The sequence below is a fragment of the Chromatiales bacterium genome (genome assembly GCA_014762505.1).
Classification (GTDB): Bacteria; Pseudomonadota; Gammaproteobacteria; order SpSt-1174; family SpSt-1174; genus SpSt-1174.
Genome location: JABURS010000037.1, coordinates 1 through 113,145 on the forward strand (window position 1 = coordinate 1; position 113,145 = coordinate 113,145).

Consider the following 113,145-nt stretch of genomic DNA (forward strand, 5'->3'; position numbering starts at 1 on the left):
TCAAGCAGGCAAGTGATTCTACTTTTGGGTTGTCTACTTGACGGGGAAGCTTACGATAGCACTTAGCACATATATCCAGTAAGGCAGAATGAAGGTCTGGCCCACGTCGTCCGTTGAAACCACATCATTGGCTACATTCGAAATCCTTTATACTTGCGACAATCCTTTCGTGAAACTCGTCATTCGAAACTAAACTCGCCGCGGAACACTTCCTTATCATTCAATGAGACGCCGCATACGCGTGACAACTCCACCGGGACTAGATCAGTATTACCGCGTGTGGCAAAGTGGAACTTGTTCAACGCGACATGACACACTGGTGATTCTTCGAATGATTTGACACGCATATCATCATTCGTATCAATTCTGCAGTCTGCGATAACTGACTCAGGCAGGGAGTCGATGATGGCAGGTTTCATTTCCGCCATGTTATAAACCGAGAGCATGGAAACACATGTCCCTTCGGCGACGCCTCCAACGATTTCTTTTGAGAACTCTGGTGAGCCCTTGGAGCTGCCGGCGAAGACGGTCTGACCATTTACTCGCACAAGATATTGCGATGGCTTGAACATTTCCTGCCGGATACAGAACACGGTATCAATCGTTTTTCCATCGATAACAGTCGATGAGGACTGACACCCTGGCGTGGCCGAGGAAAACAGGGAGAGCGTATCTGTTGCAGAAACTGGTTCGCGTGATTCCGGCGGCAGTGCACATGCTGACAGAAAGAGGAGCGGCGGCAGAACAAAGGCAGGGCGACAATCCATATCCATCTCCATAATCACATCAATCTGTTAAGACTCAGGCTCATAGAAAACTGCGGCTAGGCTCGCTAGCGCTCGACCACTGAAACTCTACGTAAACTACCATGTCAACCGAAGGCATCACCTTCGGCTCCAGGCTTTGGCACACCTGATTTCCCGGACTCCTAGACAACGAGTTAATACCCAGAAGTTTGGTTCGAGCAATCATCGGCCTGTGAACCGCAACCAATTCGCGGCTCCTACTGATCAATTCGCTCCAGCGTATTTGGGTCATACCCGCATTCCCGGATAAGTCGCTTGTAGTGGTCATCGATGTTGCGCGTTCCAGACTCCCATGCACCTTTTACGAGTCGATTGCAACGCTCCCTTTCACGTTGCCGCGTTTCTGCAAGGCGCTTCTCATATGCCGCAGAACTAAGGTCTTTCAGTTCGATAGACTCGAGCACCGGCTTGACTAATACCTGATCGATATCGATATCGTAAAGGGGCTTACCGCCTTGATAAGCGACTCCCGCGCTAAACCCAATGGAAGGATATTCCTCATCTCTCATATCCCAACACTCGTACCCTATACTCAAGTAAGACTGCTGGTATTGGCCTCGGAAGTGACCATCTTGATCGATTTTCTCCATGTAACTCATCGTTTCAATCCGCCAGCAGTCTAGTTGTCCGTATCGTATGCGCGTCAAATTACGCTCTTTGGGCCTCGAGTTTTCATCATGCAAATCCATTTGCCAATACTCCTGTCGCTCAATCAACCATTCATCAGGCCTGACGAGCTCCTTCCCGATGAGATGAATATTCGAAGAAATCCCGAAGCCCGCCGCCTTATCTAACACTATAACTTTGCCTTCTCCATATATCATCCTGGCATTAACGCCCCAGTCATCGCGATGGGTATTTCGACTGATTTGCATGGCCTGACAAGGTGATAGCCTCGACCAGAATGAAGGCAGCTTAAAACTAAGACGCTCTAGCTCAATCCGCTGATCGAAATCGAACCCACACGCATCCTGGATGAATACCACATCGTCTCTAAATGAATTGCTCAAGCCAGTACAGCCAGTGGCTACCGATAACACAATCATTGCTAGCTGTAGAATTACTAATCGTCTATTCATGGGAGATTTCTTCTACTCCCATCTGGCTCAATAAAGGTCGGAGGCAAATAGTACTTACTATGTCGGTATATATTCATCGCCGGTTGTTGCCCACCAGCAGCGCATGTTACGTTGTGACAGTGATAGTTGCTGTGAGGACTTTCATCTCCCAGAAGGTATGGGAGTGAAAGAATACTACCCAAGAATGCTCCAGATGTGTTTCGATCATAGTTATTACCTAATAATGGCATTGTTGCTACTGAATCAGTTAATGGGTATCCAAAATATGACGTTCGAGCTGTATTCTCATTTAGCTGAAAAATCACACGATTCTCTGAATCATCTGATTTCTTAACTACAAAACCAGCTTCATCAGCAACCTTGAAGAATCTACCAGCTTTTACAGGCGCACCAGATAACAACAAGGTTCCAGTTTTTTTCACCCCATCGTCGTTCGTGAAATCAAGCCCGTCAATCGCACGATAGGTAATCAGCCCACCCTGACTGTGTCCCGCGAGATTGATCGTATGATTTTGATCGATGCCTTTTTGCAAGAAACTCTTAAACTGTCGCACATTCCCGGATGAAACAATACTACTCGTTGGTAGCAAATCCCATGTTGTCTCCACGATATCGCCCGACAGACCATGCTCTGGGTTATACGCAACGATAAACTCCTCTGCCCCGGTCTGTTGTGCGCCATTTCTTATAGCCTCTTCCATGGAGTTCTGTATGCCATTCGTGAAGACATAGTCGTTATCTTCAGGTCGATCTACTTCGCCCAGCACCTCCAACTTATTAAGATCGATGATCAACTTTCCTGTTTTCTGATCCGTTGTTAATGGCGCCCGCACACGGTAATAGAACTGATCGCCCACGATCAGCGCCGGGACCTGGCCCATCAATCCACCATGATTTGTAACCCCCGGAAACAGGCCGGAACTGAAAATGCCAAAACCATCCAGCCAATCCACGGTCTTGTTATAACCCTCTGTGATTCTGCTCATCCCATCGACGAAGGCATTACCACTCTCTATCTCACCAAGCGCGTCCAGCATGTGGTAAGCCCGGACCGTGTTACGCCCATATTCGTTGAAGTCGTCTTTCCATCGACCGAAGGTGTTTTCACTGATCCTGGTATCAGGGTCGTCACTGGCAAACATCCCTCTCAATGTGCTCAGCGAACTGTCACTCACATACACTGTGGTTTCCTGCTCGCGATCACGGGTTATGACCTGTGCCTGCGCCAGATCACGATTCAGCCCACTGATACTATCCCTACCCGTACCCTGATCCGCACGCACGATCACACTCCCCGCACCGACTGTCGCGCGATTTATCTGACGGTAATCGTGATTGTTGTAATAACCGGAAAATGTCCCACCCAACCCTGCTGAACCGTCCTCTTGCCTGCCAGATCGTACCGGCTGATTGGTTGCCCGATTATTCGATTCCTGCTGAGCATTATCACCGCTAAAGGTCAGGCTCACATTCGCATAATATGACTTCTCTCTATCCCTATCGTATAAGTCACTGAAACTGAGGGTTTGAGTATCAAACGAGAGATCCCCGTTCTCAGCAGCGATTACTGCGCCGCCCAGATGTGTATGCCCTCCGACCTGGGCGTTTACTGAATCGCGCCCGATCAAGCGTGTCTGCTCTTCCACCCAGGCCTTTTCACCACTGGTTTTGCCATAACCCAACGATCCGGAAACCGAGGTACCCATTCCGACCACCACGCGCAGGCTTCCATCGATCCGCTCCCCATCGGCTCGACCTGTATCCTGCAACGACGCCACTGTCAGATCATTGCCAATATCCAGTGCGATATGGCTGCCTTCGACTACTGCACCCATCACCTGGGTGTCGCCACCACTTTTCACGTCGATTCTGCCACCCGCAGCAATTTGGCTATTGTTAAAGCCCTGCTGATCACGCTCCAAATCGTTTCGACCAAGATGCACGCTACCGTATATGCCGACTGCAACACCACCCTCACCAGCCGTAGCAGATATACCAACCTCTCCTCCCCCACTGCGGCCTCGTTCTTCATAGCGGCTATACGATTTCTGCGCATCGATATACCGGTCACGACCGGCAATCATTCGGATATCCTGCTCCGCAGAGACCTCACTCCCCCGCACCATTAGATCACTCAACGCGCGGATTTCGGCACTTCCTCCAGCATAAAGCATGCTGCTCTGTGCACCGGTAGCCCTGTAGTCCATCTCCTGATCGTCGAAACTGCCACCGAACCCGGCACTTGCTGTATTCTTTTGTGCATTGATGATGAGACCATAACGCTCGAACCGCGTATCTATGTCTTGAACGAACTCATTAGTCGCCGCCTCGATACCAATATCACGTGCACTCAGACGCAGGTCAGCAACGGACATCATCCGAGAACCTTGCAGGCGGATGTCCTCATCAGCCTTTATACTGACATCTCTTCCAGCCCACACCTCTGCACCACGCGCTAGCGTATTTCTCTCCATTGATGTGGTCGTCGTCGTCGTTGTGCCCACAAATCCGTTTGCCGTTGGACCAGTCAGGAAATTATCGATAGCATCAATGGCTTTCAGATTCCCACTTATCTTGCTCACTGCGTCGTCGCCATCGTCAGACGCACGAATCGCATCAACCGTGTCTTCAAAGTTGTGCTGCAGACCAGCGCTTATTCCGCTGCGACTCAAGCTTTCGACATGACGCATTGTTTCCGTGCTTTCTTCGCTAATTAGCTGTATCGACCCTCCTGTCATAATGTCGATATCTCTCCCTGCGAGAATTTCTCCTGCTCCGTGAAGCACATCGGTCTTGGCTGCAATCCGAATGTCATTTCCTGCCTGAATTCGTCCAAGATTGACGTCATCCTTATAATGCTCACTAGTCAATCCACGTGTTTCAATACCCGCGAAGGAATTCATGCCATTGCCGTCAAACTTCACCTCAAGCCCAACGCGCTCGACCGTCTGCTCTTCCCTGTCCATTGAATAGCTTCTACCGGCTGCGATCCTTACTTCGTTTGCCGATACATATAGGTCTCGACCGGCATTGATCTCCGAACCCATGACATCCACACCGCCGGTTGCGGAAATCTGAATATCCTTCCTGGCTTCGAGAATCGAGCCAACATAGCTTTCTTCGGTTTTCCAGTGCTTATCATGCCGCTCCTCGGCAATACTCAGAAAGTCATCTTCTAACTTCAGCTTTATCCTGCTTTTGTATTCGTGTTCGAACACCGCCAGCGCCTCCTTCTCGCCGACGATGTTGATGTTCGCCTGGCGGTCGTCGCCGGACTGGTAGCCGGCATCGGCCATGATGTTCTCGGCGCGGATGCGGCCGGCCACGACGTTGATGTCGCCTGCGGCAAGCAGGATGGTGTCGCCGCCGCTGGTGAGCTCGGCATGCCCGAGGCGCTGCGCCTCGGAGCGGTGCACGCTGCCGGATTTCGAGAAGCCGCCGAAGCCGCTCTTGTGCCGCTCCTTGCGGTAGGTGCTGTATTCGAAGCCGGACAGCACGTTGAGGCTGTCGCCGGCATAGAGCATCAGGTCCTGGCCGGCCGCGATGCGGGTGCCTTCCAGCACCACCCGCCCGCTCTCCTGCGGACCTTGTGCGCCCAGGTTGACGAAGACGTTGCCGCCGCTGGCGAGCTCCGTTTCCACCAGCTTGACGTCCCGGCTCTCGATGATGGTCGTCTTGCTGCGGCCGAAGCTCTTTTTCTTCTTGCGGTAGTAGTAGTAATAGTCTTCGTTGTTCACGCCGAGCAGGCGCATGTCGCCGCCGGCATTGAGGGACAGCATGCTGTCTTCACCGTCTCCGGCGCGGATCCGGCTGCCGTAGGTGATGAGGTCCTGCCCTGCCTGGATGGCCAGATCGCCGCGGCTTGCCAGCGTGACGACGTCGTGGCGCACGGTGCGCCTGATCTCGCGCGCGCCCTGGATGGTCTCGGTCTGGCGCAGGTTGCGCAGGGCCTCGAGCCGGACGTTCTCCCCGCGGATGCGGATGTCTTCGGCCTGCACCTGGCTGCCGGCGAGTTTCACGTCCCCGTCGGCGTCGATCACCATCGCGCCGCCGGCCGTGAAACGACCCACGGTATGGTCGATCTCGCGGGTCTTGCTGCCGAAGGTGAACCAGCCGCGCGAGATGGTCCCGCTGGACCGGTCGATCCGGATCGCCTCCTGGCTTATATCCCCTTCCGCCTGCAGGATGATGTCGCCATCCGCCCGGTAGCGCCCGGCGGTATCGACGATGTCGCGCTCGGCCGAGAGCAGGATGTCGCCCCCGGCCGCGAGCCGGCCGGTATCGAGGATCACGGCCTCGTTGCCCCGGCCGCTCACCAGGCGATCGTTGCGGATGTCGCGTGCCGCGACGACGATGTCGCCGCCGGCGGTCAGGTTGCCGCTGTTGCGGTAGTCGCCGTCTTCCACCCGGGCGACGATGTCGCCTCCGGCCTCGAGCGTGCCGATGACGTCGCGCCGCTGGTAGGTGGTGACATCGTGCGGGCCATCGTCCCGTACCTGGCGACGACCGAAGAAACTGTCGTCGTCGTCCGGCGTGTACTTCTGCCAGGTCTCGCGCTGGCGGCGATCGCTGGCGCGGGCCAGCAGGGTGGCGTTCTCGATACCGTCACCGGCCTGCTGCAGGATGTCGCCCCCGGCGGTGACCTCTGCCCCGATGTGCCGGATATGCCCGCCAGCATCCTGGATGATGTCGCCCGCGGCCTGCAGGCTCGCCTGCTGCACCTGGACGTCGTGCAGGGTGCGTTGTGTGTCGCTGGTGCTGACCAGGCTGTGGTCTTCCCAGGTACTGCGGTGTGTCGTCACCTGTTCGCGGAGATAGCGCTGGGCCAGGCTCTCGTTGACGATATCGCCGCCGGCCTGCTGCATGATGTTACCGGCCGAGCCGAGCTCCGTGCCGCGATTCTCGATGTTGTTGCCGGCCACCTGCACCAGACCGCCCTCGCCCGCCTCGATCTCTGCCACGTCCACCGTCACCTGCTGGGCGCGCACCGTGCTGCGCGTGCGGGTTTCCTCTCCGTCGCCGTAGAAATAGTGGACGCGGTTGCCCCGGCGGTTCGCCATGTCCCACTGCCGCTCGCGCACCGACATCACGCTCGCCGTGCGGATATCGCCCTCCGCCTGCATCAGGATGCTCTCGCCCGACAGGTAACCGGCCTGCTGGGTGATGTCGCCGCCGCGGGCGACCAGCACCAGGCTGCCATCGGCCGATGTCGATCCGGCAGTCATCGAGGCCACCGATGGTGTTGCCGATGCCCGCACGGCACGGATGTCGGCCTGCGTCAGGGTCATGTCGTCCTGCGCGATCAGCAGCACGCTGCCGCCCTGCACGTTCGCCGTGCCGGCATCGCCTGCCCGGTAGGTCGCGTTGCCGGCCATCGTCACCCGCTTCGGCTCGGCGGTCTGCGCGCGGCGGGCCTGCAGTTTCATCAGGCCGCTCCAGGGCGCGGCGACGGCGATGTGGCGCAGCGGGCGTTCCTGCGCCAGATGCGCCGGCGGCGTGCGGCGCCGGTCGGCGATGTCGATGGACTGCGCCTGCACCAGCACCTGGTTGCCGGCCAGGACCTGGGCGCCATCCTGCACGTAGCGGCCGCTCAGCTGCACCACCACGTCGTTGCCCGCCGCGATCTGCGCCGTGCGATAACGCACCTGGCCATCGGCGTCGACATACCAGTCGCGCTGCCGGCCGCTGATGTTGAGGTCGACGGCCTCGATCACCAGGTTGTCGCCGGCCAGCAGATCGGCATCGCGGTTGGTGATGGTCTCGCCCTTGAGGAAGAGGTTCTCCTGGGCCACGATCTGCGCGCTCAGGCGCTCGGCCCGGTGCTGCAGGCCGCCGCCCGCCTCCGGCAGCAGCAGCCGGGGGACATAGAGGGTGCGGCCATCGGCCTGCGCCTGCGGCGCGAACACCAGCACCGGCTCCCGGACCGCGGCACGCTGGCTGCTGTCGGGCAGCTGGCCGAAGGCGAGGCCGGTGGCCTCCATGTAGGCCCGGGTGTTGCCGTACAGCGTGCTCAGCTGCCCCAGGCCGTTGCGGTCCCCGGTGGCAAAGGACACGCCACCCTGCGCACGCAGCGCGTGCATGAGGAGCTCGGCCAGGTAGACGTCGTCACCCGCCAGCTGCGCGTTCGGCCCGAGCCGGATGCCGCCGGCATCCAGGAACGCACGGGTGAGCCGGGTGGGGTCGGATACCAGCAGGTCGTTGTCGTACAGTGGCCGCAGGATGTGCCGGTAGTCACCGCCGGATTGCGCGAACCAGGCCTGGCCACCGAGCGCGTCCAGGTAGCCCGCGGTGTCGATCACGCCGCCGGCCGGGGCCGCCGGCGTCCAGCCGCCACCGGTGTTGTTGATCACGGGGGCATCGAGGATGACGTTGCCGCCCTCGATCATCCCGCTGTTGTCGAGCCGCTGGCCGAGCGTGGCCTGCAGCCGCCGCCCGGCGCTGATCACGCCGTAGTAGGGCGCCACGTTGCCGTTGCTGAGCACCTCACCCGTGATGGAGAGGTTCCGCCCGGCCGTGATCTGGCCGCCCTGGTTGGCCAGGGTGCCGACCTGCAGGTTGACGTCGCTGCCGCTGATGCGGCCCGTGCCGGTCTGGGTCAGGCGCTCGGCCTGGATGCCGACCACGCCGGTGACGGCCTCGTCCAGGTTCAGCTCGGCGATCAGCCGGGCGTTGGCGTCCTGGATCTCGCGCGTGAGGTCGGCGGCGCTGCGCTGCCTGCCGTCCAGGATGGCGCGCGTATGCGCCATCACCAGGTCACTGGGGTCGAGGATCATGCCGCTCTGGCCCAGCTGGTTGTTCGTCAGGTCCAGCGCCGTGATCAGCCCGCTGTTGTGGATCTGCCCCGTCACCTCGCCGGGCAGCCGGTGGCCGATGTCCACGGCGCCCTCCAGCGAGACGATCAGCCCGCTGTTGTCGAGCCGCTCGTCCACCAGCAGGCGCAGGGCGCCCTGGTTCTCGATCAGCCCCTGGTTGTCGAGCCGGCTTACCCGCAGGGTGCCGTCGGCGAGATCGGCCAGCACGTCCTGGTTGATCAGTTCGTACAGGTCGATGTGGCGTTGCCCGCCGATCTGCTGGGTGCCCGTGGCATCGTGGCGATAGCTGCCGTCACCCTGCAGGTAGAGCTCCCCGCCGGCGACCAGGCTGCCATCCAGGATCAGCTGCGCGCCGGCGGCGGTGACCAGCGTCATGTCGCCGGCGGCACGCAGGCTGCCGGTGCTGCGGATGTCGCCGGCGGCCGCGGCGATGCGCAGGTCCCCGCCGCTGTCGAAACGGCGCCCGCTGTCGAGGTCGGCCTGGATGGTCAGGTCCCGCCCGGCCGCCGTCTCGATGTCGGCCTGGGTGTTCAGCGTGCCGGCGGCGAGCGTCAGGTCGCGCTGCGAGACCACGCGGCAGGCCCCGTCGCCCGCCGCGCAGTGGAGGTTGATGGCCCCGCCCGCGCTGAGCTGTCCCGGACCATCGGTGATCTGCGCCGCCTCGCCGCTGATCTGCCAGGTGACATCGCCGGCGGCAACGGTGCTGCCGGTGGTGCGGATCTCGGCCCGGGCGTCGGTGGTGCCGATCGTGACGTCGCCACCCTGCGCCTCGGCGCTGCCATAGACGAGGTCGTCCTGCGAGGCCAGGTCGACGGCGCCGCCCGCCGTCACCGCGCCGGCCGTGAGCCGGCCCGACTGGCTGCTGACGTCGACGTCGCCGCCCGCACGCAGCTGCGCCGCCTGCACATCCCCGTCGGCTACGAGCACGACGTCGCCCGCCGCCTGGGTGAGGCCGTCGCTCACGAGGTCCGCCCCGGCCGCCGTGGTGCCGATGCGCACATCGCCGGCCTGGCTGCGCGCATCGCGATACACCAGGTCGCCGGCGGCGGTGATCTCGATGTCGCCGCTGGCGAGCAGGTCGGTGGGCAGGCTGACGCCGGTACCCGCGTCCGTGGCCCGGATGAAGATCTGACCGGCATGCATGGCACCGGCGGCGGAGGCATCGATGGCCACGCTCACGTCGCGCCCGCCGGCAGACGGGTCTGGCTGCCAGGTGGTCGCGGCGCCATCGGCCACGGTCATCTCGCCGGCACCGGCGTACAGCTGCAGCTGGCCGCCGAGGGCCTCGACCAGGCCGTCCACGCTGGCCTGCCGGGTCAGCAGGGTGGTGATGTCGACATTCGAGGCATCCAGCCCGCCCGCGCCGATGATCAGCTGCGCGGTGTTGTTGCGGTCCACCGTCAGCCGGATGGTGGCGCCATCCAGGGCATCCAGCTCGGGCACGGCGGTGCTCAGCAGCACCTCCTGCAGGCGCGTGCCGGCATCGCCCGCCGCGGTGGGCGTGCGGATGAAACCGCAGCCGTCGCAGGTGATGCCGTTGGGGTTGGCGAGGATGTAGCGGGCGTTGTCACCGAACAGCTCGGTGGTGCCGTTCAGGTCGCTGCGGCGGTTGCTGGTGACTTCGTTGAGGATGATGCGGGCCGTGCCGCCGGCCAGGTTCGGGTTGGCGGCCAGGTCACCCGCCAGCGCAGAGGTGCCGTCCACCCGGGAGTTGTTGATGACCGCACCCTCGGTGCCGACACTGAAACGGTCGAAGGTGTTGTGCGAGACGCCGCCGGCAGACGGCCGGGCGATGTTGACGACCTCGGCCCCGCCGATGCGGTCGACCGTGGTGGCGGTGGCGCCGTCGGCCACGATGTCGGCATGGACCAGTCCGCTGTGCAGCGTGACGGCACTGCAGAAGGCGGCGGCGAGGGCGAGGGGCGACTTGCGGAGTGCGGCCAGATCCATCTGGAGATACTTCCCTGATTGTGTGTCCTGCGACGGGTTTTATGCGCGCTCGAACCGAAAAGGATACCAAAAATCGACGCCGGCGCCATAAGGATGTCTTATGCCTTATAAGCCGGCCGGGCTACCACCACTTCCAGTCCACGCTGGCATAGAAGATGTGGTCGTCGGCCTCGACGATGTCCGGGTGATGCAGCGGATGGCCGTAGGTGGCAGACCAGGTCAGCACCTGCCGCCAGGGCAGTGACACCGACTGCTGCACGCCCAGGGCGACACCGGCCAGCCAGGCATCGGGCTCGCCCGAATTGGCCAGGTTGTCGTTGATGGCCACGAGATACCCGCCGTCCAGTCCCAGGGAGAGGCTCATGCCCCGCGTCAGGACGGAATCGCCCGGCAGGTCCCAGATCAGGTCGTTGCGCAGATACGCGCCCGAATCGCCCGCCAGCGGCGAGTTGCGAAAGCCCCGCACCGTGCCCGAATCCCCCAGCGTGATCTGCTCCGAGCCGAACAGCGGGTCGCGGCTCAGCTGGCCGGACAACAGGCCGCGATAGCTCCAGCCCTCGCCGAGCACGCCCAGGGTCTGGATGGTGGAGACATCGAGACTGAGTTTTTCGAACTGGGCGCGCGGCACGTCGTCATCGCGCACCGGCCCGTCCTGCAGGGCATCGAACAGGTCCAGGCCGCGCGCATAGGCCGCGCCGAAGGACCAGATGCCGCTCGGGACACGCCGCACGTGCTGGGCGTCGATGGTGAAGATGGTCAGCCTGCGCGAGCTGGTATCCAGGCGCACGTCCTCGAGAAAGCTGTCGTTCGCCTTGTGCGCCAGGTCCATGCCGAAGCTGGTCTTGCTGTGCCGGTCGCGGTGGACGACCCGCGAGGCCTTCAGCCGGCTGGTGGTCGAGTCGCCGCTCAGCCTGAAGTCGCCGACGTTGTCGCTGATGGTGGTGAGGTAGCGGGAATAGCTGTGGTTGAGATTGAGCGTCCAGTAGCCATAGGGGATGGACAGGTTGGCGCTGATGCTCTCGCTGTCCTTCTCCTCGTCATCGCCGCCCACGTATTGCGAGGCCGTGATCATCCACTGATCGTTCAGCCACAGCAGGTTGTCGACGTCGGCGACCAGCTTGCCCTGGTCCTGCCCGGTGCTCTCTGACCCGAGGTTGTCGTAGCCCAGGTGATAGCGGAAACGGTCCTCCGGCTGGTTGCTGATCTGCAGCTGGCCGTAGCCGGGCTTCTCCGGCACCGGGACGATATCCATGGTCGCCCGGTTCGATGTGAGGCGGTTGATCTGTTCCAGACCCTGCTCGATGTCGCGGATGTAGGCGACCTCGTCGACCATGCCGGGAAAGGCGGTGAGCACCTGCAGGCGGTCGTGCAGGCGGCCTTCATTCAGCTTGATGCTGTCGAGCCGGCCCTCGAGGACCTGGAAGATCAGCACGCCCTCCTTCAGGTTCTGCTCCGGCAGCAGATAGGCCCGCGAGAGTATCCAGCCCTTCTCGATGTAGAACCGGTCGATGTCCACGCGCAGGCGATCGATGTCCTCGACCGTGAGGCAGCGATTCAGATAGGGCTCGATCAGGGACTGTTTTTCGAAGGCGTAGAGATTGTCCGCACCGCGCAGCTCGATCCGGGTGATCTCGAAGCACACGGGCGGCACCGCCCGCTCCGGCGCCGGTTCCGGCGTGGGCGGCTCGAGCACGCGCAGCGAGCGTTCCAGCTCCCGCAGGTTGCGCTCGCGTTCGAGCAGCTTGAGCTGCTGCTGTTGCTCGCGCAGCAATTGTTCGCTTTGCTGTTCGACCACCGCATCGGGTGGCGCGGCAACGAGTACCGGGGAGAGGCCCACCAGCAGGAGGGGGAAAAACGCGCGGGTCATCCACTTCATGAGCGATCCATGCTGTCCAGCGGCGGGGGGTTTATTGCTATGATTGGCGATTCGCGGCGAATCTTATAACCACCTCAGGGACGATGGCAAATGACGCGCTTTTCCAGGTTACATTCCCTCATCGGCTTGTGCTGCCTGCTGCTGGCCAGCGGTTTCAGTCACGCGGGCAGCCAGTTCTATCTGGGCCTCGACGCCGCCCGGCACACCCTCGACACCGAGACCACCACGACCTATTCCGCCATCGAGCCGACCAGTTTCGGCGAGGCGCGCGACACCTATGGCAACTGGGGAATGCGCGCCGGCTACAAGTTCAAGAGCCGCCTGACCGATCGCCACTTCTGGGCGCCGGAACTGGCCGTGATGACCTTCGATGACGACGACTATCTCTATGGCACCCACCTGCGCCTCGGCTATGAACTGGCGCCGCTGGAGGTCTACACCAGCCTGGGCGTCAGCCGGATCGAGAAGTTCACCGACAATCGCCTGAGCTATGGGCTCGGCCTTGAATACCGGCTGACCAATCATGCATCATTCAGCGCCGAGTGGACGCGCTACGACCCGATCGAGGAGTCCACCCGGTCGACCGTCTTCATCGGCCTGACCGAGGTCGACATCCAGACCCGGACGGAGCGCTCGCTCGACACCATTCGAATCGGATTCACCTATTACTTTCAGGGATCGATATGAAAACCACACGCCTGCTCGTCATCGGCATCTTCGTCCTCGGTGCCGCCGGCCTCGCCTATCAGTTCTATCCGCGACAGACCATCGACGAGGCGTCTGCGCCCGTCGATGCGGCCAGCACCGGGACACCGGCCAGCAATACCGACGACCCCGTTCTGGCGCGCGTGAACGGCACCCCCGTGCACAAGTCGGAGCTCATTCCCTACCTGCAGGACCTGGCGAGCAACGAGCAACTGCTGCAGTGGGGCCAGCTCGAATCCATTCCGCCCGAGATCTTCGAGACCGCCCTTCTCAATCTGACGCAGGACCGGCTGGTGCGACAGCTCGCCGACGAGGCGCAGATCACCCGGCGCCCCGAGGTGCAGGCCCTCATGGACAAATCCAGCAACCGGATCGCCAAGCTCGCCTATCTCGACCAGCTGACGCCCGGCCTCGTAGACGAGGCCAGCATCCGGCAGCGCTACGACGAACTGGTCGCCTCCCTGCAGGGCAAGAAGGAATACCGCGCACGCCACATCCTGCTGAAGGACGAACAGGAGGCCGGCACCATCCTGCAGGCCCTGGAAAACCGCCCCTTCGGCGAACTGGCGAAGCTCTTCTCCCTGGATGAGAACACCGGCCTGCGTGGCGGCGACCTGGGCTATTTCCTCCTCGGCACGCTGGACGAGGAGTTCGAGTCACAGCTGACCCGTCTCGAGGTGGGCACCGTCTCGCGGCCATTCCAGACGCGCTTCGGCTGGCATGTCGCCATCCTGGATGACGTGCGCGATGCAAGACCGATGCCCTTCGAGCAGGCCGCCCCCATCATCCGCCAGCAGCTCGAACGCCAGGCGACACAGGCGTGGCTGGATCAGCTGGTGGCAAAGGCCGACATCGAGCCGGCCACTGCGGACGACCTCCAGGGCCGCGCCCCCGACGCGCAATAGCCGTTCACCGGGATGCGCCCTGCCTGACGCCAGGCACAAAAAAAGCCGACCGGTCTCCCGGTCGGCTTTTTTCTGAACCGGAGGTCTCCGGTTCGAAGCAGGCGGTGCTCAGCCCTTCTTGATGAAGAAGGTGAATTCGCCGCCGGCTTCGCTGTGTTCGACCAGCTCGTTACCGGTCTGCTTGCAGAAGGCTTCGAAGTCCTTCACGGCACCCGGGTCGGTGGCGACAACCTTCAGCACGTCACCGGAGTTCAGTTCGGCGATGGCCTTCTTGGTGCGCAGGATCGGCAGCGGGCAGTTCAGGCCGCGAGCGTCGAGTTCGGAAGCGAAGTCAGTCATGGGACCTCCCGTTCGTTATGTAGTCAGCAGTGATTGACAGGGTCTTTTAATCAAGCTTTTCTCGGTAAAACCGCCCTGCAAGTGCATGCGCGGGCCCGAAGAGGCTGCACCTTACCATAGACCCGGCGTATTTCACAATTCTTTGATATACCCGTCCTAAATAGGGCTATAACTATAAAAACAGATGGAAAAACGGGCGGTTAGCGGTATCCTGCGCATTCCTATGAAACTCCATTTCACCAAGATGCACGGCCTGGGCAACGACTTCGTCGTGATCGACGCCATCAACCAGGCCGTCGACCTGACGCCGGAACGCGTGCGCTTTCTCGCCAACCGCCGCCTCGGCGTGGGCTGCGACCAGGTCCTGGTGGTGGAGCCCTCGCCGGTGCCCGAAGCCGACTTCCGCTACCGCATCTTCAATGCCGACGGCAACGAGGTGGAGCAGTGCGGCAACGGGGCGCGCTGCTTCGCGCGCTTCGTGCGCGAGCGCGGCCTGACGGACCGGACCGAGATCCCGGTGCTCACCGGCGGCGGGCGCATCCTGCTGAAGGTGCAGCCCGACGGCCAGGTGACGGTGGACATGGGCCCGCCGCGGCTGACGCCGGCCGACATCCCCTTCGAGGCCGAGGCGGCGAACACGGCCTATCTGCTGGAGGTGGACGGCGAGACCGTGGAGATCGGTGCCGTCTCCATGGGCAACCCCCATGCCGTGCTGCGCGTAGATAATGTGCAGACCGCACCGGTGGCGCGGCTCGGGCCGGCCATCGAGGCGCATCCGCGATTCCCGAATCACGTAAACGTCGGTTTCATGCAGGTGGTGGACCGCAACCACATCCGCCTGCGCGTCTACGAACGCGGCGCGGGCGGGACCCTGGCCTGCGGCACCGGCGCCTGCGCGGCGGTGGTGGCCGGGCGCATCCAGGGCCTGCTCGACGAGCTGGTGGCCGTGGACCTGCCGGGCGGACGTCTTATGATAAGCTGGCCCGGGGACGCCGCGCCGGTGCTCATGACCGGCCCGGCGGAAAGTGTATTCGAGGGGACCATCGACCTATGACCACCCAGACCGAGCGAGACAGCGCGGCACCCGCCCTGACCGACGAGGCCGTGGACGCCTATCTGCGGGCCCATCCGGACTTCTTCGAACGCCACACCGAACTGCTGGCGCTGATGCGCCTGCCCCACCACGTGGGCGGCGGCGCGGTGTCGCTGGTGGAGCGCCAGGTGGGCCTGCTGCGCGACAAGAACCGCCAGCTGGAACGCAAGCTCATGGACCTGGTGCAGGTGGCCCGCGACAACGAGCACCTGAGCAGCCGCCTGCACCGCCTGGCCCTGGCCCTGATGGAGGCCGACGGCCTGGACGGCGTGCTCGCCACCACCCAGGAACTGCTGCGCAGCGAGTTCAAGGCCGACCACGTGGTGGTGCGCCTGATCGGCGAGCCGGGCGCCGCCGACAGCCCGCACCACGTCGACCCCGAGGACGACGGCCTGGCCGCCTTCGACGAGCTGTTCGACACCCGGCGCCCGGCCTGCGGCCGCCTCAGCCAGCGCCAGCTCGGCTTCCTGTTCGGCGAGCATGCGGGCGAGGTGGCCTCGGCCGTGGCCGTGCCCCTGTTCAATGCCGGCCGCCTGGGCGTGCTGGGCCTGGGCAGCCGCGAGGACACCCGCTTCCACCCCGGCATGGGCACCCTGTTCCTGGGCTACCTGGGCGAACTGATCGCCGGGGCCGTACACGCCAACCGGGGCGCCTGACGACCCGGCCGTGAGCGCCCCCGATACCGCCCCCCTCGATGCCTTCCTGCGCCACCTGCGGGAAGAAAGACGCTACTCGCCACACACCCTCACGGGCTATGCCCATGACCTGAACCGCCTGCTCGGCTGGTGCGAACGCGAGGGCGTCGCGTCCTGGACGGCGCTTTCCGGTCACGACGTGCGCCGCTTCGCGGCCGAGCTGCATCGCCAGGGCCTGGGCGGGCGCAGCCTCAAGCGCCAGCTCTCGGCGATACGCCGCTATTACCACTACCTGATGCGCGAGGGCCTGGCCGCCGCCAATCCCGCGCTCGACATCCCCGCCCCGAAGTCGCCGCGCCGCCTGCCCAAGGCCCTGGACGTGGACGAAATGAGCCAGCTGCTCAGGCCGGCGGGCACCGATCCGCTGGCCCTGCGCGACGCCGCCATGCTGGAACTCATGTATTCCTCCGGCCTGCGCCTGGCCGAGCTGGTGGGGCTGAACCTGGACGACGTCGACCGTGACGACGCCCTGCTGCGCGTGACCGGCAAGGGCAGCAAACAGCGCGACCTGCCGGTGGGCCGCCAGGCCCTGCGCGCCCTGGCCGACTGGCTGCGCGCCCGCCCGGGGCTGGCGACCCCGGAGGAACCGGCCCTGTTCGTCAGCCAGCGGGGGCGCCGCCTCTCGCCCCGCGCGGTGCAGAAGCGCTTTCGCGAGCGCGGCATCACGGCCGGTCTCGCCCGCGGCGTGCACCCGCACATGCTGCGCCACTCCTTCGCCAGCCACCTGCTGGAATCCTCCGGCGACCTGCGCGCCGTGCAGGAGCTGCTCGGCCACGCCGACATCAGCACCACCCAGATCTACACCCACCTCGACTTCCAGCACCTGGCGAAGGTCTACGACGCGGCCCACCCGCGGGCCCGCAAGCGGCGCGGCAGCGAATAACCCGCCGCCCGTCCGGGGGAAGCCGGCCGGCCCCTGGTGTACAATGTCCGACCCCTGAATCTTCGGAGACCCCCGCGTGGAACAATACCGTGGCACCACCATCCTGTCCGTGCGCCGCAACGGCAAGGTCGTGATCGGCGGCGACGGCCAGGTCTCGCTGGGTAACACCATCATGAAGGGCAACGCGCGCAAGGTGCGCCGCCTGTACGACAACCGCGTGATCGCGGGCTTCGCCGGCGGCACCGCCGATGCCTTCACCCTGTTCGAGCGCTTCGAGGCCAAGCTGCAGGAACACGGCGGCAACCTCACCCGCGCCGCCGTGGAGCTGGCCAAGGACTGGCGCACCGACCGCATGCTGCGCCGCCTGGAGGCACTGCTGGCCGTGGCCGACGACACCGCCTCGCTCATCATCTCCGGCAACGGCGACGTGATCGAGCCGGAGGAGAGCCTCATCGCCATCGGCTCCGGCGGCCCCTACGCCCAGTCCGCCGCCCGCGCGCTGCTGGAGAACACCGAGCTCTCCGCCCGCGAGATCGTGGAGAAGGGCCTGAACATCGCCGCCGACATCTGCATCTACACGAATCACCACCTGACCATTGAAGAACTCTAGGCCCGCCCGCAACTCTCAGGGTTGACCCCTTCTTCACGCGACACAGAGACCCGCTATCCCATGACCGAGATGACCCCGCGCGAGATCGTCCAGGAACTGGACAAGCACATCGTCGGCCAGCAGGACGCCAAGCGCGCCGTCGCCATCGCCCTGCGCAACCGCTGGCGCCGGCAGCAGCTGCCCGAGGCGCTGCGCCAGGAAGTCACGCCCAAGAACATCCTCATGATCGGCCCCACCGGGGTGGGCAAGACCGAGATCGCCCGCCGCCTGGCACGCCTGGCCAACGCCCCCTTCATCAAGGTGGAGGCGACCAAGTTCACGGAAGTGGGCTACGTCGGCCGCGAGGTCGACTCCATCATCCGCGACCTGGTGGACGTGGCCATCAAGCAGATGCGCGAGCAGGAGGCCGGTCGCCTGCGCCACCGTGCCGAGGACGCCGCCGAGGAACGCATCCTCGACGCCCTGCTGCCGCAGCCGCGCAGCCCCGGCTTCCTCAGCGAGCCGGCGCCGGCCGATGACTCGGGCACGCGCCAGAAATTCCGCAAGAAGCTGCGCGAGGGCGAACTCGACGACCGCGAGATCGAGATCGAGGTGAGCGCCGCGCCGGCGGGCGTGGAGATCATGACCCCGCCCGGCATGGAGGAGATGGCCAGCCAGCTGCAGGGCCTGTTCCAGAACCTGGGCGGCGCGCGCCGGCAGACGCGCAAGATGAAGATCAGGGACGCCATGAAGGTCCTCACGGACGAGGAGGCGTACAAGATGATCAACGAGGAGGAGCTCAAGGCGCGTGCGCTGTCCATGGTCGAGCAGAACGGCATCGTCTTCATCGACGAGATCGACAAGGTGGCCAAGCGCGGCGAGACCGGCGGGGCGGACGTCTCGCGCGAGGGCGTGCAGCGCGACCTGCTGCCGCTGATCGAGGGCTGCACCATCAACACCAAGTACGGCATGGTGCGCACCGACCACATCCTGTTCATCGCCTCCGGTGCCTTCCACCTGTCCAAGCCCTCGGACATGATCCCCGAACTGCAGGGCCGCCTGCCCATCCGCGTGGAGCTCGACGCGCTCTCCGCCGAGGACTTCGTGCGCATCCTCACCGAGCCCAGCGCGAGCCTCACCGAGCAGTACCGCGAGCTGCTGCGCACCGAGGGCGTGGAGGTGGGCTTCACCGACGACGGCGTAAAGCGCATCGCCGAGGTGGCCTTCGAGGTCAACGCCCGCACCGAGAACATCGGCGCGCGCCGCCTGCACACCGTGATGGAGCGGCTGCTCGAAACCGTCTCCTTCGAGGCGCCGGACGGGGCGACGTCGGTGACCGTGGATGCGGCCTACGTGGACCGCTACCTCGGCGAGCTGGTGCAGGACGAGGACCTGAGCCGCTACATACTCTAGGGACGGGTTGACCATGAGCGACCGCAAGACGCACTGGGAAGACGTATACCGCGGCAAGGCCGCCCACGAGCTGGCCTGGTTCCAGCCGCGGGCCGGCACCTCGCTGGACCTGATCGCCGCCGCCGGCATCCCCAATGCCGCCGTCATCGACATGGGCGCCGGCGCCTCCCGCCTGGTGGACGACCTGGTGGCGGCGGGCTTCGTCGACGTCACGGTGGTCGACATCGCCGAGGCCGCCCTGGACCAGGCCCGCGCGCGGCTGGGCACGCTCGCCCAGCGCGTCGCCTGGATCGCGGCCGACGCCACCGAGGTCGAGCTGCCCCGACAGTACGACATCTGGCACGACCGCGCCGTGTTCCACTTCCTGACGACGGATGCCGACCGCGCGGCCTACCTCGATCGCCTGGGCCGTTTCCTCAAGGTCGGCGGTCAGGCCATCATCGCCGCCTTCGCGCCCGACGGGCCGGAGCAGTGCAGCGGCCTGCCCGTGCAGCAGTACGACGAACAGACCCTGGCCGCCACCCTCGGCCCGGACTACACATTGATCGAAAGCCGGCACGAAATGCACGCGACGCCTGCCGGCAACGAGCAGGCTTTCGTATACTGCCGGTTCGAGAAACGCGCCTGAACGCCCAGCGGAGAGTGACATGACACGCCCGACCGAGATCCACCTGCACCAGAAGTCCCGCATCCTGGAACTCGCCTACGAGGACGGCACGCGCTTCAAGCTGCCCTGCGAGTACCTGCGCGTCTACTCCCCGTCGGCGGAGGTGCGCGGCCACGGCCCCGGACAGGACGTACTGCAGATCGGCAAGGAGGCAGTGAACATCAACGCCATCGAGCCCATCGGCAACTACGCCGTCAAGTTCGTGTTCTCCGACGGCCACGACACCGGCATCTACGACTGGAACTACCTCTACGACCTGGGCCTCAACCACAAGGCCTACTGGCAGCAGTACCTCGAACGGCTGGAAGAGGCCGGCTACCAGCGCAAGACCGACAACTGATCCACGCACCGCAACAACAGGGCCCGCGCAGATGAGCGAGAAGAAGACGACCCACTTCGGATATCAGGAAGTGCCGATCGAGGAAAAGGCGCGCAAGGTCGCGGGCGTCTTCCATTCCGTCGCCGACAAGTACGACGTGATGAACGACCTCATGTCCATGGGCATCCACCGCCTGTGGAAACGCTTCACCATCGAGCAGGCGGCCGTGAAGAAGGGCCAGCGCGTGCTGGACCTGGCCGGCGGCACCGGCGACCTGGCCCTGCGCTTCTCCCGCCTGGTGGGCCCGGACGGGCAGGTGGTGCTCTCCGACATCAACGCCTCCATGCTCGCGCGCGGCCGTGAGCGCCTCACCGACGAGGGCGTGGCCGGCAACATCGAGTACGTGCAGGCCAATGCCGAGGCCCTGCCCTTCCCGGACAATCACTTCGACCTCATCACCATCGCCTTCGGCCTGCGCAACGTCACGGACAAGGACGCCGCGCTGCGCTCCATGTACCGCGTGCTCAAGCCCGGCGGTCGCCTGCTGGTGCTGGAGTTCTCCAGGCCCGTGGCCCCCGGCCTCTCGCCGGTGTACGACCTCTATTCCTTCCGGCTGCTGCCCTTCATGGGCAAGCTGGTGGCCAACGACGCCGAGAGCTACCGCTACCTCGCCGAGTCCATCCGCATGCACCCGGACCAGGAGACGCTCAAGGCCATGATGCAGGAAGCCGGCTTCGAGCGCTGCGAGTACTTCAACCTCACCGGCGGCATCGTCGCCCTGCACTCGGGCTACAAGCTCTAGTCATGGACGCCCCCGTCCTCCTCACCGCCGCGATCGAGAACGCCCTGAACGGCTACTTCGCGCTCGACGACCGGGCCCGTGCGCGGCTCGCCGAGCTCGAGGGCAAGGTCGTCGCACTGGAGATCACCGGGCTGGACCTGACGCTCTACTTCGTGCCGGGCGCGGCCGGCCTGCAGGTGCTGGGACGCTACGGCGACCGGCCCGACACGGTGATACGCGGCACGCCCATGGCGCTGGCGCGCCTCTCGCTAGCAGACGACCCCAACCGCGTGGTGCTGTCGGGCGACGTGAGCATCGACGGCAACACCCACGCCGGGCGCGTGTTCCGCGAGGCGCTGGCATCCGTCGAACTCGACTGGGAGGAGCTGCTGTCGAAGGCCGTGGGCGACATCACCGCGCACCAGATCGGCAATGCCCTGCGCGGGCTGGGCGGCTGGGCCAGGCGCTCGGCCGGTTCGCTGCGCATGGACGTGACCGAATACCTGCAGGAGGAATCCCGCGACCTGCCCACGCGCTACGAGATCGAGGACTTCGTCAACGGCGTGGACGACCTGCGCGACGGGGTCGAACGCCTGGCCGCCCGCGTGGCGCGCGCCACCCGCCGCCTCGGCGACCCGGACCAACAGTAACCCACGGCCCTGCACATGATCCGACCGGCACAGCTCCTGCGACTGTTCTACATCAACTTCGTGCTGGTCCGTCACGGCCTCGACGAGGTGGTGTTCGCCATCCACCTGTTCCGGCCGGTGCGCTGGCTGCTGTTCCTGCTGCCGTGGAACTGGTTCCGCCGCAGGCGCGCCCCGCGCGGCGAGCGCATCCGTCGCGCGCTGGAAGACCTGGGCCCCGTGTTCGTGAAGTTCGGGCAGATGCTCTCCACCCGCCGCGACCTGCTGCCGGACGACATCGCCGTAGAGCTCACCCGCCTGCAAGACGCCGTGCCGCCCTTCCCCATCGAGGACGTGCGGGCGCGCATCGAGGCCGCCTACGGCCGCCCGGCCAGCGAGGTCTTCGCCCATTTCGACGAGACACCGCTGGCCTCCGCCTCCATCGCCCAGGTGCATGCCGCCACGCTCAAGGACGGCACCGACGTGGTGGTGAAGGTGGTGCGGCCGAACATCAAGACGGTGATCCGCCGCGACGTGGAGCTGCTGTACATCGGCGCCGAACTGGCCGAGCGCTACTGGCCCGAGGGCCGGCGCCTGCGCCCGGTGGAGGTGGTGCGGGAATACGAGAAGACCATCTTCGACGAGCTCGACCTGGTGCGCGAGGCCGCCAACGCCTCGCAGCTGCGCCGCAACTTCGAGGGCTCGCCCATGCTGTACATCCCCGAGGTGTACTGGGAGTACAGCACGCCGCGGGTGATGGTGATGGAGCGCATCCACGGCACGCCCATCAGCGACATCGACAGCCTGGTGGCGCGCGGCGTGAACCTGAAGAAGCTGGCCGAACGCGGCGTGGAGATATTCTTCACGCAGGTGTTCCGCCACAACTTCTTCCACGCCGACATGCACCCGGGCAACATCTTCGTCGCCCGGGACGACAGCGACAACCCGCGCTACCTGGCGGTGGACTTCGGCATCGTCGGCACGCTGGCGCCGGAGGACAAGCGCTATCTCGCCGAGAACTTCCACGCCTTCTTCAACCGCGACTACCGTCGCGTGGCCGAGCTGCACGTCGAGTCCGGCTGGGTGCCGGCCGACACGCGCGTGGATGAATTCGAGAGCGCCATCCGCACCGTCTGCGAACCCATCTTCCAGCGCCCGCTGAAGGACATCTCCTTCGGCCACCTGCTGCTGCGCCTGTTCCAGACCGCGCGCCGTTTCCACATGGAGGTGCAGCCGCAGCTGGTGCTCCTGCAGAAGACCCTGCTCAACATCGAGGGCCTCGGCCGCCAGCTCTACCCCGATCTCGACCTGTGGAAGACCGCCAAGCCCTTCCTCGAGCGCTGGATGGACGAACAGGTCGGCGTGCGTGCGCTCATCGGCGGCGTGAAGAAACACCTGCCGAAGTTCCTCGAACAGCTGCCCTCCATGCCGGACCAGGTGCACGAACTCATCACCCGCACCAACAACGGCGAACTGCAGCTGCGCTGGCAGAGCGAGCAGCTCGAACAGCTGCGCGGGGAGATCACCCGCGCCAACCGACGCAGCATCGCCGTCATCGCCGGCGCCGCCCTGGCGCTCGGCGGCTTCCTCACCCTGGGCCTGCCCGACATGCCCACGCTGGGCGGCGCCCCGGTGTTCTCCTGGGCGCTGGGTGCGGCCGGTATCCTCGCCATGCTCATCGCCGCCCTCGATGCGCAACGCGGCGTCAGGACAGTACCCCGTAAACGATGAGATGCCGGTCGCTCACGGCCTCGACCGTGAGCCCGGCCAGCCCGGCCCCGGCCAGCTGCCCCTGCACCTCCGCCGGCGTGAAGGCCGCGCACAACGAGCAGTAGAAGTCGCGCCGCAACACCTCGGGTTCGTCCTGCGCATACAACCCCACCAGCCGCACCGCCTCGTCCTCGCTGGCCGGCCGCATCAGGTCCATCACGAAGAGGCGTGCCCCGGGCGCGGCATGCCGCTTCACCGCCTCCCACATCACCCCCGGCACGTGCAGGTGATGCAGCAGGCTGTTGGAGATGATGGTGGGGTAGGCCTGCTTCGGTGCCGGGTCCTGCGGCAGGCAGGCCTGCACCAGGTTCAGCCGGTGCGCCACGCCCGAGGCCGCCACCAGTTCGCGCCCGGCCTCCAGCATGGCCGCCGCCCCGTCCACGCCGTCGACGAAGGTCCCGGGGAAGGCCCGGGCGAAACGCACGGCGATATCGCCCGGCCCGCAGCCGAGGTCCAGCACGTCGCCCGTCACCGGTTCCGGGAAGCGTTCGCGAAACAGCGCGATGAACTGGTTGTGCGGCGCCTCGAAATCGGCCTGCGCATAGGCGACGGCCTGTTCGGGGTCGAGCATGAGCTCGGGTTCGGGGATGCGTTGCATGGGTTCTGTGCAGCCATCTGAAAAACATCAATCTGCCACAGAGGACACAGCGATGCATCGTAGGAGCGCCGCGTAGGAGCTGCGCAAGCTGCGATGACGGCCATGCTTCTGCGAAATACCGCCCCTGATCGCGCCTTGCAGCGCTCCTACATGTGATGCCTCAGCATTCGGTGATGCTCACCGCCAGCCCGCCCAGCGAGGTCTCCTTGTACTTCTCCGACATCTCCTGGCCGGTGCGTTTCATGGCGGCGATGCAGTTGTCCAGCGGCATGAAGTGCTGGCCGGTCTCGCGCAGGGCCAGGGAGGCGGCGGCGTAGGCCTTGATCGCGCCGAAGCCGTTGCGCTCGATGCAGGGCACCTGCACCAGGCCCTTGACCGGGTCGCAGGTCATGCCGAGGTGATGCTCCAGCGCCATCTCGGCGGCCTTCTCGATCTGCGGCGCGCTGCCGCCACGCGCCGCGCACAGCCCCGCCGCGGCCATGGCGGCGGCGGAACCGACCTCGCCCTGACAGCCGACCTCGGCACCGGAGATGGAGCTGTTGTGCTTGATGATGCCGCCGATGGCGGCCGCGGTGAGCAGGAAGTCGCGCACCTGTTCCGGGCTGCCGCCCTCGTGTCCGACCAGGTGGTAGAGCACGGCGGGGATCACGCCGGCCGCGCCGTTGGTGGGGGCGGTGACCACCAGGTGGCCGGCCGCGTTCTCCTCGTTCACGGCCATGGCATAGGCGATCAGCCAGTCGTTCACCCCCGCACCCTGCGGGTGGGCGCGCAGGTCCAGGGCCAGGTGCCGCGCGCGACGGCGGATCTCCAGCCCGCCGGGCAGGATGCCCTCGGCGGCCAGGCCGTTCTCCACGCAGCGGCGCATGGCCGCCCAGATCGCATCGAGCCGGGCATCCAGCTGCGCATCCGTGGCCGGCCCCTCGCGGCAGGCCAGCTCGTTCGCGCGCTTCATCGCGGCGATGGACAGGCCGCCGGCCTCGGCCATGGCCAGCATCTCGTTGGCCGTGGCAAAGCCGTAGGGACAGCGGTCGCTGGCCGAGGAACGCAGCGGTGCGGCCAGCCGGGCGACCTCCTCGGGCGTGGCGATGAAACCGCCGCCGATGGAAAACCGCGTCTGCGTGAGGACGATCTCGCCGGCGTTGTTCACCAGCTCGAAGATCATGCCGTTGGGATGCTCGGGCAGGGGCTGGCCGCGGTCGAAGAGGATGTCACGTTCGGGCAGGAAGCCGACGCGGTGGCTATCGATCTCGATGGCATCCTGCTGCCACAGCTCACCGACCAGGGCGTCCACGTCCGTCTCGGCCACGCCTTCGGGATCGTGCCCATGCAGGCCGAGGGTGACGGCACGGTCGGTGGCATGCCCCTTGCCGGTATAGGCGAGCGAGCCCTTGAGGATGCAGCGCATGGCGAATGTCTGCACCGCTTCCGCCGCGACCAGATGCCCGGCCACGGCCTCGCGGAACGCCCGCGCCGCGACCATCGGGCCCATGGTGTGCGAGCTGGAGGGGCCGATGCCGATCTTGAAGAGCTCGAGGGTGCTGATGAACATGCCGCGCTCCGTGGTGGCCGTACACCCGAGTGTAATGCAGGCGCCCGTCGCCGGGGTTCAGGCCTCGTCCGGCAGCGGGAAGGCCGGGTTCCAGACCACCTCCCAGAGATGCCCGTCGGGGTCCTGGAAGGTGCCGGCGTAACCGCCCCAGAAGGTCTCGTGCGGGGCCTTCACCAAGCGCGCCCCGGCGGCCTCGGCCTCGGCCATCACCGCATCGACTTCGGCCCGGCTGGCGACATTGTTGGCCAGCATGCCGTCGGTGGGGGCCGGCGGGGCGAGGGGCAGGCCGTTGTCCTGCGCCAGACTTTCCCGCGGCCAGAGGGCGAGCACGAGCCCGGGCTGCATGTCGATGAACACCACCGCGCCGTGTTCGTACTCGTTGCCGACGATGCCCTTGGTGGGCAAGCCCAGGCCGTCGCGGTAGAAGCGCAGGGCGCGCTCCAGGTCGTCGACGCCCAGGGTGATGAAGCTGATGCGTGGTTTCATGCGAAAGACACCGGCTGGCTGTCGTCAGTCGTCACGCCGCGACCGCCACAGCAGGCCGGCCAGCAGGGTGAGGAAGACGACGTACCGGGGAGACAGGTGCATGGACAACAGTATAGCCCCTGACCGTGGCCGACCTCAGTCGGTGGCGGCGGGCCGTCGCGGGTAACCCTCGGCCTGCAGGCGCTGCATCACCTGCCGGCGCTCGGCCTCGGTCATGCGCGTCCAGGCGGCGAGCTCGGCCAGGCTGCGGCCGCAGCCGATGCAGCGCTCGTCCTCGCCGAGTTCGCAGACCTGGATGCAGGGCGTGCTGACCGCGGCCATGGTGCTCAGGGCAGGACGGATTCCCCGGCCAGCAGGGTGTCCAGGGACTCGCGCTCGCGCACCACGTGCACGGTTGCGCCGTCCACCATCACCTCGGCGGCACGCGGGCGGGTGTTGTAGTTGGAGCTCATGGAGAAGCCGTAGGCGCCGGAGGAGCGCACGGCCAGCAGGTCGCCCTCCTCGATGGCGAGCTCGCGGTCCTTGCCGAGGAAGTCGCCGGTCTCGCACACGGGACCGACCACGTCATACACGCGCGCCTCGCCCCGTCCGCCCTCGACCACCGGCACGATGGCCTGCCAGGCCTGGTAGAGTGCGGGACGCATGAGGTCGTTCATGGCCGCATCCACCACGGCGAAGCCCTTGTGTTCGGTGGGCTTGATGTATTCCACGCGCGTGACCAGGATGCCGGCGTTGCCCATGATGGCGCGGCCCGGTTCGAGCAGGATCTCGTAGTCGCAGTCCTTGCAGCGCGCGAACATGGCCTTCACGTAGTCGGCCGGCTCCGGCGGCGTCTCGTCGCGGTAGCGGATGCCGAGCCCGCCCCCCAGGTCCAGGTGATGGATCGGGATGCCGGCGGCCTTTAGGCGGTCGGCCAGGGCGATGACGCGGTCCAGCGCATCGAGGAAGGGCTCCACCGAGGTGAGCTGCGAGCCGATGTGACAGTCGATGCCCGTGACCGCGAGATGCGGCAGTGCGGCCGCCTCCCGGTAGACGCGCTCTGCCGCGTCGATGGCGATGCCGAACTTGTTCTCCTTGAGACCGGTGGAGATGTAGGGATGGGTCTTGGCGTCCACGTCCGGGTTCACGCGGATGGACACCGGCGCGACCCGGCCCATCTCGCCGGCCACCGCGTTCAGGCGCAACAGCTCGGCCTCCGACTCGACGTTGAAGCAGCGGATGCCGACCTCCAGCGCGCGGCGCATCTCGTCGGCCTTCTTACCCACGCCCGAGAACACCACCCGGCCCGGGTCGCCGCCGGCCCTCAGCACCCGCTCGAGCTCGCCCACCGAGACGATGTCGAAACCCGAGCCCATGCGCGCCATCAGATTCAGCACGGCGAGGTTGGAGTTGGCCTTCACTGCATAGCAGATCAGGTGGGGGTGATCGCCGAAGGCGTCGTTGAAGGCATGCCAGTGGCGCTCGATGGTGGCGCGCGAGTAGACGTACAGCGGCGTGCCATGCGTCTCGGCGAGCTGCGCGACCGGGACGTCCTCGGCGTGCAGTTCGCCGTTGCGATAATTGAAGAAATCCACCGTCAGGCGTCTCCGCGTGGGTTGTCGGGCTGGGCGGGTTCGGGTTCCGGCAGGTACAGGTCGCCGGTCTGGCCGCAGGACTGCAGCATGCCGAGCGAGCCCAGCAGGATCACGAGCAGGATGAAGGCGAGTTGGGCGCGACAGGGAAACATGATGTGCGTGCTTTAAGGTGTCGTTGTTGCGCGCAGTATAGCGGCAAGCCCCGGGCTTGGCGACGCGCGGCCGGCTTGCCTCGTCCGGCGGCGCGGCCCATCATGGACGGCAGATGCACCTGCTGATCCTCATCCTCGGCGGGCTCGGCCTGCTGTTCGTCCTGCTGGCCCTGCGCCGCCTGCGTCGTCGCGAGTTCCTGCGGGCCGGCACGCGTGGCGCCGCCGGCGTCCTGTTTCTCGCCCTGGCCGCCCTGTCGGGGTCGCTGGCGCTCAACCTGCTCACCTACCAGCGTCTGGCCCACGAACAACCCGTGGCCACCCTGTCCTTCAACCGCATGGGCATGGATCAGTACCAGGTCCTGCTGCGCACGCCGGACGGGCAGGCCCGGCTCTTCACCCTGGCGGGCGACGAGTGGCAGCTGGACGCCCGCGTGCTCAAGTGGCACGGGCTGGCCAACCTGCTCGGGTTGGACGCGCAGTACCGGCTGGAGCGCATCAGCGGCCGCTACCGTGACGTGGATCAGGCCCGCGCCGCCGCCCCCAGCCTCTACGGCCTGGCCGAGCCACAGGGCCTGGACGTGTGGACGCTGACCCAGCAGCACCCCCGCTGGCTGCCCTGGGTGGACGCCGTCTACGGCAGCGCCACCTACCTGCCCATGGTGCACGGGGCACGCTACGAGGTGCGCCTGACCCAGTCCGGTCTCGTCGCCCGGCCGGCCAACGCGGCCGCCGAACAGGCCGTGGGGCAGTGGCGGGACTGAGCGCGCGACGGCCGTGTACAATCAGCGCATCATCCGCCTCGCAGCAACCCGCCGCTGACCGCGACACGCCGTGCATCTTCGTACCAACATCTTCCTCTGGGTCTCGCTGGCCACGGTCGTGCCGCTCACGGCCATCGTGCTGCTGGTCACGGGCTACAGCGAGCGCCTGCACCGCGCCGACGTGGACGAGCGCCTGCAGGCGAACCTGAGTTTCGTCGTGGCCGAGTTCGACCGGCGCCTGAGCTTCGAACGCGAGGTGATCACGGCGCTGGCCCGCTCCCCCTCGGTGGAGCGCATCCTGCCGGTGCTCGAGACCGTGCGCGAGGGGCGCCGTCACCCGGAGCACCGCGAGCGCACGCAGGACCTGGCGAGCTTTCTCGGCGAGATCCAGCTCATACTCAAGGATGTCGGCACCATTCGGCTGCTCGAACACCGCGCCAACACCCTGGTGAAGGTGCGCGACGGCGCCGAGATCCCGCCCTCGTTCACCGGCCTGGACCCCTTCCCCTTCGCCGAGGAGGAGATGGACGACCCGGAGTTCCTGTACTTCCTGCAGACCATGAACCCGGGCGAGGTGAACTACCTGCTGCAGCCGCCCTCGCTCACCGACTACGGCACGGCCGGCCGCGTGCCCATGCTGGACGCGGTCGTGCCGCTGGCGGACACCATCGAACCGCTGCCCATGGGCTATCTCACCGTGAACTCCACCGGGGTGCAGATCGACCGCATCCTGGAGCTGTCGCCGCGTCTCTATAACGGCCACCTGCTCATCGCCGAGCTCAATCCGGAAGTGCCGCAGCGCGACGGCATGGTGCTCTACGACGAGGCCGCCGGACGCCTGTTCAGCACGGCCAAGACCGCCGCCGACAACCTGCACGCGCGCTTCGGCGGCCGGCTCATGTCGGCCGTGCGAAATGCCCCCTATGGTGCCTTCGATGCACCGGACGGCCGTTCGCGCGTGTACTACGCCGAGTACTACCCCTATCCCAACCAGCTGACTAGCTGGGTGATCGCCACGCGCGTGGACACCGCGGCCATCACCGCGCCCTTCAACCGCATCCGCTCCGGCATCCTGCTGTTCGCGGTGGTGGCCATACTCGCCAGCCTGTTGCTGGCGCAACTCGGTGCGCGGCGCATCGCCCTGCCGATCACCCAGCTGACGCAGCAGCTGCGCGATTATGCCGGCGGGCGGCGGCGCCGCTCGGTGCCGATGCGCTCCACGCAGGAGATCAACGAGCTGCTGGATGCCTTCGACTACATGGTCGACACCCTGGAACAGGCACGCAGCGAACGCGACCAGGCCGAGTCCATGCTGCTGCAGTCCGCCAAGCTCGCCTCCATCGGCGAGATGGCTGCCGGCATCGGCCACGAGATCAACAACCCGCTGCACAACATCCTCACCCTTGCCAAGCTCATCGAACGTTCGCTGCCCGCCGGCGACCAGGCCACCCGCGAGGATCTCACGGCCCTGACCAACGAGGCCCACCGCGCCTCGCGCATCGTGCGCGGCATCCTCAACTTTGCGCGCCAGGTGCCGCCGCATTACGAACCCACACCCGTGCAGGCACTGGTGGAACACTCCCTGCAGCTGGTGAGCCAGGCGGCTCGCAACCAGGGTGTGCGACTCTCCACGCAGATCGCGTCCGATCTCGTCATCGAGTGCGATCCGCATCAACTGCAGCAGGTGCTCATCAATCTGCTGCTCAACGCCATCCAGGCCAGCAACAGCGGCGACGAGGTGCGCGTCGAGGCCGGGCTGGACGAGGACGGCCGCGTGCGCATCTGTGTCTGCGACCAGGGCACCGGCGTCAAGCCCGAGATCATGGACAAGCTGTTCGACCCCTTCTTCACCACCAAGCCGGTCGGCAAGGGCAGCGGTCTCGGCCTGTCGGTCAGCCTCGGCATCATCGAACATCATGGTGGTACCATACGGCTCGCCAACAACGAACAAGGCGGCCTGACCGTATCCATCGTGTTGCCGCTCACGCCGCACCAGCCCGGAGAGTCGAGTGACTGACAAGCCACGCATCCTGTTCGTCGACGACGACCCCACGGCCGGCGACCTGTTCCTGCGCTTCACGCGTCAGGCGCCCTATGCGGTGGCCGTGCACCGCAACCCGGCGCAGGCCCTGGACGACTTCCGTCAGCAGGGCGCGCAGCTCGTCATCACCGACCTGTCGATGCCGGAGATGAACGGCATCGAACTGCTGCGCCGGATCCGCGAGATCCATGACGACGTGCCGGTGATCATCATCACCGGCTACTCCACCGTCGACAACGCCATCGAGGCCCTGCGCCTGGGCGCCACCGACTTCATCAAGAAGCCCTACGACATGGAGGAGCTGCTGCTCCAGGTGGATCGCACCCTGGAGACCGAGGCGCTGCGGCGCGAGAACCGCCTGCTCAAGCGTCAGCTCAAGGACGAGCGGCTGCGCTACCGCATGATCGGCAACTCCCCCGCCATCCAGAACATCTACGCCATCATCGACAAGGTGGCGGACATCCGCTGCAACGTGATCATCGAGGGCGAGTCCGGCACCGGCAAGGAACTGGTGGCACGCGCCATCCACAACCAGGGCCCGGACGCCGACCGTCCCTTCATCGTGATCGACTGCGGCGCGCTCACCGACACGCTGCTGGAGAGCGAGCTGTTCGGTCATGAGAAGGGCGCCTTCACCGGCGCCACCCACAGCAAGCAGGGCCTGCTGGAAGCGGCCAGCGGCGGCACCGTCGTCCTCGACGAGATCTGCAACATCTCCGACGCCATGCAGACCAAGCTGCTTCGCGTGGTGCAGGAACAGCAGGTCACGCGCGTCGGTGGCATCCGCCCCACCGACATCGACGTGCGCTTCATCGTCGCCACCAATCGCAACCTGGAGAAGATGGTGGCCGAGGGCGAGTTCCGCGCCGACCTCTATCACCGGCTCAACGTGGTGAAGATCCAGCTCCCGCCGCTGCGCGAGCGCCGCGACGACATCCCGGCCCTGGTCACCAGTTTCATCGAGGAGATGAACGCCCGTTACCGTCGCGAGATCGAGGGCTTCGATGCCGAGTCGATGGAGCGCCTGCGCGACTACAGCTGGCCCGGCAACGTGCGCGAACTGCGCAACCTGGTCGAGCGTCACATCGCCCTGGCCGATGGCCGCATCCTGCGCCTGCAGGACGACCTGGTCAGCAGCCTGCACGAGGGCGACGCCATCGATGCCGACCAGCCGGACCTCGCCCAGCTGGAACAGCGCTACATCCTCAAGCTGCTCGATCGCTTCAACGGCAACCGCGAGAAGACGGCCACGGCGCTCGGCATCAACAAGTCCACGCTCTGGCGCAAGCTGCAGCAGTACGAGAAGGACGCACCCCTCTAATAACGGATGCCGGAACAACCTCCGGGCCTTTCGGCGGCCAGCCTGTGCGGCGCCATGCGCACACCTGCAATTTGCAATGTCCGCACGTTGCAGATTGCAACGATTATGCCCCTCCTCCCGCAGTCTTCTTGCTCTAACCTGTTGATCTAAAATAGATCACCAAGTTGGCACGGTGCTTGTATACGTTCCTGTCAGCTACACCAAAGTAGCCCCGTGATCGAGGAGTAATGACATGAAGCGTAGAACCCTGCTCAAAGGCACCCTGGCCGCCGGTACCGTCGGCATGGCCGTTGCCGCCGGTCTCGTTGCCCCGCGCGCCGTCCTGGCCGCCTGGCCGAAAGAGGCCTTCGAAGCCGACTCCATGAGCGCCGCCATGAAGGGTATTGCCGGCAGCGATCAGGCCGCCGATGGCGACATCGATATCAAGGCCCCGGACATCGCCGAAAACGGCGCCGTCGTGCCGGTCACCGTCTCCACCAGCATCTCCGGTGTCGAGTCGATCAGCATCCTGGCCGCCGAGAACGGCAACCCGCTGACCTCCAGCTACATGCTGGGCGCCAACACCGAAGGCTTCGTCTCTACCCGCATCAAGATGGGCAAGACCTCCGACGTGATCGCCCTGGTCAAGGCCGACGGCAAGCTGTACAGCTCGCGTAAGGAAGTCAAGGTCACCATCGGTGGCTGTGGCGGTTAATCGCTGAGAATTCAGAGGAGTACCAGACATGTCTTCGATTAAAGTTCGTGCCCAGGCCGCCGGTGGTTCCACTACCGTGAAGTGCCTGATCAGCCATCCGATGGAAACCGGTCAGCGCAAAGACAGCAAGACCGGCAAGATGATCCCGGCCCACTTCATCCAGGAAGTGAATGCCGAGCACAACGGCAACAACGTGCTCACCGCCCTGTGGGGTCCGGCCATCTCCAAGAACCCCTACCTCTCGTTCAAGTTCTCCGGCGGCAACAAGGGTGACACCCTGAAGATCAGCTGGGTGGACAACGAAGGTAAGACCGATTCCGTGGAAACCAAGATTTCCTGAGGCAAAGAATCCTTTGGCAGTGGCTTGGGGCCAGGGATGCCCCATCTTCTAAAGTCTCGGCTGGAAACATTTCCGAGTCTGTGGATGCACACCGTTTCAGCGAGTTTCCTTTGGCAGTGACTTAAAAGCGCATGGACGCGCTTTCCCTTTTTCACCCCCCCTCCTATCATCCCGTTCCGGGAACGCGGTAAGCTGGATATCCCGTCCGCTCCCAGCTTCCATCATGACCGATACACTCGAATTTCTCACCGTCGATACCGGCCCCGATCCGGATGCCTGCATCATCTGGCTGCACGGTCTGGGTGCCGACGGCCACGATTTCGAGCCCATCGTCCCCGAGCTCGATCTGCCGGCCGGCAGCACCGTGCGCTTCCTGTTTCCCCATGCCCCGGTGATGCCCGTGACCATCAACGGAGGTCTGGCCATGCGCGCCTGGTACGACTTCGAAAGCCTGGATTTCGATCAGGGCGAGAACCGCGCCCAGATCCGCGACTCGGTGGCGCAGGTGACGGCACTCATCGATGCCCAGCGCGCGGCGGGCATACCTGGCGAACACCTCATCCTGGCCGGCTTCTCGCAGGGCGGCGTCATCGCCCTGCACGCGGGCCTCGGCTATCGCGAACGCCTGGGCGGCGTGATGGCGCTCTCCACCTACCTGCCCATGGCGCAGGAGCTCGAGGCGCGCCTGCTGCTGGCAAACCGCGGGCTGCCCGTATTCCTGGCCCATGGCCGCCACGACGACATCATCCCGCTGCCGGCGGGACACCGGGCACGCGACTGGCTGAAGGAACAGGGCTTTGCCGTGGAGGCCCACGACTATCCGATGGGGCACGGCGTCTGCACGGAGGAGATCGCCGCCATCGCGCACTGGCTGCGCGCACGCCTGGCGGGCTGAACACGGCATCTGGAAAATCGCCCGGGGCGGGCTATGCTCGAAACATGAGCGCCTTACAGAACGAGAATGCCCGGGCCCTGCGCAACGCCACCGGTTTCGAACCCGGCGAGCCCCTGTGGAAACGCGCCCCCGCACGCGACGAGAGCGGCCGCCCCCTGAGTGACTTCCTGATGATCATCCCCAAACTCAGCCGCCAGCCGGCCGAGGTGATCAAGCAGAAACTCGGCCACATCCAGCGGGTGCTGGAACGCTACGGCAAGGTGGTGGTGTTCGCCGACATGAACCTCCGACTCAACACCCTGTGGGTGACGGTACGCCCGGTACCGGGCATCACGCTGGAGCTGCCCGCCGTGATCAAGCTGCACGTCCCGGAGGCGTTGCTGGTCGGCCCCGACCAGCGGGCCTACATGGGGCGGCGCTAGGCTGGATCTGGCCACAGAGGGCAGAGATCACAGAGTCTTTTGCAGCAGCGTCAACCAATGGGTGACGGAATTGACGACTGCCGCCGCCCGTCACGACACCGATTTCCCCTCTGTGTACTCTGTGCCCTCTGTGGCAAAAAACCCGTCCTTGCCACTTACTCGCCCAGCCGCGCCCGCGCCGATTCAACCTGCCTGCGCACCTGTTCGGGTGCGGTTCCACCGAGGTGGTTGCGTGCGGCCACCGAACCTTCCAGCGTGAGCACCTCGAACACGTCGTCCTCGATGGCATCCGAGAACTGCCTCAGCTCGTCCAGGGTGAGGTCGGCGAGGTCGCGACCCTGTTCGATGCCGAAACGCACGGACTTGCCGACGATCTCGTGGGCGTCGCGGAAGGCCACGCCCTTGCGCACCAGGTAGTCGGCCAGGTCGGTAGCGGTGGAGTAGCCCTGGCGGGCCGCGGCGCGCATGCGCTCGGCCTTCACCTTGAGGTGCGGCACCATGTCGGCGAAGGCGCGCAGGCTGCCGCGCAGCGTATCGACGGTGTCGAACAGCGGCTCCTTGTCTTCCTGGTTGTCCTTGTTGTAGGCCAGCGGCTGGCCCTTCATCAGCGTGAGAAGGCTGATGAGGTTGCCGTTGGCGCGCCCGCTCTTGCCGCGCAGGAGCTCGGGCACGTCCGGGTTCTTCTTCTGCGGCATGATGGACGAACCGGTGCAGAAACGATCCGGCAGGTCGACGAAGTCGAACTGCGCGGAGGCCCACAGGACCAGCTCCTCGGCGAAGCGCGACAGGTGCGTCATGATGAGCGCGCCGGCGGCGCAGAACTCGATGGCGAAGTCGCGATCGGAGACGGCGTCCAGGGAGTTGTTGGCCGGCCGCTCGAAGCCGAGCAGCCCGGCGGTGTACGCGCGATCGATGGGATAGGTGGTGCCGGCCAGCGCGGCGGCGCCCAGCGGCATCACGTTCACGCGCCGGCGGCAGTCGGCCAGGCGGTCGTGATCGCGGTCCAGCATCTCGAACCAGGCCAACATGTGGTGACCGAAGGTCACGGGCATGGCCACCTGCAGGTGGGTGAAGCCCGGCATGATGGTGTCGGCCTCGCGCTCGGCCAGGTCCAGCAGCGCCAGCTGGGCGCGGCGGATCTCGCCCTGCAGGTGATCGATCTCGTCACGCAGGTAGAGGCGGATGTCGGTGGCGACCTGGTCGTTGCGCGAACGCCCGGTGTGCAGCTTCTTGCCGGCGATGCCGATGCGGTCGGTGAGCCGCGCCTCGATGTTCATGTGCACGTCTTCCAGCGAGACGGACCAGGCGAAGTCGCCGCGCTCGATGTCCAGCAACACCGCCTCCAGCCCCTCGAGAATGGCCGCGCATTCCTCCTCGGTGAGCACGCCGACCTTGGCCAGCATGCGCGCATGCGCCCTGGAACCCTCGATGTCGTGGCGGTAGAGCCGGCGGTCGAAGTCCACCGAGGCGGTAAAGGCCTCGACGAAGGCATCGGTCGCCTCGGTGAAGCGGCCGCCCCAGGGTTTGTCGTCCTGCTGCTTGTCGGTCATGGCATGTATCACATGGCTGGATGAAAGGGCCGCAGTATACCATCGGCCCGCTTGCCTTGAGCGGTCGCACGGGCAACACTTGGCCGATGCGAACCGACAAGCCCGGCCAGGACGCCGCCATTTCCGCACGCGCCTGCTTTCTGCCCAACTTCTGCACCGCCCGCGCGGTGTTTCTGGTCGTGCTCATCGCCGAGCTGCTGGCCTGCGTGCTCGCGCTGATCTCCGCCACCCACAGCGGCAACCTGTGGACCGACCTCGGCCTGATCAGCCTGTTCGTGCAGTGGGTGGCGCTGGGCACGGCCGGCACCCTGTGCCTGGTACGCCGCCGCCTGTCGCTGAGCGACCCGCGCCTGGCCGCGAGCGTGGCCTATGCCATCACCCTGCTCACCACCCTGCTGGTCTCCCTGCTCACGCTGGCCCTCGGGTATTACGGCAACGCCGCCGGCATGGACTCGGGGCTGCCGCCCGCCCTGTTCGTGCTGCGCAACCTGGCCATCAGCGCGATCGTCGCCGCCATCGTGTTCCGCTACTTCTATGTACAGCACCAGTGGGTACAGAACGTGGAGGCCGAGGCGCGCGCCCGCGTGCAGGCGCTCACCGCGCGTATCCGTCCGCACTTCCTGTTCAACAGCATGAACACCATCGCCAGCCTCACGCGCACGCACCCGGAGCAGGCCGAGGAGGCGGTGCACGACCTGGCCGACATGTTCCGCGCCACGCTCGACAAGCGCGAGCGCATCGGCCTGGACGAGGAGATCGAGATCACCCGCCGCTACCTGGCCATCGAGCAGCTGCGCCTGGGCGAACGCCTGGCCGTGGACTGGCAGATCGACGCCGACCTGCCGCGCGGCCTCACGGTACCCGCCCTGGTGATCCAGCCGCTGGTGGAGAACGCCATCTACCACGGCATCGAGCCGCTGACGCGCGGCGGCACCGTGCGCATCCGCATCCAGGCTGCCGCACCCGGCCTGCGCGTGGAGGTCAGCAACCCGCTCGGGCAGGAGACACGCAAGAGCAAGGGCAATCACATGGCCCAGGACAACATCCGCCAGCGCCTGGCGCTGGCCTATGGCGAGGACAGCCTGTTGCGTATCGAGCAGAGTGAGGATACGTATACTGTGTGGTTCACCATCCCCGGGGAATGACGACCATGAAGGTCCTGATAGTCGACGACGAGAAACCCGCCCGCGACCGGCTGCGCAGCCTGATCGAGGAACTGCCGGAGTACAGTGTCTGCGCCGAGGCCGCCAACGGTGCCGAGGCCCTGCACGAGGCCGACCGCGGCCATCCCGACATCGTGCTCATGGACGTGCGTATGCCCGGCATGGACGGCATCGAGGCCGCCCGCCACCTGGCCGGGCTGGAGTCCCCGCCGGCGGTGATCTTCACCACGGCCTTCGAGGAGCACGCCCTGGAGGCCTTCCGTGCCCACGCCGCCGGCTACCTCGTGAAGCCGATCCGCAAGCAGCACCTGGTCGACGCCCTGGCCGCCGCACGCACCCCCACCCGCGCCCAGCTCGCCGCCCTGGGGGCAGAGGCCGAGGAGGAGCAGGCCCGCTCCCACATCTGCGCCCGCTTCCGCGGCAACCTCGAGCTGATCCCGGTGGAGGACATCATCTACTTCCAGGCCGACCAGAAGTACGTCACCGTGCGCCACACCGGCGGCGAGGTGATCATCGAGGAGCCGCTCAAGTCGCTGGAAGACGAATTCGGCGAGCGCTTCCTGCGCGTGCACCGCAATGCCCTGGTCCAGCGCCAGTACGCCGGCGGCATGGAAAAGACCGCCGAGGGCCGCTTCATGATCGCCATGAAGGGCATCGAAGACCGCCTGGAGATCAGCCGGCGCCACGTGGCCGAGGTGCGGCGCTTCCTCAAGCATCGCTAGGTCCCGGCGCGGGGCCGCAAGTGGCCATCCAGCGCCATTTCCCGTAAAGTTCGGCCTTCCGCCCCATCACCAGCCCGGGAGCCCCATGACCCAGCAGACCCTTCGCATCGCCACCCGCAACAGCCCACTCGCCCTCTGGCAGGCCGAGGAGGTCAGGCGCCGGCTGGAGGCCCTGCACGCGGATCTGGCAGTGGAGCTGGTGAGCATGACCACCCGCGGCGACCAGCTGCTGGACAGCCCGCTGTCCAAGATCGGCGGCAAGGGGCTGTTCGTGAAGGAGCTGGAACAGGGCATGCTCGCGGGCGAGGCGGACATCGCCGTGCATTCCATGAAGGACGTGCCCATGGAGCTGCCGGAGGGCTTCGCCCTGCCGGTGATCATGGAACGCGAAGACCCGCACGACGCATTCGTCTCCAACAAGTACACCGGCCCCGACGAACTGCCCGAGGGCGCGGTGGTCGGCACCTCCAGCCTGCGCCGACAGTGCCAGCTGATGGCCCGCTATCCGCACCTCGAGATCCGCTTCCTGCGCGGCAACGTGAACACCCGCCTGCGCAAGCTGGACGACGGCGAGTACGATGCCATCATCCTCGCCGCCGCCGGTCTCAAGCGCCTGGAATTCCACGCGCGCATCACCGCCATCCTCACGCCCGAGCAGAGCCTGCCGGCCGTCGGCCAGGGCGCCATCGGCATCGAGTGCCGCGCCGACGACGCCCGGGTGAAGGCCCTGCTCGCACCCCTGGCCGACACCGACACCACCGACCGCGTCACCGCCGAGCGCGCCATGAACCACCGCCTCAACGGCGGCTGCCAGGTCCCCATCGCCGGTTATGCCCTGCTGGAAGGCGACGAACTCTGGCTGCGCGGCCTGGTCGGCTCGCCCGATGGCAGGCAGATCTTCCGCGCCGAGGCGCGCGGGCCACGGTCCCAGGCCGATGCCATCGGCCGGGGCGTGGCCGAGGACCTGCTCGCCCAGGGTGCCGACGCCGTGCTCAAGGCCCTGGGCCTGGGCCCCGATGCCTGACCGCGATCCCGCATTGTCGACGCAGACTCACTAGAATCATCCTATGCAGCCCGAGACCCGCCACACCGACCTGCCGCTGACCGACCTCAAGGTCGTGGTCACCCGCCCCGCCCACCAGGCCGATGCGCTCTGCAGCCAGATCGAGGCGGCCGGCGGCCGGGCCGTGCGCTTCCCGGTGCTGGAGATCCTGGAACCCACCGACAGCAAGCCGCTGCTGGCATTGATCGACCGCCTGCAGGACTTCGATATCGCCGTGTTCATCAGTCCCAACGCCGTGCGCAAGGCGATGAACCTGATCCGCTCGCGGCGCGACTTCCCGGAATCGACGAAAATCGCCGCAATTGGGCGCAAATCGGCGCAGGAGCTGAAGAGTTTCGGCCAGATCGCCGACATCTACCCCAAGAGCCGCTTCGACAGCGAGGCCCTGCTGGAACTGCCGGAGATGCAGGACGTGGCCGGCAAGCGGGTGGTGATCTTCCGCGGCGACGGCGGGCGCGAGATGCTGGGCGACACCCTGAAGGCGCGCGGGGCCACGGTGGAATATGCCAATGCCTATCGCCGCGGCCGCCCGGAAACGGACAACGGGGAGATCCTCTACCTCTGGTCGCGCAACGAGCTCGACGCGATTCTGGTGACCAGTTCCGAGGGCCTGCGCAACCTCTTTGATATGGTGGGCAAGCTGGGCCAGATGTGGCTGCGCAGCACGCCGCTGATCGTGGGCGGCGAGCGCATGCAGGAGACGGCCCACGAGCTCGGCTTCAAGGTCGAGCCCGTGGTCGCCGCCGACCCCAGCGACGAGGCGATGATGGAGGCGCTGCTGGACTGGGCGCGCAACCGGAATGCAGACCATGACTAACGACGACAAACACGCCAGCAACGACGCGCAGAACGGTCCGGCCGAGGAGGTCGAGGTCGAGGAGGTCGTCGCCGAGCCGGTCGACGAACCGGCCGAGCCCGCGGCGCGCGGCCGCGGCGCGATCGCCGGCGCCTGGCTCGTCGCCCTGCTGGCCCTGGCCGCCGGTGGCGGGGGCATCGGTGCCGGCTGGTGGCTCTGGCAGCAGCAGCAGGCCACCAACGCGGACCACGACGCCGCGCTGGCCGCGCTTGAGGAGCGCATCGAGCGCATCGACACCACAGACGAGGTGGCGAGCCTGCGCCGCGAGCTGGCCGAGGAGGCACAGGCCCTGCGCGCAACGACCACCGCCGCCGACCGCGAGATCGGCAACCTCAAGGACGCGGTGGGCGCCCTGCACGATGTCGCCATGCGCGACCAGCGCGGCTGGATGGTCGCCGAGATCGAGTACCTGATCGACATCGCCAACCAGCGCCTGCGCCTGGTCCGCGACCTGGACGGCGCCATCGCCGCCCTCCGCGCCGCCGACCAGCGGGTGCGCGAGCTGGGCGACCCCAAGCTGCTGCCGATACGCGAGCTGCTGGCCGACGAAATCGCCATGCTCGAGGACTTCGAACGTCCCGACCTGGTCGGCATCGCCCTGCGCCTGGATCGCATGGCCACGCACCTGAAACCCATGCCGCTGCAGCTGCCCGACCAGGAACGCGCCGAGCGCGACCTCAGCGTGGCCGTGGAGGACGGCGAGCAGAAGACCATGGCCGGCCTCGCCCGCCATGTGTGGAATGCCTTCAGCGAACACATCACCTACCGCGAATACCCGGAGCCGGTGAAGGCCCTGCCGGACACCGAGACCGAACTGCACCTCAACCAGCTGCTGCGCCTGCGCCTGGAGGCCGCGCGCCTCAGCGTGCTGCGCCAGGACGACGCGGAGTACCACCGCCAGCTGCTGGCCGCGCGCACCTGGGTGGAGGAGAAGTTCACCGGCGAGCGGGCCGCCGAACTGGCCGCCGAACTGGCCGCACTGGATGCCGTGAACCTGCGCCCCGAGCTGCCTGAACTGACCGCCTCGCTGGACAAGCTGCACGAACTCGAACGGCGTCCGGCCAGCAGTGGGGCACCGGCGGCGGCCGAACCCGAGGCCGACGCCCCATGAAGGCCCTGTTCGTCGCCCTGCTGCTGGCCCTGGCCACGGCCGTGCTCACCCATGCCTACCTCACCGAGGACGGCTTCGTCCTGTTTGCCTACGGCAACCGCAGCATCGAGATGTCGATGCAGTATTTCCTGCCGCTGGCCGCGGCCGGGCTCATCGCCCTCTACATGCTGGTGCGCTTCCTGGTGAATCTCTGGCTGCTGCCGGGCCAGCTGCGCGCCGCGAACCGCCGCCGCCTGGCCGAACGCGACCGCAAGGGCCTGCTGCGCGGCCTGATCGAACTGGCCGAGGGACGCTTCGCCCGGGCCGAACGGTTGCTGGTACGCAGCGCCCGGCGCAGCGACACCGCGCTGCTCAACTACCTGGCCGCCGCCCGCGCCGCCCAGCTGCAGAACGCCTATGACCGGCGCGACGACTACCTGAAGACCGCCATCCAGCGCGACCCGAAGGCCGACATCGCCGTCAGTCTCACCCAGGCCGAGCTGCAGCTCGCCCACAATCAGCTGGAGGCGGCACACGAGACCCTCGCCCACCTGCACCAGACCGCCCCCCGCCACGGCTACGCCCTGCGCCTGCAGGCCCGGCTCAGCCACAAGCTGCAGGACTGGCGCGGGCTGATGGAGCTGCTGCCCACCCTGCGCCAGCGCCGCATCCTCGACGCGGCCCAGCTCGAACACTACGAGGCCGCCGCGGTGGAGGCCGAACTGCTGGCCGCGGCCCATAGCGGCGACCGCACCACCCTGGTGTCGATCTGGAAACAGCTGCCGCGCGGCTCGCGCCAGCGCCCCGACCTGCTGGCCCTCTACGCCCGCGCCCTCATCGAGCTGGGCGACCACGAGGACGCCGGCCAGGCCCTCAAGGCAGCACTGATGAAGGACTGGAACGCCGAGCTGGTCCGCCTCTACGGCCAGGTGCAGTTCCCCCGTGCCGACCGCGCCCTGCGCGAGGCCGAGGGCTGGCTGCGCGGGCGCGACGAGGATCCCGACCTGCTGTTGACCCTCGGCCGCCTGGCCCTGCAGGCCGAACTCTGGGGCAAGGCCCGCGCCTACCTCGACGCCAGCCTGGGCCTCGCCCCGCAGCCCGAGACCTATTACGAACTCGCCCGGCTTTCCACCACCCTCAAGGAAGCGGAGCACGCCGACGCCTACTATCGCGCCGGCCTGGAGCTGGCCGTCACCGGGCATACCCAGGCCCCGCGCCTGAGCAGCCCGCGACGCGAGCAACTGCCGCGACCCCGCAAGGAAGACGAGGAACTGCCGGACATCCAGCCGCTCTAGGCACCCGGCGCGGCCGGTTCACCACGGCGCCCGTCGCGCACCCGGGATCCCGGGTGCGTGCCTGCCCATGCCTCAATCCCAGCTGAGTGCGCCACCGGTCTGGTACTCGGTGACCCGCGTCTCGAAAAAGTTCTTCTCCTTCCTCAGATTCGACTGCTCGTCCAGCCAGGGCAGGACGTTCTCGGCACCCGGGAACGGCTCGTCCAGGCCGAGCTGGCGGGCACGGCGATTGGCCACGAAACGGAACTGTGCGCTGTGCATGTCGGCGCTGTAGCCGAGGATCGGATCGGGCAGCAGGTAGCGTGCATAGGCCGCCTCCGCTGCCTCCGCCTCGGCCCACATCTCTTCCATGACGCGCGCCTCGGGCCGGATGTTCTCCTCCAGCATGATCTGCTTCGCCACCCGGATGCCGAAGCTCACGTGCATGACCTCATCGCGCATGATGTACTGCAGCTGCTCGGCGCTTCCCTTCATGAGCCCGCGGCGCTGCAGGGCGAAGACGGGGGTGAAGCCGTTGTAGAACCAGCAACCCTCGAACACGCCGGCAAAGAAGATGTAGGCGAGCAGGAAATCCATCAGGTCGTCGCGCCGGGTGAGATCGATGTCCGCACGCATCACCGACTCGAGGCGGCGGTTGGCGATGCGAATCTTGCCATGGATCTCCGGCACCACTCGGTAGCGGTTGTAGATCTCCTGCTGGTCCAGACCGAGGGTCTCGATGCAGTGCTGGTAGGTCCAGGTGTGCAGCGATTCCTCGTAGACCTGGCGCGCCTGGTAGATCTGCAGTTCCGGTGCACTCATCTTCTCCATCACCGCGAGGCCGATGTTGCGCATGGCCAGGATGTCGGAGGTGGTGAGATACGCGAGCACGTTCTCGTAGACGTGCCGTTCCTCCATGGTCAGACGATGGTGGTAATCGTGCACGTCGGAGGCCATGTTGATGTCGAGCGGCGTCCAGTGATTGCGATTGGCATTGATGAAGTAGTTCCACGCCCAGGGATACTTGAAGGGCGCGAGCTGGTTGATGTCCGTGAGGCCGTTGACCACGCGCTTGTCGTCGGCATTCACGGGGCGCGGGCGCGCATCGGCCTTCGCATCTCCAGGAGCCGCTTGATCCTCGGCTGAAACAGGCGGTACCCGCGCCGCGCGGCCGGTAACGGCTGCAATCGGATCGTCCCAGTTCAACATGTATGTATCTCCGTCTTTGTTTGGGGCATCACTGACATGCCTCGCAATCCGGGTCCGTGATCGAACAGGCCTTTGGCGCCTCGCCCTCGGCGGCGGGCCCGGTGGTCTTTTCCACGTGGGTCGCGCCCATGGATCGCAGGTAGTAAGTGGTCTTCAGGCCGCGCACCCAGGCGAGCTTGTACAGCGCGTCGAGCTTGCGACCCGAGGGCTCGGCCAGGTAGAGGTTGAGGGACTGGGCCTGGTCCAGCCACTTCTGCCGGCGCGCGGCGGCCTCGACCAGCCAGCGTGGATCCAGCTCGAAGGCGGTGGCATACAGCGCGCGCAGCTCTGCGGGCACGGCGTCGATGGCGGCGACCGATCCGTCGTAGTACTTGAGGTCGTTGATCATGACCTCGTCCCAGCGCCCTAGCGTCTTCAGATCGCGCACCAGGTACGGGTTGACCACGGTGAACTCGCCGGAGAGGTTCGATTTCACGAACAGGTTCTGGTAGGTGGGCTCGATGGATGGCGACACGCCGCAGATGTTGGCGATGGTGGCGGTGGGCGCGATCGCCATGGTGTTGGAATTGCGCATGCCCTGACTGCGCACGCGTTCACGCAGGGCCTCCCAGTCGAGACGCGTCTCCCGGTCCACGTCGAGATAGCCACCACGCTCGGCCGCCAGTCGCGCGATGGAATCGATGGGCAATATGCCCTGACTCCAGAGGGAGCCCTCGAAGCTCGCGTAACGTCCGCGCTCGACGGCCAGGTCGCTGGAGGCCTCGATCGCGTAGTAACTGATGGCCTCCATGGAGACGTCGGCAAACTGCACGGCCTCCTCGGAGGCATAGGGCAGGCGGGCGAGATAGAGCGCGTCCTGGAATCCCATCAGTCCCAGGCCGACCGGGCGGTGGCGCAGGTTCGAGCGGCGCGCCTGCGGCACGCTGTAGAAGTTGTAGTCGATGACGTTGTCGAGCATGCGCATGGCCGTGCGCACGGTGCGCCGCAGCTTGTCCTGATCGAGCGCGCCGTCGACCATGTGCCGCACCAGGTTGACGCTGCCGAGGTTGCACACGGCGATCTCGTGGTCCGAGGTATTCAGCGTGATCTCGGTACACAGGTTCGACGAGTGCACCACGCCCACATGGCCCTGCGGCGAACGCAGGTTGCAAGGGTCCTTGAAGGTGATCCAGGGATGCCCGGTCTCGAACAGCATGCCCAGCATCTTGCGCCACAGGTCGACGGCCTTGACCCGCTTGTGCACCCGCAGTTCGCCGCGGGCGGCCTGCGCCTCGTACTCGCGATAGCGTGCCTCGAATGCCGCGCCGTACAGGTCGTGCAGATCGGGCACCTCGTCGGGGGAGAACAGGCTCCACTCGCCCTCCTCGGCCACACGTTTCATGAACAGGTCGGGGATCCAGTTGGCGGTGTTCATGTCGTGGGTGCGGCGGCGGTCGTCGCCGGTGTTCTTGCGCAGCTCGAGAAACTCCTCGATGTCGATATGCCAGGTCTCCAGGTAGGCGCAGACCGCACCCTTGCGCTTGCCGCCCTGGTTCACGGCCACGGCCGTGTCGCTGGCGACCTTCATGAATGGCACCACACCCTGCGAGCTGCCGTTCGTGCCCTTGATATGGGCCCCCAGCCCGCGCACACGCGTCCAGTCGTTGCCCAGCCCGCCTGCGAATTTCGACAGCAGCGCGTTGTCGCGGATGGCATTGTAGATGCCCTCCAGGTCGTCGGGCACGGTGGTGAGATAGCAGGACGACAGCTGCGGCCGCAGGGTACCCGAGTTGAACAGCGTCGGCGTCGAGCACATGAAATCGAAGGACGACAGCAGCTCGTAGAACTCGATGGCTCGTGCCTCGCGGTCGATCTCGTGCATGGCCAGGCCCATGGCCACGCGCATGAAGAAGGCCTGGGGCAGTTCGAAGCGCACACCGTCGCTGTGCAGGAAATAACGGTCATAGAGCGTCTGCAGACCGAGGTAGGTGAACTGTTCGTCACGCTCGGGGCGCAGGGCCTGTCCCAGGCGGTCGACATCGAAACGGCGCAGCTCGGGATCGAGCAGCTCGCGCTCGATCCCGCGGGCCAGATAGTCCGCGAAGTACGCCGGATAGACCTCTGTCATGGCCGCGCGCGTGGCGTCGGCAGGGTGGCCGGAGAGAAACGCCAGCGCCTCGTGGCGCAGCTTGTCCAGCAGCAGGCGGGCCGCCACCTGCGAGTAGTCCGGGTCCTGCTCGATCAGCACCCGTGCACTCATCACCAGGGCATTGCCCAGGTCGGCCTCGCTCATGCCGTCGAACAGGTTACGGTGGCATTCGCATAGCAGGCGTGCCGGGTCTGCACCATCGAGTCCGTCGCAGGCCCCGGCCAGCAGGGCCTCGATCCGGGCATGGTCCACGGGGCGCACGCTGCCATCTGCCAGGCGGATGCCCAGCGCCGGTGTCCCGCCACTGGGTGGGCCATCGGCGTCCGTGGCCTGACGTTCCCGGGCACGCTGTTCGCGGTACAACACATAGGCCCGCGCCACCTTGTGGTGGCCGTTGCGCATCAGGGCCAGTTCCACCTGGTCCTGGATGTCCTCGATATGCAGGGTCGCGTTCGCCGGCAACCGCCGCAGCAGGGCATCGGCCACATCGCCCGTCAGGCCCGCAACGGTCTCGTGGATGCGTCTCGATGCCGCGGCCTGACCACCCTCCACGGCCAGGAAGGCCTTGGTCAGGGCGACACTGATCTTGCCCGCATCGAAGGCCGTGACACTGCCGTTGCGCCGTATCACCTGGGGATGGGACGAGCCGATCTCGGGTCGGGGAATGGAGTCGAGCGGGGCCGTGACAGCCGTCCGCGGGGTCGAGTCGATTTGTTCGGTGTGCATCTGCGCCTCCCAGGGTCCGTTCGGAGTCGCCGCATCGCTGCGACGGGTATCGGCGCCTCACACATGACAGCTGCGGGGGGATTGAAGGATCGGTCGTTTCCGCATTCGAGCCGGGCACGGGCCTCCAACCCCGACGCCTGTTACGCGAAGGCGAGGGTCGGGCGACCAATCGGCCGCCGGGCTCAGGCAGGTCTTCGGACTCGGGGGCATCACCTGGAACCTACGGTCGCGGCTTCCCATCCCGTGTGGACAGTGCCCGGTACGCCCTTGGCGACGTACCCTGCGACCTTCGTTCCCCCATACCGCTGCGCGTCAGTCCCGGATTCTCACCGGGTTCCCTGTTGCCTGCACCCCTAGGGATAGGGGTACAACCTGAGCTTGGGCACAAGATATAGGGGTTCTAGCCGATTCGCAAGCTCCCCGTCAGTCGCCCTCCTGGACTGGGTGCACATCGGCGAGACGGGCGAGACAGGTCTCCCGCGCCTGCTCGACAAAGGCCGCCAGGTGCGGCAAGCCGGCCTCGCCGCTGCGCATGGCGGCATGGAGGGTGGCCTGCAGACCCTGCGGTCCGAGCGGCCGGGCAAGCAGGTAGCCCCGGTCCAGTTCTTCGGCCACCGCCCAGCGTGGCAGTGCGGCCACGCCGCGTCCGCTGGCCACCAGCTGCAGCAGCATGGGGGTGAGCTCGGTCCGGCGCCATTCGGCCGGCGCAACACCCGCCGGGGTCAGAAAGCGCGACCAGATGTCCAGATACTCGGCCGCGACCGGATACGTCACCAGCATCTCGTCGCGCAGGTCCTGCGGACGTACGTGAGCCACCGCGGCGAGTCGGTGACGGGGTGATATCACCAGCACGTTCTCGTAGCGAAACAAGGGGCGGTAGGTCACATCCCGTCGCAGCTGCGGATCGGCGGTGATGGCCAGATCGATGTCGCCCCGCGCCAGCGCCGACAGGGTGGCATCAGGGAACGACAGGGTAAGATCCACCTCGATCTGCGGGTGATCGGCCTGGTAACGGTCGAGCGTGGGCATCAGCCAGTCGAAGCAGGCGTGGCATTCCAGGGCCAGGTAGAGGCGCCCGGCATTGCCGCTGGCCAGCCGCTCGAGGGCCTGGTGTGCAGCACGCACCCGGGGCAGCAGCTCATCGGCCAGCGTCAGCAGCCGCTGGCCGGCCTCGGTGAAGACCAGCGGACGGCTGTTGCGCGTGAACAACGGCAGGCCGAGCTGGTGTTCCAGCGCCTTGAGCTGGTGCGAGAGGGCCGATTGGGTGAGGTGCAGCCGCTCGGCCGCCGCCACGAGGCTGCCGGCCTCGCGCAGCACGACGAGGGTACGCAGGTGCCGCAACTCCACCGGGTTATGAATAGGATTCATGAATAACTGAAAAATATGAAATGGATTCCATGAAAGTATCCCGCCAGACTGCCCCCCACGACAAGTCATGCAACCAGGGGATCTGGCATGGACACGAAACGCATCACGACACACAACCTGGGCTATCCGCGCATCGGCGCACGGCGCGAACTCAAGTTCGCGCTCGAGGACTACTGGCGCGGCGAGCTGGACGCGGCCGGACTGGAGGCCGCGGGGCGCGCGCTGCGCGAACGCCACTGGCGGGAACAGCGTGCGGCGGGCATGGATTGGGTACCGGTGGGCGACTTCTCTCTCTACGACCACGTTGCCGACACCACCCTCTTGCTGGGCGCTGCCCCGGCACGCTTCGGTGCGGAGGCGAACCCGCTCGAGGGCTACTTCCGCATGGCCCGCGGCCGCGCCCACGCCGATGATCCCGGGACCACGCCTGCCCTGGAGATGACCAAGTGGTTCGACACCAACTACCACTACCTGGTCCCGGAGCTGCACAGCGGGCAGTCGTTCCGCCTGCACGGCGAGCGCCTGTTCGCCCAGGTGCGCGAGGCACAGGCGCTGGGACTGGGCGCCAAGCCGGTGATCCTGGGGCCGCTCACCTGGCTCTGGCTCGGCAAGATGGCCGACGACGGCGACCGCCTCGCCCTGCTCGACGCCCTGCTGCCCGTCTACGGCGAGCTGCTGTCCGAACTCGCACGACTGGGATGCAGCTGGGTGCAGATCGACGAACCCATCCTGGTGCTCGACCTGCCGCCAGCCTGGAAGCAGGCCTTCGAGACCACCTACCACCGGTTGCAGACCCCCGGCCTGAAGTCCCTGCTCACCACCTATTTCGGCGACCTCGGCGACAACACGGCACTGGCCTGCCGATTGCCCGTGGATGGACTGCACGTCGACCTGGCCCGCGCGCCCGACCAGCTGACGCGCGTGCTCGACCACCTGCCGGCCTACAGGCAACTGTCGCTCGGGGTGGTCGACGGCCGCAACGTGTGGCGCTGCGACCTGGAGGCTGCCCGCGCGCGGATCGGCGAGACGCTGGCGCGACGCCCGCAGGGTCTCTGGCTCGCTCCGAGCTGTTCCCTGCTGCACGTCCCGCAGGACCTCGATCAAGAACCGGAACTGGACGGGGAACTGCGCACCTGGCTCGCCTTTGCGCGCCAGAAGCTCGACGAGGTGGGCCTGCTGGCGCGCCTGGCGAGCACCCCTGAACCCGCGCCGGCCGATGCCGCTGCCCTGCACCAGGGCACGGCAGCCTTCGCGGCGCGCCTCGCCTCGCCGCGCATCCATCGCCCCGAGGTGACCGAGCGCCTGGCCTCGCTGCCGGCGGACATCGACCGGCGCAGACACCCCTTCGCCGTTCGCAAGCGCGCACAACAGGCGCGGCTGGGGCTGCCTCTGCTGCCCACCACCACCATCGGCTCCTTCCCGCAGACGGCCGGGATCCGCCGCACCCGGCAGGCCTTCAAACAGGGACGGATCAGCAAGGCGGACTACGAGACCGCCATGCAGGCGAGCATCCGCGAGGCGGTCGAGCGACAGGAGGCGCTGGGCCTGGACGTGCTGGTACACGGGGAGCCCGAACGCAACGACATGGTGGAGTACTTCGGCGAGCAGCTGGAGGGCTATGCCTTCACGCGCCACGGCTGGGTGCAGTCCTATGGCTCGCGCTGCGTCAAACCACCCATCATCTATGGCGACGTGCTGCGGCCGGCCGCGATGACGGTGGCCTGGTCACACTATGCCCACTCGCTCACCGACCACCCCATGAAAGGGATGCTCACGGGACCGGTGACCATGCTGCAATGGTCCTTCGTGCGCGACGATCAGCCGCGCGCACGCACCTGCGAGCAGATCGCCCTGGCCCTGCGCGACGAGGTATGCGACCTGGAGGCCGCCGGCATCGGCATCATCCAGATCGACGAGCCGGCCCTGCGCGAAGGCCTGCCGCTGCGTCGGCAGGACTGGGCATCCTACCTGGACTGGGCGGTGCGCTGCTTTCGCATCACGGCCTCCGGGGTGGCGGACGACACCCAGATCCACACCCACATGTGCTACGCCGAATTCAACGACATCATCGAGGCCATCGCCGCCCTGGATGCGGACGTGATCACCATCGAGGCCTCGCGTTCGGACATGGCCCTGCTGGAGGCCTTCGAGGACTTCGCCTACCCCAACGACATCGGGCCCGGCGTCTATGACATCCACACGCCCAACGTGCCAACCGTGGACGAAATCCGCGTGCGACTGGAAAAGGCCCTGGCCCGGATCCCGGCCGAGCGGCTGTGGGTCAACCCGGACTGCGGGCTCAAGACCCGCGGCTGGCCCGAGGTGGAGGCGGCGCTGCGCGCCATGGTGACGGCCACCAATGCCCTGCGCGGGGCGCTTGGGGACGCGGGACGCCAGCGTACCGCCTGATGCCGGTGCCGGCGCGGCAGGGCGTCAGCCGCCCTGCTTCGCGTCGGCGCTGTAGTCGAAGGAGTCGTAGTAGAGCTGTTCATCGGGCAGGCCGCGTTCGCCGAAGGCGGCGCGGGCGGCCTGGATCATGGGCGGGGGGCCGGCCATGTAGACGTCGAAGCCCGCGAGGTCGGGATGATCGGCGACCACGGCCTCGTGCACGAAACCGCTGCGTCCCTCCCAGGCGTCATCGGCCCCGGGTTCGGAGAGCACGGGCACGTAGCTGATGTTTGCATGCGCGTCGGCCCAGTCCTGCGCGAGGTCGTTGAGGTACAGGTCTTCCCTCGCGCGCGCGCCCCAGTAGAGGATCATGGGCCGGGTGTCGCCGTGGGCGATGGCATGTTCGATGATGCCCTTGATGGGGGCGAAGCCGGTGCCGCCGGCCACCAGGATCACCGGGCGCTCGGAATCCTCGCGCAGGAAGAAACTGCCCAGCGGGCCCTCGATGCGCAGCAGGGCCTTTTCCTTCATCTCGTTGAAGACGTGATCGGTGAAGTCGCCGCCCGGCACGTGACGCAGGTGCAGCTCCAGGTACTCGTCCTGGTGCGGGGCGTTGGCCAGCGAGAAGCTGCGGCGGCGACCGTCCTTGAGCAGGATGTCGATGTACTGGCCGGCGAGGAACTGCAGGCGCTCGGTGGCCGGCAGCTTGAGGCGCATCTCCATCACGTCGTGGTTGAGCCGGTTGAGCCCGATCACCCGCACCGGCAGGGTCTTGATCACGATGTCCTTCGCCGCACCGATCTCGCGCACCTCGATCTCGAGGTCGGAGAGCGGCAGGGCCTGGCAGAACAGCGCCTTGCCCTCGGCGATCTCCTTCTCGTTGATGGCCGGCGGCTTCACCGCACCGTAGTCCACCTCTCCCTGCAGGAGCCGGCCCAGGCAGGACCCGCAGGCGCCGTTGCGACAGCCGTAGGGCAGCGCATAGCCCTGGCGCAGCGCGGCGTCGAGGACGGTCTCGTCGTCTTCGCAGGTGAACTGGTGGCCGCTTGGTTGTATGGTGACGATGAAGCTCATGCCGGACCCTTGTCGTGAAGAAACGGGGGCCGGGGATTTTCGCCTATTTCCTGAGGGATAAAAACCCGTGCGCACTGTGCTTATCATCGGTTGCGGCGACATCGGCCGCCGCGTGGCCCACAGGCATCTCCGTCACGGGGACTACGTGACCGGGTTGGTACGCAGCCAGGCGAGTGCGGAGCGACTCGCAGCCGAGGGCATCCTGCCCCTGGTCATGGACCTCGACAGCGACGAATCCCCCCTGCCCGAGGCCGAGCTCGTCTATCACTTTGCCCCGCCGCCCGGCAGCGGCGAGCAGGATACCCGCACCCAGCGCCTGCTCACACGGCTGCCGGCGCCCGTGCATCTCGTCTACATCAGCACCTCGGGGGTGTATGGCGACCACCAGGGCGCCTGGGTGGACGAGAACACGCCACCCAACCCGCAGACCGACCGCGCCCGCCGCCGGCTGGATGCGGAACGCCGACTGCTGGCCTGGGGCCGGCAGGAGGCCGTGCCGGTGGTGATCCTGCGCGTGGGGGGCATCTACGGCCCCGGCCGGCTGCCCATCGACCGGCTCGACCAGGTGACGGTGATCTGCCCCGACGAGGCGCCCTATTCCAACCGCATCCACGCCGACGACCTCGCCGCCGTCTGCGTCGCGGCGGCCGAGCATGGCGAGCCCGGCGGGATCTACAACGTGGCGGACGACGAGCCGGGCACGATGACCGAGTATTTCTACCAGGTGGCGGATGCCGTGGGCAGGCCGCGCCCGCCCTGTGTCTCCCTGCAGGAGGCACCGGCACACCTGAGCCCGGGGATGCTGTCCTATGTGCGCGAGTCGCGGCGCATGCGCACCGATAAGATGAAGACGCTGGGCATCCACCTCCGATACCCCGGCCTGAAGGATGGACTGGCCGCCAGCCTGGACGACCCCGACACCTGAGTGCGCGCCAGGCCCGGGGCCGGTTCAGCGCCGAGCGTCGCCCGGCTGCCAGCGCTGCCAGGACAGGCTGATCTCCTCCGCCGGCACGGGCGGACTGTAGAGATACCCCTGGGCGATGTCGCAGCCTTCGCGCAGGAGGAACTCGCGCTGCGATGCCTCCTCCACCCCCTCGGCCACCGTTTCCAGGTCCAGGCTGCGCGCGAGACTGATGATGGCGCGGCTGATGGCCTCGCTGTTGCCGTCGCGGCCGATGTCGCGCACGAAGGACTGGTCGATCTTCATGCGATCCAGCGGCAGGTGCTTGAGGTAACTCAAGCTGGAATAGCCCGTGCCGAAGTCGTCGATGGCCAGCTGGATACCCAGGTCACGGAAACCGGACAGCGCCGCCGTCGCCCGTTCCGGCTCGCGCATGATGATGGACTCGGTGACCTCCAGCTCCAGTGACGAGGGTTCCAGGCCGGTGTCGTCCAGCACGCCGCGCACCAGGGGAATCAGCGTGCGGCGCTCGATCTGCTGCACCGAGAGGTTCACCGCCACGCGTGGCACCACCACGCCAGCGGCCTGCCAGGCGCGCATCTGCCGACAGGCCTCTTGCAGCACCCAGGCGCCGAGCTCGCCGATGATACCGATCTCCTCGGCCAGCGGAATGAAGCGCGCGGGCGACACCAGCCCGAGCTCCGGGTGCTGCCAGCGTACCAGGGCCTCCACCCCGACCAGCCGGTTGGCGGCCAGGTCGATCTGCGGCTGGTAGTGGAGCAGCAGTTCGTTGCGTGCCACCACCCCGCGCAGGGCGCGTTCCAGGCTGAGACGGTCGGCCAGCCCTTCGGTAAGCGCCGGCGTGTACAACCGATGGGCATTGCGCCCGGCACTCTTCACCTCGTAGAGCGCGGCCTCGGCATGCTGCAGCAGTTCATCCGGGGCGACACCGTCGTCCGGGTAGAGACTGATGCCCATGCTCAACGTGGTGATGAGTTCCTGCTCGCCGATGTGGATCGGCTCGACGAAACGCCGCTGGATGCGGTTGGCCAGGGTGACGGCACGATGCCGGCTGGCATTGTCCTCCATCAGCAGGACGAAGCTGTCGCCACCGGCACGCGCCAGGGTGTCACCCCGCTGGACCAGTCGCGAGAGACGATCGGCCACGGCTCGCAGGACGGCGTCGCCGACCGGATGACCGAGACCGTCGTTGATCAGCTTGAAGCGGTCGACGTCGATGAACATCACGCCGACCCGGCCGTCCTCGCGTCGCGCACGGCCGACGGCCTGTTCCAGCCGCTCGCGCAGGAGTTCGCGGTTGGGCAGGCGGGTGAGCGGGTCGTAATGCGTGAGAAAACGCACCTGCTCGGCCTGCTGGTGCTGCTCGGTGAGGTCGTTCCAGGAGCCGACGATCTCGGCCACCGTCGTCCCCTCTCCCGGCAGGAAGCGCATCTCGTCGCGCACCACGCGGATCTGTCCCTGCGCATCGCGGATGCGGTATTCCTGGGTGAGCTGCCCGCGATCCGGCAGTACCGCGAGGTTGCCCAGTACGGCCTCGCGGTCCTCGGGATGCAGGCTGCGGGTCCAGTCGTCCTCGGCGACGAAACGTCCCGGTTCGAAGCCGAACACGCGTCGCACGTTGTCACTCACCCAGCGCGGCCGCACGCGACCATTCGCATACTCGAGCTGGTAGAGCACCACGGGGCTGGCGGTGAGGAGGTGATCGAAGCGCTGGGTGGCGGTACGCAGATCGCGCGTGCGCACCGCCACCTGCCAGCGCAGCAGCAGGGTGATGGCGACGAACAGCAGCACCAGACCGAGGCCGGCAACCAGGAGTCGCGGCACCCAGGCCGGCAGCACCGGGGTCTGTGCCGGCACCATCGCCTCCTTGAGGGCGGCGTAGTAGGGAGAGTCCTCGTCCAGGCGCCAGTCGCTCAGGCGGGCATCGATACGCGCGAGCATCCCGCCGTGTCGGCCGCGGGTGGAGGCGTAGTAGAGGCTGGCCGGATTGAAGACCAGCGGTGTCTCGCGCAGGCCGTATTCGCGTGCGTGGCGTGCGGCAAAGAAGCTGTTGGTGACCACCGCATCGGCCTCGCCGTCACGCACGGCGGCGAAGGCATCGGCAAAGCGTGGGTAGATGAGCGGTGTGTAGGCCGTACCGATCGCGTGCATGGCACGCGACAGGCCCTCGTTCTGCACCGCCCCCTCGAGCAGGGCCACGCGCAGGCCATCGAGATCGGCGAAGGCGGTGAGCGGTGCGTCGGCGTGCGTGAGCACCACCGACCAGCTGTAGGTGACGGGCTGCTGGTGAAAATCGAAGCGTTCGGCACGTTCGGGGGTGATGGCCACATCCGGCATCAGGTCCAGCTCGCCCGCGGCCAGCTGTTCCAGGCAGTCGTTCCACTCGCAGCGCCGGTAGCGCAGCTGCCAGCCCTCTTCCCGGGCAATGGCGTTCAGCACATCGATGAAGAGGCCATCCGGATTGCCCTGCCCATCGACGTATACCTTGGGTGGGTTGTCGTACACCCCCACGTCGAGAACGGGTGGCGCCGCCCATGCGGGCGGGCCGAGGGCGAGGGCGGCGCCTAGCAGCAGCGCGCCACCCCGCGAGGTGGTGGTTTTCATGATCATCCCTGGTCTGGATATACCACAATCCCGAGGGGGTTGGTCAATTATTCCCCGGACACCAGATACGGGCGGGCGCTACGCCCATGGCCTGCAGCATGGCCTTGCCACGCACGGTGAGGTCACTGGTGAACAGGAACTGCTGCCGGGCATCCAGCGGATAGGCCTTGAGCCGGTAATGGGTATAACCGGGGCTTTCCTGCACGATGACGATGACCGGTCGATCGAGTTGCAGATAGGGGCTGCTCAGGGCCACGTCATGCAGGGCATGCCGCACTGCCGCGGCATCGTGGTCGGGCTCCAGATAGAAATCCGCCACGCACATCAGCGTGGCACCGCCGTCGTTGGCATTGTGGATCAGGTCGGTCCAGATCTTCTGATGGGGGATGCACACCGTCGTGTCGTCCGGGGTGACGATCTCCACGGTGCGCATGCCAACGTGGCGCACCTCGCCATAGGCCCCATCCACCTCGATCCAGTCGCCCTGGCGGTAGGGGAACTCGTGCAGGACCACCACCCCGGCGATGAGACTGCTGACGTAGTCCTTCAGCGCAAAACCGATGGCCAGCCCGGCCGCGCCCAGCACCGCCACCATGTTCTGCAGCGTCGGCTCGATGATGCGCGGCACGATCAGGACCAGGGTGACCAGGATGATGACCAGCCGCAGCAGCGGCACGCTGGCCAGCAGGTACAGGCGACGCTTGCCATGCAGCTTGTTGCCCACCCATGGCAGCACCCGCCCGAGCACCACGATCAGGAATACGGCCGCGGCGACCAGCAGGGCGATCTCGACCAGGGCCTCGGTGCGGATGGCCTGGAAGATCTGGGTGAACTTATCCGTCTCGTTCATGCGGACCTCAGAAGGCATCGACCAGGTAGCCACGCCCGCGCAGGAACTCCCTGGCGGCCGCATAGCCCAGGGGGGCCACACGATGGCGTCCGCCCGCCTGTTCCACCAGCCCCAGCTGCACGAGGCGGGCGACCACCGCGGCGAGCTGGCCATGGGAGAGCGGCAGCAAACGCTCGAGGGTGGCCAGATCCAGGCCGTTGTGCAGCAACAGGGCATGCAGCACGAAGGCGAGGTCGTCGCCGGTCTCCACCGGCATCACCGGGGCGCGCCCGCTGGACCACCAGACGGTGTCCGCCTCGTCCTTCCGGTCCTCGGTCTGCTCCACCGCCCCGGCCTCCTCGGGATCGGGCTCGGTACGCAGGTGTGTGCGCCAGTAGGTCCAGGCCACGCCCAGATTGCCGCGACAATGTGCGGCCAGGCGCCGCAGCTCGGCGCTCGCGGCCTGTGCCTTCTCGGCCTCCTCGGACGACGCATCCGGCCAGGGCAGGATGTCCTCGCCGGTATGGGCGTTGCGCACGCGCAGGTGCCGCCCGCCACGGTGGGCCAGTTGCAGAAAACAGGCCGACAGGCGCTCGCCATCGAAGGCCTGCAGGGTGTAGACCTCGGGCTGCGGGATGACCCAGACCCGCTGCAGAAAGGCCCAGGCCCAGCTGTCGCAGGCGACGAGGCCACGCCCGAGCCGGCCCGCGGTCAGGGCCTCGAGCAGGCGGCGCACCAGGGTGAGACCCTGCGGGTGACGCAGGTAACAGCGCTCCAGCGACGGCAGCAGCCAGCCCTCGGCATCCCGCGGCCAGTCATCCAGCCAGCTGGTATCTCCGGCCAGGATCTGTTCGGTCGTGGGCGGCTCGATCACCGGCCAGTTGCGGTGCCCGGCCCAGCGGCCCAGGGCCTCGGCCACCCCGCCGCCCGGCGGCCCCACGAAGAAGCGCACCGGGGGCGTGTCGCCATGCAGCCAGTCCGTCAGGGCCTCGTCCAGGGCGGCATGTGCACTGCCCCAGTCCACCGGCGGGACCAGGTGCTCCAGGCGCACCTCGGGCAGGGCGCGCAGGTCCTTCTCGGCCCGCGCCGGCGCCTGGGCGCTGGCATCGTCGCTGCGCAGCAGGCGCCAGAAGTCGCGCAGCTTGCGGCTGGCAACCTGCTGGGCGGGTTCGGCCGGCAGGCGAAATTCGGCCAGGGGCACGATCTGCCACAGTTGATCGGCGGACGCGTCTGCAGCGGGGGTGCTCATTTCGGCTTATCCAGTCCATCGAGCCAACTGGTCAATACCCGATCCTCTCCATCGCCGGATGGCGCACAACCCCGGTGACGGCATTCGATGGCCAGTTCGCGCAGGCGATAACGTGTTTCCCTCGCCAGTGCATCCAGTTCGGCAAGCAGCCCGGGGTCTTCTCTGAGCACCTCGAGCCACTCGACGGCATCGACCAGGCGCAGACCAGCGCGGTCCAGGGTTCTCTGCATCGCAGCGAGGCGCTCGGCAACACGTTGCTGGGCGGGCGTTTCACGCGTCGCGCTGGCCTCCAGGCCTGACTCAATCGCCGCCAGCAGCTCGCCCAGTTCCTTCACCACGCGCTCAGGGCCTGTCTGTGCCGTGGCGTCGCGGCTCACCGGGCAATGCCGCAAGGCATCGATCAGCACCTTGACCACGCGCGCATCGTATTTTTCCGGCTGCCCCTTGAGTATCGCCGCCAGACTTTCCCCGTTGCCGCGATCACAGACCGCCACAGCCATCTCCGCCACCGCGAGAATGCGGCCCGGCAGGTCCAGTTGCTCGGCACGGCGACCACGAGGGTAACCACTGCCATCGAGCCGCTCATGATGCTCGAGAACGGCGCGGCTCACCACGGGATCGTACTCGGGAAACCCGCTGAGCAGCATGTGGGCGATTACCGGATGCGCCCTCACCTGTCGCTCCTCGCCAGGTGTCAGGGCACGCTTGAGACTGAAGATGTCCGGATCGATATGCAGCTCCCCGATGTCGTGCAACAACCCGGCTGTTGCCAGCTCGATACCCAGGGCCGCAGATTCCGGGCCCGCTGCTTCGGCGAGGGCTGCGGCGCAGAGCGACACACGCACGGCATGGCGGTAATGACCCGGCAGACGTTCTCGCATCACCGAGAGCTTGTTGGCCATGGCCGGGATCAATGTCATCCTTCCAAGATGGCGCTCGGGCGCACCCGGATCGCGCAGGACGCGGACCAGGGCCGCCACCAGTGCATCTTCACGCAGGAGCTCACGCGCCGTGGCGATGAGATCCCCGGGGTGAAGACAGTTCTCGATGGCAATGCTGTGATCCAGCGGACGAAGCAGCCTGTGCCGGGTCAGCTGCGCAAACACGCGAGGTTCGATACGGCGATCACGCGCGATCAGCTTGAGCCCGGATTCGCTCAGGATATCTTCGCGTGCACGTACGTCGTGGGTACGGCCCAACTCCGTGACATGGCGAGCATAGACCTCGTCCGGATCGGGCATGCCGTGCGGCTCCCGGTCGTCTCTGCACTCACTGGTCAGCATGAGGCAAGATGCTCCGACTCAGTCCTTGGTGTAGTAGACGCCGGGGATCCAGCTCTTCTTGATCTTCCGGGTCTTCTCGATGTCGACGAGCTGGTCACCGACGAACTTGAATCCGTGCAGGCCGAAGCGCAGCTGGTCGTCGTGTCTCAGCCGCTGGGTAGCGACCTTCTCCTCGTTGATGAAGGAGCCGTTGGTACTGTCGAGATCGCGCAGCTGGTAGCCGTCGCTCTCCTCCTCGCCGAGGCGCTCGATCACGGCGTGTCGCCCGCTCACCAGCGGATCGTCGATGTGGATGTCGTTGTCCGGTGCGCGGCCGATGGTGGTCACCGCCTGGTCGAGCGAGAACCTGTGGGTGGCGACGCCATCGGTCATGAGGATGAGTAGGGCCATGCGGGGTTCCTCGGCTGTCCGTTATGCCCAGTGATAGAGCTGGATAAGGGCAAGATAACGCAAGCCCTTGCCGACCGCCATCGCCAGGGCGGCCAGCAGCGGGTTGATGCGCAGCCAGCCGGCGGCCACGCACAGGGCATCGCCGATCAACGGCGCGAAGGCGAACACGAGTACCGGCCAGCCCCGGCGCTGCAGCAGGACCAGGGCCTGGCGTCGACGGGGATGACGCAGCACGGCCTCTCGACCGAGCCGGCTGACGGCAAGACCCAGCAGCCAGGAGCTCATGCCGCCCAGGGTATTTCCCAGCGTGGCGAGCAACAGGATGAGGGCCGGATCGACACCGGTATCCAGCGCCGCCAGCACGGTGACCTCCGAGGCGCCGGGCAGCAGCGTGGCCGAGAGAAAGGCGCTGACGAAGACCGCCAGCGGCGCGCTGCCGGTGTCGAGTGGATTCAATGCGCGGGTTCGAAGCTGCCGTGCTGCAGCATGACGATGGTGCAGGCCTCCTCGTAGGGGATGTGGGCATCCTCCAGGCGCTTGAGCAGGTTGGCGTCCTCGGTGCCCGGGTTGATGATCACCCGTCCGGGCCGCGCCTGGATGATGTCGTCGATCAGCGGCTGCACCCGTGCCGGCCCGATGTAGAGCGTGAGGGTGTCGATGGGCCGGTCGATGTCCGCCAGACGATGCGCCACGTCGATGCCCTCGATCTTCTCGGCATGGTGATGCACGGGGATGACGTCGTAGCCCTTCTCGCGCAGCAGGCGCAGGGCCCGGTTGGAATAGCGGTGTGGCTTGGGGCTCGCGCCCATGACGACAACGGTATGTGCCATGACAAACCTCCCTGGTCGTTTGGTTAATGTGCCGGAACGGCGCCGAGCAGGTCTTCGCGTGCCGCCTGCCGCCACGCCGCTGCGGTGACCTGCCAGTCACCGTCGCGCAGCTGCCAGGCGAGGTCAAGCCGGTGTACGTCGGCCCGCAGCATGAAGGCATTGGCCTCGTTGATCGGCTGGGCGGCCATGGCCACGAACAGGGTGCTGCTCGCCTCGGTCTCCTGCACCCGGATCGCGTCCACCCGCACCAGCAGGTGCACCGACTGATAGCGCAGGAACAGTCCACGCAGGTAGTTGCGCAGGTCCTCCGGCCTGTGGCCACGCTCGTCGCGGTAGTCGGGCGCGACGAAGGCCATCACGTCACCGGTGTCGCGCGCCTCGGCCGCCTGCTCGGCCTCGGCGATCAGGCCGCGGATCACTTCCTCGGGCGTGGGCTCGGCGCCACAGCCGGCCAGCAGCCCGGCCAGGGACAGCCCCAGCAGGGTCGCGGCCATGCCGCGCATCACTGCCCCCGGGCCCACTCGCGGAAGGCGGCGGAACGCCCGAAGGCTTGGTAGCCGTCCAGCGAGGCCAGCTGCTCGACGTCGAATTCGTAGGCGAAACGCTGCTCCAGCACCTCGAGGTCGGTCACGGCGGCCTCGAAGCGTCCCTGGTTGACGTTGGCCTGCAGGCGCGTCCAGTAGGGTTCCTCGTAGTCGGCATCGCCGTCGATGGCGCGCTGCGCCCAGGTGAGCGCCTTGGCATCGTCCTCGGCCAGCAGATAGATGTTGGCCCGCATGCCATCGATGGCGGCATCGCCACCGGTGTAACGGTTGAGGTTGTCCAGGGCCTCGTGGGCACGCGCCCACTCGCCGTTGTAGAGGTAGTGGTCGACCAGCAGCAGGGCCATCTCGGGGCGATCGCCGAACTGCTGCGCGGCCGCCGCCAGGGCCTCGCGATAGGCCTGCTCGTCGCCGCTGCTGTTGGCGTTGAACACGCGCAGCAGGACCATGATGCGCGAGTCGCGCACCTTCGGCGTGAGTTTCTCGTAGCCCGCCAGCCATTCGTCGAAGCGACGCTCGCGCTGCAGGCGCGCGAGCTCGAGGAACTGACTCACCGTCTTGTCGTCGGCCTTGTTGATGCCGAAGACGCGCTCCAGGGCCCCGCGGTCCAGCGGCAACGCCACCAGCAGGGCCTGGCGCACGGCTTCGCTGTAGGTCTGGGCGCTGGCGTGGTCGTACCAGTCGACGATCCGCAGCTCGCCGCCCTGTTCCAGGGTCTCGAGCTCCATGTAGTTCAGTCCCTCGTCACCCAGGTCGACGCGGTACAGCAGGGCCAGGTTGCCGTTGCGCTCGCGCGCGCGCAGGTACTTGAAGGCGTAGTCGTCGCTCATGCGCTGCAGCACCGCCTCGCCGACCTGCGACAGGCCCTGGCGCATGCCGTCACGCACCTGCTCGAGCTCCCGGCTCTCGGGCAGGCCGTTCAAAACGCGCGCCAGGAAGCGCTCCTGGTCGAAGGCCCGGTTGAACAGCGCCGTTTCGCCGGCATTGAGGCCGGCCTCGAGCTCGCGCGCAAACTGTTCGTGTCCCGCGGTGTCCTGCTGGCCGGCGGCTGCCGGACTGGACAGCACGAGGCCGCTACCGGTATCGGCGTGCAGGGTGGCCAGCGGCAGGGCCGCAAGCAGCACGGCGGTGAGTACGAGGTGACGCATCGGGTCTCTCCCTGATGAAGTGAAGTCAGGCAGCCCGCCTCATGGCTGGCTGCGTTTGCTGTTGAGCCACTGGATCACGGTCTTCCACTGCTCGCGGTCGACCTGGGTGGCGGCCGGCCCGAGCTCGAAGATGCCGAGCCCGCGTTCCGCGGCACGGATGTAGTTCATGCTGTCGCGCAGGTGGCCGACCACCGGCACCTTGAGCTTGCCGAGAAAGGCCTCCAGCTCGTGGTAGATGTTGGTGTACTCGCGCACCCGGTTGGCGACCAGCGCGATCTTCGCCTGTTTCTTCGTGACGCGTGCGCTGCCCTTGATGGTCTCGACGAAGGCCGCGGCCGCGCGCATGTCGATGGGCGAGGGCAGCACCGGGATCAGGATGGTCTCGGCCTTGCGCAGCAGGTTGGCGAGGTCGCGCCCGTGCACCGCAGCCGGCGGGTCCATGATGACGATCTCGGTATCGCGCGTCGGGCGCAACGTGCCCTTCCACGCCGCCATCCCCTGGATGTGTGGCCGGCCCTTGGAACGGGCCTTGAGCCAGTCCAGGCTCGAACCCTGCGGGTCGTAATCGGCCAGCATCACCTGCTTGCCCTTGCTCGCGTAGTAGCTGGCGAGGTTGGTGGCGAGCGTGGTCTTGCCGGACCCGCCCTTGGCGTTCAGGACCATGATATGGCGCATGCGACTCCCTCCTTCGTTTCAGGACAACACCATGAGCTTAGCCGCCGACCGGCGACTGCGCGCGAGCTGTCGGGGGAGCGCTGGCCGGCGACGTGTCAGTCGATGCCGAGCGTCTCCCAGATGGCGTCGACGCGGGCCTTCACGTCGGCGTCCATCACGATGGGTCTGCCCCATTCACGATCCGTCTCGCCCGGCCACTTGTTGGTGGCGTCCAGCCCCATCTTGGAGCCCAGGCCCGAGACCGGTGAGGCGAAGTCGAGGTAATCGATGGGCGTGTTCTCCACCAGCACCGTGTCGCGCGCGGGGTCCATGCGCGTGGTGATGGCCCAGATCACGTCCTGCCAGTCGCGCGTGTTGACGTCTTCGTCGACCACGATAACGAACTTGGTATACATGAACTGGCGCAGGAAGGACCATACGCCCATCATCACGCGCTTGGCGTGACCGGGGTATTGTTTGCGCATGCTCACCACCGCGAGCCGATAAGAACAGCCCTCCGGCGGCAGATAGAAATCGGTGATCTCCGGAAACTGCTTCTGCAGGATGGGCACGAACACTTCGTTGAGCGCCACGCCGAGGATGGCGGGCTCGTCCGGCGGGCGGCCGGTGTAGGTGCTGTGGTAGATCGGCTCCCTGCGCTGGGTGATGCGCTCGATGGTGAACACGGGAAACGCATCCACCTCGTTGTAGTAGCCGGTGTGATCGCCGAAGGGCCCCTCGGGGGCCATGTCGTCCGGGTGGATCACGCCCTCCAGTACGATCTCGGCCGAGGCCGGGACCAGCAGGTCGTTGCCCACGCATTTCACCAGCTCGGTGCGTGAGCCGCGCAACAGGCCGGCGAAGGCATGCTCGGAGAGGCTGTCGGGCACCGGGGTGACGGCGCCGAGGATGGTGGCCGGGTCGGCACCCAGCGCTACCGAGATCGGGAATGGCTCTCCCGGGTGTTCCTGCTGCCAGTCGCGAAAGTCCAGCGCGCCGCCACGATGCGAGAGCCAGCGCATGATCACGCGGTTCTTGCCGATCACCTGCTGGCGGTAGATGCCCATGTTCTGCCGCGACTTCAGCGGCCCCTTCGTCACCACCAGTCCCCAGGTGATGAGCGGACCGGCATCGCCGGGCCAGCAGGTCTGCACCGGGATGCGGCCGAGGTCCACGTCATCGCCCTCGATCACCACCTCCTGGCAGGGCGCCTTCTTCACCGTCTTCGGCGCCATGTCCAGCACCTTCTTGAAGATCGGCAGCGTCTTCCAGGCCTCCTTCATGCCCCTGGGCGGATCGGGTTCCTTGAGGAAGGCGAGCAGCCTGCCGACCTCGCGCAGGGCCTCCACCGAGTCCTCGCCCATGCCCAGGGCGACACGCCGCGGCGTGCCGAAGAGGTTGCCGAGCACGGGCATGTCATGGCCCTTGGGGTTCTCGAACAGCAGCGCCGGACCGCCCGCGCGCAGGGTACGGTCGCAGATCTCGGTCATCTCCAGCCTCGGATCGACCTCGGCGGTGATGCGCTTCAGTTCGCCCTGCTTCTCGAGCAGCTCGATGAAGTCGCGCAGGTCACGGTATTTCATGACATCGCCCTAGAGGTCGAACTCGGCCACGGCCGGGGCGTGGTCGGAGGGGCGTTCGAGGCGGCGGGGCGCAATATCGATGTAACTGCCCGTGCACTTCTCGGCCAGGGGCCTGCTCGCCAGCACCAGGTCGATACGCAGGCCGGCGTTGCGGCGAAAGCCGGCGGCGCGGTAGTCCCACCAGCTGAAGGTGTTCGCCTCCTGCTCGAAGCGGCGGAAGGTGTCGACGAAGCCCAGGTCCAGAATCTTCTGCAGCGCCTGGCGTTCCGGTGTGGAACAGAGGATCTTCTCGTGCCAGCGCACGGGATCGTGCACGTCCGCATCAGTGGGGGCGATGTTGAAGTCGCCCATCACCACGTAGCGCTCGTGGTGCTGCATGTCCTGCGCGATGTAGTCGGTGACGCGCTGCAGCCAGTCGAGCTTGTAGGCGAATTTCTCCGACCCCACCTCCTGGCCGTTGACCACGTAGAGGTTGAGCACCCGCACGCCGTCGATCGTCGCCCCGAGGATGCGCCGCTGCGGATCGTCGAGATGGGGCACGTCGGTGATGACGTCCTCGATCGGCGTGCGGCTCAGTACAGCCACGCCGTTGTAGGTCTTCTGCCCGGCGTAGGCGACCTCGTAACCGGCCGCGCGGATCTCCTCGACGGGAAAGGCGTCGTCGGTGAGCTTGGTCTCCTGGATGCCCAGCACGTCAGGCCTGGTCTCGGCCAGCCAGTCCAGCACCTGGGGCAGGCGCACGCGCAGGGAATTGACGTTCCAGCTTGCGATCTTCATGACGTTTTTGTGTTCTTGTCGTTTGTTGCTACCCGGTCGACTGTTGCCCGACCGGCCGGGTCCTCACTCGCCCAGGCTCAGGCCGAAGAAGCGCTGGCGCATGCGCCGCTCGTGGCGCCTGCCGCCCAGCCAGATACCGAGCAGGAACAGGAGCACCGTGGCTGCGCCGAACAGACCGAGCAGGGCCGGGTCGTTGAGCAGGCGATGGATCACGTTGCGCCTCGCGGCGCGGTAGCCCGCCAGCTCGGTCTCCAGCGCGTTGATGCTCTGATTGGCGGCCTCCAGGCTCTCCCGCAGGCGAGTGTGCACGGCATCGGTGTCGGCGTACTCGGCACGCAGCTCCTCGATGCGTGCCTCGGCCGCCAGCCGTGCCGCCTCGGTTTCGGCGACGATGAGTGCGGCCGGCTTGTCCTTGACGAGGAAGGCCGCCTTCACCCAGCCGGTAACACCATCGGCGGTGGTCACGCGGGCGAAGTTTCCCCGCCGCTCCACCACCTCCAGGGCATCGCCGCTGGCGAGCATCTTCAGCCGCTGGCCACTCGCCTGTTCGCCGGCGAACAGGCCCAGGCGCAGCTGGTCGGTGACATAGACGGTCTCGGCCATGACGGGAGCCGCCAGTAACAGGCCGATGACGAACAGGCTGGCAAGTAGGCGTGTCTTCATCTGCATTCCTCAGGCGGCCAGGCCACTGTGACGCAGCAGGGCGTCGATCTCGGGTTCGCGACCGCGGAAGGCCCTGAAGGAGTCCATGGCGGGGCGCGTGCCCCCCACCTCGAGGATCTGCTCCAGGAAGTCCTGCCCGACCTTCGGGTTGAACAGTCCCTCTTCCTCGAAGCGCGCGAAGGCGTCGGCCGACAGCACCTCGGCCCACTTGTAGCTGTAGTAACCGGCCGCATAGCCACCGGCAAAGATGTGCGAGAAGCCGTGCTGGAAACGGTTGAAGGCCGGCGGCTGCACCACCGCCACCTCGGCACGCACCTCGTCCAGGATCTCCTGGATGCGGCCGCCGCGCGCGGGGTCGTATTCCAGGTGGATGCGCATGTCGAACAGCGCGAACTCGATCTGGCGCACCATCATCATGGCGGCGTGGTAGTTCCTGGTCGCCAGCAGTTTCTGGAAGAGCGTGTCGGGCAGCTTCTCACCGGTCTGCCAGTGGGCGGCGAACAGATCCAGGGCCTCGCGCTCCCAGCACCAGTTCTCCATGAACTGGCTGGGCAGCTCCACGGCGTCCCATTCCACGCCGTTGATGCCGGACACGGCAGGGTAGTCCACCCGCGTGAGCATGTGGTGCAGCCCGTGGCCGAATTCGTGGAACAGCGTGATCACCTCGTCGTGGGTGAACAGTGCAGGCCTGTCGCCCACGGGCGGGGTGGAGTTGCAGGTCATGTAGGCGACCGGCAGCTGCAGCCCCTCGGGGGTGCGCATGCGACCCATGCAGTCGTCCATCCAGGCGCCGCCGCGTTTCTTCGACCGGGCGTAGAGGTCGAGATAGAACTGGGCGCGCAGTTCGCCGTCCTCGCCGCGCACCTCGTAGAAGCGCACGTCCGGATGCCAGGTGTCCACACCCTCGACCGGCTGGATGCTCACGCCGTAGAGCCGCCCGACCAGCTCGTACAGCCCCTTGAGCACCTGGTCCACCGGGAAGTAGGGCTTGAGGTCTTCCTGGGAGATGGCATAGCGCTGCTGCTGCAACTTCTCGCTGGCATAGCCGATGTCCCAGGCCTGCAGGTCGTCCAGTCCGAGTTCCTTGGCGGCAAAGGCTCGCAGCTCCTCGATCTCGCGCATCGCCCCCGGCTTGCTGCGACCGGCAAGGTCGCGCAGGAAGTCGAGGATGGTCTGCGGGTCGTCGGCCATCTTGGTGGCCACGGACTTGTGCGCATAGCTCGCATAGCCGAGCAGGCGGGCGGCCTCGTGGCGCAGGGCGAGGATCTGCTCCATCAGGTCCGAGTTGTCCCATTCGGGGTGGCCGCCCTGGTCGGAGGCACGGGTGCTGTAGGCGCTGTACATCTCCTCGCGCAGGTCGCGGGAGTCGGCGTAGGTCATGACCGCGTAGTACGAGGGGAAGTCCAGGGTGAAGACCCAGCCGTCCATCTCGCGCTCGGATGCCGCCTGGGCAGCCATGTCGCGGGCGGAATCCGGCAGTCCGGCGAGCTCGGCCTCGTCCGTCACCTGCCGGGTCCAGGCATTGGTCGCATCCAGCAGGTTTTCCTCGTAACGTGACTGCAGGCGGGACAGCTCCTGCTGTATCGCCTTGAAGCGCGCCTTCTCGGCGTCCGGCAGGTCCACCCCACTCAGGTGGAAGTCACGCAGCGCATCGCGGACCGTCTTCTGCTGGGCCGTATCCAGGCGTTCGAATTCGGGCCCTTCGGCGATGGACCTGAAGGCCTGGTAGAGCGCGGCGTTCTGCCCGATCTCGGTGCCGTACTCGGTGAGCTTGGGCAGGCAGCGGTTATAGGCCTCGCGCAGGGCCTCGCTGTTCACCACCGAATTCATGTGCTGCACTGGCGACCAGATGCGGCCCAGTCGGTCCTCGGCCAGTTCCAGCGGGGCGATGAGGTTGTCCCAGGTGTAGCCGGTGGCCTTGCCCGCCGCCAGCAGGCGTTCGAGCAGGGCGCGGTTCTCGGCCAGCTGGTGGTCGATGGCCGGTTCCACGTGCTCCGGGCGGATCCGGGAAAAGGGCGGCAGCCCCTGCATCTCGAGTAGCGGATTGGACATGGTGCGCAAGCGTATCCGTTGGCTGTCGGGTGAACTGCCTACTCTATCACGCCGTGAAACGCGCAAGCAGCAGATAGGCGCTGCCCGCCAGGGCCAGCAGGAAACCGCTCGCATAGGCCAGGGCACGTCGCCGATACCGTCCGGAGAGTTCGTCCTCGTGGTGGGAGGAGAGGATGTAGGGCCGGCGCCGGTCGCGGCTGCGCGAGAGCAGGTTCGTGACGTGTATGACGCTGCGCTCGGCACGCTGCCGCAGCGCCTCCCGCTCGGCGGCCTGCCGCGCGGCCTGCCATTCCCCGGGGTCGATCTCGCCGTCACCGTTGGCATCGAAGCGCTCCTTGAGGGTGGCCTGGTCCGCCTTCCATTCGCGCAGGATGGCGCCGGTATCCTCGTGGAGGTCTGCCTGGTAGTCGGTACCCAGGGTCCGGAATTCGCCGATCGCGTATAGCGGTTCATCGGGCATCAGGCGGCTTTCACGGTAACGGTAGTTGCCGGTGGTGAACAGGCCGCCATGCCGCGGCAGGTCCGGCGATGGCCAGGGCGTGGCACCGTACCAGACATCGTGATGCTCGCAGTGCACGGTGGCCCCCTCAGGATCGACCAGGCAACGCCCAGTGCCGTCCTCCATCAGGAACAGGTCCCGGCTGGCCCCGCTGCGAATGCGCTTCCAGGTGACGCGGGTGCCGCTGCGGGTGCGACGCACCTCACGCTTCTCGACGCTGTAACGGTACCAGTTGCAGGCCTGGCCGGTGAGCGGCGCGACGATGGGCGTGCCATCCATGATCCTTGTGAAACCGATCAGCTCCACATAACCCTGGGGTGCCGAACGGATCTTCGCCGTGGGTGTATCCTCGATCAGGCGTGCCCGGTGAAAGGCACGGGCGAAGAGATACAGGCAGACCAGGGTGGCCGCCGCCAGTGCCACCACCCAGAACCAGAAGGAGGGCGTATCGAGGCCCTGTATCTCCGCCTGCATGCCCCGGCCGGTCGCTACTTACTGGCCGAACAGGGCCTTGATGTCGACGTCGGCCGTCTCGGCGGCATCGAACTGCAGCAGTTCGAAGGGGCCGAAGCCGAACACGCGGGCGACGATCACATCCGGGAACTGCTCGATACGCACGTTGTTGCGGTTGACGCTCTCGTTGTAATACTCGCGCCGGTCGGCGATGGCGTTCTCCAGCCCACTGATGCGCTGCTGCAGGTGGCGGAAGTTCTCGTTGGCCTTGAGCTCGGGATAGTCCTCGGCCACGGCGAAGAGCTGCCCCAGCCCCATGCGCAGCATGCCTTCCGCCGCACCCAGGCCCTTCATGTCGTGTGCCTGCTGGGCACTGGCCACCTGTGATCGGGCCTGCATGACGCGCTCCAGCGTCTCCTGTTCATAGCCCATGTACTGGCGGCAGACCTCCACCAGCTTCGGCAATTCGTCGTGGCGCTGTTTCAGCAGGACCTCGATGTTGGACCAGGCCTTGGACACGCCGTGTTTCAGGGAGACCAGGTTGTTGTAGATGACGACCAGATAGATCGCGGCCACCACGAATACCCCGATCACGACGATGCTGGATATCTCCATTTTGCGAACTCCATAGCATTTTCATGCGGATATGGGACTTTTTCCCATGGGATGCCCATCTCAGTATGTGGTGGAGTGTACGCCTACCACCCCGTCACACGGACGTGCGCAGTCACTATAAACCGGCAACAGACCGGGAACCATACAGTGAGAGGAGAGAAACATGCGACGTCTCGTCATCCTGGCGCTGGCACTGATGGCACCCGCCGTCCTTGCCCAGACCGAAACCCCCAAGACCAGCCTTACCTGGGCCGGCTGCGGCATCACTCAGAAGGCCTTCATGCGTGCCCTGGCCGAGGCCTACGAACAAAAGTCCGGCGTCCACATCGACATCCGTGGGGGTGGCGCCACCAAGGGCATTCGTGCCTCCACCGCCCAGGAAGTGGACATGGGCGGCACCTGTCGCCTGAAGCTCGAGGACGAGGTCTCCGAGGCAAATGCCTATCTGGAGCCGGTGGCCTGGGATGCCCTCGCCGTGATCGTGCACAAGGACAATCCGGTAAACGACATCAGCATCGGGCAGCTCAAGGCCCTGTACGAAGGCCGGATCAGCAACTGGTCCGAGCTGGGCGGCCCGAATGCCCCCGTGGAGCTCTTCGTGCGCCGCGGCAAGATCTCCGGCGTGGGTCGCACCCTGCGACAGCTAGTATTCGCGAATTACGAACAGGAGTTCCCGTCGGGTCGCGAGTTCCCGTCCACCGGTCCGCTGGAAGAGGCCCTGGAAAAGAACATTCACGCCATCGGCGTGACCGGCATCAGCAGCGCGCGCAAGCGGGACGTGAAGATCCTGACCCTGGACGGCAAGTCGCCGAACTACGAGAACATCAAGTCCGGTGCCTACCTGCTCTACCGTCCCCTGTACATCGTCTACAACCCGGACACCCCGCAGAAGGAGGAGATATCCAAGTTCGTGCAGTTCGCCCAGACGCGTGATGGAAAGGCCATCATCAAGGCCAACGGCGTGGTGCCCTACACCGAGGCCCTGTCGCTGATCATGAAGCAGCTGGAACAGGAACGGATTGCGCGTGATGCAGGCCTCTATCGCTAAGGCACGGTTCCATCAACCAACAAAAAGCCCGGCATCATGCCGGGCTTTTTGTTGGTCTCGCTGCAGGCCGGACCGTCAGATGTCGAGGTTGTTGGCGGCCAGGGCGTTGGACTCGATGAATTCCCGCCGCGGCTCGACCTGATCCCCCATCAGCGTGGTGAAGACCTCGTCGGCGGCCACCGCATCCTCGATCTTCACCTGCATCAGTCGGCGGGTCTCGGGATTCATGGTGGTCTCCCAGAGTTGTTCCGGGTTCATCTCACCCAGACCCTTGTAGCGCTGGACATTGAGACCGCGCTTGGCCTCGCCCTCCAGCCAGGCCATCACCTCGCGGAAGCTCGCCACCGGCTGGGCCCGCTCGCCACGCTGCACTCGGGCACCCTCGTCCAGCAGGCCGTCCAGGCGTTCGGCCAGGTCGCGCAGCAAACGGAACTCGGCCGAGGCGAAGAACTCGCCATCGAAATGATGCTCGGTGATGGAGCCGTGGAGGGTCTGCTCCAGCACCACCACCGGGCGATGCAGCTCGTCCTCCTCCACGCGCACGCCGTAACGGCTCCCGCCGCTGGCCGTGGAGGTCATGGCCTCCGCCATGGCCTGGAAACGGGCCTGCAGGGCGTCCCTGTCGGCCAGGGTGGCGTCGTCGATGGGGGCGGAGAAGACCAGCCGGTCCAGGGCCGGCTGGTGATAGCGGCGGGACAGGCGATCGATCGTGGTCATGGCCGAGTTGTAGCGCCGCGCCAGGTCTTCCAGGGCCTCGCCGCTGATGGGCGGGGCGTCCGCGCTGACGTAGAGCTGGGCACCGTCCAGGGCGAGCTGCAGCAGGTGGCGCTTGAGCTCGGCGTCGTCCTTCACGTACTGCTCCTGCTTGCCGCGCTTGATCTTGTACAGCGGCGGCTGGGCGATGTAGATGTGCCCGCGCTCCACCAGCTCGCCCATCTGGCGATAGAAGAAGGTGAGCAGCAGGGTACGGATGTGCGAGCCGTCCACGTCCGCGTCGGTCATGATGATGATGCGGTGGTAGCGCAGCTTGTCCGGATTGTACTCGTCCTTGCCGATGCCGCAGCCCAGCGCCGTGATCAGGGTACCGACCTCGGCCGAGGACAGCATCTTGTCGAAGCGGGCCTTCTCCACGTTCAGGATCTTGCCCTTGAGCGGGAGGATGGCCTGGGTGCGACGGTCACGACCCTGCTTGGCAGAACCACCGGCGGAATCACCCTCCACCAGGAAGAGTTCGGACAGCGCCGGGTCCTTTTCCTGGCAGTCGGCCAGCTTTCCCGGCAGCCCCGCCACGTCCAGGGCCCCCTTGCGGCGTGTCATCTCGCGGGCACGGCGCGCGGCCTCGCGGGCGCGGCAGGCCTCGACGATCTTGCCGGTAATGGCCTTGGCGTCGTTGGGGAACTCCATCAGGAATTCCTTGAAGAGTTCGGCCATGGCCGACTCCACAGCTCCCTTCACCTCGGATGAGACCAGCTTGTCCTTGGTCTGGGAGGAGAACTTCGGGTCCGGCACCTTCACCGAGAGTACCGCGGTGAGGCCCTCACGGGCGTCGTCACCGGTGGGGCTGATCTTCTGCTTCTTGGTAATCCCCTCTTCTTCCATGTAGTTGTTGATGGTACGGGTGAGCGCGGCGCGGAAGCCGGCCAGGTGGGTGCCGCCATCGCGCTGGGGGATGTTGTTGGTGAAGCAGAAGATGTTTTCCTGGTAGGAGTCGTTCCACTGCAGGGCCACCTCCACACCGATGTCGTCCTTTTCGGTGCTGAAGTAGAAAGGGTTCTGGTGCAGCGGGGTCTTCTTGCGGTTGAGGTGCTCGACGAAGGCTCGGATACCCCCTTCGTATTCGAAGGTATCCGTACGATCGGAGCGCTCGTCCAGCAGCACGATGCGCACGCCCGAGTTCAGGAAGGACAGCTCGCGCAGGCGCTTGGAGAGGATGTCGTAGTGGTACTCGGTGTCGGCAAAAATGGCCGTACTGGGCTTGAAATGGACCTGGGTGCCGGTGTGGTCGGTATCGCCGACCACCGTGAGTTGATCGATCGGGTCGCCCAGCCGGTAGTGCTGCTGGTGGATCTTGCCGTGGCGGTGGATGGTGAGTTCGAGGCTCTCGGAGAGGGCGTTGACCACCGAGACCCCTACCCCATGCAGACCGCCCGAGACCTTGTAGGAGTTGTCATCGAACTTCCCGCCGGCATGCAGCACGGTCATGATGACCTCTGCCGCCGGTTTGCCCTCCTCCGGGTGCATATCCACCGGGATGCCGCGGCCGTTGTCGGTGACGGTGATGGAGTTGTCGGTGTGGATGACGACACGGATCTCCGAACAGTACCCTGCAAGGGCCTCGTCGATCGAGTTATCGACGACCTCGAAGACCATGTGATGCAGGCCGGTGCCATCGTCCGTGTCCCCGATGTACATGCCGGGGCGCTTGCGTACGGCCTCCAGGCCCTTCAGCACCTTGATGTTCGATGAATCGTAGGTTTTCTCTTCGGTCATGCTCACACCTCAATGGCCAGTCGGGCCATTATACCAGTTCTTGCAGGCGACCATGTTCCACGTGGAACATTCGCCCTCCCTCCTCACCCGGCAGGTCGATCGCGCCCTCCTCGATGGCAGTGAGGAAGACCTGACCGCCCAGGGCAAGGGCCCCTCGCAGGACGCCCGCACGATGCTCACGGTCGAGTTCGGAGGCAACATCATCCAGCAGCAAGACCGGAGGTTCCATCCTGACCAGGGAAAACAGACGTGCCTGGGCGAGCTTGAGTACGGCGACCACTGCCTTTTGCTGACCGCGGGACGCAATCCGTGCAACCGAATCGCCGTCCAGCGTGATATCGAGATCGGCACGGTGTGGTCCGGCCCCGGTGAAGCCACGCTCCTTGTCCATATCCAGACGCCGGGACAGTGACTCGGCAAGGGACTCCCCCTGCGCCCAACCCTGACGATACTGCAGCTTCAGGCGCTCGGCGCCCAGTACAGAGCCGGCCATCGACTCAATCTCCGGTCCGAGGGCAGCCAGGTAGGCCAGGCGCAAGGCAGTCAGTGACTCGGCCTCCTCGACCAGTTGCCGATCGATGGCCGCCAGGGTGCGTGTGTTCAGACCACGTTTGAGCAGAGTGTTGCGTTGACCGAGTAGACGACCATAACGCTGCCAGTTGCCAAGAAAGGCTTCGGCATGGTGGAAGACACCCCAGTCCAGAAAGGCCCGTCGTTCACTGGGCGCTCCAGAGACCAGCGTGACACTCAGGGGCTCCATGACCACGGCGGCCAGGCGTCGGGCCAGCTCGGCCAGTGCCCCGGCATCCTGGCCGTCTATGCGTGCTCGAGTCGTGCCGGCCCGCCGTTCGATACCCAGGCGAGACAATTGATCCTTGTTCTCGACCCGGGCCACCACCTGACAGGCATCGCAACCCGAACGGATGAGCTCGTCCGGGCGGGCAGAACGGAAACTGCGACCGCGGGAGAGGAAATCGATGGATTCCAGGAAAGAGGTCTTGCCGGAGGCGTTGTTACCGACAATCAGATTCACGCCGGGAGAAGGTTCCAGCTCCGCCGACTCGATGATCCGAACCTGGCGGAGCTGGATGGAGCGGATGTGCATGCAGACTAGAGGCGCATCGGCATCACGACGAAGACCGAATCCGGATCGGCAGGATCACGCAGCAGGGCGCTGCTGTTGCCATCCTTCAGTGTCCCCTCGACGGCGTCGCCCTCGACGGTATTGAGCACGTCCAGCAGGTAGTTGACGTTGAAGCCGATCTCTACGGGATCGCCCTGGTAGTCGATCTCGATCTCGTCCTGGGCCTCCTCCTGCTCCGGGTTGTGGGCCTGGATGCTGAGAATCCCGTTGCTGAACCCCAGGCGGATGCCGCGGTATTTCTCGTTGGACAGGATCGATGCGCGTTGCAGGGCCTGGCGCATGGCGTCGCGATGGATGCGGACCTCCTTGTCGCCCCCTTGCGGCAGCACACGCTCGTAATCCGGGAAACGACCGTCGATCAGTTTGGAGGTGAACCGCACGCCGTTGAGACTGACGCGTATGTGGTTGCTCGAGAGTTCGACCGTGGCCGGCTCCTCGCTGTCATCCAGCAGCCGCATCAGTTCCTGGACGCCCTTGCGCGGAATGATCACCTGCTGGGTGGCCTCGGCATCGATCTCTGCCGTGCACTGGGACATAGCCAGGCGATGCCCATCCGTTGCCACCGCACGCACCCGGTTCGATGCCACCTCGAGCATGAGGCCATTGAGGTAGTAGCGCACGTCCTGGTTGGCCATGGCAAACCCCGTCTTCTCGATGAGCCGCTTGAGTGCCCCCTGGGGCATTTGAAACTCGCGACTGCTGGCGATCTCCTCCAGCGAGGGGAACTCCGCGGCCGGCAGGGTGGTGAGGGAAAAACGGCTCTTGCCGCTGGTAACCGTCGCCTTGTCGCCTTCGGTCTGAATGGAGATCTGTGCCGATTCCGGCAATGCCTTGCAGATATCCGCCAGTTTCCTTGCCGGAATGGTGACTTCACCGGACTCGTCCGCGACCGTGGGCACCTGAGCGACGAGCTCGACCTCGAGGTCGGTTGCCGTCACGGACAGGCCGTTGCCCTCGCTGCGAATCAGTACGTTGGCCAGCGCAGGGAGGGTCTGGCGCTTTTCGACGGCCCCGATGACCTGCTGCAAGGGTTTGAGGAGATCTTCCCGCTGGATACTGATTTTCATGGCTCCGGTGTTCCCCAGTTATTAAAGATAGATGTATTAATGATAGTAATAAGGGGCCTGTCGGCCTGTGTGTAAGTCTTATTTATTTCTTTTAAATCAAGTAATTAAGTTGCCATACCGGTTGTGTGAACAGCGCCTAAAAGCCACGCGCAGACTGTGCATCGATTGTGGATAACTCTGGCAGCGAGTTTTCCACACGTCCTGCGGACAGGTTATCCACAGGGACCTGCGCATGCCTCATCAGGTGGTGAGGGTGCGCAGCAGGTTCGTGTAATCCTCGTTGATCCGGTTGTCTTCCTCGCGCAGCGAGGCGATCTTGCGGCAGGCATGCAGCACCGTCGTGTGATCGCGGCCGCCGAAGGCATCGCCGATCTCCGGCAGACTGTGGTTCGTCAGTTCCTTGGCCAGCGCCATGGCCAGCTGCCGCGGCCGGGTGATCGAGCGGCTGCGGCGGGTGGACAGCAGCTCGGCCACCCGGATCTTGTAGTACTCGGCCACCGTCTTCTGGATGTTGTCGATGGTGACCAGCTTGTCCTGCAGGGCCAGCAGGTCACGCAGGGCATCCTTGGCGAAGTCCAGGGTGATCGGCCGCCCGGTGAAGTGGGCGTTGGCGATCACGCGGCGCAGCGCCCCTTCCAGCTCGCGGATATTGGAGCGGATGCGCTTGGCCATGAAGAAGGCCACCTCGCTGGGCAGATCCACCCCCGCCTGTTCGGCCTTGCGCTGGAGGATCGCCACCCGGGTCTCCAGTTCCGGCGGTTCGATGGCCACCGTCAGGCCCCAGCCGAAGCGGGACTTCAGGCGTTCTTCCAGACCGTCCACCTCCTTCGGGTAGCGGTCGCAGGTGAGGATCACCTGCTGCTGGCTCTCCAGCAGGGCGTTGAAGGTGTGGAAGAACTCCTCCTGGGAGCGCTCCTTGCCGGCGAAGAACTGGATGTCGTCGATCAGCAGGGCATCCACCGAGCGGTAATAGCGCTTGAAGTCCTCGATGGCGTTGTGCTGCAGCGCCTTGATCATGTCGGCGACGAAGCGCTCCGAATGCAGGTAGACCACCTTGGCATTCGGATTGAGTTCCAGGATCTTGTTGCCCACCGCATGCATCAGGTGGGTCTTGCCCAGGCCGACCCCGCCATAGATGAAGAGCGGGTTGTAGGCCAGCCCGGGGTTTTCGGCGATCTGCAGCGAGGCCGCACGGGCCAGCTGGTTGCTCTTGCCCTCGACGAAGTTGTCGAAGGTGAAGTTGCGGTTGAGGTTGTTCGTGAACTGCGGCGAGCTGGCCGCCGGTTGGGGCGGCATCGGGGCCGGACGCGGACTGTCGCCAGCCTCCGCCGGGGCCGCAGCACGCGGTGGCGCGGTCGCCGGGCGGGCCAGTTCACGCGAGCCCGAGCCCACCTCGAGCAGCACGCGCAGCGCAGTACTGCCCGATAGCTCGTGGGCAGTCTCGTTGATGCGTTCGAAGAAGTTGTCCTTGACCCAGTCCATCACGAAGCGGTTGGGCGCGAGCAGACGCAGCGTGTCCGAATCTTCGATTGCGTGCAGCGGGCGGATCCAGGTGTTGAGCTGCTGCTCCGGCACCTCGGATTCCAGCCGCGCAACACACTGCTGCCAGAGTGAGCTGCCAACCAACGGTCGTGTCTCCCGAAAGGGTCATGTGTTGTGCAAGGGCGGGAGCGAGAGTCTATACCTTCTGCCCGTCTCACGAAACCTCGGGGGGTCCGCCCGCAGGCCCCTAATCTACACCCCTGACGCGCCCGCTTAAAGTTGACAAAAGCGGCCAATCCCAGTAGATTTCGCCTCCTTTTGTTCGAACCATCCACCGCATAACCGAATTGGCGGACTGAAACCATGAAGCGTACTTTTCAGCCCAGCGTTCTGAAACGCGCCCGCACCCACGGCTTTCGTGCCCGTATGAGCACCCGCGGCGGCCGCAAGGTCCTGGCCGCTCGTCGCGCCAAGGGCCGTAAGCGCCTGACCCCGTAAGCCTTGACCGGATCGCGGCCGCCGGGGTTTGCGCGCGAAGCGCGCCTGACCAGGCCCCGGCAGTTTCGCCGCGTCTTCGAGCAGCCGGTCCGTGTCACGGACCGTGCCTTCACCCTGCTCGCCCGTCCGCGATCCGACACCGCCGCCCTCGACGAGGGCGCGCGGCTCGGTCTCGCCATCTCGAAAAAATGCGCCCGGCTGGCGGTCGATCGCCATCGTCTCAAGCGACTGATCCGCGAGAGCTTTCGCCAGGTGCGCCATGAGCTGCCCGCCGTCGACGTCGTCGTCATGTGCCGGCCGGCGGCCACCACGTTGACCAAGCAGGCGGCACGTGCCGCCCTCGACAAACTCTGGCAACGACTGATACGGCAATGCGCAGATTCCTCATCGGCCTGATCAGGCTCTACCGCTTGCTCCTGAGCCCCTTCCTCGGGCAGCATTGTCGCTTTACGCCAACCTGTTCCTGCTACGGTATCGAGGCCATCGAGCGCCACGGGCCCTGGCGCGGTACCTGGCTGACCCTGCGTCGCCTCGCCCGCTGCCACCCGTTCGCCGAGGGCGGCTATGACCCCGTACCGGATAAACCACACAGGCACCCGCATGGATAATCAACGCCCGTTTCTGATCATCGCCCTCGTCTTCATCCTGTTCATGATCTGGCAGGCCTGGGAAGTGGACCACGCACCCAAACCCGCGGCCAGCGAGAGCACCGAAGCCACCGGGCCGGCTACGCCGACGGATATCCCGGCCGCCGCCCAGGCCCGGCCCGGCGACCTGCCGGTGGATGCCGGCGAGGCCAGCGTGGCCCCCGAGCGCAAGCGCATCCGCGTGGTCACCGACGTGCTGGACCTGGAGATCGACACCCGCGGCGGCACCATCCTGCGCGCCGAGTTGCCGACCTATCCTGTGAGCCTCGACCAGCCGGACGAGCCGATCCGCATCCTGGATGACGTGCGCCGCCGCTACGTGGCCCAGTCCGGTCTGCGCCATGTCGAGATCGAGGGCGAGGATGCCCTGGCACTCGCACCCAGCCATCATGACATCTACCAGGCCGAGGCCGACGAGTACCGCCTGCCCGCCGGTGAGGATACGCTCACCGTGCCGCTGACCTGGACCAGCCCCGAGGGCGTCACCGTCACCAAGCTCTACACCTTCAAGCGCGGCGACTTTCTCATCGACGTGGCGCATCGCATCGACAACCGCGGTGAGCGTCCCTTCACCGCCCAGCAGTATCGTCATCTGCGCCAGTCCGGTGACGGCGGTGACGACGGCAACCTGTTCCTCTACACCTTCACCGGTGCCGCCTATTTCGACGGCGCCTTCCGCAAGCTGTCCTTCGACGACATGGCAGACAAGCCGCTGGACGCCGACCTGACCGGCGGCTGGGTCGCCATGCTGCAGCACTATTTCCTCTCCGCCTGGGTGCCGGAGGAAAAGGCCACCAACCGCTACTACAGCATGGTGATCCCGGAGAACGGCCGCACCGACTACATCATCGGCATGCGCTCCGAGCCCATGACCGTGGCCCCCGGCGAGAGCGGCGAGTTCCACACGGGCTTCTACGTCGGGCCCAAGATCCAGGAGCGTCTGGAAGAGATCGCCGAGGGCCTGGACCTGTCCGTCGACTACGGCGTCTTCACCATCTTCGCCAAGCCGCTGTTCTGGCTGCTGGAGTTCATCCACGACCTGATCGGCAACTGGGGCTGGGCCATCGTCGCCGTCACCGTGCTGATCAAGCTGGTGTTCTACAAGCTGTCGGCCACCAGCTACCGTTCCATGGCGAAGATGCGCCAGGTACAGCCCAAGCTGGTCGCGCTCAAGGAACGCTTCGGCGACGACAAGCAGCGCATGAACAAGGAACTGTTCGATCTGTACAAGAAGGAGAAGATCAATCCGCTGGGCGGTTGCCTGCCGATCCTGATCCAGATCCCGGTGTTCATCGCCTTCTACTGGATGCTGCTGGAGGCCGTGGAACTGCGCCAGGCGCCGTGGATCCTGTGGATCCAGGACCTGTCCACGCGCGATCCCTACTTCATCCTGCCGATCCTCATGGGCATCACCATGGTGATCCAGCACCGGTTGAACCCGCAGCCGATGGACCCGATCCAGCAGAAGATCATGATGATCCTGCCGGTGGTGTTCACCGTCTTCTTCGCCTTCTTCCCGGCGGGCCTGGTGCTCTACTGGTTCGTCAACAGCCTGCTCTCCATCGCCCAGCAGTGGTATATCATGCGGCGCATGGAACAGGGCGCGAAGTAGGATTGACGAAGCGGGGAGCCACAAGCTCCCCGTTTCGTATCCGGGCGGTTATCCTGTTGCGATGAATCAGCACGCAGACACCATCGCCGCCGTCGCCACCCCCACCGGTCGGGGCGGCGTGGCCATGATCCGCGTGTCGGGACCCGGGGTGGCGGACATCGCCCAGGCCATCGCCGGCGAGCTGCCGGCACCACGGCGAGCCGTATACCAGCGGTTTCGCGATGCCCGCGGTGAGGTCATCGACGACGGCATTCTTCTCTACTTTCCGGGGCCGGCCTCCTTTACCGGCGAAGACGTACTGGAGCTGCAGGGTCACGGTGGCAAGGTGGTGGTGGACATGCTCCTGCGTCGCTGCCTGGAACTCGGCGCGCGCCTGGCCCGACCCGGCGAGTTCTCCGAGCGCGCCTTTCTCAACAACCGGCTCGATCTCGCCCAGGCCGAGGCCATCGCCGATCTCATCGACGCCGGTTCCGAACAGGCGGCCCGTTCCGCCCAGCGCGCCCTGCAGGGCGCCTTTTCGCAGGCGGTGAACGAACTCCTCGATCGGCTGATCGAACTGCGGATCTACGTGGAGGCGGCGCTGGACTTTCCGGACGAGGAGATCGATTTTCTCGCCGACCGCGCCGTGAGCGAGCGCCTCGACGGGATCAAGTCCGCACTGGACACCATCCGTGCCCGCGCCAGCCAGGGCGCCCTGCTGCGCGATGGCCTGAGCCTCGTCATCGTCGGTCAGCCCAATGCCGGCAAGTCCACCCTGCTCAACCGGCTCGCCGGCTTCGATGCCGCCATCGTCACCGACATCCCGGGCACCACGCGCGACGTGCTGCGCGAGCGCATCAGCCTGGACGGCCTGCCCCTGCACGTCATCGACACCGCCGGCCTGCGCGAGAGCAACGATCCCGTGGAACAGGAAGGCATCCGTCGTGCCTGGCAGGCGGTCGAGCAGGCCGATGTGGTGCTGCTGCTGCTCGACGGCACGCGCGGCCCCACCGATGACGACCGCGCGATCATCGCCCGCCTGCCCGAACGCCTGCCCGTGCTGCGCGTACACAACAAGATCGACCTGACCCGCCATGCCACCGGGGCGCGTGATGGTGAGCTGTATCTCTCGGCGAAGACCGGCGAGGGTGTGGATGTGCTGATCGCGCAGCTCAAGCAGCTGGTCGGCTATCACGAAACGGCGGAGGACGTCTTCATCGCCCGCCGCCGTCATCTCGATGCCCTGGCCCGTACCGAGGCCCACGTGCTGGCCGGCGAAGACCACCTGCGCACCACCCGCGCCGGCGAACTGCTGGCCGAGGAGCTGCGTCTCGCTCAGGAGGCCCTGGGCGAGATCACCGGCAGGTTCACGGCCGACGACCTGCTCGGGCGCATCTTCTCGAGCTTTTGCATCGGAAAGTAGATCGTGCGCGTTCAGACTGAAAAGTGAACGAGCACGTTCTTGCCGGACTTCTTCCCCTGATACAGCGCGTCATCGGCCTTTTTCAGGACGGCTTCGACATCGTCTCCCGGGTGGAAGATGGCCGACCCGATACTGACGGTATAGGCCGGGATGTCGGCCGCTTCGCTGGCTGAAGTGACGATCTGCGCGCGCAGGTTTTCGAGGATGCGGGGCGTGACGGCATCGTCCGCCTCGGTGAGCATGACCAGGAATTCCTCCCCGCCCCAGCGACCGACCGCGTCGTGTGTGCGAATGTTATCCCGTATAGATGTGGCGACATGGCGGATCACATTGTCGCCGACGTCGTGACCGTGGGTATCGTTGATGGCCTTGAAGTCGTCGATGTCGACGATGGCGATGGCGAAGCAGCAGGCACTGCGGCCGGTGCGGCTGGCCTCTTTCTTCAGCAGCTCGTCCATGGCGCGCCGGTTGTAGATGCCGGTGAGCATGTCCAGGTGTGCCTTGCGCTCCCAGTCGGCGGTGGCGGCCATGAGCCGGTTTTCCGCCCGCTTGGCGATCACGCCATAGGTATAGACGATGAAGCCGAGCGTGAAATAGACGGCGACGGTGTTGCCCAGGTGCAGAAGGCCCAGCGCCCCGGGTGCCACCGTCAGCAGGGTGAGGTCGGTATCCATCCCGCCGAAGAACAGGTACAGCATACCCTTGACGATGATGGCCAGGACCGCGAGGACGAGACGGAACAGCAGCGGCCAGTGAGTGTTGAGCAGGACCACGGGGCCCACGGCGAAGAGGTAATAGGGAAAGCCCGCCATCCAGCCGAGGAGGATGGTGGCGAGGATGGCGTGCAGGACCACCTCGACATACACGAGCAGCAAAGCCGAGGACCAGTGGCGTCCGTGGTTGAGGGCGAGTGCCAGCAGATAAGTGGCGATGCTCGCCAGGTTGAACAGGGCGAGACTCCCTATTCCCAGGAACAGGAAGACGACGAAGAAACCGAGGTGCAGCAGCAAGGCCAGGTAGTAGATCTGATGCAGCACCTGGTTGAAGCTGAGGCTCTGGTGTGTGCCCTGGGGCAGGGACAGCAGCCGGGTTGTGAGCGAGGGTTCCACGTGGCGGTGTCTCGGCATGGAGTTGGGGGCCTCGCTCCGTGAAACCGGTGCAGTGATTATGACGTATTTATCTATCTCTGTGCGCCCGCTTCGACTCGCACCATACCCCAGTCATCCAGGATGACGTAGAGCGCGGGAAGCAGTATCAGGATCAACACGGTCGAGACGAGCAGGCCGAACACCACCGAGATGACCAGTGGGATAATGGCCACTGCCTGGGTGCTGGTCTCGGCCAGCAGGGGCAGCAGGCCTGCGATGGTGGTGGTACTGGTGATGAAGATGGCACGGAAGCGGTCGCGGCTGGCCTGTCCGGCGGCGGCAGCGGCGGAGAGGCCGGCTCCACGGTGGGCGTTGATGAACTGTACCAGCAGGATGGCGTTGTTCACCACGATGCCGGCGAGCGACGCGGCACCGACCAGCGAGGGCATGGAGAGGTTGTAGCCCATGATGACATGCCCCCACACCGCGCCCATGAAGGCCAGCGGAATGGTGAGCATGACGATGACGGGCTCCAGGTAGCTGCGGAACTGAAAGGACAGGATCAGGAAGATGCCGAGCAGGCCGATGAGCAGGCCGCGGGCGATGGATCGCCCCGTCTCCTGCGAGCGCGCCGCCTGGCCCTCGATGTCATAAGCTACGCCCGGATGGCTGGCGGCGAGCGCAGGGAGCACGCGGGCCTGCAGGTCGCGCACGATGGCATCGGCATTGGTGATGCGACCGTCGACATCGGCCGTCACCGTCACGGTCCGCACCCCGTCGATACGGGTGATACGTCCCCAGCCACGGGTCTCCGTGACGCTGACGACCTCGGTGAGGGGCACCGCCGCGCCCTGCGGCCCGCGCACCACGGCCGAATCCAGAAACTGCAGGCTGCCGCGCTCGGCCTCGCCCTGACGCACCAGGACCTCCACGCGCTGGGGGCCGATCTGCAGCTCGTCGACGATGTCGCCGAGCACGCCCGCGCGCAGCTGGTCGGCGATGTCGGCGGCGGTGAATCCCATGGCCAGCGCCCCATCGGCCAGGGCGAGCTGGCGTTGCGGCTTGCCCGGGCGCAGGTCGTCGAGCACGTTGAAGACACCGCTGTACTGTCCGAGCTGCTCGGCCAGCGAGCTGGCCGCGGCCTTGAGCGTCACAAGGTCGTCACCCTGGAGGCGGATCTCGAGCGGAATGCCCGCCGGGCCGAAGCCCGGCTCCTGGATGACGAGGCTGAGCAGGCCCGGCACCGGGCCGATGGCCTCGTGCCAGCGCCGGGTGAGTTCATCCAGGTCGATGCGTCGGCGTTCGGCGGTGAGCAGGTCGACCATCACGGTGGCCACCTGCGCCCCGCTCTCCTGGGCACTCGCATTCAGTCCGTAGCGCACCTGGATGGAGCGTACCAGGGGGCCGCCGCCGGGTTGTTCCGGGCCGAGTTGCGCGTCCAGCGCCTGCATGGCCGCCACCACCTGCCCCACCACCGCCTCGGTACGGGCCAGCGGGGTGCCCTGCGGCAGGAGGATGCGCGCCTCCAGCACGTCGCCGTCGATGGCCGGCATGGCCTCCATCTTCACGTGGCCGCCGGCAAAATAGCCGGCCGAACCGAGCAGTACGAGGAGCATGCCGGCAAGCACGACGTAACGCCGGTGGACGGCGGCGTCGGCCAGTCGTCCCAGGGCGTCCTGCAGGGCCGTGAAACCCGTCTCGACGCGTTGCCGCCACCGCTGATCCGGGGTGGTGGAGAGACCGGCAAGCCCCCCCTTGAGGTGATGCGGCAGGATCCAGAAGGCCTCGACGAGGCTCGCGGCCAGGGCCGCGATCAGCGCCACCGGCAGCACCTCCAGCACGGCCCCCAGCTCGCCGGCCAGAAAGGACAGCGGCAGGAACACGGCGGCGGTGGTGAGGAAGGAGGACAATACCCCGGGCAGCACCTCGCCCGCCCCCGCGGCGGCCGCGGCCAGTGGCGTGCCGCCGCGTGCGGCATGGCGGGCGATGTTGTCGGTGATGACCACCGAGTCGTCCATGACGATGCCGATGGTCATGAGCAGGGCGACCAGGGTGATCATGTTGAGCGACAGGCCGAACAGGGCCATCACGACGAAGGCCCCGGCAAAGGCCACCGGCAGGCCGAGCAGGGCCCAGAGCGCGAGGCGGGGGCGGAAGAACAGGCTCATCACCAGCCCCACCAGCAGCAGACCCTGGATGCCGTTGACCACCAGCATCTGCAGCCGGTCGCGCACGATGGAGGTCATGTCCTGGGTGACGTCGAGCCGCAGGCCCGCGGGGTGCCGACGGCGCTCCTGTTCGACCTGGCGATGCAGGGCCGCCATCACGTCCAGCGCGTCGGCCTGGCGGCCCTTGTACACCTCCAGCACCAGCGCCCGTTCGCCGTCAAACCAGACCTGGTCCTCCGCCCGCTCCCAGTCCTCGGTAAGGGTGGCGATGTCGCCCAGCCGCAGCTCGCCGCCGGCCGGGCCGGCGAGTACCACCAGGTCGGCCAGCGCCTGGATACTGCGACGCTGGTCGACGAAGCGCAGCTGCACGTCCTGATCCGGCGTCTCCAGCGTGCCGAGCGGGAGGTCGACGCTCTGGCTGCTGATGAGGCGACCGATGTCGCGCACCGTGAGGCCGTGCTGGCGCAGCACCTCGCGCGACAGCGTCACCACCCACTGCCGCTGCGAGAGCCCTCGGATCGACACGTCGGTCACCCCGGGCAGGCGGCGCAGCCGGTCGCCGAGGCCGTCGGCATAGGTCTCGAGATCGGCGAAGGCCATGTCGCCGCGCAGGGCCACGGCGGCCACCAGATCGCTGCGGTGCAGCTCGCGCACCACGGGCGTCTCGGCGCGTGACGGCAGGTCCGTGATGGCGTCCACCTCCGTGCCGATGTCGTCGATGAAACGGCCGATCTCGCCGCGCGGATCCATGCGTGCCACCGCGCTGGCGAGGTTGTCCTCGGCGTGACACTGCAGCTCCTCGAGATAGTCCACCCCCTGCAGGGCATCGATCAGGCGCAGGCAGATGGCCTCCTCCACGTCGGCGGCCGTGGCGCCACGGTACTCCACGGTGATGCCGACCTCGGTGGGCAGGTAGTCCGGGAAGGTCTCGCGCTTGAGCTGGGGGGCGGCGAACACCCCCATGGCGAGCAGCAGGATCAGCAGCAGGTTGGCCGCCGTCGGGTGCCCGGCGAACCAGCGGATCACGGCGCGTCTCCCAGGGCGGCGGCGGCCAGGCGTCCGGCCGCCGCCGTATCCACGGTCACAGCGAGCTTCGTGCCCTCGATCGCCGGGCTGAGATCGTCGAGGATCACACGGTCACCGGGATCGAGCCCCGCGCGGATCACGGCCAGGTCGCGCTGGGTGTAGGCGACCTCGACCGCACGCCGTTGCAGGCGATCCGCCGGGTCGGCGAGATAGACCTCTCCCGCATGCAGGGCCGAGCGGGGAATGACCAGCAGGGGCACCGGCGCCGGGGCCGAGAGCACGGCCTCCACGTACATGCCGCGCACCAGCGGCGGGCGCTGTGGCGGCTGCGCCCGGCGATAGGGCTCGTCCACGCCCAGCACCACCTGCACCGTGCGGGTGTCCGGGTCGATGCCATTGGCCATGCGCAGGACACGGGCAGGCCAGTGCACGTCCGGGCTGCCGGCGAGTGCCAGGCGGGCCGTAAGGGCATCCAGGTTCACCTGTGCCCCGATGTCCGGCCAGTCGTCGGCAGCGGACGGTCCGCTCCTTGGCACCTGCGCGAGCAGTTGGCGCAGGGCGGGCAGCGGGACCTGTACCAGGGCCTCGGCGCGTTCGATGCCGTCACCGACAAACAGGGTCTGCCCCGGACTGACGTGCTGGTGCAGTTCCACGTCCACGGCGCCCACGCGCAGGTCGTAGGGGGCGTCGAAGCGGGTATCGGCCAGGTCGCGTTCGGCCTGTGCCAGGGCCGTCGCCGCCCGATCGCGGCGGGCGGCGAGGTGCTCCAGACGGCTCGGCATCAGTCGCAGGGCGTTTTCCAGGCCCTGCACGGCCTGGCGTTGCTGCAGGTTGGCGCGCTGCTGTTCGTCCAGCAGGTTGGCGGCGAGCACCCCCTGCTCGGCCAGCCGCTGGGCGCGGGCCAGTTCGCGGTCGGACAGCGTCAGGCGCCGGCGTTCCAGTGCCAGCAGGTCGCGGGTGTTCTGCTGCTCCTGCTCCAGCTGGGCGAGTTCCGTGTCCAGGGCGGCGAGGTCGGCCCGTGCCGCGGCCACTGCCAGCTCGTAACGGCTGGGGTCGATCTCCAGCAGCCGGGTGCCGGCCGGCAGGATGTGGCCGTTCAGCAGGCGCGGGTGGCGGAAGGTGACGCGGCCGGCCACGTTGGCCACGGCCTGCCAGCGGCGGGCAGCCGCCACGCTGCCGAAGCCGCGCGCCTCCACGGTAATGGGCAGGGGCCTCACCTCCAGCACGCGCACCGCCTGCAGGGTCTCGGCCGTGGCATCCTGCGGCGGGCCCTGGCGCAGGGCCAGCATCAGGAGCAGAAACAGGAGCCCGCCGACCAGTGCCAGGGCGACGGGCCACAGCCGCCGGGTGCCCGCCGGCCGGCTCATGCCGCGATCCCCCGGCGATAGAGGGCGAATACCCCGGGGGCATGCGCCCGTGCATGGGCCATGTTACCCGAGACCAGCGCCTGCACGACCAGCCCCTGGATCGCACCGGCGAAGAGGACGGCCGCCCCGGACACGTCGAGGTCGGCACGCAGCTCGCCGCAGGCCTGCCCGTCCCGCAACAGGGTCTCGATGCGGGCGCGGTACGTCGCGAGGGCCTGGGCGATGACCCGCCGTGCGGGACCCTGTGCGGGCTTTTGCAGCTCACCCAGCATGACGCGTGGCACCCCCGGGTGCTCGGCGATGAAGGCCACGTGGGCGAGGAACATGGCCTCCAGCCCGGCCAGCGGGCTGGTCTGTCCCTCGGCGACCGCCGCCACCCGCGAGATCAGCTGTTCCGCCACCCAGCCGGCCACGGCCTGCCAGACCGCCTGCTTGGTCGGAAAATGGCGGAACAGTGCGGCCTGGGAGAGCTTCATACGCTGCGCGATGGCCCCGGTGGTGATGGCGGCCGGTTCCTGTTCGGCACAGAGCTCGATGACGGTCTCCACCGCCTCGCTACGGCGTTCATCGGCGGGACGGTGGCGGGTGGGCTCGGTCATGGCGGTCTTGTAAGTGAGTGGTCACTCACACAGTGTAGACGCTGTTGCCGGCAATGCAATCCCCATCGTCGAACCTATGCTGGCCGCCGGGGTCCTATGGGGCGTAAAATTAGCGATTCAGTGAGAAAACACCCAGGTTTCGAGCAATCCATGCGCTATCCCGAAGACTTTGACGTGATCGTGGTCGGTGGCGGCCACGCCGGCACCGAGGCGGCCCTGGCCGCCGCGCGGCTGGGTGCGCGCACGCTCCTGCTCACGCACAACATCGAGACCGTCGGCCAGATGAGCTGCAACCCGGCCATCGGCGGCATCGGCAAGGGGCACCTGGTCAAGGAGATCGACGCGCTGGGCGGGGCCATGGCCCGGGCGGCGGACCTGGGCGGCATCCAGTTCCGCATCCTCAACGCCAGCAAGGGGCCGGCGGTGCGCGCCACCCGTGCGCAGGCCGACCGCGTGCGTTACAAGGCGGCGATCCGCGCCATGGTGGAGAACCAGCCGAACCTGACCCTGTTCCAGCAGGCGGTGGACGACCTGATCCTCGAGGGCGAGGCCGTGGCCGGGGTGCGCACGAACATGGGCGTGGACTTCCACGCCCGCGCCGTGGTGCTCACCGTGGGTACCTTCCTCGGCGGCAAGATCCACATCGGGCTGGAGAACCATGCCGGCGGGCGCGCGGGCGATCCGCCCTCCATCGCCCTGGCCAGGCGCCTGCGCGAGCTGCCGTTCCGGGTGGAGCGGCTCAAGACCGGCACGCCGCCACGCATCGACGGGCGGAGCATCGACTACAGCCGCCTGCAGGCCCAGCCGGGCGATGAACCCACGCCCGTGTTCTCCTTCCTCGGCCGGCGCGAGGACCACCCGCCGCAGGTGGCCTGCCACATCACCTATACCAACCCGCGCACCCACGCGATCATCGAGGGCGGGCTCGACCGTTCGCCCATGTATTCGGGGGTGATCGAGGGCGTCGGCCCGCGCTACTGCCCGTCCATCGAGGACAAGGTGGTGCGCTTCGCCGAGCGCGAGCGGCACCAGATCTTCATCGAGCCCGAGGGGCTGGACACCCACGAGGTCTACCCCAACGGCATCTCCACCAGCCTGCCCTTCGACGTACAGCTCGACCTCGTGCACTCGATCGAGGGCTTCGAGCGCGCGCACATCACGCGCCCGGGCTATGCCATCGAGTACGACTTCTTCGACCCGCGCGACCTCAGGCCCTCGCTGGAGACCCGCTTCGTGCCGGGCCTGTTCTTCGCCGGCCAGATCAACGGCACCACCGGCTACGAGGAGGCCGCCGCCCAGGGCCTGATCGCGGGGCTGAACGCCGCGCGGCTGGCCGCCGGCCAGGCGGCCTGGAGCCCGAAGCGTTCCGAGGCCTATATCGGCGTGCTCATCGACGACCTCATCACCTGCGGCACGCAGGAGCCCTACCGCATGTTCACCTCGCGCGCCGAGCACCGCCTGATCCTGCGCGAGGACAACGCCGACCTGCGCCTGACCGGCATCGGGCGCGAGCTGGGACTGGTGGACGACACCCGCTGGCAGGCGTTCGAGCAGAAGCGCGAGGCGATCGAGCGCGAGGCCGCGCGCCTGCGGTCGACGATCATGAAGCCGGCGGCGGTGGCCGAGGCGGATGCGGCACGCGTGTTCGGCGGGCCGCTGGCGCGCGAATATCCGCTGGAAGAACTGCTGCGTCGCCCGGGGGTGAGCTATGAGGCCCTCGTCACCCTGCCGGAGGCAGGGCCCGGCGTGACCGATCCGGCGGTGGCCGAGCAGGTGGAGATCCAGGCCAAGTACGCGGGCTATATCGCCCGCCAGCAGGAGGAGATCGCCCGCACCCGGCGCCACGAGGATACCCGCCTGCCGGAGGACCTGGATTATGCCGAGGTCAGCGGATTGTCATCGGAGGTGCGCCAGAAGCTCGCCACCCAGCGCCCGGCCACCCTCGGGCAGGCGGCGCGCATCCCCGGCGTGACACCGGCGGCCGTCTCGCTGTTGTTGGTGCACCTGAAGAAGCGCGGCCGCGCCTCGGCGGCCTGAGCCTTTCATTCCCCCGCTGTCGGGCCGGTCTGGCCCAGGAAAAGACACCACTGCATGCGGTCGCCCGCCGGCAGGGCCATCACCCGCAGGCGGGTGCGCAGCACCCGGCCGTCGCGGTGGCGCAAGCGCTCGGCCGCCGTGCCGCCGCTTTCGGCCAGCAGGCCCAGCCGGGTGCCGGGCGCGACATCACCGCTCTCGACGAACAGATCCGCCAGCATCATGGCCGTCCATTCCCCCGGCCCGTAGCCCAGGTACTGCCGTGCCCCGGGGTTGGCCTCGATGATCGCCAGCGAGGCCGCGTCCACCAGCAGCAGCGCGTCGCTGCTGTGCTCGAACAGCCCCCGGAAGCGGTCATCGCTCTCCTGGATGCGTTCCAGGGCCTCGATACGGTCGGTGACGTCCATGAGCACGAGCACCACCCCGCCGACGCGGCCATCGGGGTGTTTGATCGGCAACAGGCTCCAGTCCCAGTGCGTGGTGCCGCGCTCCGGGGCGTGGGCATATTCGAAGGGCCGGGCGAAGCCGTGGTAGGGCTCGCCGCTCTCGACCACCTGACGGAAGATGCGCTGGTTGCGCGCATCGGGATAGAGGTCGAAGTGATTGCGTCCGGGGAAGAAGTCGGGGCTGCGGCGGTCCACGGTGGCGTAACGGGCGTTCACGCGCAGGAAGTTGAAGTCGCAGTCCATGTAGGCGATGGCGACGTTGTGTACGGTGAAGGCCACGTCGAGCAGCAGGCTCGCTTCTGCCTCTGGTGCTGTCATGGTCACCGACCGTCCTCCACCGGTTTCGCCTTCCCGTCGCGCGGGCTGGCGACTAGCCTAGAGCATGGGCCCGGGGTCGGCAATCCCGGGATTGATAAAGGAATGCGGGCGGCGCCCCGGGCCTCTACCCGGTACGGGCGCGCCGCGCCCGATCGTCCGAGGAGGATAGCGACATGATACGCAGCCTGTTGATTACCCTGATATTCCTGCTGCCCACGGCGGTTCTGGCGGGGTCGGCCCAGGAGGTCGACGGCCTGATCGCCAGGCCGAGCCCGCATGGCGTGGGCGAGACGCTCGATCGCCTGGAGGCGGCGCTCAAGGCCAAGGGCATCACCATTGTCACCCGCTGGAGCCACGACGCGGGTGCACGTCGCGCCGGCATGGAGCTGCGTCCCACGGAGCTGTTGCTGTTCGGCAACCCGGCCCTGGGTACCCATTTCTTCACCAGCCGGCAGACGGCGGGTATCGACCTGCCGATGAAGGCCCTGGCCTGGGAGGATGCCGACGGTCAGGTCTGGCTGGCGTACAATGACCCGGGCTATGTTGCCGCCCGCCACGGCATCACCGACCGGGACGAGATCGTGGCGAAGATGCGCGGCGCCCTGCGCGGCCTGACCGACCAGGCGGTCGCACCCGACTGACACGATCCGGAACCGTGAATGACCGACTTCCATGAACTGACCCGACCGCTGGCCACGGGGGTCGAGGCCCTGGGCCTCGAACTCGAGACCGGCGCACTGCACCTGCTGCTGGACTACCTGGCCCTGCTCGACAAGTGGAACAAGGTCTTCAACCTCACCGCCGTGCGCACGCCGCGCGAGATGCTGAGCCACCACCTGCTGGACAGTCTGGCGGTGGCGCCGCATCTGCACGGCGTGCGCATCGTCGACGTGGGTGCCGGCGCCGGCTTGCCCGGGATCCCGCTGGCCATCGTCTCGCCCGAGCGGCGCTACACCCTGCTCGACAGCAACGGCAAGAAGGCACGCTTCATGCGTCAGGCCGTGATCGACCTCGGGTTATCGAATGTCGAGGTGGTGCACGAGCGGGTGGAAAACTACCGCCCGGAGGAAGGCTTTGATACAGTCATCAGCCGCGCCTTTGCCGCCATCGCCGACTTCGTGACGCTGGCCGGGCCGCTGTGCCGCCAGGGGGGGCGGCTGCTGGCCATGAAGGGGCGCTATCCCGAGGACGAGATCCACGCCCTGCCGGCCGGGTTTGCGGTGGCAGCCGTGCATCGTCTGGTCGTTCCCGGGCTGGATGCCGAGCGCCATCTCGTCGAGATCACCAAGGAAGCGAGCCGTTCATGAGCAAGATCATCGCCATCACCAACCAGAAGGGCGGCGTCGGCAAGACGACCACCAGCGTGAATCTCGCCGCCTCGCTGGCCGCGACCAAGCGCCGCGTCCTGCTGGTCGATCTCGACCCCCAGGGCAATGCCACCATGGGCAGTGGCCTGGACAAGCACGACCTGGAAGAGACCAGCTGCGAGGTCCTGCTGGACGGCATGCCCGCGGCCAAGGCCATACGCCGCCTGCCCGAGGCGGGCTACGACATCCTGCCGGCCAACGGCGAACTCACCGCCGCCGAGGTGCAGCTCACCGGTGCCGACCGCCGTGAATTCCGCCTGCGTGACGCGCTGACCGCCGTGACCGACCGCTACGACTACGTGCTGGTCGACTGCCCGCCGTCGCTGAACATGCTCACGGTCAACGCCCTGGTGGCGGCGCACGGCGTGCTCATCCCGATGCAGTGCGAGTACTATGCCCTGGAGGGGCTGTCCGCGCTCATGAGCACCATCGAACAGATCCGCTCCAGCGTGAACCCCGAGCTGCAGATCGAGGGTCTGCTGCGCACCATGTACGACCCGCGTAACAACCTGGCCAATGACGTCTCCAGCCAGCTCACCGAGCACTTCGGCGACCGCGTCTATCGCACCATCATCCCGCGCAACATCCGCCTGGCCGAGGCCCCCAGTCATGGCCTGCCGGTTTTGCTGTATGATAAGGCCTCGCGCGGCGCGCTGGCCTACCTGGCGCTGGCCGGCGAAATCCTCCGACGTGAATCCAACCTCGCGGCGGCGGCCGGCTGACCGGCCGGCGGCGCCCACTAGCGAAAGCGACACCATGGCACGCAAGAAACCGGGACTCGGACGCGGACTTACCGAGCTGTTGAGCGCCTCTGCGGCGCAGCCGGCCAGCCCTGAAGAAGAGGCGGCCAATCTCCGGCACATCCCGGTGGAGAAGATCCGCCGCGGCAAGTACCAGCCCCGTATCCACATCCGGCCCGAGGCCCTGCAGGAGCTGGCCGACTCCATCCGCGCCCAGGGCGTGGTGCAGCCAGTGGTGGTGCGCCCGGTGGACGGAGGCTACGAGCTGATCGCCGGCGAACGACGCTGGCGCGCCTCGCAGCTGGCCGGCCTGCACGAGGTGCCGGCGGTGGTGCGCGACATCCCGGACCAGGCCGCCGCGGCCATGTCGCTGATCGAAAACATCCAGCGCGAGGACCTCAACCCGCTGGAAGAGGCCAACGCCCTGCAGCGCCTGATCGAGGAATTCGGCCTCACCCACCAGCAGACGGCCGAGTCGGTGGGCCGCTCGCGCACCTCCGTTACCAACCTGCTGCGCCTGCTGGAACTCACCGAGGAGGTGAAGGCCTTCCTCGACGAGGGTCAGCTCGAGATGGGCCATGCGCGCGCCCTGCTGGCGCTGGCCGGTGCCCGCCAGGGCGAGGCCGCCCGCAAGGTCGTGGCCCGCGGACTGTCGGTGCGCGAGACCGAGCGCCTGGTGAAGAAGCTGCAGGCCGAGGCCGCCGAGGGCGGGGCCGCGAAGCCCGGCCAGGCCAAGAACCCGGACGTGCGCCGCCTGGAGTCCGACCTCGGCGAGCGTCTGGGGGCACGGGTGAGCATCGACTACAACCAGCGAGGCAAGGGCAAGCTGGTCATCACCTACAACTCGCTGGACGAGCTCGACGGCATCCTCGAACACATCAAGTGACACGAAACGGTCACGAACCGCTCGGTTGACCGTGTATTAGGGCTTCTCTATACTTCGCGCTCCAGCGCCGCACCCCGTCCGCCGGGCCCCGGGGGGTAGCAGACGGGTCGAGCCGCGCCGGATCGTGAGACAGTGACACCGTACCAATGCGCAAGCGCCTGCTGATCGTCCAGGCCGTGCTGGCCCTGCTGGGCGCGGCCGGGGCCTACCTCCTCAAGGGGGATGCCGCGGCCATTGGCGTGTTGTTCGGTGGCAGCATCGTGATCATCAACACGCTGCTCCTGCACTGGCACCACCGTCGCGCCGTGCGCACCGCCGGCATCGACGCAGGCAAGAACATGCGCATCCTGTATCGCGCGGCCGCTGAGCGATTCTTCACCACGCTCGCGCTGTTCGCGACCGGACTCGGAATTCTGGGGCTTGAGCCGCTGCCGTTGTTGCTGGGTTTCATCGGCATCCAGCTGGCTCAGGTGCTCGACTGGTTTATAGAATCAAGGCAGAGACAGAATAATGGCAAGCGACGGGACCCTTACCTCTGGTAGCTACATTACTCACCACCTGACCAACCTCACCTTTGGTCAGCGCGCCGATGGCAGCTGGGGCTTTGCCCACGATGGGGCGGAAGCCGCCGAGATGGGCTTCTGGGCCATCAATGTCGACAGCATGTTCTGGTCCATCGCCCTGGGCGTGTTCTTCATCTGGCTGTTCCGCAAGGCCGCCAAGAAGGCCTCCGCCGATACCCCGAGCGGCCTGCAGAACTTCGTCGAGTGGATCGTCGAATTCATCGATTCCACCGTGCGCGGCTCCTTCAGCGCCAAGAACGACATGGTCGCGCCGCTGGCGCTCACCATCTTCGTCTGGGTCTTCCTCATGAACTTCATGGACCTCATCGCCGTGGACCTGCTGCCCTGGTTGGCGCAGCTGTTCGGCGAATACGTGCTGGGGGTCGATCCGCACTACGTCTACTTCAAGGTGGTGCCCTCCACCGACCCGAACATCACCTTCGGCCTCGCCCTGGGCGTGTTCATCCTGATGCTCTACTACAGCATCAAGATCAAGGGTCCGGGTGGTTTCTTCGGCGAACTCGCCTTTCAGCCCTTCGGCAAGCTCGGCATGCCCGTGAACCTGCTGCTCGAGGGCGTGTCCCTGATCTCCAAGCCGGTGTCGCTCGCGCTGCGACTCTTCGGCAACATGTATGCGGGTGAGGTCATCTTCATCCTGATCGCCATCATGTACAGCGCCGGCTGGGCACTGGGCATCTTCGGCGGCTTCCTGCAGCTTGGCTGGGCCATCTTCCACATCCTGATCATCACCTTGCAGGCGTTCATCTTCATGACGCTGACCATCGTGTATCTGGACATGGCTCACCAGGAACATCACTAATTCATTTTTAACCTTAAGACTTAGGGGGAATACCTCATGGAAATGGCTCTGCTCTTTATTGCTGGTGGTCTGATGATGGGTCTGGGCGCCCTGGGTGCCGCGGTTGGTATCGGTATTCTGGGTGGTCGTTTCCTGGAAGGCGCCGCCCGCCAGCCGGAACTGATCCCGATGCTGCGTACCCAGTTCTTCATCGTCATGGGTCTGGTCGACGCCGTGCCGATGATCGCCGTCGGTATCGCCCTGTACGTGCTGTTCGCCGTTGCTGGTGGTTAAGAAGCCTGAGCGAAAAGGTTCATCGCTTTAACAGCCAAAACCACGAGGTACCGGCATGAATTTCAACGCTACACTGATCGGCCAGATGATCACCTTCGCGGTGTTCGTTTGGTTCGTCATGAAGTTTGTGTGGCCGCCGCTCATCAACGCGCTCAACGAGCGTAAGGCGAAGATCGCTGACGGACTTGCTGCTGCAGAAAAGGGCAAGCACGAGCAGGAGCTCGCCAAGAAACGCGCCACCGAGCAGCTTCACGAGGCCAAACAGCAGGCCGCCGAGATCATTTCGCAGGCGCAGAAGCGTGCGAATGAAATCGTCGAGGAGGCCAAGTCCGCCGCGCGTACCGAAGGTGAGCGCATCAAGGAGGCGGCCAGGGCCGAGATCGATCAGGAGGTCAACCGTGCGAAGGAACATCTGCGCGGACAGGTTTCCTCGATCGCTCTTGCTGGCGCCGAGAAGGTGCTGAAGAAAGAAATCGACGCAAAGGCTCACAGCCAGGTGCTGGACGAGCTCGTCGCACAAATCTAGGTAGCTCACGATGTCTGAAATCACCACCGCCGCGCGGCCGTATGCGCGCGCTGCCTTCGAGGTCGCGAAGGAAAAGGGCGCGATGCAGGTCTGGAGTGATCAGCTGATCTTTATGGCAGCTGTCGCCAATGATCCGCAGATGCGTGCCGTTCTGGACAGCCCCGCGCTGACCCGTAGCCAACGCGCCGATCTCATGATCAGCGTGTGTGGTGACCACATCGACGACCAGGCCAAGAACCTGGTCAAGCTGCTGGCCGAAAACGGGCGTCTCACCGTTCTTCCGGAAATCGCCGCGCTGTACGAAGTCATGCGCGCCGAGGCCGAAGGGTCGGTCGATGCCGAAGTGATCTCGGCTCAGGATGTAAGCGACGCGCAGCTGGCGAAAATTGCTGAAGCGCTCAAGGGTCGCCTGGGACGTGAGGTCAAGCTCACGACGCGCATCGATGACTCGCTCATCGGCGGCGCGATTGTCCGCGCAGGTGATTTGGTGATTGATGGTTCGATTCGGGGCCGACTGGCAAAGCTGACCGGCGCCCTGAGCCGCTAAGAGGATACAGACTATGCAACTCAATCCGTCTGAAATCAGCGATCTGATCAAGAAGCGTATCGAAAGCTTCGAGTCGATCGCCGAGGCCCGCAGTGAAGGCACCGTCGTCAGCGTGGCTGACGGTGTCGTCCGCATCCACGGCCTGGCCGATGCGATGTACGGGGAAATGCTCGAGTTCGAAAACAACGTCTACGGCATGGCGCTCAACCTCGAGCGTGATTCCGTCGGCGCGGTTGTGCTGGGCGATTACAAGACCATCTCCGAAGGGGCCAAGGTCAAGTGCACCGGCCGCATCCTCGAAGGGCCGGTCGGCAAGGGCATGCTGGGTCGCGTCGTCGACGCCCTGGGTACCCCGATCGACGGCAAGGGCCCGATCGAATCCGACGGCACCTCGCCGATCGAGAAGATCGCCCCCGGCGTTATCGAGCGTAAGTCGGTCGACCAGCCGGTGCAGTCCGGTATCAAGGCCATCGACGCCATGGTCCCGGTCGGTCGCGGCCAGCGTGAGCTGATCATCGGCGACCGCCAGACCGGCAAGACCGCCGTTGCCGTCGACGCGATCCTGAACCAGAAGGGCAAGGACGTTTACTGCATCTACGTCGCTGTCGGCCAGAAGGCTTCTTCTGTTGCCAGCGTGGTGCGCAAGCTCGAAGAGCACGGTGCGCTGGAATACACCACCGTGGTTGCCGCCAACGCCTCCGATTCCGCCGCGATGCAGTTCCTGGCCCCCTACGCCGGCTGCGCCATGGGCGAGTACTTCCGCGACCGCGGGATGGACGCCCTGATCGTGTATGACGATCTGACCAAGCAGGCCTGGGCCTATCGTCAGGTCTCCCTGCTGCTGCGTCGTCCGCCGGGCCGCGAAGCCTACCCGGGTGACGTGTTCTACCTGCACTCCCGTCTGCTCGAGCGCGCCGCGCGCGTCAACGAGGACTACGTCGAGAAGTTCACCAACGGTGAAGTGAAAGGCAAGACCGGTTCCCTGACCGCACTGCCGATCATCGAGACCCAGGCCGGCGACGTGTCCGCGTTCGTGCCGACCAACGTGATCTCGATCACCGACGGCCAGATCTTCCTCGAGTCCGACCTGTTCAACGCGGGTATCCGTCCGGCCATCAACGCCGGTCTGTCGGTGTCCCGAGTCGGTGGCGCGGCCCAGACCAAGATCATCAAGAAGCTCGGCGGCGGTGTGCGCCTGGCCCTGGCGCAGTACCGCGAACTCGCGGCCTTCGCCCAGTTCGCCTCCGACCTCGATGAAGCCACCCGCAAGCAGCTGGAACGCGGTCAGCGCGTCACCGAGCTGATGAAGCAGAAGCAGTACGCTCCGCTGTCCACCGCGGAAATGGGCTTCTCCCTGTTTGCCGCCAACGAAGGTTTCCTCGACGACGTGGAAGTCAGCAAGGTGGTGGATTTCGAGGCCGCGCTGCACAGCTACATCAACAGCAATCAGAAAGAGCTGGTTGAAAAGATCAACGCGACGGCGGACTTCAACGACGAGATTGCCGCTTCCATGCGCAAGGCGCTGGAAGACTTCAAGGCCAATCACGTCTGGTAACTGAAATCCGCGGGCCCGGGAAGCTTCCGGGCCCTGTTCGCGGCCGCAACGTTTGAGGCTTTACTGATATGGCAGGCGCAAAAGAAATCCGCACCCAGATCAAGAGTATCCAGAATACTCAGAAGATCACCAAGGCGATGGAGATGGTCGCCGCGTCCAAGATGCGCAGAGCACAGGACCGGATGGCCGCGACCAAGCCGTACGCGGAAAAGATGCGCAACGTGATTGGCCACCTGGCCATGGCGCATCCCGAGTACAAGCATCCGTTCCTGATCGAGCGCGAAGCCAAGCGCGTCGGTTTCATCATCGTGTCCTCGGACCGTGGTCTTTGCGGCGGCCTGAACATCAACCTGTTCAAGCAGGCCGTGCTGGCGATGAAGGAATGGCAGCAGAAGGGTGTCGAAATCGACCTCGTCCTGATCGGTCAGAAAGCCAGCCAGTTCTTCAAGCGCATGGGCGGCAACGTCCTTGGCCAGGTGACCCACCTGGGTGACCGTCCGCACCTGTCCGATCTGATCGGCACGGTGAAGGTCATGCTGGATGGCTACACCGAAGGCCGCATCGACCGTCTGTTCCTGGTGGAAAACGAGTTCGTCAACACCATGACCCAGAAGCCGCGCGTCAGCACCCTGCTGCCGATCGCCGCCTCCGGTGAGGAAGAGCTCAAGCACCACTGGGATTACATCTACGAACCCGATGCGCAGGATGTCCTCGACGGACTGCTGATGCGCTACGTGGAATCGCAGGTGTATCAGTCCGTGGTCGAAAACGTTGCCTGTGAAATGGCGGCGCGAATGATTGCTATGAAATCTGCCACCGACAACGCGGGCGAGCTCATTGGCGATCTTAAGCTGGTGTACAACAAGGCACGCCAGGCGGCAATTACCCAAGAAATTTCCGAGATCGTGAGCGGCGCCGCTGCGGTGTAACGCGGTCGGTACTGAATTCGAATTGAGTTAAGAGGATCAGACCATGAGTTCTGGAAACATCGTAGAAATCATCGGCGCGGTGGTAGACGTGGAATTCCCGCGGGATTCCGTGCCCAAGGTCTACGACGCACTGAAAGTCGACGAGATGGGCCTTACCCTGGAAGTCCAGCAGCAGCTGGGCGACGGGATCGTGCGCACCATCGCCATGGGCGCTTCCGACGGCCTGAAGCGTGGTCTGAAGGTGTCCAACACCGGCGCCCCGATCAGCGTGCCGGTCGGTAACGGCACCCTGGGTCGCATCATGGACGTGCTCGGTAACCCGGTGGACGAAGCCGGTCCGGTCGACACCAAGGAGACCTGGCCGATTCACCGCAAGCCGCCGGCCTATGAAGACCAGGCCGCCAGCGTCGAGATCCTCGAAACCGGCGTCAAGGTCATCGACCTCGTCATGCCGATCGCCAAGGGCGGCAAGGTCGGCCTGTTCGGCGGCGCGGGCGTGGGCAAGACCGTTACCCTGATGGAACTCATCAACAACATCGCCGTGCAGCAGGAAGGTCTTTCCGTGTTCGCGGGCGTCGGTGAGCGTACCCGTGAAGGTAACGACTTCTACTACGAAATGAAGGAAGCCGGCGTTCTCGACAAGGTGGCCATGGTGTACGGCCAGATGAACGAGCCGCCGGGCAACCGCCTGCGCGTGGCGCTCTCCGGTCTGACCATGGCCGAGTACTTCCGTGAGGAAGGCCGCGACGTGCTGATGTTCATCGACAACATCTACCGTTACACCCTGGCCGGTACCGAGGTGTCCGCGCTGCTGGGCCGTATGCCGTCCGCGGTGGGTTACCAGCCGACCCTGGCGGAGGAAATGGGCGTTCTGCAGGAACGCATCACCTCCACCAAGACCGGTTCGATCACCTCCTTCCAGGCCGTTTACGTGCCGGCGGATGACTTGACCGACCCCTCCCCGGCCACCACCTTCGCGCATCTGGACGCGACCCTGGTGCTCTCGCGTAACATCGCCGAGCTGGGTATCTACCCGGCGGTGGACCCGCTGGATTCCACCTCGCGTCAGCTCGATCCGCAGATCATCGGTAACGAGCACTACGAAGTGGCCCGTGGCGTGCAGGGTACCCTGCAGCGCTACAAGGAGCTGAAGGACATCATCGCCATTCTCGGTATGGATGAACTGTCCGAGGAAGACAAGCTGACTGTGGCCCGTGCCCGCAAGATCCAGCGCTACCTGTCGCAGCCGTTCTTCGTGGCGGAAGTCTTCACCGGCGCCCCGGGCAAGTACGTTGGCCTGAAGGACACCATCCGCGGCTTCAAGGCCATCCTGGACGGTGAGTACGACCACCTGCCGGAGCAGGCCTTCTACATGGTCGGTCCGATCGAGGAAGCGGTCGAGAAGGCCGAGAAGATGAAGGCCAAGGCCTGATTCCGAGGCTAAACCGAACAGAGGCTAGAATATGGCTATGACCATGCACGTAGACATTGTCAGCGCTGAGGAGTCGATCTTCTCCGGTACTGTCGAAGAGCTCTACGCCCCGGGTGAGATGGGTGAGCTCGGGATCTTCCCGCGCCACACCCAGCTCGTCACGCGTCTGAAGCCTGGCGAAGTCCGTGTGAAGCGGGAAGGTCAGTCAGAGCAGGAGATGTATTTTGTCTCCGGTGGCATTCTCGAGGTGCAGCCGCACGTGGTGACGGTCCTGGCCGACACCGCCGTGCGCGCCAAGGACCTGGACGAAGCCGCGGCCCTGGAGGCGAAGAAGCAGGCCGAGGAGGCGCTGGCCGACAAGAAGGCCGACTTCGACTATGCCAAGGCCCAGACAGAACTCGCCGAGGCGGTTGCCCAGCTGCGCACGATCCAGAAGATCCGCAAGCAGGGCGGTCAGTAAGGCCGCTGTGTTTCGTGGCATCAGGCTAGAGAAAAAGGCAGCTTCGGCTGCCTTTTCTTTTTCCAGTCCGTGCACCAGGCCATGGACGGTGCCACAGGGACCGTTGATAATGTGCCAGGTACAGCCAACACACCACCCAGCATGAATCTCGCAGTCGTCATCCTCGCCGCCGGTCAGGGCACCCGCATGCGCTCGAACCTCCCCAAGGTTCTGCAGCCGCTGGCCGGCCGTCCCCTGCTCGAGCATGTGATCGGCCGTGCTCAGGCGCTCGACCCGGCCGCCATCCATGTGGTCTACGGCCATGGCGGGGACCGGGTGCGTGCGCAGTTCGCGGATACGCCGGCCTTGCGCTGGGCACTGCAGTCCGAGCAGCTCGGCACAGGGCATGCCGTGGCCCAGGCACTGCCCGACATTTCGGACGAGGCCGTGGTACTGGTGCTCTATGGTGACGTGCCGCTGACCGCACCGAAGACGCTGGAACGCCTGATCGAGATGCTAGAGGGACATGCGCTGGCGCTGCTCACGGTAAGCCTCGACGACCCCACGGGTTATGGACGCATACTGCGTGACGATGCCGGCGCGGTGCAGCGCATCGTCGAGGAAAAGGACGCCTCGCCCATCGAGCGACGCATCCACGAGGTGAACACGGGCATACTCGCCGCCCGGGCCGGCGACCTGCGTCGCTGGCTGGCGGCGGTGGATGCGAACAATGCCCAGGGCGAGTATTACCTGACCGACTGTATCGCCCTGGCCGTGAGCGAGGGCGGGAGCGTGCAGGCCATCACCTGCCATCACCCCATCGAGGTGATGGGGGTGAACGACAAGGCGCAGCTCGCGCGCCTGGAGCGTGCCTGGCAGCAGCAGCTCGCCCATGAGCTCATGCTGGCCGGGGCCACCGTGATCGATCCGGCACGTCTCGATATCCGCGGCCGTGTCGAGGTGGGCCGGGACGTGACCATCGAGCCCAACGTGCTGTTCGAGGGGGTCGTGGTATTGGGCGATGGTGTCAGCGTCGGGCCCGGCTGCGTGCTGCGCGACTGCGTGGTGGAGGCCGGTACGCGCATCGATGCGCACAGCGTCATCGACCGGGCAGAGATCGGCCCCGACTGTCGCATCGGGCCGTTTGCACGCATCCGCCCGGAGACACGCCTGGCGGCCCGCGCCCATGTCGGCAATTTCGTCGAGATCAAGAAATCCGAGGTCGGCGAGGGCAGCAAGATCAATCACCTGAGCTACGTGGGCGACAGTAGCGTGGGGGCGCGCGTGAACATCGGTGCCGGCACCATCACCTGCAACTACGACGGGGCCAACAAGCACCGCACCGTGATCGGCGACGACGCCTTCATCGGCTCCGACACCCAGCTGGTCGCCCCGGTGACCGTCGGGCGCGGGGCCACCATCGGTGCCGGCTCCACGATCACGAAGAACGCCCCCGAGGCCGAGCTGACCCTGAGCCGTTCGAAGCAGCTCACCCTGAAGGGCTGGCAGCGGCCAGAGAAAAAGGAGACCCGCTAGCCATGTGCGGCATCGTCGGCGCCATCGCCCAGCGCGATGTGGCCCCCATCCTGCTCGAGGGGCTACGGCGCCTGGAATACCGCGGCTATGACTCGGCCGGCCTGGCCGTCATCGGGGCAGAGGGGAGCTTCGCCCGCCACCGTCGCGTCGGCAAGGTGGCCGAACTCGCCCAGGCCCTGGAGGCGCAGCCGCTGCCCGGACACATCGGCGTGGCCCATACCCGCTGGGCGACACATGGCGTGCCCAGCGAGAAGAATGCCCATCCGCATATCTGCAATGGCCGTGTCGCCGTGGTGCACAACGGCATCATCGAAAACCACGCCGAACTGCGCGAGAAACAGCTTGCACAGGGCTACCGCTTCACCTCGGATACCGATACCGAGGTGATCGCCCACCAGGTGGCACATTACCTCGACCAGGGCCAGGACCTGCTGGCGGCCGTGGCCCATGCCACCGCCGATCTCCGGGGGGCCTACGCCCTGGGCGTGATCAGCCTGGACGAGCCGGAGCGCCTGGTGGCAGCGCGCCAGGGCAGCCCGCTGGTCGTGGGGCTGGGTATCGGCGAGCACTTCATCGCCTCCGACGTCCAGGCCCTGCTGCCCGTCACGCAACGCTTCATCTACCTGGAAAACGGCGACCTCGTCGACCTGCGCCGCGACACGCTGGCCGTGCACGACCGCGACCTCGCCGCCGTCGAGCGGCCGGTGAAGGAGTCACAGCTGAGCGTGCAGGCGGCCGATCGCGGGCCCTACCGCCACTACATGCTCAAGGAGATCTTCGAGCAGCCGCGTGCCATCGCCGATACCCTGGAAGGCCGGATCATCGGCGATCATGTCCCGGACGCGATCCTCGGCCCGCAGGCCGCGACGCTGCTCGATGCCGTGCGCAACGTGCAGATCATCGCCTGCGGGACCAGCCATCACGCGGGGCTCGTGGCCAAGTACTGGTTCGAGGGCATTGCCGGTGTCCCCTGCCAGGTCGAGGTGGCCAGCGAATTCCGCTACCGGCCGCACGTGGTGCAGCCCGGCACGCTGTTCGTCACCATCTCCCAGTCCGGCGAGACCGCCGACACGCTGGCCGCCCTGCTGGATGCCCGCACGCAAGGCTATCTCGGCAGCATCGCCGTATGCAACGTGGCCGAGAGTTCGCTGGTACGCGAGTCCGACCTGGCCCTGATGACCCACGCCGGCCCCGAGATCGGCGTGGCCTCGACAAAGGCCTTCACCACCCAGCTCGTGGCACTGCTGCTGCTGGTGATGGTCGTCGGGCGCCGTCACCGCCTGGAGGCCACGGAAGAGGCGCGGCTGCTGCGCGAGCTGCAGGCGTTGCCGGGGCGTGTCGAGGAGGTGCTGGCACTGGATCCGGCCATCGAGGCCTTCGCACGCCACTTCGCCCAGCGCCAGAACGCGCTGTTCCTGGGGCGGGGCACGCAGTATCCGGTGGCGCTGGAAGGCGCATTGAAGCTCAAGGAAATCAGTTACATCCATGCCGAGGCCTACCCTGCCGGCGAGCTCAAGCACGGACCGCTGGCCCTGGTCGACGAGGAGATGCCGGTGATTGCCGTGGCGCCCTCGGGCGAGCTCCTGGAAAAGCTCAAGTCCAACCTCGAGGAGGTGCGGGCGCGCGGCGGCGAGCTGCTGGTCTTCGCCGACCGGCGTGCCGGTTTCGCCAGCGGCAATGGCATCGAGGTGTTGGACGTCGTGCCGGTCGAGGAGGCCACCGCCCCCATCCTCTACACCGTGCCCCTGCAGCTGCTGGCCTATCACACGGCGGTGATGAAGGGCACCGACGTGGACCAGCCGCGCAACCTCGCCAAGTCGGTGACGGTGGAGTAAATCCGAGTATGGTCCTCGGGCTTTGTTGTGCGCCCGTCCCGACTCGTGTACCTTTGGCGCGCGAAAAATCTGGTGTCTTGAGGAATCACGAGATGGAAAAGACTGAACTGAACGCCCGTTGCGTCGAGCTCTACAACCACCCCCGCGTGCAGAACATGATGTGGAATGCCCGCATGTTCTGGGACTTCGGCCGCAAGCTGAACCCCACGAACGAGGACCTGACCACCCCGCGCGTGGACCTGTGCGAGCTGGAGGTCATGCTCTCGGCCGCCGCCTGGAGCGAGTCCCAGTGTGCCGCCGACCTGAACGGCCGTAACCCGGGCCGCGCCGACTTCATCCGTCGCGCCGTCCAGACCGGTCAGCGTCCGATCCTGTCGCGCATCGCCTGATCGACCGTTGTCCGGCCTGCCTCACGGCGGGCCGTTCGCACAAAAAAACCGGGCACAGGATGCCCGGTTTTTTTGTGCCTGTCGTAATGTCCTCAGGATGGACGCTGCAGCGGCCCTTCCACCTCCGCGCGTTGCTCCGGACCCGCCAGCTTGGCGATCAGGTCCAGCGCGAAGTCCATGGCGGTGCCCGGACCACGCGAGGTGACGATGCGCCCGTCGGTCTCGACGGTATTGGTGGTGAGCACGGTATCGGCCAGGGCCAGTTTGTCGAGCACGCCGGGGAAGCTGGTGGCGCGACGCCCCTTGAGCAGCCCGGCGCTGGCCAGCACCTTGGGCGCCGCACAGATGGCGCCGATGTACCTGCCCGCGTCGGCGTGGCGCAGCAGGAGGTCGCGGATACGGGGATCGGCCTCCAGGTGGTCGGCGCCGGGCTGACCGCCCGGCAGGACGATCATGTCGAAGTCACGCCCGAGCACCTGGTCGAGTGCCACGTCCGGCACCAGCACGGTGCCACGCGAGGCCCTGACGGGGCCCGGTTTGAGGCCGGCCGTGATCACCTCGATACCGGCACGACGCAGCAGGTCGATGATGGTGACGGCTTCTAGTTCTTCGCAGCCGTCGGCGAGGGGGACAAGGACGCTTGCCATGCCTGTCTCCTTTCCCGAAGGTCGAGTAGTTCGCTGACCGGTACCAGCTCGATGCCATGCGCCCGGAGTTCGCCCAGACGGGACTCCAGTACCTCGAGCGTGGCCGGATAGGGGTGACCGATGCCCACCGCCATGCCGTGACGTCGGGCGATGGCGATGAGCTGGTCGAACTGGCGGCTGACGTAGTCGGGGTCACCCGGTTCGCTGTCGAGGAAGACGTCGCGGTCCACGGAGGGCACGCGCCGCTCCATCGCCACCCGCAGGGCCACGGACTCGGCCGTGGTGCGGCTGTCGACGAAGTACAGATCGCCGTGCTCGGCCAGTACCTGCATGAGCCAGTCCATGTGACCGGGATGCCGGGTGAGCAGGCTGCCCATGTGGTTGTTCACGCCGCGCACGTGCGGGATGGTGGCGAGGCTGGACTCCAGGGCGCGCTTCACCGCCTGTTCGCTCATCTCCATGGTGACGCCGCCGGGACCCAGCGGCCGGTCATGCACGGCCTGCATGGGCAGGTGCAGCATGACCTCCTTGCCCTGGGCGTGGGCGAGGCTGGCGATCTGCACTGCCCAGGGCGTGTCGGGCAGCACGGCATAGGTGACCGGGCCGGGCAGCGCCACGCTGCGCAGGCCCTCCTCGCGCTGGTTGCCCAGGTCATCGAGGATCAGGGCGATGACCGGGTGCTGATGGGGCGGCGGGTCCGCCGATGCGGCCGCCCAGGGCAGGGCGGCACACAGCAGGATCAGCCAGCGCAGACGGTGCATGTCTAGCCCCGTTTGTTCACGATGTTGAGGCCCTTGAGCAGGTTGAGTGCCTCGAAGAGCTGATAGTCGCGCTGGGCCAGCGAACGGTCGCCGGACTTGCCGTCACCCGCCTGATCGGCAGACGCGTCGCCGGGGATCTGGCCGTTCTCCAGGTGGCGGGAGAGGTCCGCCTCGGTCAGCGGGCGGAAGCTGCTGCCGCCATCGGCCTCGGCCACCTGCAGGGGTTCCACCACGATGTCCGGCTTGATGCCGTCGGCCTGGATGGAACGGCCGTTGGGCGTGTAATAACGGGCCGTGGTGAGCTTGAGCGCGGTGTCCTGCGTGAGCTGCAGGATGGTCTGCACCGAGCCCTTGCCGAAGGTCTTGGTGCCCATGATGAGTGCACGGTCGTGATCCTGCAGGGCGCCGGCCACGATCTCGGAGGCCGAGGCCGAGCCCTCGTTGACCAGCACGATGATGGGCGCGCCGTCGGACACGTCGCCGGGGCTCGCCTGGTAGCGCAGCTTGGAGTCCTCGATGCGGCCCTCGGTGTAGACGATCAGGCCGGCCTCGAGGAAGGCATCGGAGACGCCCACGGCACCGTTGAGCACACCGCCCGGGTTGTTGCGCAGGTCGATCACGAGGCCCTTGAGGCGGCCATCGCTGTCGGCCTTGAGCTGTTGCACGGCATCCAGGGTGTCGCGGGTGGTGCGCGACTGGAAGTTGGTGATGCGCAGGTAGCCGTAGCCCGGTTCGAGCAGGTGGCTCTTCACGCTCTTCACCTGGATGATGTCGCGGGTGATGGTGATCTCCAGCGGCTTGTCCACGCCCTCGCGCACGATGGTGAGGATGATGTCAGTGCCCTTCTTGCCGCGCATCAGCTTGACGGCCTCGTTGAGCGACAGGCCCTTCACCGGCTTGTCGTCCAGGCGAATGATGAGGTCGCCGGCACGCACCCCGGCGCGCTGGGCGGGCGTGTCGTCGATCGGCGCGATCACCTTGACGAAGCCGTCTTCCATCCCGACCTCGATACCCAGGCCGCCGAACTCGCCGGAGGTGCCGATCTGCAGCTCCTTGAATTCCTCCTCGCCCAGGTAGTCGGAATGCGGGTCCAGCCCGGTGAGCATGCCGCGGATGGCGTTCTCCAGCAGCTCCTTGTCGTCCACGTCCTCGACGTAGTCACGCTTGATGCGGCCGTAGACCTCGGTGAGGCGGCGCAGCTCCTCCAGCGGCAGGGCCTCCTGGGCGGCGGCGGGGCCGGCGTTGCGCTCGGCGAACACGCTGAGCGTCATGCTCAGGGACAGGCCGAGCAGCAGGCCCATGAGCAGGCCGAATCCGAGGCGGTATTTGGCTTTCATCAATCTCTCCAGATCTTGCGTGACGGGGTCGCACTCCTTAATGGAGGCTATCTTAGCATCCCGGAGCTTTGGACCAAGCCGCCCGGGATTAATTCGCCGAGCGGCTGGCGACGGACTGGCCGCACCACTGGGCGGGGTTGACCGGTTTGCCCTGGTGACGGATCTCGAAATACACGCCGGCCGTCTCGTGCCCGCCGCTACGGCCGGCCGCGCCGATGACCTGGCCGGGCTCCACCCAGTCGCCGACCGAGGCGTACAGACTCTGGTTGTAGCCGTACAGGCTCATGTAGCCCTGGCCGTGGTCGACGATGATCAGCAGGCCGAAGCCGCGCATCCAGTCGGCAAAGGCCACGCGCCCGTGGGAGATGGCCCGCACCTGGCGACCCTCCGGGGCATTGATGAGTACGCCCTGCCAGCGCAGCCCGGTACCGGATTGTCCGCGTGCCTCGCCGAAGCGCGCCTGCAGCTGGCCGTCGGCGGGCCAGGGCAGCTGTCCCTTGAGGGCCGGGAAGGGGCGCAGGCCGTCCTCGTTGGGGATGTCGGCGAGGACCCGGGCGAGCTTGGCCAGCAGCGCCTTGAGCTGTTCCTCGTCCTCGCGCAGCGCGGCCAGGCGCTCATCGCTGCCGCGGATCTCGGCCTCGAGGCTGGCGAGCACCTGCCCGCGTTCGCGCTTGCCGGTCAGCAGTGCCTGCTGGCGTTCCTGCTGTGCCTGGCGGGCCGTCTCCAGGGTCTGGGTCTCCTTGCCGATCTCCGCCTCGGTGCGTCGCAGGTCGGTGAGCGTGGCCTCCACCGCGTTGATGCGCTCGAGCCGGGCGGTCTGCAGGTAGTGATAATAGGCGAGCACGCGGCCGACCGCCGCCGGATCCTGCTGGTTGAGCAGCAGCTTGACCTGGGCCTGGCGGCCGCCGGCATGGGCCGCGCGCACCTGCTGCGCGAGCAGGACGCGTTGCTCTTCCAGGGCATCGAGCTGGCTCCGGCGGGTGGCGCGCAGGGCATCCAGGCGCCGCTGGCTGCGGACGAGGCGTGCGTCGATGTCGCGCAGTTCGCGGTTGCTCTGGCCGATCTCACGCTCGAGGCGGCGCAGTTCGCGTTCCAGCTGGCCCTGACGGCCGCGCGCCGCCTGCAGCCGCTCCTGTACCCGGGCGATCTCGGCCTGCAGTGCCTGCAGGCGCTTGGCCACCCTGGCTTGGTCGTCGGCCAGCGCCGGGCCCGCCAGCAGGCAGAGGACCAGCAGCGGCAGGAGCCGTCGGATCAGGTGGGAAAAGGCGTGCAGGTCGCGCATCATGTCGAGGGCATTTTGCCCGCAGGACCGCCGACAGGGAAGCGGCCACCTTGTCTCTGCGCTTCCCTTATGACCGGCCAACGTATTATTGTATAATGCATTGCTAATTTACCTGTGACCGCATTCATGACCGAGGCCGCGATCTTGACCACCCTAACGCCCCAACTCATGACCCGCGAAGAGGACATCGAGCGGGCCTCCCGTTCGCTGAAGGCCATGTCCCATCCCCTGCGCCTGAAGATCCTCTGTACGCTCGGTGATCGCGAGGTCAGTGTACAGGAGATCGTGGAGAACGTCGGGACCTCGCAGAGCAACATCTCCCAGCATCTGGCCATTCTGCGCGACAAGGGCATCCTGGCCTCGCGCAAGGATGCCAACCGCGTCTACTATCGTGTCGGTGATGCGCGCACCCTGCGCCTGATCGGCATGATGCAGGAAGTCTTCTGCACCCAGGCCTGAGCCGCCCTCCCGTAATCGCGCCAGACGCGGTATGATCCCCCGTCCGGCACGCTCGTCGTGGCGGACGACAACGCAAACAGCCAGGCCCAAACGCGGTATCGCACATGGACCAGTATCTCGAATTCGTCGGTAATCATCCCCTGCTCTTCGCGGCACTGGCCGCGGTCATCGCCATGCTGGTGTGGACCGAGCTGCGTCGCTTCACGGCACGTTACCAGACCATCACGGCAAACGATGCGGTGCGTCTCATGAATCAGGGCGAGACCCTGGTGCTGGACGTGCGCGAGGACAAGGAGGTGCGCCAGGGCTTCATCGAAGGTGCCAAGCACATCCCCCTGGGGGTGCTCACCAAGCGCATGGACGAGATCGCCGGCAGCAAGGACAAGCCCGTCATCGCATACTGCCGCAGCGGCAACCGCTCGGCGGCGGCCTGCGCCATGCTCACCAAGGCCGGCTTCCAGAACGTCAACAACCTCAAGGGCGGCGTGATGGCCTGGAGCCAGGCGAACCTGCCGCTGAAGAAAAAGAAATGAGTGCCCAGCCCAAGGTCCTGATGTACGCCACTGCCTACTGCCCCTACTGCATGTGGGCGCGGCAGCTGTTCGAGAAGAAGGACGTGGCCTACGAGGAGGTCCGCGTGGACAAGGAGCCCGGGCGTCGCGACGAGATGGAGTCGCGCAGCGGGCGCAGCAGTGTGCCGCAGATCTTCATCGGCGACTTTCACGTCGGCGGCTACGACGACATGGCGGCGCTGGACCGCGCCGGCGAGCTCGACGTGCTGCTGGGGCGCAACGTCACGGGATGAACGCCGCCGTGCACGTCGTCTGCCCGCACTGCGGCCGGACCAATCGCGTGCCGGCCGACCGTCTCACGGCCGCCCCCGTCTGCGGTGCCTGCAAGAAGCCCCTGTTCACCGGTCATCCCGCCGAGGTCGACGGTGCCGGGCTGAAGGCCCAGGTCGGCCGCAGCGACCTGCCCGTGCTGGTGGACTTCTGGGCACCCTGGTGCGCCCCCTGCCGCATGATGGCCCCGGCCTTCGCGCAGGTGGCCGCCCGGTTCGAGCCGCAACTGCGCTGCCTCAAGCTCAATACCGAGGACCACCCGGAGGCCGCCGCGCCCTTCGGCATTCGCGGCATCCCCACGCTGATCCTGTTCCGCGGCGGACGCGAGGCCGCGCGCATCTCGGGCGCCCTGGATGCGGGGCGCCTGGCCGACTGGGTGCGCCAGCAGCTCTGATGGACAGACCCTGGCGGATGTGGGGCGCCCTGTCCGCCAGGCAGGCACGGTCGTTGCCTCGCCGTGCATTTGATCCCCGCCGGGCCAGTCCCTATCATTCTCGCCATTCGCCGGCCCGCCGCGCGCCGGCCATCCCGTCACGTACCGACAGAGACCCATCATGACCGATCAGGACCAGACCCCCGACGCCACCGGGAACGAACAGGCCCCCGCCTTCGGCCTGCAGAAGATCTATCTCAAGGACGTCTCCTTCGAGTCGCCCAATGCCCCTGCCGCCTTCGTCGGCGAGTGGCAGCCCAAGCACGAGGTGCAGCTCACCACCGAGGTGCATCCCCTGGAGAACGACCACCACGAGGTGGTGCTGAACGTCACCGTCACCGTGACCAACGGCGAGAACACCGCCTACCTGGTGGAGATCAAGCAGGCCGGCATCTTCCTGGTGCGCAATTACGCCGAGGAACAGAAGGGGCCGCTGCTCGGCAGCCTGGCACCCGCCACCCTCTTCCCCTTCGCCCGCGAGGCCATCGCCGGCCTGGTGCAGAAGGGCGGCTTCCCCGAGCTGCTGCTGCAGCCGATCAACTTCGACGCCCTGTTTGCCCAGCACATGAAGCGGCTGCAGGCGCAGGCCGCTGCCGGCGCGTCGCACTGAGGACCGGGGCGTGAACGGCGCGGATCGCGAACGGACCATCGCCGTCTTCGGCGCCGGCTCCTGGGGTACGGCACTGGCCATCCAGCTCGCGCGCAACGGCTATCGCACGCTGCTGTGGGGGCGTAACGCGGAAAAGATGGCGCGCATGCGCGCCGAGCGCTGCAACCCCTACTACCTGCCGGATGCGCCCTTCCCCGAGACGCTCGAACCCAGCAGCGACCTGGCCGCCGTCCTGGACCAGGCCGACCGCCTGCTGGTGGTGGTGCCCAGCGAGGCCTTCCGGCGCTTCATGCGCGACCTCGTGCCCTACCTGCACCGGGGCATCCGCCTGGTATGGGCGACCAAGGGGCTGGAGACCGAGACCGGCAAGTTCCTGCACGAGATCGTGGCCGAGGAGATCGGTCCCGAGGTCCCCTGCGGCGTGATCTCCGGTCCGTCCTTCGCCAAGGAGGTGGCGCAGGGTCTGCCCACCGCGGTGACCGTCGCATCGCGCCACGCGGGCTTCGTCGACGAGGTGGTCACCTGGTTCCACAGCGACACCTTCCGCGTCTACACCAGCGAGGACATCGCCGGGGTGGAGCTCGGCGGGGCCCTGAAGAACGTGCTGGCCGTGGCGGCCGGCATCTCCGACGGCCTGGGTTTCGGCGCCAACGCACGCGCCGCCATCATCACCCGCGGCCTGGCCGAGCTGATGCGCCTGGGCGACCGGGCCGGCGCCCAGCGCGAGACCCTGATGGGGCTGTCCGGGCTCGGCGACCTGGTGCTGACCTGCACCGACGATCAGTCACGCAACCGCCGCCTGGGCCTGGCGCTGGGCGCCGGCAAGGACTTCGCGGCCGCCGTGGCCGAGATCGGCCAGGTGGTGGAGGGCGCGAAGAGCGCGAAGGTGGTGATGCGCAAGGCCGCCGAGCTCGACGTGGAGATGCCCATCTGCCACCAGGTGCACCGCATCCTGTATGAGGGGCACGCCCCGGGCCGCGCCGTGGCCGAGCTGCTGGGCCGCGACCTCAAGCCCGAAACGGTGTAGACCGGCCTAGGCCCCGGCGAAGCCCTGCTGGCGCCAGGCCTCGAAGACGATGACCGCGGCGGCATTGGAGAGGTTGAGACTGCGATTGCCCGGCACCATGGGGATGCGGATGGCCGGCGCCTCCGGTCCGTGGTCCAGGAGTTCGTCCGGCAGGCCGCGGGTCTCGGGGCCGAAGAGGAAGGCATCGCCCGGGCGGTAGGCAGGTTGCGTGTAGACCGCCGTGCCGCGGGTCGAGCAGGCGAACACGCGGGTGGGGCCAATGGCGGCCAGGCAGGCGGCCAGGTCATCGTGCACGGCCACGCTCGCCCATTCGCGGTAGTCGAGCCCGGCACGGCGCAGCTTGCTGTCGTCGAGATCGAATCCCAGTGGCCGCACCAGGTGCAGCTGGCTGCCCGTATTCGCGCAAAGGCGCATAATGTTCCCCGTGTTCGGGGGAATCTCCGGTTGATAGAGGATGACGTGAAACATGGCGGATGACCTGTCCCGTAGCAACAACCCGCTGGCGGTCGAGTTCTGCGGTCTGCAACTGAATAGCCCGCTGGTGCTGCTGTCGGGCTGCGTGGGGTTCGGCGAAGAATATACGCGCGTGGAGGGCTTTTCCAATCGCGACGTCGGCGCCGTGTGTCTCAAGGGCACCACGCTGGAACCGCGCCTGGGCAACCGCCCGCACCGCGTCTACGAGACGCCGGAGGGCATGCTCAACGCCATCGGCCTGCAGAACCCGGGCACGCATCATGTCGTCAAGGAGATCCTGCCCACCCTGGACTTCAACGAGACCCGCTTCATCGCCAACGTCTCTGGCTCCACGGTGGAGGAGTACTACGAGGTCACGCGGCTGTTCGACGACTCGCCCATCGACGCCATCGAGATCAACATCTCCTGCCCCAACGTGAAGGAAGGCGGGGTGGCCTTCGGCAACAACCCGGACATGTCGGCGCGCGTGGTCGAGGCCTGCCGCAAGGCCACGAAGAAGCCGCTCATCACCAAGCTCTCGCCCAACCAGACCGACATCGCCGAGAACGCGCGGCGCTGTATCGAGGCCGGTACAGACGGCTTCGCCGTGATCAACACCCTGATGGGCATGTCCATCGACATCGAGTCGCGTGCGCCGATCATCGGCAACAACCAGGGCGGCCTCTCGGGCCCCGCCATCAAGCCCATTGCCCTGCTCAAGGTGCACCAGGTCCACCAGGTGGCGCGCCAGCACGGCATACCCATCATCGGCCAGGGCGGCGTACTCACCGCCGAGGATGCCATCGAGTTCCTGATCGCCGGGGCCACGACCGTGGGCGTGGGCACCGCGCTCTTCTACGATCCGCTGGTGTGCAAGAAGATCAATGCCGGCATCCGGAGCTACCTGGCGCGCCACGAGCTGACCAGTGTCGCCCAGCTCACCGGCACCCTGCGCCTCAACGACAACACGCGGGCCTGTGGATAAATCGGCAGGGTATCTGCACCGGCCGGGATTGTGGACTAAAATTTACATTATCGACAGGTACTTGGCTTGATAATCTCAAGCGAGTTCGATAATGTGCCTGCACGACTAAAACGATAATTCTGTGAAGTATTTCACAGTACGCAGGTGAGTCCGACAAGACATGAAGGGGCGTTCGCTATTTGCGCGCCTCCGGGGAGGGTCGCAGGCCGCCGGGAGGGCGGGCCTGTGGATGGACGGGCGGGGAATGACGCTCGTCCACCTGCCGCCGCCGGGTGCTGAGGCGCCACGCGCGGCACTGCGCACCCTGGAGACGTCTGCCGACACCGACACGGCCGAGGCCCTGCGCCGGGCCGTCGGCGAGCTGCGCCTGACGGACTGCCCCTGCACCCTCACCCTCTCTCCCGGGGACTACCAGACCTTCCAGATCGACAAGCCGCCGGTCGAGGCCGAGGAGCTCGTGGCCGCGGCGCGCTGGCGCGTGCGCGACCTGCTCGACTACCCGCTGGACGAGGCCATCATCGACGTCTTCGAGGTGCCGGGCCAGGCCCAGCGCGGCCGCCCGCCGTCGGTGATGGTGGTGGCCGCGCGCCAGTCGCGCCTGCGCGAGCGGCTGGACCTGGTCGAGGCCGCCGGCCTCGTCCCCGAGCGCATCGACATCGCCGAGCTGGCCCTGCGCAACCTAGTCTGCCGCCTGGGTGAGCCCAGCGAGACCCTCGCCACCCTGTTCCTGGGCCGCGACCGCGGTCTCATCGTCATCACCCGCGGCGAGCAGCTCTACGTCGCCCGCGGCATGGACCATGGCCTGGAAGACCTGCGCCGCGAGCTCAACCCGGGCGGCGGCGAGCTGTCGCTGGACGGCGATGTGGAGGGCTTTTACGACCGGGTGGCGCTGGAGGTGCAGCGCACCATGGATTACTACGACAGCTACTTCGGCCTGGGGTCGGTGCAGCGCCTGCTGGTCGCCCCCGGCCTGGCGGCGCTCGACGGCCTGGCCGAACGCGCCGGCGCCACGCTCGGCCTGCGCGCGCAGCGCCTCGATCTGGGGGAGGTGCTGGCCGTCGATGCGCCGGGCGAGGCGCTTGCCGAGGGCGTGCTGGCGCTGGGCGGCGTGCTGCGGCTCCCGCAGCGGGAGGCGGCGGCATGAGGCAGGAGATCAACCTCTACCGCGACGCCCTGCGCCCGCTGCAAATCCCCCTGCCGGCGCGGCAGATGCTCCTCCTGCTGGGGCTGCTGGCCGGTCTGCTCGTGCTCCTCTGGGTCGGGTTCGCGGTGCGCGGCCTCGTGGTCGAAGGTGAACTCGCCGACCTGCGTGCCGAACAGGTCGCGCAGCAGGGGCAGATCGCCCGTGTCACCGAGCAGCTCGCCCAGCGGCTGAAGAGCCCGGTGCTGGAACAGCAGGTGCAGCAGCTCGAGCGCGACCTGCGGATCAAGCGCCAGCTGCTGGGCGCCGTGGCCGATGGCGCCCATGGCAACACCGACGGCTTTTCCGCCGCCCTGGCCGGTCTCGGCCGGCATCAGCGCGACGGGCTCTGGTTCCGGCAGATCCACTTCAGCCGCGGCGGCGCCGGGCTGACGCTCAGCGGCAGCACCCTGGATGCCCGCGAACTCCCGGCCTACCTGCAGGCCCTGGCCGTGGAGCCGGCCTATGCCGGGCGCGAGTTCGGCACCTTCTGGCTGCGTCGCCCCGAACCGTCCGCCGGCCGCCGCCTGGACTTCGTCATCAGCACCCACTGCCAGGTGGATGCCGAGGGTGGCTGTGTCGAGGAGGCCATGCAATGAAGGCGCGTCTGCTCGAACTCATGGCCCGCATCGACGCCATGGCCGTGCGCGAACGCGTGCTGGTCTTCGCCGCCGCCGCCGCCATCCTCGCCGGCCTGCTCTACACCCTCCTGGTGGCCCCCGCGCAGCAGCGGGTGGTGCAACTCGGCCGGGAGACGGAGAGCACCGCCGCGCAGGTTCGCGAACTGCAGATCCAGCTCGACGCCCTGGCGCGTCGCGCCGAGGCCGATCCCGACGAGGACAAGCGCCGCGCCCTGGCCCGCCTGCGCGAGGAGACGGCGGCGGTGGATGCCGAGCTGCGGGAGCGCACCCTGGAATTCATCTCGCCGGCGCAGATGACGCGGGTGGTCGAGGACCTGGTGACGCGCACCGAGGGGCTGACCCTGCTCGCCCTGCAGAGCGAGCTGCCGGT

Annotated in this window: 106 protein-coding genes and 1 riboswitch (1 of these 107 only partly in view); of the genes, 60 read left to right on the top strand and 46 right to left on the bottom strand. The window is 66.4% G+C overall.

The genetic code is table 11. The annotated features are described in order from the left end of the window. Nucleotides 1–179: 179 nt before the first annotated feature. From HUJ28_08155 to HUJ28_08170, 4 genes are all read right to left on the bottom strand, one after another. Nucleotides 180–779 (bottom strand): hypothetical protein, encoded by a 600-nt coding sequence (locus HUJ28_08155; GenBank protein MBD3619431.1) that lies wholly within the window; start codon nt 777–779, stop codon nt 180–182. A gap of 224 nt (nt 780–1,003) precedes the next feature. After that, entirely contained in the window at nt 1,004–1,885 is an 882-nt protein-coding gene (locus HUJ28_08160; protein ID MBD3619432.1) for a hypothetical protein, read from the bottom strand. After that, nucleotides 1,882–10,647 carry a hemagglutinin repeat-containing protein gene (locus HUJ28_08165; protein MBD3619433.1) on the bottom strand — a complete coding sequence of 2,922 codons (8,766 nt, stop codon included), beginning with the start codon at nt 10,645–10,647 and terminating at the stop codon, nt 1,882–1,884. The genes HUJ28_08160 and HUJ28_08165 overlap by 4 nt, the downstream gene beginning before the upstream one ends. A 121-nt stretch (nt 10,648–10,768) precedes the next feature. Then, complete coding sequence (locus HUJ28_08170; protein MBD3619434.1) at nt 10,769–12,523, bottom strand: ShlB/FhaC/HecB family hemolysin secretion/activation protein; 1,755 nt, start codon at nt 12,521–12,523, stop codon at nt 10,769–10,771. 90 nt (nt 12,524–12,613) lie between these two features. On the opposite strand from HUJ28_08170, the gene HUJ28_08175 reads away from it, so the two are divergent. Both HUJ28_08175 and HUJ28_08180 read left to right on the top strand, forming a co-directional pair. Further along, the gene (locus tag HUJ28_08175; protein ID MBD3619435.1) at nt 12,614–13,210 is read left to right on the top strand and encodes an outer membrane beta-barrel protein; all 597 of its coding nucleotides are present in this window, start codon (nt 12,614–12,616) and stop codon (nt 13,208–13,210) included. After that, entirely contained in the window at nt 13,207–14,133 is a 927-nt protein-coding gene (locus HUJ28_08180) for a peptidylprolyl isomerase (protein MBD3619436.1), read from the top strand. Before HUJ28_08175 ends, HUJ28_08180 begins: the two co-directional genes overlap by 4 nt. 108 nt (nt 14,134–14,241) lie before the next feature. On the opposite strand, the gene HUJ28_08185 is transcribed toward HUJ28_08180, so the two are convergent. Continuing rightward, nucleotides 14,242–14,472, bottom strand: a complete 231-nt coding sequence (locus HUJ28_08185) for a sulfurtransferase TusA family protein (protein MBD3619437.1) — start codon at nt 14,470–14,472, stop codon at nt 14,242–14,244. A 223-nt stretch (nt 14,473–14,695) separates the two neighbouring features. Here HUJ28_08185 and dapF point away from each other — a divergent pair, with 223 nt between their 5' ends. The 10 genes from dapF to ubiB all read left to right on the top strand — a co-directional run bounded on the left by dapF (nt 14,696) and on the right by ubiB (nt 23,269). Then, nucleotides 14,696–15,526 (top strand): diaminopimelate epimerase, encoded by an 831-nt coding sequence (dapF, locus tag HUJ28_08190; GenBank protein MBD3619438.1) that lies wholly within the window; start codon nt 14,696–14,698, stop codon nt 15,524–15,526. Further along, entirely contained in the window at nt 15,523–16,221 is a 699-nt protein-coding gene (locus HUJ28_08195) for a DUF484 family protein (protein MBD3619439.1), read from the top strand. Before dapF ends, HUJ28_08195 begins: the two co-directional genes overlap by 4 nt. Before the next feature lie 10 nt (nt 16,222–16,231). Next, nucleotides 16,232–17,143: a tyrosine recombinase XerC gene (gene xerC, locus HUJ28_08200; protein MBD3619440.1), complete on the top strand. Its 912-nt coding sequence runs from the start codon at nt 16,232–16,234 to the stop codon at nt 17,141–17,143. Nucleotides 17,144–17,219: 76 nt separating this feature from the next. Beyond that, nucleotides 17,220–17,753: an ATP-dependent protease subunit HslV gene (hslV, locus tag HUJ28_08205; GenBank protein ID MBD3619441.1), complete on the top strand. Its 534-nt coding sequence runs from the start codon at nt 17,220–17,222 to the stop codon at nt 17,751–17,753. Nucleotides 17,754–17,813: 60 nt separating this feature from the next. Continuing rightward, nucleotides 17,814–19,145, top strand: coding sequence for an ATP-dependent protease ATPase subunit HslU (gene hslU, locus HUJ28_08210; protein MBD3619442.1), 1,332 nt, complete (start codon nt 17,814–17,816; stop codon nt 19,143–19,145). 13 nt (nt 19,146–19,158) lie between these two features. Further along, on the top strand, nt 19,159–19,773 hold the full coding sequence (locus tag HUJ28_08215) for a class I SAM-dependent methyltransferase (protein MBD3619443.1): 615 nt from the start codon (nt 19,159–19,161) through the stop codon (nt 19,771–19,773). Nucleotides 19,774–19,792: 19 nt separating this feature from the next. Then, nucleotides 19,793–20,152 (top strand): DUF971 domain-containing protein, encoded by a 360-nt coding sequence (locus tag HUJ28_08220; protein ID MBD3619444.1) that lies wholly within the window; start codon nt 19,793–19,795, stop codon nt 20,150–20,152. Nucleotides 20,153–20,183: 31 nt separating this feature from the next. Then, complete coding sequence (gene ubiE, locus HUJ28_08225; protein MBD3619445.1) at nt 20,184–20,933, top strand: bifunctional demethylmenaquinone methyltransferase/2-methoxy-6-polyprenyl-1,4-benzoquinol methylase UbiE; 750 nt, start codon at nt 20,184–20,186, stop codon at nt 20,931–20,933. 2 nt (nt 20,934–20,935) lie between these two features. Further along, nucleotides 20,936–21,562, top strand: a complete 627-nt coding sequence (locus HUJ28_08230; protein MBD3619446.1) for an SCP2 sterol-binding domain-containing protein — start codon at nt 20,936–20,938, stop codon at nt 21,560–21,562. Between the two features lie 15 nt (nt 21,563–21,577). After that, nucleotides 21,578–23,269 (top strand): ubiquinone biosynthesis regulatory protein kinase UbiB, encoded by a 1,692-nt coding sequence (ubiB, locus tag HUJ28_08235; protein MBD3619447.1) that lies wholly within the window; start codon nt 21,578–21,580, stop codon nt 23,267–23,269. Here ubiB and HUJ28_08240 read toward each other — a convergent pair. From HUJ28_08240 to HUJ28_08265, 6 genes are all read right to left on the bottom strand, one after another. Next, complete coding sequence (locus HUJ28_08240) at nt 23,244–23,906, bottom strand: class I SAM-dependent methyltransferase (GenBank protein MBD3619448.1); 663 nt, start codon at nt 23,904–23,906, stop codon at nt 23,244–23,246. The genes ubiB and HUJ28_08240 overlap by 26 nt on opposite strands. A gap of 160 nt (nt 23,907–24,066) precedes the next feature. After that, nucleotides 24,067–25,455: an L-serine ammonia-lyase gene (locus tag HUJ28_08245; protein ID MBD3619449.1), complete on the bottom strand. Its 1,389-nt coding sequence runs from the start codon at nt 25,453–25,455 to the stop codon at nt 24,067–24,069. A 57-nt stretch (nt 25,456–25,512) separates the two neighbouring features. Next, entirely contained in the window at nt 25,513–25,941 is a 429-nt protein-coding gene (locus HUJ28_08250) for a VOC family protein (GenBank protein ID MBD3619450.1), read from the bottom strand. A gap of 135 nt (nt 25,942–26,076) precedes the next feature. Beyond that, on the bottom strand, nt 26,077–26,262 hold the full coding sequence (locus tag HUJ28_08255) for a DUF1289 domain-containing protein (GenBank protein MBD3619451.1): 186 nt from the start codon (nt 26,260–26,262) through the stop codon (nt 26,077–26,079). Nucleotides 26,263–26,267: 5 nt separating this feature from the next. Next, complete coding sequence (lysA, locus tag HUJ28_08260) at nt 26,268–27,515, bottom strand: diaminopimelate decarboxylase (protein MBD3619452.1); 1,248 nt, start codon at nt 27,513–27,515, stop codon at nt 26,268–26,270. Nucleotides 27,516–27,517: 2 nt separating this feature from the next. Further along, the gene (locus tag HUJ28_08265) at nt 27,518–27,667 is read right to left on the bottom strand and encodes a lipoprotein (GenBank protein ID MBD3619453.1); all 150 of its coding nucleotides are present in this window, start codon (nt 27,665–27,667) and stop codon (nt 27,518–27,520) included. Between the two features lie 113 nt (nt 27,668–27,780). Here HUJ28_08265 and HUJ28_08270 point away from each other — a divergent pair, with 113 nt between their 5' ends. The 7 genes from HUJ28_08270 to HUJ28_08300 all read left to right on the top strand — a co-directional run bounded on the left by HUJ28_08270 (nt 27,781) and on the right by HUJ28_08300 (nt 34,141). Beyond that, a complete protein-coding gene (locus HUJ28_08270; GenBank protein ID MBD3619454.1) occupies nt 27,781–28,428 on the top strand; it encodes a cation/multidrug efflux pump in 648 nt (215 codons plus the stop codon). Nucleotides 28,429–28,498: 70 nt separating this feature from the next. After that, entirely contained in the window at nt 28,499–30,445 is a 1,947-nt protein-coding gene (locus tag HUJ28_08275) for a HAMP domain-containing histidine kinase (protein MBD3619455.1), read from the top strand. Then, nucleotides 30,438–31,790 (top strand): sigma-54-dependent Fis family transcriptional regulator, encoded by a 1,353-nt coding sequence (locus HUJ28_08280; protein MBD3619456.1) that lies wholly within the window; start codon nt 30,438–30,440, stop codon nt 31,788–31,790. Before HUJ28_08275 ends, HUJ28_08280 begins: the two co-directional genes overlap by 8 nt. Nucleotides 31,791–32,022: 232 nt before the next feature. After that, nucleotides 32,023–32,484 (top strand): thiosulfate oxidation carrier protein SoxY, encoded by a 462-nt coding sequence (soxY, locus tag HUJ28_08285; protein MBD3619457.1) that lies wholly within the window; start codon nt 32,023–32,025, stop codon nt 32,482–32,484. A gap of 28 nt (nt 32,485–32,512) precedes the next feature. Next, on the top strand, nt 32,513–32,824 hold the full coding sequence (gene soxZ / locus HUJ28_08290; GenBank protein ID MBD3619458.1) for a thiosulfate oxidation carrier complex protein SoxZ: 312 nt from the start codon (nt 32,513–32,515) through the stop codon (nt 32,822–32,824). A gap of 223 nt (nt 32,825–33,047) precedes the next feature. After that, nucleotides 33,048–33,719 carry an alpha/beta hydrolase gene (locus HUJ28_08295; protein MBD3619459.1) on the top strand — a complete coding sequence of 224 codons (672 nt, stop codon included), beginning with the start codon at nt 33,048–33,050 and terminating at the stop codon, nt 33,717–33,719. Between the two features lie 44 nt (nt 33,720–33,763). Continuing rightward, nucleotides 33,764–34,141, top strand: coding sequence for a hypothetical protein (locus tag HUJ28_08300; protein ID MBD3619460.1), 378 nt, complete (start codon nt 33,764–33,766; stop codon nt 34,139–34,141). Between the two features lie 155 nt (nt 34,142–34,296). Here the strand turns inward: HUJ28_08300 and argH are convergent, their stop codons facing one another. Next, a complete protein-coding gene (gene argH, locus HUJ28_08305; protein ID MBD3619461.1) occupies nt 34,297–35,691 on the bottom strand; it encodes an argininosuccinate lyase in 1,395 nt (464 codons plus the stop codon). Between the two features lie 86 nt (nt 35,692–35,777). On the opposite strand from argH, the gene HUJ28_08310 reads away from it, so the two are divergent. The 6 genes from HUJ28_08310 (at nt 35,778) to HUJ28_08335 (ending at nt 41,880) form a co-directional block, all read left to right on the top strand. Continuing rightward, entirely contained in the window at nt 35,778–36,836 is a 1,059-nt protein-coding gene (locus HUJ28_08310) for a sensor histidine kinase (GenBank protein MBD3619462.1), read from the top strand. A 5-nt stretch (nt 36,837–36,841) separates the two neighbouring features. Then, nucleotides 36,842–37,576: a response regulator transcription factor gene (locus HUJ28_08315; GenBank protein ID MBD3619463.1), complete on the top strand. Its 735-nt coding sequence runs from the start codon at nt 36,842–36,844 to the stop codon at nt 37,574–37,576. 85 nt (nt 37,577–37,661) lie between these two features. Continuing rightward, nucleotides 37,662–38,600, top strand: coding sequence for a hydroxymethylbilane synthase (gene hemC, locus HUJ28_08320; GenBank protein ID MBD3619464.1), 939 nt, complete (start codon nt 37,662–37,664; stop codon nt 38,598–38,600). Nucleotides 38,601–38,643: 43 nt separating this feature from the next. Then, the gene (locus HUJ28_08325) at nt 38,644–39,456 is read left to right on the top strand and encodes a uroporphyrinogen-III synthase (protein ID MBD3619465.1); all 813 of its coding nucleotides are present in this window, start codon (nt 38,644–38,646) and stop codon (nt 39,454–39,456) included. Further along, the gene (locus HUJ28_08330) at nt 39,449–40,606 is read left to right on the top strand and encodes a uroporphyrinogen-III C-methyltransferase (protein ID MBD3619466.1); all 1,158 of its coding nucleotides are present in this window, start codon (nt 39,449–39,451) and stop codon (nt 40,604–40,606) included. Before HUJ28_08325 ends, HUJ28_08330 begins: the two co-directional genes overlap by 8 nt. After that, the gene (locus HUJ28_08335; GenBank protein MBD3619467.1) at nt 40,603–41,880 is read left to right on the top strand and encodes a heme biosynthesis protein HemY; all 1,278 of its coding nucleotides are present in this window, start codon (nt 40,603–40,605) and stop codon (nt 41,878–41,880) included. Before HUJ28_08330 ends, HUJ28_08335 begins: the two co-directional genes overlap by 4 nt. 72 nt (nt 41,881–41,952) lie before the next feature. Here the strand turns inward: HUJ28_08335 and HUJ28_08340 are convergent, their stop codons facing one another. The 3 genes from HUJ28_08340 to HUJ28_08350 all read right to left on the bottom strand — a co-directional run bounded on the left by HUJ28_08340 (nt 41,953) and on the right by HUJ28_08350 (nt 47,290). Beyond that, the gene (locus HUJ28_08340; protein ID MBD3619468.1) at nt 41,953–43,068 is read right to left on the bottom strand and encodes a ribonucleotide-diphosphate reductase subunit beta; all 1,116 of its coding nucleotides are present in this window, start codon (nt 43,066–43,068) and stop codon (nt 41,953–41,955) included. 28 nt (nt 43,069–43,096) lie between these two features. Then, nucleotides 43,097–45,922 (bottom strand): ribonucleoside-diphosphate reductase subunit alpha, encoded by a 2,826-nt coding sequence (locus HUJ28_08345; GenBank protein ID MBD3619469.1) that lies wholly within the window; start codon nt 45,920–45,922, stop codon nt 43,097–43,099. A 167-nt stretch (nt 45,923–46,089) separates the two neighbouring features. Then, nucleotides 46,090–46,313: riboswitch (cobalamin riboswitch) on the bottom strand. 32 nt (nt 46,314–46,345) lie between these two features. Then, nucleotides 46,346–47,290 (bottom strand): LysR family transcriptional regulator, encoded by a 945-nt coding sequence (locus HUJ28_08350; protein MBD3619470.1) that lies wholly within the window; start codon nt 47,288–47,290, stop codon nt 46,346–46,348. A gap of 87 nt (nt 47,291–47,377) precedes the next feature. Between HUJ28_08350 and metE the strand changes: the two genes are divergently transcribed. Further along, nucleotides 47,378–49,699 carry a 5-methyltetrahydropteroyltriglutamate--homocysteine S-methyltransferase gene (gene metE / locus HUJ28_08355; GenBank protein ID MBD3619471.1) on the top strand — a complete coding sequence of 774 codons (2,322 nt, stop codon included), beginning with the start codon at nt 47,378–47,380 and terminating at the stop codon, nt 49,697–49,699. Between the two features lie 24 nt (nt 49,700–49,723). Here metE and HUJ28_08360 read toward each other — a convergent pair whose 3' ends face one another. After that, a complete protein-coding gene (locus tag HUJ28_08360; GenBank protein MBD3619472.1) occupies nt 49,724–50,752 on the bottom strand; it encodes a CDP-6-deoxy-delta-3,4-glucoseen reductase in 1,029 nt (342 codons plus the stop codon). A gap of 67 nt (nt 50,753–50,819) precedes the next feature. Here HUJ28_08360 and HUJ28_08365 point away from each other — a divergent pair, with 67 nt between their 5' ends. Then, entirely contained in the window at nt 50,820–51,677 is an 858-nt protein-coding gene (locus HUJ28_08365; protein ID MBD3619473.1) for an SDR family oxidoreductase, read from the top strand. A 24-nt stretch (nt 51,678–51,701) separates the two neighbouring features. On the opposite strand, the gene HUJ28_08370 is transcribed toward HUJ28_08365, so the two are convergent. The 16 genes from HUJ28_08370 to HUJ28_08445 form a co-directional block, all read right to left on the bottom strand. After that, entirely contained in the window at nt 51,702–54,278 is a 2,577-nt protein-coding gene (locus HUJ28_08370; protein ID MBD3619474.1) for an EAL domain-containing protein, read from the bottom strand. 43 nt (nt 54,279–54,321) lie between these two features. Next, a complete protein-coding gene (locus HUJ28_08375) occupies nt 54,322–55,128 on the bottom strand; it encodes a mechanosensitive ion channel (GenBank protein ID MBD3619475.1) in 807 nt (268 codons plus the stop codon). 7 nt (nt 55,129–55,135) lie between these two features. After that, nucleotides 55,136–56,356 (bottom strand): MarR family transcriptional regulator, encoded by a 1,221-nt coding sequence (locus HUJ28_08380; GenBank protein ID MBD3619476.1) that lies wholly within the window; start codon nt 56,354–56,356, stop codon nt 55,136–55,138. Then, entirely contained in the window at nt 56,353–57,639 is a 1,287-nt protein-coding gene (locus HUJ28_08385; protein ID MBD3619477.1) for an HD domain-containing protein, read from the bottom strand. The genes HUJ28_08380 and HUJ28_08385 overlap by 4 nt, the downstream gene beginning before the upstream one ends. 18 nt (nt 57,640–57,657) lie before the next feature. After that, entirely contained in the window at nt 57,658–58,029 is a 372-nt protein-coding gene (locus tag HUJ28_08390) for an FHA domain-containing protein (GenBank protein ID MBD3619478.1), read from the bottom strand. Between the two features lie 21 nt (nt 58,030–58,050). Next, nucleotides 58,051–58,485, bottom strand: a complete 435-nt coding sequence (locus HUJ28_08395) for a DedA family protein (protein MBD3619479.1) — start codon at nt 58,483–58,485, stop codon at nt 58,051–58,053. Beyond that, nucleotides 58,482–58,859, bottom strand: coding sequence for a CoA-binding protein (locus tag HUJ28_08400; protein ID MBD3619480.1), 378 nt, complete (start codon nt 58,857–58,859; stop codon nt 58,482–58,484). The genes HUJ28_08395 and HUJ28_08400 overlap by 4 nt, the downstream gene beginning before the upstream one ends. A gap of 23 nt (nt 58,860–58,882) precedes the next feature. Then, nucleotides 58,883–59,362 carry a hypothetical protein gene (locus HUJ28_08405; GenBank protein ID MBD3619481.1) on the bottom strand — a complete coding sequence of 160 codons (480 nt, stop codon included), beginning with the start codon at nt 59,360–59,362 and terminating at the stop codon, nt 58,883–58,885. Beyond that, the gene (locus HUJ28_08410; protein MBD3619482.1) at nt 59,362–60,549 is read right to left on the bottom strand and encodes a hypothetical protein; all 1,188 of its coding nucleotides are present in this window, start codon (nt 60,547–60,549) and stop codon (nt 59,362–59,364) included. Before HUJ28_08410 ends, HUJ28_08405 begins: the two co-directional genes overlap by 1 nt. 39 nt (nt 60,550–60,588) lie before the next feature. Beyond that, complete coding sequence (locus HUJ28_08415) at nt 60,589–61,224, bottom strand: AAA family ATPase (protein ID MBD3619483.1); 636 nt, start codon at nt 61,222–61,224, stop codon at nt 60,589–60,591. A 95-nt stretch (nt 61,225–61,319) separates the two neighbouring features. Continuing rightward, the gene (gene ubiD / locus HUJ28_08420; protein ID MBD3619484.1) at nt 61,320–62,786 is read right to left on the bottom strand and encodes a 4-hydroxy-3-polyprenylbenzoate decarboxylase; all 1,467 of its coding nucleotides are present in this window, start codon (nt 62,784–62,786) and stop codon (nt 61,320–61,322) included. Nucleotides 62,787–62,795: 9 nt separating this feature from the next. Further along, on the bottom strand, nt 62,796–63,563 hold the full coding sequence (gene xth / locus HUJ28_08425; GenBank protein ID MBD3619485.1) for an exodeoxyribonuclease III: 768 nt from the start codon (nt 63,561–63,563) through the stop codon (nt 62,796–62,798). 63 nt (nt 63,564–63,626) lie between these two features. Continuing rightward, on the bottom strand, nt 63,627–64,226 hold the full coding sequence (locus HUJ28_08430) for a TIGR04211 family SH3 domain-containing protein (protein ID MBD3619486.1): 600 nt from the start codon (nt 64,224–64,226) through the stop codon (nt 63,627–63,629). A gap of 9 nt (nt 64,227–64,235) precedes the next feature. After that, a complete protein-coding gene (gene prlC, locus HUJ28_08435) occupies nt 64,236–66,278 on the bottom strand; it encodes an oligopeptidase A (GenBank protein MBD3619487.1) in 2,043 nt (680 codons plus the stop codon). 46 nt (nt 66,279–66,324) lie between these two features. Beyond that, nucleotides 66,325–67,251 (bottom strand): hypothetical protein, encoded by a 927-nt coding sequence (locus HUJ28_08440; protein MBD3619488.1) that lies wholly within the window; start codon nt 67,249–67,251, stop codon nt 66,325–66,327. An 18-nt stretch (nt 67,252–67,269) separates the two neighbouring features. Then, nucleotides 67,270–67,845: a LemA family protein gene (locus tag HUJ28_08445; GenBank protein MBD3619489.1), complete on the bottom strand. Its 576-nt coding sequence runs from the start codon at nt 67,843–67,845 to the stop codon at nt 67,270–67,272. Nucleotides 67,846–68,008: 163 nt separating this feature from the next. Between HUJ28_08445 and HUJ28_08450 the strand changes: the two genes are divergently transcribed. Next, nucleotides 68,009–68,893 (top strand): phosphate ABC transporter substrate-binding protein, encoded by an 885-nt coding sequence (locus HUJ28_08450; GenBank protein MBD3619490.1) that lies wholly within the window; start codon nt 68,009–68,011, stop codon nt 68,891–68,893. 75 nt (nt 68,894–68,968) lie between these two features. Here the strand turns inward: HUJ28_08450 and gyrB are convergent, their stop codons facing one another. The 4 genes from gyrB to dnaA all read right to left on the bottom strand — a co-directional run bounded on the left by gyrB (nt 68,969) and on the right by dnaA (nt 75,220). Beyond that, a complete protein-coding gene (gyrB, locus tag HUJ28_08455; GenBank protein MBD3619491.1) occupies nt 68,969–71,383 on the bottom strand; it encodes a DNA topoisomerase (ATP-hydrolyzing) subunit B in 2,415 nt (804 codons plus the stop codon). Between the two features lie 28 nt (nt 71,384–71,411). Beyond that, entirely contained in the window at nt 71,412–72,488 is a 1,077-nt protein-coding gene (gene recF / locus HUJ28_08460) for a DNA replication/repair protein RecF (GenBank protein MBD3619492.1), read from the bottom strand. A gap of 5 nt (nt 72,489–72,493) precedes the next feature. After that, nucleotides 72,494–73,594 carry a DNA polymerase III subunit beta gene (gene dnaN, locus HUJ28_08465; protein ID MBD3619493.1) on the bottom strand — a complete coding sequence of 367 codons (1,101 nt, stop codon included), beginning with the start codon at nt 73,592–73,594 and terminating at the stop codon, nt 72,494–72,496. 240 nt (nt 73,595–73,834) lie between these two features. Continuing rightward, on the bottom strand, nt 73,835–75,220 hold the full coding sequence (dnaA, locus tag HUJ28_08470) for a chromosomal replication initiator protein DnaA (protein ID MBD3619494.1): 1,386 nt from the start codon (nt 75,218–75,220) through the stop codon (nt 73,835–73,837). 219 nt (nt 75,221–75,439) lie between these two features. On the opposite strand from dnaA, the gene rpmH reads away from it, so the two are divergent. The 5 genes from rpmH (at nt 75,440) to mnmE (ending at nt 79,235) form a co-directional block, all read left to right on the top strand. Beyond that, complete coding sequence (gene rpmH, locus HUJ28_08475) at nt 75,440–75,574, top strand: 50S ribosomal protein L34 (GenBank protein ID MBD3619495.1); 135 nt, start codon at nt 75,440–75,442, stop codon at nt 75,572–75,574. Between the two features lie 3 nt (nt 75,575–75,577). After that, on the top strand, nt 75,578–75,970 hold the full coding sequence (gene rnpA / locus HUJ28_08480) for a ribonuclease P protein component (protein MBD3619496.1): 393 nt from the start codon (nt 75,578–75,580) through the stop codon (nt 75,968–75,970). After that, nucleotides 75,925–76,182 carry a membrane protein insertion efficiency factor YidD gene (yidD, locus tag HUJ28_08485; GenBank protein ID MBD3619497.1) on the top strand — a complete coding sequence of 86 codons (258 nt, stop codon included), beginning with the start codon at nt 75,925–75,927 and terminating at the stop codon, nt 76,180–76,182. The genes rnpA and yidD overlap by 46 nt, the downstream gene beginning before the upstream one ends. Then, nucleotides 76,175–77,833 carry a membrane protein insertase YidC gene (yidC, locus tag HUJ28_08490; GenBank protein ID MBD3619498.1) on the top strand — a complete coding sequence of 553 codons (1,659 nt, stop codon included), beginning with the start codon at nt 76,175–76,177 and terminating at the stop codon, nt 77,831–77,833. The genes yidD and yidC overlap by 8 nt, the downstream gene beginning before the upstream one ends. Nucleotides 77,834–77,894: 61 nt before the next feature. Continuing rightward, nucleotides 77,895–79,235, top strand: a complete 1,341-nt coding sequence (mnmE, locus tag HUJ28_08495; GenBank protein ID MBD3619499.1) for a tRNA uridine-5-carboxymethylaminomethyl(34) synthesis GTPase MnmE — start codon at nt 77,895–77,897, stop codon at nt 79,233–79,235. An 11-nt stretch (nt 79,236–79,246) separates the two neighbouring features. On the opposite strand, the gene HUJ28_08500 is transcribed toward mnmE, so the two are convergent. The 4 genes from HUJ28_08500 to HUJ28_08515 are packed head-to-tail and all read right to left on the bottom strand — an operon-like array spanning nt 79,247 to nt 85,483. Then, nucleotides 79,247–80,362 (bottom strand): GGDEF domain-containing protein, encoded by a 1,116-nt coding sequence (locus tag HUJ28_08500; protein MBD3619500.1) that lies wholly within the window; start codon nt 80,360–80,362, stop codon nt 79,247–79,249. A gap of 53 nt (nt 80,363–80,415) precedes the next feature. After that, entirely contained in the window at nt 80,416–83,517 is a 3,102-nt protein-coding gene (locus HUJ28_08505; protein ID MBD3619501.1) for an efflux RND transporter permease subunit, read from the bottom strand. Beyond that, complete coding sequence (locus tag HUJ28_08510) at nt 83,514–84,884, bottom strand: efflux transporter periplasmic adaptor subunit (GenBank protein ID MBD3619502.1); 1,371 nt, start codon at nt 84,882–84,884, stop codon at nt 83,514–83,516. The genes HUJ28_08505 and HUJ28_08510 overlap by 4 nt, the downstream gene beginning before the upstream one ends. Beyond that, nucleotides 84,881–85,483: a TetR family transcriptional regulator gene (locus tag HUJ28_08515; protein MBD3619503.1), complete on the bottom strand. Its 603-nt coding sequence runs from the start codon at nt 85,481–85,483 to the stop codon at nt 84,881–84,883. The genes HUJ28_08510 and HUJ28_08515 overlap by 4 nt, the downstream gene beginning before the upstream one ends. A gap of 150 nt (nt 85,484–85,633) precedes the next feature. On the opposite strand from HUJ28_08515, the gene mnmG reads away from it, so the two are divergent. Further along, entirely contained in the window at nt 85,634–87,520 is a 1,887-nt protein-coding gene (gene mnmG / locus HUJ28_08520; GenBank protein ID MBD3619504.1) for a tRNA uridine-5-carboxymethylaminomethyl(34) synthesis enzyme MnmG, read from the top strand. Between the two features lie 5 nt (nt 87,521–87,525). On the opposite strand, the gene HUJ28_08525 is transcribed toward mnmG, so the two are convergent. Next, complete coding sequence (locus tag HUJ28_08525) at nt 87,526–88,281, bottom strand: PAS domain-containing protein (GenBank protein MBD3619505.1); 756 nt, start codon at nt 88,279–88,281, stop codon at nt 87,526–87,528. 173 nt (nt 88,282–88,454) lie between these two features. On the opposite strand from HUJ28_08525, the gene HUJ28_08530 reads away from it, so the two are divergent. From HUJ28_08530 to HUJ28_08605, 16 genes are all read left to right on the top strand, one after another. Next, nucleotides 88,455–88,922: a DUF302 domain-containing protein gene (locus HUJ28_08530; GenBank protein MBD3619506.1), complete on the top strand. Its 468-nt coding sequence runs from the start codon at nt 88,455–88,457 to the stop codon at nt 88,920–88,922. Nucleotides 88,923–88,940: 18 nt separating this feature from the next. Further along, complete coding sequence (gene rsmG / locus HUJ28_08535; GenBank protein ID MBD3619507.1) at nt 88,941–89,588, top strand: 16S rRNA (guanine(527)-N(7))-methyltransferase RsmG; 648 nt, start codon at nt 88,941–88,943, stop codon at nt 89,586–89,588. Continuing rightward, nucleotides 89,585–90,370 carry a ParA family protein gene (locus tag HUJ28_08540; GenBank protein MBD3619508.1) on the top strand — a complete coding sequence of 262 codons (786 nt, stop codon included), beginning with the start codon at nt 89,585–89,587 and terminating at the stop codon, nt 90,368–90,370. Before rsmG ends, HUJ28_08540 begins: the two co-directional genes overlap by 4 nt. Before the next feature lie 34 nt (nt 90,371–90,404). Beyond that, entirely contained in the window at nt 90,405–91,274 is an 870-nt protein-coding gene (locus HUJ28_08545) for a ParB/RepB/Spo0J family partition protein (GenBank protein MBD3619509.1), read from the top strand. Nucleotides 91,275–91,420: 146 nt separating this feature from the next. Beyond that, nucleotides 91,421–91,816, top strand: a complete 396-nt coding sequence (locus HUJ28_08550; protein MBD3619510.1) for an ATP synthase subunit I — start codon at nt 91,421–91,423, stop codon at nt 91,814–91,816. After that, nucleotides 91,785–92,657: a F0F1 ATP synthase subunit A gene (atpB, locus tag HUJ28_08555; protein MBD3619511.1), complete on the top strand. Its 873-nt coding sequence runs from the start codon at nt 91,785–91,787 to the stop codon at nt 92,655–92,657. The genes HUJ28_08550 and atpB overlap by 32 nt, the downstream gene beginning before the upstream one ends. Nucleotides 92,658–92,693: 36 nt before the next feature. Then, a complete protein-coding gene (gene atpE / locus HUJ28_08560) occupies nt 92,694–92,930 on the top strand; it encodes a F0F1 ATP synthase subunit C (GenBank protein ID MBD3619512.1) in 237 nt (78 codons plus the stop codon). A 55-nt stretch (nt 92,931–92,985) separates the two neighbouring features. Beyond that, complete coding sequence (locus HUJ28_08565) at nt 92,986–93,456, top strand: F0F1 ATP synthase subunit B (GenBank protein MBD3619513.1); 471 nt, start codon at nt 92,986–92,988, stop codon at nt 93,454–93,456. 10 nt (nt 93,457–93,466) lie between these two features. After that, nucleotides 93,467–94,003 (top strand): F0F1 ATP synthase subunit delta, encoded by a 537-nt coding sequence (locus tag HUJ28_08570; GenBank protein MBD3619514.1) that lies wholly within the window; start codon nt 93,467–93,469, stop codon nt 94,001–94,003. A gap of 13 nt (nt 94,004–94,016) precedes the next feature. Continuing rightward, a complete protein-coding gene (gene atpA / locus HUJ28_08575) occupies nt 94,017–95,558 on the top strand; it encodes a F0F1 ATP synthase subunit alpha (protein ID MBD3619515.1) in 1,542 nt (513 codons plus the stop codon). A gap of 68 nt (nt 95,559–95,626) precedes the next feature. Next, the gene (atpG, locus tag HUJ28_08580) at nt 95,627–96,487 is read left to right on the top strand and encodes a F0F1 ATP synthase subunit gamma (GenBank protein MBD3619516.1); all 861 of its coding nucleotides are present in this window, start codon (nt 95,627–95,629) and stop codon (nt 96,485–96,487) included. A gap of 43 nt (nt 96,488–96,530) precedes the next feature. Then, nucleotides 96,531–97,919, top strand: coding sequence for a F0F1 ATP synthase subunit beta (gene atpD / locus HUJ28_08585; GenBank protein ID MBD3619517.1), 1,389 nt, complete (start codon nt 96,531–96,533; stop codon nt 97,917–97,919). Between the two features lie 31 nt (nt 97,920–97,950). Beyond that, nucleotides 97,951–98,379, top strand: coding sequence for a F0F1 ATP synthase subunit epsilon (locus HUJ28_08590; protein MBD3619518.1), 429 nt, complete (start codon nt 97,951–97,953; stop codon nt 98,377–98,379). 141 nt (nt 98,380–98,520) lie between these two features. Then, nucleotides 98,521–99,894 carry a bifunctional UDP-N-acetylglucosamine diphosphorylase/glucosamine-1-phosphate N-acetyltransferase GlmU gene (gene glmU, locus HUJ28_08595; protein MBD3619519.1) on the top strand — a complete coding sequence of 458 codons (1,374 nt, stop codon included), beginning with the start codon at nt 98,521–98,523 and terminating at the stop codon, nt 99,892–99,894. A gap of 2 nt (nt 99,895–99,896) precedes the next feature. Continuing rightward, nucleotides 99,897–101,729, top strand: coding sequence for a glutamine--fructose-6-phosphate transaminase (isomerizing) (gene glmS / locus HUJ28_08600; protein MBD3619520.1), 1,833 nt, complete (start codon nt 99,897–99,899; stop codon nt 101,727–101,729). 92 nt (nt 101,730–101,821) lie between these two features. Next, a complete protein-coding gene (locus HUJ28_08605; GenBank protein ID MBD3619521.1) occupies nt 101,822–102,118 on the top strand; it encodes a hypothetical protein in 297 nt (98 codons plus the stop codon). Between the two features lie 92 nt (nt 102,119–102,210). On the opposite strand, the gene HUJ28_08610 is transcribed toward HUJ28_08605, so the two are convergent. The 4 genes from HUJ28_08610 to HUJ28_08625 form a co-directional block, all read right to left on the bottom strand. Next, a complete protein-coding gene (locus tag HUJ28_08610; protein ID MBD3619522.1) occupies nt 102,211–102,765 on the bottom strand; it encodes a DJ-1/PfpI family protein in 555 nt (184 codons plus the stop codon). Next, nucleotides 102,720–103,526 carry a divergent polysaccharide deacetylase family protein gene (locus HUJ28_08615; protein MBD3619523.1) on the bottom strand — a complete coding sequence of 269 codons (807 nt, stop codon included), beginning with the start codon at nt 103,524–103,526 and terminating at the stop codon, nt 102,720–102,722. The genes HUJ28_08610 and HUJ28_08615 overlap by 46 nt, the downstream gene beginning before the upstream one ends. Before the next feature lie 2 nt (nt 103,527–103,528). Then, nucleotides 103,529–104,863, bottom strand: coding sequence for a S41 family peptidase (locus tag HUJ28_08620; GenBank protein MBD3619524.1), 1,335 nt, complete (start codon nt 104,861–104,863; stop codon nt 103,529–103,531). 88 nt (nt 104,864–104,951) lie between these two features. Next, nucleotides 104,952–106,148 carry a peptidoglycan DD-metalloendopeptidase family protein gene (locus HUJ28_08625; GenBank protein ID MBD3619525.1) on the bottom strand — a complete coding sequence of 399 codons (1,197 nt, stop codon included), beginning with the start codon at nt 106,146–106,148 and terminating at the stop codon, nt 104,952–104,954. A gap of 123 nt (nt 106,149–106,271) precedes the next feature. Here HUJ28_08625 and HUJ28_08630 point away from each other — a divergent pair, with 123 nt between their 5' ends. The 6 genes from HUJ28_08630 to HUJ28_08655 all read left to right on the top strand — a co-directional run bounded on the left by HUJ28_08630 (nt 106,272) and on the right by HUJ28_08655 (nt 109,516). Then, the gene (locus tag HUJ28_08630) at nt 106,272–106,604 is read left to right on the top strand and encodes a winged helix-turn-helix transcriptional regulator (protein MBD3619526.1); all 333 of its coding nucleotides are present in this window, start codon (nt 106,272–106,274) and stop codon (nt 106,602–106,604) included. Nucleotides 106,605–106,708: 104 nt separating this feature from the next. Further along, nucleotides 106,709–107,137: a rhodanese-like domain-containing protein gene (locus HUJ28_08635; GenBank protein ID MBD3619527.1), complete on the top strand. Its 429-nt coding sequence runs from the start codon at nt 106,709–106,711 to the stop codon at nt 107,135–107,137. Then, nucleotides 107,134–107,409: a glutaredoxin 3 gene (gene grxC / locus HUJ28_08640; protein ID MBD3619528.1), complete on the top strand. Its 276-nt coding sequence runs from the start codon at nt 107,134–107,136 to the stop codon at nt 107,407–107,409. Before HUJ28_08635 ends, grxC begins: the two co-directional genes overlap by 4 nt. Next, nucleotides 107,406–107,840, top strand: a complete 435-nt coding sequence (gene trxC, locus HUJ28_08645) for a thioredoxin TrxC (protein ID MBD3619529.1) — start codon at nt 107,406–107,408, stop codon at nt 107,838–107,840. The genes grxC and trxC overlap by 4 nt, the downstream gene beginning before the upstream one ends. 160 nt (nt 107,841–108,000) lie before the next feature. Beyond that, complete coding sequence (gene secB / locus HUJ28_08650) at nt 108,001–108,489, top strand: protein-export chaperone SecB (protein MBD3619530.1); 489 nt, start codon at nt 108,001–108,003, stop codon at nt 108,487–108,489. Nucleotides 108,490–108,499: 10 nt separating this feature from the next. Further along, complete coding sequence (locus HUJ28_08655; protein ID MBD3619531.1) at nt 108,500–109,516, top strand: NAD(P)-dependent glycerol-3-phosphate dehydrogenase; 1,017 nt, start codon at nt 108,500–108,502, stop codon at nt 109,514–109,516. A gap of 6 nt (nt 109,517–109,522) precedes the next feature. Here the strand turns inward: HUJ28_08655 and HUJ28_08660 are convergent, their stop codons facing one another. Then, complete coding sequence (locus HUJ28_08660; protein MBD3619532.1) at nt 109,523–109,984, bottom strand: tRNA (cytidine(34)-2'-O)-methyltransferase; 462 nt, start codon at nt 109,982–109,984, stop codon at nt 109,523–109,525. Here HUJ28_08660 and HUJ28_08665 point away from each other — a divergent pair. The 4 genes from HUJ28_08665 to HUJ28_08680 form a co-directional block, all read left to right on the top strand. Further along, entirely contained in the window at nt 109,983–110,954 is a 972-nt protein-coding gene (locus tag HUJ28_08665; protein ID MBD3619533.1) for a dihydroorotate dehydrogenase, read from the top strand. The genes HUJ28_08660 and HUJ28_08665 overlap by 2 nt on opposite strands. 244 nt (nt 110,955–111,198) lie before the next feature. Further along, entirely contained in the window at nt 111,199–112,098 is a 900-nt protein-coding gene (gene pilM / locus HUJ28_08670; protein MBD3619534.1) for a pilus assembly protein PilM, read from the top strand. After that, complete coding sequence (locus tag HUJ28_08675) at nt 112,095–112,733, top strand: MSHA biogenesis protein MshI (GenBank protein ID MBD3619535.1); 639 nt, start codon at nt 112,095–112,097, stop codon at nt 112,731–112,733. Before pilM ends, HUJ28_08675 begins: the two co-directional genes overlap by 4 nt. Continuing rightward, nucleotides 112,730–113,145, top strand: the 5' portion of a protein-coding gene (locus tag HUJ28_08680) for a type II secretion system protein M (protein MBD3619536.1). 250 nt of this gene lie beyond the right edge of the window; only the first 416 of its 666 coding nucleotides appear in the window; the start codon lies at nt 112,730–112,732; its stop codon lies off the right edge, out of view. Before HUJ28_08675 ends, HUJ28_08680 begins: the two co-directional genes overlap by 4 nt.

Excerpts from the sequence above, each read along its gene's own strand:
- HUJ28_08155 (MBD3619431.1), bottom strand. The coding sequence starts at position 779 with ATGGAGATGGATATGGATTGTCGCCCTGCCTTTGTTCTGCCGCCGCTC.
- HUJ28_08160 (MBD3619432.1), bottom strand. The coding sequence starts at position 1,885 with ATGAATAGACGATTAGTAATTCTACAGCTAGCAATGATTGTGTTATCG.
- HUJ28_08165 (MBD3619433.1), bottom strand. The coding sequence starts at position 10,647 with ATGGATCTGGCCGCACTCCGCAAGTCGCCCCTCGCCCTCGCCGCCGCC.
- HUJ28_08170 (MBD3619434.1), bottom strand. The coding sequence starts at position 12,523 with ATGAAGTGGATGACCCGCGCGTTTTTCCCCCTCCTGCTGGTGGGCCTC.
- HUJ28_08175 (MBD3619435.1), top strand. The coding sequence starts at position 12,614 with ATGACGCGCTTTTCCAGGTTACATTCCCTCATCGGCTTGTGCTGCCTG.
- HUJ28_08180 (MBD3619436.1), top strand. The coding sequence starts at position 13,207 with ATGAAAACCACACGCCTGCTCGTCATCGGCATCTTCGTCCTCGGTGCC.
- HUJ28_08185 (MBD3619437.1), bottom strand. The coding sequence starts at position 14,472 with ATGACTGACTTCGCTTCCGAACTCGACGCTCGCGGCCTGAACTGCCCG.
- dapF (MBD3619438.1), top strand. The coding sequence starts at position 14,696 with ATGAAACTCCATTTCACCAAGATGCACGGCCTGGGCAACGACTTCGTC.
- HUJ28_08195 (MBD3619439.1), top strand. The coding sequence starts at position 15,523 with ATGACCACCCAGACCGAGCGAGACAGCGCGGCACCCGCCCTGACCGAC.
- hslU (MBD3619442.1), top strand. The coding sequence starts at position 17,814 with ATGACCGAGATGACCCCGCGCGAGATCGTCCAGGAACTGGACAAGCAC.
- HUJ28_08215 (MBD3619443.1), top strand. The coding sequence starts at position 19,159 with ATGAGCGACCGCAAGACGCACTGGGAAGACGTATACCGCGGCAAGGCC.
- HUJ28_08220 (MBD3619444.1), top strand. The coding sequence starts at position 19,793 with ATGACACGCCCGACCGAGATCCACCTGCACCAGAAGTCCCGCATCCTG.
- ubiE (MBD3619445.1), top strand. The coding sequence starts at position 20,184 with ATGAGCGAGAAGAAGACGACCCACTTCGGATATCAGGAAGTGCCGATC.
- HUJ28_08230 (MBD3619446.1), top strand. The coding sequence starts at position 20,936 with ATGGACGCCCCCGTCCTCCTCACCGCCGCGATCGAGAACGCCCTGAAC.
- ubiB (MBD3619447.1), top strand. The coding sequence starts at position 21,578 with ATGATCCGACCGGCACAGCTCCTGCGACTGTTCTACATCAACTTCGTG.
- HUJ28_08240 (MBD3619448.1), bottom strand. The coding sequence starts at position 23,906 with ATGCAACGCATCCCCGAACCCGAGCTCATGCTCGACCCCGAACAGGCC.
- HUJ28_08245 (MBD3619449.1), bottom strand. The coding sequence starts at position 25,455 with ATGTTCATCAGCACCCTCGAGCTCTTCAAGATCGGCATCGGCCCCTCC.
- HUJ28_08250 (MBD3619450.1), bottom strand. The coding sequence starts at position 25,941 with ATGAAACCACGCATCAGCTTCATCACCCTGGGCGTCGACGACCTGGAG.
- HUJ28_08255 (MBD3619451.1), bottom strand. The coding sequence starts at position 26,262 with ATGGCCGCGGTCAGCACGCCCTGCATCCAGGTCTGCGAACTCGGCGAG.
- HUJ28_08265 (MBD3619453.1), bottom strand. The coding sequence starts at position 27,667 with ATGTTTCCCTGTCGCGCCCAACTCGCCTTCATCCTGCTCGTGATCCTG.
- HUJ28_08270 (MBD3619454.1), top strand. The coding sequence starts at position 27,781 with ATGCACCTGCTGATCCTCATCCTCGGCGGGCTCGGCCTGCTGTTCGTC.
- soxY (MBD3619457.1), top strand. The coding sequence starts at position 32,023 with ATGAAGCGTAGAACCCTGCTCAAAGGCACCCTGGCCGCCGGTACCGTC.
- soxZ (MBD3619458.1), top strand. The coding sequence starts at position 32,513 with ATGTCTTCGATTAAAGTTCGTGCCCAGGCCGCCGGTGGTTCCACTACC.
- HUJ28_08295 (MBD3619459.1), top strand. The coding sequence starts at position 33,048 with ATGACCGATACACTCGAATTTCTCACCGTCGATACCGGCCCCGATCCG.
- HUJ28_08300 (MBD3619460.1), top strand. The coding sequence starts at position 33,764 with ATGAGCGCCTTACAGAACGAGAATGCCCGGGCCCTGCGCAACGCCACC.
- argH (MBD3619461.1), bottom strand. The coding sequence starts at position 35,691 with ATGACCGACAAGCAGCAGGACGACAAACCCTGGGGCGGCCGCTTCACC.
- HUJ28_08310 (MBD3619462.1), top strand. The coding sequence starts at position 35,778 with ATGCGAACCGACAAGCCCGGCCAGGACGCCGCCATTTCCGCACGCGCC.
- HUJ28_08315 (MBD3619463.1), top strand. The coding sequence starts at position 36,842 with ATGAAGGTCCTGATAGTCGACGACGAGAAACCCGCCCGCGACCGGCTG.
- hemC (MBD3619464.1), top strand. The coding sequence starts at position 37,662 with ATGACCCAGCAGACCCTTCGCATCGCCACCCGCAACAGCCCACTCGCC.
- HUJ28_08325 (MBD3619465.1), top strand. The coding sequence starts at position 38,644 with ATGCAGCCCGAGACCCGCCACACCGACCTGCCGCTGACCGACCTCAAG.
- HUJ28_08330 (MBD3619466.1), top strand. The coding sequence starts at position 39,449 with ATGACTAACGACGACAAACACGCCAGCAACGACGCGCAGAACGGTCCG.
- HUJ28_08335 (MBD3619467.1), top strand. The coding sequence starts at position 40,603 with ATGAAGGCCCTGTTCGTCGCCCTGCTGCTGGCCCTGGCCACGGCCGTG.
- HUJ28_08340 (MBD3619468.1), bottom strand. The coding sequence starts at position 43,068 with ATGTTGAACTGGGACGATCCGATTGCAGCCGTTACCGGCCGCGCGGCG.
- HUJ28_08345 (MBD3619469.1), bottom strand. The coding sequence starts at position 45,922 with ATGCACACCGAACAAATCGACTCGACCCCGCGGACGGCTGTCACGGCC.
- HUJ28_08350 (MBD3619470.1), bottom strand. The coding sequence starts at position 47,290 with ATGAATCCTATTCATAACCCGGTGGAGTTGCGGCACCTGCGTACCCTC.
- metE (MBD3619471.1), top strand. The coding sequence starts at position 47,378 with ATGGACACGAAACGCATCACGACACACAACCTGGGCTATCCGCGCATC.
- HUJ28_08360 (MBD3619472.1), bottom strand. The coding sequence starts at position 50,752 with ATGAGCTTCATCGTCACCATACAACCAAGCGGCCACCAGTTCACCTGC.
- HUJ28_08370 (MBD3619474.1), bottom strand. The coding sequence starts at position 54,278 with ATGAAAACCACCACCTCGCGGGGTGGCGCGCTGCTGCTAGGCGCCGCC.
- HUJ28_08375 (MBD3619475.1), bottom strand. The coding sequence starts at position 55,128 with ATGAACGAGACGGATAAGTTCACCCAGATCTTCCAGGCCATCCGCACC.
- HUJ28_08380 (MBD3619476.1), bottom strand. The coding sequence starts at position 56,356 with ATGAGCACCCCCGCTGCAGACGCGTCCGCCGATCAACTGTGGCAGATC.
- HUJ28_08385 (MBD3619477.1), bottom strand. The coding sequence starts at position 57,639 with ATGCTGACCAGTGAGTGCAGAGACGACCGGGAGCCGCACGGCATGCCC.
- HUJ28_08390 (MBD3619478.1), bottom strand. The coding sequence starts at position 58,029 with ATGGCCCTACTCATCCTCATGACCGATGGCGTCGCCACCCACAGGTTC.
- HUJ28_08400 (MBD3619480.1), bottom strand. The coding sequence starts at position 58,859 with ATGGCACATACCGTTGTCGTCATGGGCGCGAGCCCCAAGCCACACCGC.
- HUJ28_08405 (MBD3619481.1), bottom strand. The coding sequence starts at position 59,362 with ATGCGCGGCATGGCCGCGACCCTGCTGGGGCTGTCCCTGGCCGGGCTG.
- HUJ28_08410 (MBD3619482.1), bottom strand. The coding sequence starts at position 60,549 with ATGCGTCACCTCGTACTCACCGCCGTGCTGCTTGCGGCCCTGCCGCTG.
- HUJ28_08415 (MBD3619483.1), bottom strand. The coding sequence starts at position 61,224 with ATGCGCCATATCATGGTCCTGAACGCCAAGGGCGGGTCCGGCAAGACC.
- ubiD (MBD3619484.1), bottom strand. The coding sequence starts at position 62,786 with ATGAAATACCGTGACCTGCGCGACTTCATCGAGCTGCTCGAGAAGCAG.
- xth (MBD3619485.1), bottom strand. The coding sequence starts at position 63,563 with ATGAAGATCGCAAGCTGGAACGTCAATTCCCTGCGCGTGCGCCTGCCC.
- HUJ28_08430 (MBD3619486.1), bottom strand. The coding sequence starts at position 64,226 with ATGAAGACACGCCTACTTGCCAGCCTGTTCGTCATCGGCCTGTTACTG.
- prlC (MBD3619487.1), bottom strand. The coding sequence starts at position 66,278 with ATGTCCAATCCGCTACTCGAGATGCAGGGGCTGCCGCCCTTTTCCCGG.
- HUJ28_08440 (MBD3619488.1), bottom strand. The coding sequence starts at position 67,251 with ATGCAGGCGGAGATACAGGGCCTCGATACGCCCTCCTTCTGGTTCTGG.
- HUJ28_08445 (MBD3619489.1), bottom strand. The coding sequence starts at position 67,845 with ATGGAGATATCCAGCATCGTCGTGATCGGGGTATTCGTGGTGGCCGCG.
- HUJ28_08450 (MBD3619490.1), top strand. The coding sequence starts at position 68,009 with ATGCGACGTCTCGTCATCCTGGCGCTGGCACTGATGGCACCCGCCGTC.
- gyrB (MBD3619491.1), bottom strand. The coding sequence starts at position 71,383 with ATGACCGAAGAGAAAACCTACGATTCATCGAACATCAAGGTGCTGAAG.
- recF (MBD3619492.1), bottom strand. The coding sequence starts at position 72,488 with ATGCACATCCGCTCCATCCAGCTCCGCCAGGTTCGGATCATCGAGTCG.
- dnaN (MBD3619493.1), bottom strand. The coding sequence starts at position 73,594 with ATGAAAATCAGTATCCAGCGGGAAGATCTCCTCAAACCCTTGCAGCAG.
- rpmH (MBD3619495.1), top strand. The coding sequence starts at position 75,440 with ATGAAGCGTACTTTTCAGCCCAGCGTTCTGAAACGCGCCCGCACCCAC.
- yidC (MBD3619498.1), top strand. The coding sequence starts at position 76,175 with ATGGATAATCAACGCCCGTTTCTGATCATCGCCCTCGTCTTCATCCTG.
- mnmE (MBD3619499.1), top strand. The coding sequence starts at position 77,895 with ATGAATCAGCACGCAGACACCATCGCCGCCGTCGCCACCCCCACCGGT.
- HUJ28_08500 (MBD3619500.1), bottom strand. The coding sequence starts at position 80,362 with ATGCCGAGACACCGCCACGTGGAACCCTCGCTCACAACCCGGCTGCTG.
- HUJ28_08510 (MBD3619502.1), bottom strand. The coding sequence starts at position 84,884 with ATGAGCCGGCCGGCGGGCACCCGGCGGCTGTGGCCCGTCGCCCTGGCA.
- HUJ28_08515 (MBD3619503.1), bottom strand. The coding sequence starts at position 85,483 with ATGACCGAGCCCACCCGCCACCGTCCCGCCGATGAACGCCGTAGCGAG.
- mnmG (MBD3619504.1), top strand. The coding sequence starts at position 85,634 with ATGCGCTATCCCGAAGACTTTGACGTGATCGTGGTCGGTGGCGGCCAC.
- HUJ28_08525 (MBD3619505.1), bottom strand. The coding sequence starts at position 88,281 with ATGACAGCACCAGAGGCAGAAGCGAGCCTGCTGCTCGACGTGGCCTTC.
- HUJ28_08530 (MBD3619506.1), top strand. The coding sequence starts at position 88,455 with ATGATACGCAGCCTGTTGATTACCCTGATATTCCTGCTGCCCACGGCG.
- rsmG (MBD3619507.1), top strand. The coding sequence starts at position 88,941 with ATGACCGACTTCCATGAACTGACCCGACCGCTGGCCACGGGGGTCGAG.
- HUJ28_08540 (MBD3619508.1), top strand. The coding sequence starts at position 89,585 with ATGAGCAAGATCATCGCCATCACCAACCAGAAGGGCGGCGTCGGCAAG.
- HUJ28_08545 (MBD3619509.1), top strand. The coding sequence starts at position 90,405 with ATGGCACGCAAGAAACCGGGACTCGGACGCGGACTTACCGAGCTGTTG.
- HUJ28_08550 (MBD3619510.1), top strand. The coding sequence starts at position 91,421 with ATGCGCAAGCGCCTGCTGATCGTCCAGGCCGTGCTGGCCCTGCTGGGC.
- atpB (MBD3619511.1), top strand. The coding sequence starts at position 91,785 with ATGGCAAGCGACGGGACCCTTACCTCTGGTAGCTACATTACTCACCAC.
- atpE (MBD3619512.1), top strand. The coding sequence starts at position 92,694 with ATGGAAATGGCTCTGCTCTTTATTGCTGGTGGTCTGATGATGGGTCTG.
- HUJ28_08565 (MBD3619513.1), top strand. The coding sequence starts at position 92,986 with ATGAATTTCAACGCTACACTGATCGGCCAGATGATCACCTTCGCGGTG.
- HUJ28_08570 (MBD3619514.1), top strand. The coding sequence starts at position 93,467 with ATGTCTGAAATCACCACCGCCGCGCGGCCGTATGCGCGCGCTGCCTTC.
- atpA (MBD3619515.1), top strand. The coding sequence starts at position 94,017 with ATGCAACTCAATCCGTCTGAAATCAGCGATCTGATCAAGAAGCGTATC.
- atpG (MBD3619516.1), top strand. The coding sequence starts at position 95,627 with ATGGCAGGCGCAAAAGAAATCCGCACCCAGATCAAGAGTATCCAGAAT.
- atpD (MBD3619517.1), top strand. The coding sequence starts at position 96,531 with ATGAGTTCTGGAAACATCGTAGAAATCATCGGCGCGGTGGTAGACGTG.
- HUJ28_08590 (MBD3619518.1), top strand. The coding sequence starts at position 97,951 with ATGGCTATGACCATGCACGTAGACATTGTCAGCGCTGAGGAGTCGATC.
- glmU (MBD3619519.1), top strand. The coding sequence starts at position 98,521 with ATGAATCTCGCAGTCGTCATCCTCGCCGCCGGTCAGGGCACCCGCATG.
- glmS (MBD3619520.1), top strand. The coding sequence starts at position 99,897 with ATGTGCGGCATCGTCGGCGCCATCGCCCAGCGCGATGTGGCCCCCATC.
- HUJ28_08605 (MBD3619521.1), top strand. The coding sequence starts at position 101,822 with ATGGAAAAGACTGAACTGAACGCCCGTTGCGTCGAGCTCTACAACCAC.
- HUJ28_08610 (MBD3619522.1), bottom strand. The coding sequence starts at position 102,765 with ATGGCAAGCGTCCTTGTCCCCCTCGCCGACGGCTGCGAAGAACTAGAA.
- HUJ28_08615 (MBD3619523.1), bottom strand. The coding sequence starts at position 103,526 with ATGCACCGTCTGCGCTGGCTGATCCTGCTGTGTGCCGCCCTGCCCTGG.
- HUJ28_08620 (MBD3619524.1), bottom strand. The coding sequence starts at position 104,863 with ATGAAAGCCAAATACCGCCTCGGATTCGGCCTGCTCATGGGCCTGCTG.
- HUJ28_08625 (MBD3619525.1), bottom strand. The coding sequence starts at position 106,148 with ATGATGCGCGACCTGCACGCCTTTTCCCACCTGATCCGACGGCTCCTG.
- HUJ28_08630 (MBD3619526.1), top strand. The coding sequence starts at position 106,272 with ATGACCGAGGCCGCGATCTTGACCACCCTAACGCCCCAACTCATGACC.
- HUJ28_08635 (MBD3619527.1), top strand. The coding sequence starts at position 106,709 with ATGGACCAGTATCTCGAATTCGTCGGTAATCATCCCCTGCTCTTCGCG.
- grxC (MBD3619528.1), top strand. The coding sequence starts at position 107,134 with ATGAGTGCCCAGCCCAAGGTCCTGATGTACGCCACTGCCTACTGCCCC.
- trxC (MBD3619529.1), top strand. The coding sequence starts at position 107,406 with ATGAACGCCGCCGTGCACGTCGTCTGCCCGCACTGCGGCCGGACCAAT.
- secB (MBD3619530.1), top strand. The coding sequence starts at position 108,001 with ATGACCGATCAGGACCAGACCCCCGACGCCACCGGGAACGAACAGGCC.
- HUJ28_08665 (MBD3619533.1), top strand. The coding sequence starts at position 109,983 with ATGGCGGATGACCTGTCCCGTAGCAACAACCCGCTGGCGGTCGAGTTC.
- HUJ28_08660 (MBD3619532.1), bottom strand. The coding sequence starts at position 109,984 with ATGTTTCACGTCATCCTCTATCAACCGGAGATTCCCCCGAACACGGGG.
- pilM (MBD3619534.1), top strand. The coding sequence starts at position 111,199 with ATGACGCTCGTCCACCTGCCGCCGCCGGGTGCTGAGGCGCCACGCGCG.
- HUJ28_08675 (MBD3619535.1), top strand. The coding sequence starts at position 112,095 with ATGAGGCAGGAGATCAACCTCTACCGCGACGCCCTGCGCCCGCTGCAA.